The sequence below is a fragment of the Tenacibaculum aquaeponti genome, from assembly GCF_057221555.1.
Genome location: NZ_CM170147.1, coordinates 1,920,585 through 2,035,927, shown reverse-complemented (window position 1 = coordinate 2,035,927; position 115,343 = coordinate 1,920,585). Strand labels below are relative to the sequence as shown.

The window sequence follows — 115,343 nt, the reverse complement described above, 5'->3', positions numbered from 1 at the left end:
TACTAAACCAAAACGAACTTCAGTACCGAAACGCTCAGCTTGGTTTTTTAAATCTTCCATCATAGCTGTCCCGTCAGTACCATTTGGATATCCTGGGAAATTATCTACTTCTGTGGTCGTTGTTAACTGACCACCCATTTGCATTCCTGTATACATTACAGGTTTCATGTCGGCTCTAGCAGCATAAATTGCAGCAGTATATCCTGCAGGCCCAGAGCCGATTATTAAACATTTTATTCTTTCTACAGTATTTGACATTGGGTATTTTTTATAGAACTACAAATGTATATTTTTTTTATTTGCGTAAGAACAATATACATATATTTCTGTTATTAGACGATAATTAAAATTAATCTTACATTTCAATTTTTCTTTGAATAAATTAGTATTCTAAGAAAAAAAATTATACATTTGTCGCCCGTTAAACGGGGTGTAGCGTAGCCCGGTCATCGCGCCTGCTTTGGGAGCAGGAGGTCGCAGGTTCGAATCCTGCCACCCCGACAACATAATAAATATAAAAACACTGTTGATTTTTTTAATCTTCAGTGTTTTTTATTTTTTTAGTAGAAACCCCAACAAAACTAATTTCTAAGAATATATTTTCTTTTTTGTTTTAATAGAAAATTCACCATTTTCATCAGAAATTACTCCTGTAATTATAGAATTATCGGTTTTGTTTTTTGCTACAATATTAGCAAATGAAATAGGTTGGTTTTGTTTGTCGATTACTTTCCCAGTAAAGGTTTGTGCGAAACTAATAGTATAAATAAAAAGAGTTAAAAATGTGGCTATAATTTTCATAGTTGTAAAATATTTTATGTTTAATTATAGCTCAAAAGTATTTTGAGGATGTATGTTTTGAAATAGCTATACAATGAAGTCAAGGAAAAGAAAAAGTAGAATAAAAAAATAAAATGAACTTCTAAAACTCTAATCTAAAAACAGCATTTGGAGTAAAGCCTAATGAAAAAGTTTCTTCGTTTTCAAGGGTGTTATTAGAGCCATCATTTGCAATAAAAAAACGTTTTTGTAATTTATTTCTTCTATTGTAAAGATTTAAAAAAGAAACACCTAATTTTCCTTTCCAACGTTTCTTCTTTGAAAGATTGAACTTATACGTTGTAGAAAAATCTAAACGGTGATAATGAGATAATCGTTCACCATTAATTTTATCGATAATGAAATCTTGCGAATTATTTTCGTTTATTTCAGAAACTTGGGTAAAGGGTGTTCCTGTTCTGTAATTCCATCCTAAGGAGAAGTTAAATTGATTTATTTGATAACTATGAGACCAAAAATAACTATGTCGAATGTCGTTGTCATCAGGAAAAGAGATACCATTATTAGCAAGAGGAAATGAGAAATCTGTAGCTCCTAAACTATAACTCATCCAAGTTGTGTAATTATCAAATGTTTTTTTAAACAACATTGTAATTCCTTTAGATCTGCTTTGCCCATTTTGTATAATATCAGAATCAGAAGTCACTGTTCTAGAGAGAGAAGATAAACCATCTACATCTTTATAATACATATTAAGATCGAATAACCAACCATTGTTTTTAAACACGAGACCAGCAGAAATTTGATCGGCTTTTAAAATAGGAATTTCCTCTTTGTTTGAAAGACTCCAGACCTTATTTTCTAAACCAAAATCACTTGTAGAAAATTCTATTAATTGACTAATATTTTGATATTTCTTTTCATAAGAAATATTAAACCAAACGTTATCCGTTAGTTTCGATTGAAGGAATAATCTAGGAGCAAAAGCAAATTTTTTTTCAATAGAAAAATAGCTGCTTCTAACACCTAAACTTATATTGAAATCTTTGTTTTTTTTAAATTGATATTCAGAAAATACTGAAAATGTATTGTTTATGTTATTTTCTTCAGTTTTATAATCATTGTCAGGAAAGAGAGAATAAGTTCTTCCAAGTGTAAAACTTACTCTGTTTCTAAAGTACTCTAAACCAAAACTTAGTTGATGATTGTTATTTAAAGAGGTGCTTAATAAAGATTTTAAACTAAATTCTTTAATTTCATTTTTCTTTATTGAAGACTCCCTATAAGAAGTTTCAACGGTTTGCTCGCCATTAAAAATATAATCTAAATTATAATTAGAATAGTATAAAGTTGTGTTTTGCTTCAAATTATCGTTCCAAATTCTATTCCATGAACCACTAATACCAAAGTTTTTAATTGAAAGATTATCGTTTTGAATGAAGCTTTCATCTTCATTACCAAAACGATAATCTAATTTGTTATTAACATATAATTGACTTAAAGTGACTTTATCTTTTTCTCCTAAATTAACAAGTAATTTCATATGAAAGTCATTAAAAAAAAAAGTATTGTCTTTATCAAAGAAATTTTCAGTATCATTAAGTTGATTATTAGCAATAATAGTATTTTGAAAAACACGATCAGACGTTCTTTGAAATGTAATACTATTAAAAGCGTCAGTTAAAGATCTTCTACCAGCAACATGAATAGCGGTATTTTTACTCAATGGAAATTTTAAAAAAGCGTCGGCGTGAGTTAAGTTTGTTCCGAATCCACCCGAAATTATAGAATCTATTTTAGAGTCAGTTTCTATATCAATAACTCCCGCAATATGATTTCCAAATTTTGCATTTACACCACTGGTTTGAATATTTACTTTGTCAATAATATAAGGATTGAAAGCGGAAATCATTCCAAAAAAATGTGCTGGATTATATATTCGAATTCCATCAAAAAGTACAAGGTTGTGGTCTGGAGTTCCGCCTCTGATGTGTAATCCAGAAGTAGTTTCGTTTGGACTTTGAATATCTGGTAATAACTGTAAACTCTGAAGTACATCTGGTTCCGTTAAACCAGGTAAAATTCCTCTTTTTTGAGGAGAAATTTCTATAGTTCCATTGTTGCTTTTTGTAATTCCATCTGTTAAATAACTTGTAATGAGGATTTCATTTAATTGCGAAGAATACTCTTCAATAGTATAGTGCCTGCATTCAGTATTTTTTTGTTGAGGTATAATTGCTCTTTTAGATTGATATCCTAATAAAGAAATAACTAAAGTATCAGTTTTTCGATGCCCAGATAACTCAAAATATCCTTTTTCATTAGTAACAGTTCCTATAGAATTATCTGCTAAGTAAACTTCTGCTCCAAAAATAGGTTGATTAGAATAAGTGTCTTTAACGTACCCGCAAATGAATGAACTATTATCTTTCTCTAAAATAAGTACATATCTATTAGAAACTTTTTTGAAAATTAAATTAGTTTGCTTCTCAAGTTTAACAAGTAACTCTTTAAATGAAAGTTGTAACAGTTTTGTATTAACTTTTTTATTTTTAATTATATCATCTGCATAAGAGAATTTAACATTATGTTTTTTCTCTAAGCTTATTAAAATATTTTTTAGGTAGTAATTGTCTCCATCTTTTTGAGAAAAAAGGAGATTCGAAATAAAAATAAAAGCAAGAAAAATATACCTTTTTTTAAGCGTCATTAATGTTTAACGAGTAAAATGGTGCTTTTATTTGTAAACTCAAATTTAATTTTTAATGGGGTAAAAACAGTTTCTAAAGCTATTTTTAAATCTTCATGAGTAAATGCACCAGTGTAAAGATAGTTTAAATTTATATCTTCTGCTGCGTTTATCTCTACATTATATTGATCAGTAATCGCTTTTATAACGTATTTTAAAGGTACACTATTAAATGAGCTCTCACCATTTTCCCAACTAGGATTTTTCTCTTTAAATTCCCATTCTTCAGTTGTATCTTTTGTAATTCTAAATGCTTTTCCCTTAGTTAGAAATACATCTTTTTCATTTACGCTTACTTTTACTTTTCCTTCGTAACAATTTACTTGTAAAAGATCATTCTCAATATTTACATTAAATTGAGTTCCTAAAACAGTTACTTTACCTAAATCAGTTTCAACAGTAAATGTTTTTCCTTTGTTTACTTTGAAAAAAGCTTCTCCTTTTAAGTTGATCGTTCTTGCTTTCGACCATTCATTTTCTTTAAATGAAATAGAAGACTTGGCATTTAATATTACTTCGGAATCATCAGGTAAATTAACGGCTAATTGTTCTCCGAAATTGGTGCTGTATATAGTTGCAGAATTTTTAAAATAAAAAACACTAAATAAAATTAATAGAGATGCAGCAACTACAATAGTAAGTTTAGAGTATAAAGAAACTACTTTTGGTTTTTTAGTATCTTCAATTTCTTCTTTTACTTTTGATAAAAGTTTTTGTTTATCATAAGGTGGAGCAGCTAATTTTTCTGATTTAAAAATAATCTTTTCATATAATGGGAAATCAGGATGCTTTTTAAACGCTTCTAATTCTTCAGCATTTAACTCATTATTCATCCACTTGGCTAAAAAAGTTTCATCTTTATTGATTTCCATATTTGAGTTTTTAGGATGTTTGTTTCTTAAAAACAGTTTATTAATAATTTACCCTAACTATATTACATCTATTTTTTCTCTAAGCTTTTTTAAAGCTGCAGAAATTCTTTTTTCAACTGCTTTTACAGATATTCCTAACATTTCTGCAATTTCAGAATATTTTTTCTTGTCAATTCTATTCAATAAAAAAACTTCGCGTTGTTTTTCAGATAATTCACTTATTGCATTTTGAAGTTTTACCATAAACTCTTTCTCTTCTAAAAGAAATTCTGGTGTTTCATAAGTGTATTTTTTTTCTTGAACTTTTTGATGTTTTAAAACTACTTTTTTATGAGCTACATGATTTAAAAATAAATTATTAGCTACAGTAAATAAATACGATTTAGCTTTAGTTATAAGAACTTTAGCACAGTTTTTCCAAAGTCGAACATAGCTTTCTTGCACGAAATCTTCCGCCAAATCTACATCACCACATTTATAAAACATATAATTTCTAAGACTTTCAGAATGTGTGTCGAACACTTCCTCAAAGACTTTTGGTTTACATATTGAATTTTCTTGCTCCATGTAAAGCAAACATAAAAAAAAATTAATCAAAAAAGGTAGGGTAGATTTTTAGATGGCTGTTTCTTATTCAAATCAGGCATAAATTATTAATTATTAAATGATATGAGTATGAGAAATTTTAAACAAGTGTTCAAGTTTTTATTTTTAGTAGCATTTACACTAAGTGTAGTTACAAGTTGTAGTGATGATGAAGTAATAATTCCGACAGATACTATTGTGCCAGATACGACCGATCCAACGGGTGATGGAAATCAAGGGGCAACAAGTGAAGATGGTGAAATTACTTTGTACAAAGTAAATGGTGATAAAATTAATAAAATTCAAGATTACAAAGTTACAGGTGAAGATTTAGCTTATCAAAAAGATATTGAGAAACATAATCAAATTTGGGATTTAGTTTTAAAAATTGTTCCGTTAGATCAGTTAAAAAAAGTAGGAGAATTTGTTATTTATAACGGAACTCCAACGGGGAGCGCTGGTTTTGTAGTTCAAATAAAAGAAGATTTATCGAGCTGGAAAATGGGAATCGCGATCAACTATGCTTACGAAGGAGGATTTAATAATGGAGGAGAATTAGCTTACACCATTATTCATGAATTCGGACATGTATTAACGTTAAACGATACTCAATTAGATTCAAGTCAAACAAGTTGTGCGACATACAATCCAGGTGAAGGTTGTGCAAAACCTAATGCATACATTAATGAGTTATATCAAAAGTATTGGGCAGATATTTGGAGTGCTTATGAAAAAGCAAACAATGAAGGAGAAGCAGCTTTAAATAATTTTTATGAAGCAAATAGAGATCGATTTGTAACTAATTATGCTGCTACAAATCCAGCAGAAGATATTGCTGAAGTTTTTGCTACTTATGTTACTAAAAGAGATATCGCAGCAGGAAATACAATTGCAGAAAAGAAAATGTTATTAATGAATAACAGAAGAGAAATAGTAGATTTTAGAAATCACATTCGCACGAATTTAAACCTTAGAAGTAGAGGTGGAAACAGCTTTGTTTTACCTGAGCCAGGAAAATGGAAACAAGCAAATAGAATTGGAAAATCTTGTAGACGTCATAAGCATTAAAATATCCCTCTTAGCGCCAAAACACTTGTTCAGGTTCTTTCATGTTGAATCGTTTTGGCGCATTTAAAAATTTAAAATCATGAAACAGTTATATATCGTTATAATTCTTTTGATAGTGAGTTGTTCAACAGCAAAGAATTTCCCAGAAGATAAAATTCATTACAGAAAAACAGCATGCTTAAGTAAGTGCCCTGTTTTTGATTTATATGTTTATCAAAATGGAAAAGTAATTTTCAACGGAGTCAATAATACTAAAATCAAAGGAGAAGCAGAATATCAAATTTCCACACAACAGGTGAAACTATTAAAAGGAGAATTATCTAAACTATCTTCTGTAGTTGATTCTGAAAGTAAGAAAGGAAGAGATTTACCTAAAACAATCGTTAATTTCGATAATAAGACCTTAACCTTTAAAGGAAATAAAAACTTAATTGTATTTAATAATCTACTAAAGCAGCTAGATCTTTTACATTAGGCTACTACTTTAGTTGTATTGGTTCTTAAAATCACCTTTTTTCGAAGGTGATTTTTTTATGTGTTAGATAAAAATGAACTGATTTAAAAGTTTTTTTAAATTAATTTTTGAGTATTGTAACGATTAAAAATTCAATATTCTTTTGCTTTGTTTATTTTTTTTGTATTTTTGATAAACAAAAAGATTGATATAAGAAAAAATAATTAAGATATTATTTAAATCAATCAAAAAATATATGTATATGTCAAAGATATGTATACATTTGTTGCCCCAAGTTTCTTAATTTATGATTGTTGTATTTTTTCTGAAAGATTTCTTGAATAATTACGACCAAAATTTGGAAACGATCAATTTGATCAAGCTATAGTAGTTTGGCGCAAACATTATAATTATTGAATAGTTATGACATTAATAGAAAAAGCATTAGAGTTTGAGAACCGAAAATTTAAATTCGTAACTACCAGCGATAGAATTTTAGCCTCTAGAGAAGCTAAAGCTCTTATTTTAGAAATAAATGAAGAGTACAAAAAAAGTAAAGATGCTGAGCTAATGGATTTAATGAAAAGGTTAACCGTTGTTAAGCAAAGAATAGAGAAAAGGCTTAAAGGGAAACCTCTAACTGCATAGTAAACAAATTTATAAGGGCTGTTATTTTAATTAACAGCCTTTTTTTTATCAAAAAATTTACGGTTAATATGAAAATTTATCGTCTTCAAAAAAAACAAAACTTACCGATAACTGTTGAGAAAGCTTGGGAATTTCTATCGGATCCAAAAAACTTAAAAGTAATTACACCCGATTACATGGGGTTTAACATTCTTTCTGGTGCAGATAGGCCAATGTATCCTGGTCAAATTATTCAGTATATCGTAACACCAGTTTTAGGAATTAAAACGAAATGGGTAACTGAGATTACTCACGTACAACATCAAGAGTATTTTGTAGATGAGCAACGTTTTGGTCCTTATTCTTTATGGCATCACAAACACTTTATCAAGGAAATAAATGGAGGAGTTGAAATGGAAGATATTATCGATTATAAAATTCCATTAGGTATTTTAGGTCAAATGGTTCATCCGTTTTTAGTAAAACCAAAACTAGAAGAGATTTTTAGCTATCGTAAAACAAAATTAATAGAGCTTTTTGGAGAATACAATGGATAAGATTTCAATTTTTTGGTTCAGAAGAGATTTAAGAATTGACGATAACAAAGGATTATTTGAAGCGCTTCAAAGTGGAAGAAAAATTCTCCCAATATTTATTTTTGATAAAAATATATTAGATAAACTTCCTAAGAAAGATGCTCGATTAGAGTTTATTCATTCTAGACTTTCATTATTACACCAAATATTTCAAGAAAAAGGAGGGAACTTATCTACTTTTTACAGTACGCCTGAAGAAGTTTTTGAAAGCCTTACTCAGAAGTTTTCTATAGAAAACGTATTTACAAATAAAGATTACGAACCGTATGCAAGAGAACGTGATCGTAATGTTGAAGCTTTTTTATTATCAAAAAATGTTGGATTTAAATCATTTAAAGATCACGTTATTTTTGAAGAGAAAGAAGTGGTTAAAGACGATGGAAATCCATACAAGGTATACACACCATATTCTAAAAAATGGTTGGCTAAATTCAAAATAGTTACTCTAAATTTCTTTCCATCTGAAGAACATTTAGATCAAATATATACTTCAGAAAGTAAAGCTATTCATTCAATGTCTGATTTAGGTTTTGAACCTTCAGGAATTGAAATTCCAGATTATGATGTGAGTCAACAAATTGTAGACGAATACGAAGCCAAACGAAATTTTCCAGCTATAAAAGGAACATCAAAGTTAGGTTTGCATTTACGATTCGGAAGTTACTCTACAAGAAAAGCAGTTCAAGAAGCTAACAAAAGTGAGAATATTACTTTTTTAAAAGAATTAATTTGGCGTGAATTTTTTATTCAAATTCTTTGGCATTATCCGCATACAGTAAAAGAATCTTTTAAACCACAATATGACAGAATAGTGTGGAGAAATAATGAAGAAGATTTTAAACTTTGGTGTGAAGGAAAAACTGGATATCCATTAGTAGATGCAGGAATGAGAGAGTTAAATGCTACTGGTTTTATGCACAACAGAGTTCGTATGCTAGTTGGAAGTTTCTTATGTAAACATTTATTGATTGATTGGAGATGGGGAGAAGCTTATTTTGCTGAAAAATTATTAGATTTTGAATTGGCTAGTAATGTAGGGAATTGGCAATGGGTTGCAGGTTGTGGTGTAGATGCGGCTCCGTATTTTAGAATTTTTAACCCAACTACTCAAATTAAAAAGTTTGATAAAGAATTGAAATATATTAAAAAGTGGGTCCCAGAATTTCAAGAGCTTACTTATGCAAAAGAAATGGTAGATCATAAGTTTGCAAGAGAACGCTGTTTAACTACATATAAAAACGCGTTAAATGCTGATTCTTAACAAGTAATTAATGATCTGTGTGTGGCTTTTTATTAAATTTAAGGAATTAACAAGTAAATTAAATTATTATGACCACACAAGAAGTTGCAAACCAATGGGCACAAATGTGCAGAGAAGGAAAGAATTTAGATTGTATTACAGAATTGTATGCAGATAATGTTGTAAGTAAAGAAATGCCAGGTGTTCCATACGGAGAAATTGTTTCAGGAAAACAGGAGGTTTTTGAAAAGAGTAAACAATGGTTAGAAAATGTAGTAGAATTTCATTCTTCTGAAATCTCTGATCCTGTTGTTGCTGATAATCATTTTACCTCAAAAATGGCTTTCGATGTTACTTTTAAAGACAGAGGAAGACAACAAATGGAAGAAGTTTGTGTCTTTGAAGTGCAAGAAGGAAAAATTACAAATGAGCAGTTTTTTTACACGATGTAATTATAAAAAGATAAAATAATAAAAAGGTATTGTATGTTTATACAATACCTTTTTTGTTAAAAAAAACTTTATTTTCTGAAAGTTGTTAATATTCTAACTATTAGTTAAATAAGTGTGTAGTTTTAATTTGTTTTCTTTCTTTTTTTATATCTTAAAAAATATATGGTAATTGGTTAATGTTTTTCCTCCTATGTCAAATATTATCTAAATAACTACAAAGTTTACATGTAGTAACTTCCGGAAAAGTATAGTAATCTCGAAAATTTACTTTTCTAAAAATTAACCTCAAGTAATTAACTCAAAAACCCTATAAAATGAAAACAATCCGAACAATTTATTTAACTGTATTATTATGCAGTATGCTTATGACTTCAAATGTCTTTTATGGACAAGAAAAAAGTAATATGTTTTATGCAACTATGCAAACCAAAGATGCTCAAGGATTAAAGATTAATCATCCAAAAGACATTAAAATAATTCATTCTTTGAATGGTTTTAGTGCTGTAATGTTAAGTCCAAACGCCGCCGAAGAACTTCATCATAAAGTGTTGGTTCATGGTCCAGGTTTTATTTACGAACCATCAAGGGAGAGTGCGATTGCAGCGATTAATCAGAGCAATAAAATAGCTTCTAGATCTTCTTTAAGTAATAATTTAATCTCTTTTGCGATAACTCAAGAAACATTGGTGCGACAGAGTTTAGATTTAGTAAATAACATAAACATAGCGAATCATATTCAAGAATTAGAAGCTTATGGAACCCGTTATCATACCACAAATAGTGCGACTCAATCTGTTTTAGATTTAAAAGCAAAATGGGAAAATATGGCTTCAGGAAGAAGTGATGTATCTGTAAGAATCGTAAATCATTCAAGTACTAATATGCCTTCAGTTGTAATGACTATTACAGGAACTGAAACACCTGATGAGTTTGTAATTATAGGAGGACATATAGATTCTACAGCTAGAGGAGATAATAATAATGCACCAGGTGCAGATGATAATGCTTCAGGAATAGCGACATTCACAGAAGCAGCAAGAGTATTGTTTGAAATGAATTTTAAACCTAAAAGAACTATAGAGTTTATGGCTTTTGCCGCAGAAGAAGTGGGGCTTAGAGGTTCTAGAGAAATTGCTGAAGATTATAGACAACGAAATGTAAATGTAGTTAGTTATATGCAATTAGATATGACAAACTATAAAGGTTCTACCAATGATATTTATATTTCTACAGATTCTTACAATGATGATAATTTGAATAATTTTTTAATTGAACTTTTAAATTTTTATAATGCATCTGGGACACATAAACTAACATACGGAACCTCACAATGTAATTATGGTTGTTCAGATCATTATAGTTGGGCTCAAGAAGGATATAATGTTGCTTTTCCTTTCGAAGCAAGTTTTAATCAAAGTAATCCTAATATTCATACATCTCGTGATACTTTTGATAGATCTCCTACGCCTAATGCTACTCACGCAGCTAAATTTGCGAAGCTAGCTTTAGAATATTTAATAGAGATTTCTAACGGTGTTAATGCTACTCCTCCGACAGATTGTGTACAAACAGTAAATTCGTTTCCATATGAAGAAGGTTTTGAAAGTTCTTTAGGATTATGGAATGATGCTACTAATGATGATTTAAATTTTACGAGGAATTCTGGAGGAACACCATCTAATAATACAGGACCAAGTGGAGCAGCTTCAGGAAGTTTTTATCTTTATGTAGAAGCCTCAGGTAATGGTACGGGATTTCCTAGTAAAAGAGCTGTTTTAAATTCTCCGTGTTTTGATTTTACTTCACTTAACACACCGCAATTGAATTTTAAATATCATATGTTAGGAAGTTCTATAGCTTCTTTAGAAGTAGAGACGAAATTAAAGAGTGAAACTACTTGGAATTCAATATTTACAAAAAGCGGAACTCAAGGAAATAATTGGGAAGCTGCTACAATAGACTTAAGTAGTTATAAAAATACAGCAGAAGTTCAGTTTCGTTTTATTATTACTACAGGCTCAGGAAGTGAAGGTTGGCAAAGTGATATTGCTATTGATGAAATTTCTATTGAAAATGGAACAACAACTCCACCACCAACTTGTCAATCTTTAAATTTTAATGATTTTACAGTTACAGCTTTTTCAAATCAAGATTCAGATGGAACATTCAATATTACAAATTCTGGTAATTCTTTAACTTTAGTAAATAATACTTGGAAATATATTTCTTACGATTATAATGTTACAGCTAATACTGTTTTAGAATTTGAATTTAGCAGTACTTCACAAGGTGAAATTCATGGAGTAGGTTTTGAAAATGATAATAATTTAAGTTCGTCGAGATACTTTAAAGTACATGGAAGTCAGAATTATGGAGTTACAAATTATGATAATTACACAAATGGAACTCAAACTTATGTAATACCTGTTGGAAGTTTTTATACAGGAACAATGGATAGGTTAGTTTTTATTAACGACAACGATTCGGGGTCTGGAAATGCATCAGTATTTAGTAATGTGAAAATTTATGAAGGTTCTTGTGATGCATCAATAGCTAGTAAAGTGGTTGCAAATTCTATTAAACCAATTATAGGAACAGATAAGGAAGGAATACTTTATTCTTTAGTTGTAAATCCAAATCCGAGTACAAATTTTTTCTACATCAATATTGAAAATAAAACGATCCAAAACGATATTAATGCTTTTATGTATGATATTACTGGAAAAGTTGTGGCAAAGATGAAGTTAAAAGGAGGAGAGAATAAAATTTCAGCAAAAAAACATCAATTAAATACAGGAGTTTATTTACTTAAAGTTGTAACTAAAGGAGAAGACCAAGTGATAAAAAAAGTAGTGATTAATTAACTGTTTAAAATTTATACAAGAATAAAAGTTAAAGAGGCTGTTATTTTTAAAATAATGAAGCCTCTTTTTTATATTTGTTTTGAAATTTATTCGGGATGTAGCTTAGTCCGGTTAAAGTGCTGGTCTGGGGGACCAGAGATCAGAGGTTCGAATCCTCTCATCCCGATTTTAATTTCCTCTTCTTCTAAATATTTAGTAATTTTCTATCCACAAATATTGAATTTTTATGCGTTTCTTAAAGTATATAGCTGTTTTCTTTGTAGGCTTTTTAGTTGCAAAGTTTTGGTACGATAAAAAAGAAGAAAAACATCAAACTGAAGAAATAAAAGTAATGGTGAATCAGATAGAAAACTTGAGTAAACTTGTTGTTTCTCAAGGAACATATTCTGAAATGTATAGCTTTTCTGATACTAAAAAATACTTTTTTGATTATGTAGAGTTTCAGAAAAAAGCAATGTTATCTGTAAATGCCAAAGTTGAAGTTGGCTACGATTTATCGAAGTTGGATATTCAGATTGATAGTTTGGCCAAACAAATAGTAATTAATAAAATTCCTGAAGAAGAAATAACCATTTCACCAGATATTAAATATTTCGACTTACAACAAAGTAAGTTCAATACTTTTTCTAAAGAAGAATTAAATAAATTAAGTGATAAAGCTACAAAAATGATTGAAGAAACTATAGAGTTTACTTCACAGAAAAAAGAAGCTAAAACACGTCTATTTCAAGAGTTATCTAAAATTTACCAGTTATCTAAAATTTATAATTGGGAAATAGTAGATAATACTAATACATTTAAAGAAATTCCGTTTTTAGATTAAGTTTTATTTTGGTAATTTCTTATTAAGTAAACCGTAAATAAAAGTTCCGATTAAACTTCCTAAAAGAACAATTATTATCGCAAAAACACCATTACCAATTAAGACGAAGATAGGAGCAGGGCATGATCCTGCTAAAGCCCAACCTAAACCAAAAATGATTCCTCCTATTAGAGTTTTTTTATATTCTTTGCTTTTATCCTTAGGTTTAATTTTGTTTCCTAAATAATCTTTAATAATTCCTTTTTTAAAAAGATACATAAAAATCATTGAAGTCGCTATGGCTGTTCCAATAATTCCATACATATGAAAAGATTGAAACTTGAACATTTCATAGATTCTATACCAAGAAACGGCTTCTGATTTAGTTAATATGATGCCAAATAAAATTCCTATTAATAAAAAACGTATGTGTTTCATGTTATCCAAATAAAAGAGGGAAGATTAACCAAATCATTATTAAACCACCAATAAAAAAACCTATAACAGCAATTAAAGAAGGTAGTTGTAAATTACTTAATCCTGTAATTGCATGACCGGAAGTGCAACCATCGGCATAACGTGTTCCAAAACCAATACAAATTCCTGCGACTAATAAAAGTAAGAATCCTTTCAAAGTGAAAATATGTTCAAAATCGAATAATTCATTAGGCATTAAGGTCTTACCAGCATTAGAAAAACCTAATTCGTTTAACTCTATAATTGTTTTTGGATTTAGATTTATTGGAGCATTTGTAGAGAAATAGTTGTTAGTTATAAAACCTCCAATAATTAAACCTACTAAAAATATTAAGGCCCAATCTCTTTCTTTCCAATCTTTTTTAAAATAGTCGGAAAATTTATCTGCTCCACTAATTGTACATAAAGTTTCTAAGTTTGATGATACACCAAAACTTTTTCCAAAGTAAAAGAATAGTAATAAAATGATAGCAATTAAAGGACCAGAAATATACCATGGCCAAGGGTCAAGTAAAAAACTCACGTTGTAATATTATTTTCTATATAATAGAGTATATTTTGAGTCGCACCTATATTATCTTCTATATATTTTTTATTGATGTTCCCCATAGTAACTCTTAGGTTAATATCTTTTTTTAAGCTAACAAAGATATTAGAAAAATCGTTAGTATTTAATATAGTTTTTGCACCGCCAAGTAGCATTAAATCTTTTGCTTCTTGAAATTTTTGATGTTTATTTCCACCAAAAACTACAGGTATACCAAAAGTTGCAGGTTCTAAAATATTATGTAAGCCAGTTGCTAGTCCTCCTCCAACATAAGCTGTGTTAGCATAAGAATATATTTTGGTAAGTAATCCAATATTATCAACAATAAGAACTTTATAATCTGAAAGATTAACATTGTTTCTTTCAGAATATAAGATTGTTTTCTCTAAGATGAGATTTCTTAATTCTTCTATTTTATTTTTATCGATATTATGCGGAGCGATAATAAATTTTTCATCTTTCTTAGCATGATTATTTATGTAGTTTACTATACACTCATCATCTTCTTTCCATGTGCTTCCTGCAACAACTGTGTAAGTATTATTTTTAAATAACTCTATAGCTTCAATAGTATTATCTTGATCTAGAATTTCAGAAACGCGATCGAACCTTGTATCACCAGAAACATTTACATTTTCTAGATTAATGTCGTTTAATAATTTTTTAGAGGATTCATTTTGAACAAAAAAGAAAGAAAAAGTATGTAAAAACTTACGCATCCATTGTCCGTAAGATTTAAAAAACAGTTGATCTTTTCTAAATATTCCAGAAACTAAAATGGTTTTAGTATTAGACTTTTTTAGTTGATTCAATAAATTAGGCCAGAATTCATATTTAACAATAATAGCTAAATCAGGATGTACTAACTCTATAAAACGTTTTACGTTTCTTCTGGTATCGAAAGGTAAGTAGCAAACAATATCTGCTAGATTATAGTTTTTTCTGATTTCATATCCTGAAGGAGAAAAGAAAGTAACTACAATTTTATGATTTGGATATTTAATTTTTAGTTTTTCAATGATGGGTCTGGCTTGCTCAAACTCACCCAAAGAAGCGGCATGAATCCAAAAAACACGATCATTAGAGGTAATTGAAGCTAGTTTTTTAAAAGTCTCTTTACGTCCATTAACAAATAGTTTTAGTTTTTTATTAAACAGACTTAAACACTGTATAATATAGTAAGCTAGATGAATGAGAATGTTGTAAAGAAAATTCATGCTTCAAAAATATAAAAAGGCTAATTATAATTAGCCTTTTAAAGAGTCAAATATGTTTTGTTTTTTAATTGTCTATTGCTTTTAATAATAAAGAGCATTTAGCAATATAACCATAGTCAGAACTCTTGCTGTTTTTTGCCGCTTTTAAACATTTTTGAGCTCCTATTTTAGCGATATCTTTTTGATTCAATTTTAAAGCCAATTCAGATTTATAATATGTATACCAAAAAGCTTGAGGTCTTAACTCTTCTGCTTTTGTAAACCAGATTAAAGCTTGCTTTAAATCTTTGTTTTTTTGATAATAATATTGAGCAGCATCAAAATACGTTTGTGCTTTAATTTCTCCTTTTTCATTTGTTATTTTTGAAGCGATTTGTTCTTCAATAATACGATCTGAATTTACTAGAACAGGAACTTTAATAATCGTATTCTCCCAAGCAATAACCATACTAGCTCCATTAATCGTAAAGTTTTCAAAATATATAGAGAATGTTTCTCTTAATTCTTTTGAGGTAGTTACTGGTATTTTAAAACGAATAATATCATTTTCTTTATTATATCCGGCGCTTCCCCATAAATTACTTTTCTTATTGAATATGATTGTCCATTCTTTTTCTTCAGGAATAGAATATAAACCGTAAGTTCCAGCAGGAAGGTTTAAACCAGCAACATTAATTTCTTTATCTGTTGTAAATTTTGTTGAAGCATTAGCGCCAGTTCTCCAAATTCTATTATACGGAATTAAAGAACCAAAAATTGTTCTTCCTTTCACACTTGGTTGTCCGTATTGTAAATTGATGTTAGCTAAACCAACTTTTTGTTTAGTTGTAATTTTAGGGCTTAAACTAGGTTGTGTAATTTGAGAAATTAACGATGCGCACGTTAGTAGTGTAATAAGTAAGATTAATTTAGCTTTCATAAGGATAGTTTGTCTTTGTTTTGTATTGAAGTAGACGAGAAAACTAAAATTAATTACAAATAGACGTAAATAAAAAAGACTGTCTAACAAGACAGCCCTTTTTGAATTTATTTAATTTCGAAATCTTCCATGAATTTCGTAGTGTAATTACCAGCTACGTAATCAGGATGATCCATTAATTGTCTGTGGAAAGGAATTGTAGTTTTAATCCCTTCAATGATATACTCATCTAAAGCACGCTTCATTTTATTAATTGCTTCTTCACGAGTTTGTGCAGTTACAATCAATTTAGCGATCATAGAATCGTAGTTTGGTGGAATTGTATATCCTGCATAAGCATGCGTATCAATACGAACTCCATGTCCACCTGGCTCGTGGTAAGAAGTAATCTTTCCAGGAGAAGGTCTAAAGTTCTTGTGAGGATCTTCTGCATTAATTCTACATTCGATCGAGTGTAACTGTGGAGTATAGTTTTTACCAGAAATAGGAACTCCAGCAGCAACTAAAATTTGCTCACGAATTAAATCGTAATCAACAACCTCTTCAGTAATTGGGTGCTCTACTTGAATACGAGTATTCATCTCCATAAAGTAGAAATTACGGTGTTTGTCTACTAAGAATTCAACAGTACCAGCTCCTTCGTACTTAATATATTCAGCAGCTTTTACTGCAGCTTCTCCCATTGCATTTCTTAATTCATCTGTCATGAATGGAGAAGGAGTTTCCTCAGTTAATTTTTGGTGACGACGTTGTACAGAACAATCTCTTTCAGATAAGTGACAAGCCTTACCAAATGAATCACCAACAATTTGAATTTCTATATGTCTTGGCTCTTCAATTAACTTTTCCATGTACATTCCGTCGTTTCCGAAAGAAGCTTTTGCTTCCATACGAGCAGAATCCCAAGCAGGTTTTAAATCTTCTTTGTTCCATACAGCACGCATCCCTTTTCCACCACCACCAGCGGTAGCTTTTAACATTACAGGAAATCCCATATCAACAGCGATTTTTTCTGCTTCTTCGTAAGAATCTAAAATTCCTTCAGAACCAGGAATACAAGGTACACCTGCAGCAATCATTGTAGCTTTAGCTGTAGCTTTATCTCCCATTTTAGAAATCATTTCTTCTGAAGCACCGATAAATTTAATTTCGTGCTCTTCACAAAGTTTAGAGAACTTTGCATTTTCAGAAAGAAATCCATAACCTGGGTGAATTGCATCTGCATTTGTAATTTCTGCAGCAGCAATAATTCTATCCATTTTTAAGTAAGATTCGTTACTTGGTGCAGGTCCAATACAAACTGCTTCATCAGCAAATCTTACATGTAAACTTTCTGCATCAGCCTTAGAGTAAACAGCTACTGTTTTTATACCCATTTCTTTACAGGTACGAATTACACGAAGTGCAATTTCACCTCTATTGGCAATTAATATTTTTTTAAACATAATTGTAATAGTTAATTAATAGCTTAATCGATTAAGCTATACGATAAATTAAGATGGGTCAACTAAGAATAATGGTTGATCGAATTCAACAGGAGTTGAATCATCTACTAAAACTTTTACGATTTTTCCTGAAATCTCAGATTCGATTTCATTGAAAAGTTTCATTGCTTCAATAATACATACAGTATCTCCAGCTTTAATTTCATCACCAACTTCTACAAACACAGGTTTGTCTGGAGATGGTTTACGGTATAAAGTACCTATAATTGGAGATTTTATAGTAACGTATTTAGAATCGTCATCTGATTTAGCTGGTGCGGCTGGGGTAGCAGCTTCAGCAACTGGTTGAGCTACTACTGGTTGAGTAGCAACAACTTGAGGTGCAGCAGCTAGGGGTGCTGCAGCTTGAATAATTTTTGTCTCTGGTGCATCTGATCCAGTTTTAATGGTGATTTTTACATCATCCATTTCTAGCTTAACCTCGCTAGCACCAGATTTTGCTACGAACTTAATAAGATTTTGAATTTCTTTAATGTCCATTGTCTATAATTTTAGTTGATTGTGTCTATTTATTATACGCCCATTTTAAGTAGATAGCTCCCCAAGTGAAACCACCACCAAATGCAGCAAAAATTAAATTATCACCTTTTTTAAGTTCTTTTTCATAATCTGCAAGTAATAAAGGTAAGGTAGCAGAGGTAGTATTACCATATTTGCTAATATTCATCATTACTTTTTCTTCAGCTAAACCTATTCTATTGGCAGTAGCTTCTATAATTCTTTTATTAGCCTGATGAGGAACTAACCAATTTACATTTTCTTTTGTTAGATTGTTGCGTTCCAGTATTTTTTCAGAAACATCTGCCATGTTAGAAACTGCAAACTTAAATACAGTTCTACCTTCTTGATGTACATAATGTTGATTGTTCTTAATCGTTTCTTCTGAAGTAGGTAAAATTGAACCTCCAGCATCAATTTTTAAGAATTCTCTTCCTATTCCATCACTCCTTAAATACTCATCTTGAAGACCTAACCCTTCTTCGTTAGGTTCAAATAAAGCAGCACCAGCCCCATCACCGAAAATAATGCATGTAGCTCTGTCTGTATAATTAATAATTGAAGACATTTTATCTGCTCCAATTAATAATACTTTTTTATATCTACCAGACTCTATATAACTAGAAGCTGTAGACATACCATATAAAAAGCTAGAACAAGCTGCTTGTAAATCGTAAGCAAATGCATTTGTAGCACCAATTTTTGTTGCAGTATATACTGCTGTAGATGCAACCAACATATCTGGAGTTGCAGTCGCTACAATAACTAAATCAATCTCTTTTGGATCAATATTGTTTTTGTTGATTAAATCTTCAGCTGCTTTAATGGCTAAGTAAGAAGTACCTTCACCTTCTTTTTTTAATATTCTTCTTTCTTTAATTCCGGTTCTAGAGGTAATCCACTCATCATTGGTGTCTACCATTGTTTCCAACTCTTGGTTGGTTAGAATGTAGTCAGGAACATATTTTCCCACTGCTGTAATTGCTGCAGTTATTTTAGCCATGTTTGTTACTTATAGTAAATTTAGTTTTCAAAAGTAGTGATTTTTTTTTCACTTGAAAACGAAAAAAACGCCAAAAACTTTCGTTTTTGACGTTAAATATGTTAAACTATAAAATCTTGATAGAAGTTATAATATATTAAGCCTCAGCTTCAGTACTATCAATTACTACTTGACCGCGGTAATATAACTTACCTTCATGCCAGTGAGCTCTATGATATAAATGTGCTTCTCCAGTAGTAGGATCAACAGCTATCTGAGGCATAGTAGCTTTATAGTGAGTTCTTCTCTTATCTCTTCTAGTTTTTGATATTTTTCTCTTAGGATGTGCCATTTTATGTGTTTTTTCCTGTTAGTAAATCTTTTAACTTATCCCACCTCGGGTCGGTTGACTCATCTTCAACCGGTTTCTCTTTATTAATCTCTAATTCCTTAAGTTTCTTTAAAGTTTCAGATTGCATTGTTCCATTGGTTACATCTGGATGTACTCTTTTGTTAGGAACAGAAAGAATTATTAGTTCATAAATATATTGAGCAATATTTAATTGATATTCTTCATGAGGAATGATTAAAATTTCTTCATTTTCATCGTTAAATTCTTGTCCGAACTTAACAATCAATTTATAATCTCCTTCAATTGGCTGATCAAATAATTCACTTGTTAAATCACAAGGTACATTTACAGAACCGCTAATTGAGAACAAAACTTCAAATAAAGTACTCTTTTTTATGAACTCAACATCAACTATTACGTTAGTTTCGTTGAATTCTTCATACTGAAATTCTTTAAAGAACGTGTTGTCAATTTGGTATTGAAACTCGTGGCTACCTTCTTTTAAACCTACAAAAGGAATACTATATTCTTTTAAACCTTTCATTTACAATATCAATTTGAGGGCGCAAATATAATAAAATATTTTTTTAAAAAAGAAGAATTAGAACTATTTTGATTTTAATGTATTTGACTCTAATTCAATATTTTCTTTTCTGTTTCTATAAATTTTTAAAGAACTAAATAAAGCTTCTTTAAAAGATTCTACGTTTGCTATGTTTTTTCCTGCAATATCAAAACCTGTTCCATGGTCTGGTGAAGTTCTAATTCTGTTAAGTCCAGCAGTGAAATTTACACCATTTCCAAAGGATAAGGCTTTGAAAGGAGCTAAACCCTGATCGTGATACATTGCTAAAACTCCATCAAATTGCTCGTAAGTCTTAGAACCAAAAAAACCATCAGCAGCATAAGGTCCGAAAACCATTTTTCCAGTTTTTTTAATCTCAGCTATTGTTGGACGTATGATATCGTCGTCTTCTTTACCTATTACACCTTTATCTCCACAATGAGGATTTAATCCTAAAATTGCAATTTTTGGTTTGTTAATACTAAAATCTCTTTTTAAAGATTGATGCATTATGTTTACTTTTTTCTTTATCAATTCTGGTGTAATAAGTTCTGTGACTTTAGAAACAGGTACATGACCTGTAATTAAACCTATTCTTAAATCCTCACACATTAATATCATTAAGCTTTCACCTTCCAATTCATTTTCTAAAAATTCTGTGTGTCCAGGAAAATTAAATTCTTTCGATTGGATGTTTTCTTTATTTATAGGAGCTGTTAATAATACATTAATAGTATCGTTTTTAAGTGCTTTAATTGCCATACTTAAAGATTTTAATGCATATTTTCCTCCTTCGGGAGTTATTTTACCAAGTTCTACTTTAATATCTTCTTTCCAAATATTTAGTAGATTGATTTTTCCATGTACAATTTTGTCTAAAGACTGAATACCATGGATACTATTATTTAAGTTTAATGCTTTTTTATGGAATGAAATAACTTTGTTAGAGCCGAAAATAACAGGAGTACAAAATTCTAACATTCTCTTATCTTCAAATGTTTTAAGAATTACCTCTACACCTATACCATTAATATCACCTATTGAGATTCCGACAATAATTTTATTCGTTTTTTCCATATTTAGAATACCTATGTTGTATTTTTGATGTTAACAAAAGTAACTAAATTTTAAGGAATGTTTACAGGTATAATTGAAACACTTGCAAGTGTAACTGAGCTCAAGAAAGAACAAGAGAATATTCATGTTTCTTTAAAGAGTGAAATTACTAACGAATTAAAAATAGATCAAAGTGTTGCTCATAATGGTGTTTGTTTGACTGTTGTGGCAATTGATAATGACGAATATACTGTTACAGCTATTAAAGAGACTATTGATAAAAGTAATATAGGGGATTTAAAAGTAGGAGATGAAGTTAATTTAGAAAGAGCAATGAGGTTAGGAGATCGTTTAGACGGTCATATTGTTCAAGGTCATGTTGATCAAATTGGATTTTGTAAAGATATTAAAGAAGAAGGAGGAAGTACTGTCTTTACTTTTGAATATGATTCTGGATTAAATAATGTTACTATAGAAAAAGGATCGATAACCGTGAATGGAGTTAGTTTAACCGTTGTAAACTCTAAATTAAATGAATTTAGTGTAGCAATTATTCCTTATACTTTAGAACATACAGTTTTTAAACATTTTCAAATAGGAACGAAAGTGAATTTAGAGTTTGATGTTATCGGCAAATATGTTGCAAGATTGACTAGTAAAAATTAGAAAGACTACCATATGGTAGTCTTTCTTTTTTATAACTGACAATAAATAGAATATAAGAAATAATTTCTTATGTAAAATTTATTGTCAATATGTGTGAATTTTGTTTCAATAACTAAAAATCAAAACAATATACACTTACTTTAACACGCATTTTACATTCGAAAGGTAAAGCATGATATTGTTCGCAAGTTCCACAGTTTGATCCTAATTGGGTATCAAAAACACCATAGCATGTTGGAGATGGAGGACAATATGAATATTGACCACCATTAATGCTTTTTTGAATGCTTTTATTAAGTTTTTTACCTAATTTTAAAATTGATTTTTTCATAATGAATTCAATTTAAAAAGGGAAATCTCCATCTCTGCATGAACCATATTGGCCACAATCATACATCGGATCGTTGCCTAAAAAAGGATAGTTGCTTAACCAAAATCCTTGTGTTCTTGTACAGCAAAATTGATAAGGTGTTGGAATATATCCACCGTGAATTTCTTTTTGTTGAACTTTATTTAAAGATGTACCTAATTTTAAGATTGATTTTTTCATAATTTTAATATTTTTAAAGATTAACAACTAGCACAGCAATATCCGGTAACAGAAGCTTCGTTATGATATAACCATTGTGCGTCTTCTACAGACCATCCACTTTGCCATCCTGTGGCAGGGTCATATATTTGACAGTCTTGCGCCATTTTACCACCGTTTATTTCCTTTTGTTGAATTTTGTTTAATGTGGTACCTAATTTTAAGATTGATTTTTTCATAATTTTTTAATTAGTTTAAGCAATGAGGAGTTGGTAGTAACTCCTCAAATGCAGATTATAATTTGTTTTGATTAATAGTTATACCAACCGCCACGACCATCACATACTCCAGGACAGTGAGGAGGTCCACATTTTATTCTTGAAGTAGCAGTAGGGCACACTTCGGCACATGTTTTAATTTTAATAGGCTCAGTAATAATTCCACCTAAAATTTCAGTTTGTTCAGCTTTGTTTAAAGCTTTTCCAACATTTAAGATTGATTTTTTCATAATTGAAAGATTTAAAAATTGATTAAATCCTTGAACATTTAAAGACACTCAAGGCTTGTGTCTATTCTTCGCGAAAAAAATTGTTCAAAAGGTAATTTCTTACGTTTTCTTAAGAGCAATACGGTTCTAATATAGCGTGTGTGGTATCTATGCATTGACCAAAATTGCAGCAGTCTGAAGAACCACGGCAATCTTCTGATCTATAACATCTAATGCCTAATCCGCCATTGATTTTTTTTTGTTGTTTTTTATTTAAGCTTTTGCCTAGATTTAAGATTGATTTTTTCATTTTGTGTACTAATTAATAATAAAAACAAGATCCATAAATAGTACATCTTCCAGGCTCACAAAACGGATTTAGTTCAGGTATTGAGGTTTCTCTACAGCACATAACACCTTTTTGATAACAAGTACCTAAACCACCACCATTGATTTTTTTCTGATCGACTTTTTTAATAATATTTCCTAATTTTAAGATTGATTTTTTCATGATATTTCTTTTAAGGTTAATAAATAATTAAAGGTTTTGATCCTTAATTTTATCTTTTGTTTAAGGATGGATTCCTGATAAACAAAAATGTGTTTCTCGAGAACCTAAACAACATCCGTTTGCTAAAGGATGTCCACCACAAGCAGTACACTTACTAGGTTCATAAGTTGGGCAGTTTGCAATAATTCCTCCTTTAATTTTTCTTTGATCTGCCTTGTTTAAAAATTTACCAAGATTTAAGATTGATTTTTTCATGAATATTTGTTTTAAAGGTTAATTAAATAGATTTTTCAGATCAATAATTGATCTTGTATCTAATTACTCTAGTTTTTAATACTAATAAGGATAGTAGCCTAGCTAAAAAAGCTATCTACAAAAACATAAATGTTAAACTGAATATGTAGCTTACATTTTTTTACAAAAGAATATGATGTCAAAAACTATTAAACTGTACTAAAAAAGTATGTTTAAGAGCAAATTAATTGACAATTATCAAAACATATTCCTAATTCCATTCTGTCTTTTGAAGTAGCTACACAATTATCATAACATTCAAAACAAGTTATGCCACCTGTGATAGATTTCAATTCATTTTTCTTTAGAATTCTAGAAGAATCTATGTTTTTAAGTTTTTTCATGATGCGAGTTTTTTAAAAGTTATCCTACCGCTAAAATTGGATAAGAACCATCATCACAAACTATAAAACAACTAACTAGTAGTGTAGGTTTATTACGGCAAACACATGGAAGCGTATTTATACCGCCGTGAATTTCTTTTTGTTGGGTTTTGGTGATAGGAGTACCAAAATTTAAAATCGATTTTTTCATAATCGAGAAAGATTTAAGGTTAATTAAATCCTTGTTCATTTTAAGACACCAAGGTTTATGTCTATTCTTCGCGAAAGATTATTTTTTATTTTAAGACATTTTTAAGTTGATAGAAAAATCTTTCTATTAACCTAAGGTCTTCTGTTATTATATCTGCATTACCCTGCATTTCTTGTCTAAATTCTAATTGTTTTTCATAAGAAGTTGTAAGATTATTGGGTAAATCTACATCTATTAAATAATTCCCTTCTTGATCTGGAATAGAAGAAATACTTCTTATTTTTCCATCTAGCTTACCAAATTCATCTGAAGGATAATTTAATAGTTTTATTTGTACTTTTTGTCCAGTCTTTATTTTACCTGAATTAGCTATAGGAGCTTTAATTTTACCAATAAAATCTTTTGCATTATTTGGTATGATTGTAAAAATTAAATCTCCAGTTTTAACTGTTTGATTTCTACTCCAAAAAGAAAGAAAAGAAACTTTACCACCTACAGAGGTGGTTAAGGCATAATTATTTTCCCAATCACTAATTGCTTTTCTAAGTAGTAAAAAAGATTGTTTAGCTCTTTTTTGAAGGTTTCTATCGTTCTGAATTTTTTTTATACTTGCATCATCTAGATTTTGAGATGAATTATTGATTTGTTCCCTAATTTGTGAAATGCTAGTTTTCATGTTTTCATGATTTCTTTGAGCTTGAATGAATTCATGTTCAAGCTGTTCCATATCTTTAGCAGAAATCACACCCTTTTCAAACATCTGTTTACTTCTTTCATAACCTTCTTCCTTAAGTTTTAATTGTTTTTCACTTAATTTTTTTTGGAACAACATATTACTAAGATTTCTTCTCGCATCTATTACAGATATTTGTCTAGAATTTACTTGTGATTTTAAAGGATCTAAATCTTTATTTAGTTGATACGCCTGATAGTCATTTTCAAATTGAGAAAAACTAGAATTAATATCGCCTAATACCAATGGAGGGATATCGTTTATAGGAAAGTTAAATTTTTCGTTGTGAAACTCTATAGTATCTACTATACTTTTTAAAAACAATACATCTTTGTATGAAGCACTATTTTTAATAACAGCTAAAATTTCATTTTGTTTAACTTCAGTACCTTCATTTGCTAAAAGAACTTCAAATTGTCCAGTAGTTCTCGCAAAAATTTTCTCTGGTGGATTTGTAGTTGTAACCATAACCTGAGTTTTAATAACGTCAGGGTATTTTACAAACCAAGAAATGAAAAGCAACATGATAATTAATAATAAGATTAAGATGTTACCATACCTTATCATCCAACTAGGTACTTTGTTTAGAATTTCTTGAACTTCTTCGCTTCTAATTTCTATGTCTTGACTATTCTGTGGCATTTATTTTTATAAAAAGTGAGGGAGTGTGATCCCTCACTACAATTAGTATTAACAGTAAATTCTTACTTGGTAACCAGTGGTACCGAAAAATGTAGTACACTGTTCACATTTTGTGCATGCAGGATTAGCTCCATTAGCAATGGCCGAAGACATTGCTGAGTTACATCTACTAAGAGAAGTGTAACAAGAACTTCCGATAAAAAGGTCTCCAAAACCTCCTGTTATTTTCTTTTGTTGGGTTTTGTTTAATTTTTTTCCAATATTTAAGATTGATTTTTTCATTATTATTAATTGAAAAAATTATAAGTTTACTGGAATTTCACATTCTGCATGAGTAAAGGCACAAGCCTTATGTCGTCTTGGTAATGCATTGTATTCTGCACAAGATGCACATCCAGGAATACTATCTGCATAACAAAAAGGTCCTGTGTAGTCATCACAACTACCAAATCCTCCGTTAACTTTTCTTTGTTCGGCTTTGTTTAAAGCTTTTCCGATATTTAAGATTGATTTTTTCATTATTTTAAAAATTAATATGCTTGAATACAGCAGTTGTTGAAACAAAACGTAGGCCCATTAGGTATAATTTTATTTACGCATTGGCTACACGAACTAACAGGGTATTTTTCAAACCCAGTACATGATGATCCAAAAACACCACCATTTATATTTTTTTGCTCATTTTTATTGAGAGCTTTTCCGATATTTAAGATTGATTTTTTCATTGTTTATTAATTTAAATTATCTATTATACCGGATCTTGCGGACCTCCATCTCCAGGGTTTCCTGGAGAAGTGCCTCCACCACTTACTGTACAGTTACAAAAAAGAGGTTTGTAATAAAGTTCTTGTATATCTGGATCTGCGCACCATTCAAAACAAGGTCCAGTGAATACACTGTTTCCTCCTGCGATTGTTTTTTGTTGAGCTTTGTTTAAAACATTACCTAGTTTTAAAATTGATTTCTTCATAACTCATATGATTTAAATGTTAATTAAATCCTTGATCAATTAAAGACATTCAAGGTCTATGTCTATTCTTCGCGAAAAAATATAGTTAAGAAAATGTGTTTTTAGTTACAAACTAAAACACATTCATTGTCTAAAAAAAATATTAACAACAACCAGTATCAGTAAGATCATCACATAAAAAATCTATTGTAGGACAGTTGTTTCCAAATCCTCCGTTGATTTTCTTTTGTGTGTCTTTGTTTAATACTTTTCCTAGTGTTGAAATTGATTTTTTCATATTAATTATTTTGTTTTATGTATTGGTGTTTATTATAGATTTGGATATTTTTTTTACGGTAATGATTTTATTGTCTCTTTTTATGATATAGTTGTTAATGTTGCCTGGTTTTTTCTTGTTTAATTTATACCTGTTTAAATCAAGATCTTTAAAATTTATATCATTTATCTTTAGTATTTCGTCACCTACTTTTAAAGTGTTTTTTTGAGGGTTTATAACACTAGCAATGATTAGTTTTTTTTTAGTCTTTCTGTAATCTTTTATTCTAATTCCATCGCTTATATAATCATTTAAATGTTTTTTTTTATGATTTTTTAAATAGATTTCCGATTTGTTGTAGTTAATTAAAAGATTGAACTTTTTTAAAAAACCACCACCTATAATTCCTTTTAATTTAGTTCTACTTTCTTTAGGGAACTTTACATCTTCATTGTTGTCTATTATTATATCTTTATAACAGGTTTTATTAAGAAAAATTTCCTTTATTTTAAAATATGTAGGAGAATTAAAACCATGAGGACTAGAATTTAATAATTTGATTTTAAATGGCTTTGGGTTTAGTTTTAGTTCGTTTAAACTGTTAATTGTTGATATGTTCCTACTACTACCAGTATCAATTAAAAAGTCTCCAGCAATATTGCCTTTGTTATTTGTGGAGATTTTCAAGTTGACTGTGAATCTCTTAAAAAACGCCAAATCTTTGGTGTGATGAATGGTGTTAAGCTTTTCATAATCATTTAATTTATTTTCATTAAGATCAAATAGATTAATCACACTGGTTTGGTAGTTTATTTCTAATAAATATTCTTTAAAAAAATCTATTCCGATAATGCCATCACATGATTCTCCTAAATGTTCAGATATATTATTTAATCTTACAAATCTTTCCTTTTTTCTGAAATTATTTATACTAAATATTAATGGTTTTTTACTTAGTTTTCTTGGAGATATTTTTGATGATAATGGACTATTATTATCTAAAACTACTCCAAATTCACCTGTGTCAAACATTAAATTTAATGGTTTATTGTTTATTTTAATATTCAAAAATATCTGATTATCAATTAATCTAAATGGGATCTCATGGAGAACTTTTTGACTAAAGCAACAATACGCACAAAAGAATAAAAAAATAAATTTTACCATTGTTTTTAGATTTTTTTAAAAGGGGAGATTATTCCCCTTTTATTAATTTAGTTTTACCAAAGTGGGTAGCCATATGAGCCACAATGAGTGTAATAGCTTTTGTAACCATAACTTAAATCTCCTTGGTAATCACCTAAAAGGACAGATTTTTTTATAGCACAAAATTCTTCTCTAGAAATTTGTCCATTTATAAGAGCTAGTTCTTCTTTGTTTAAAATTTTTCCTAATGTTGAAATTGATTTTTTCATATTAATTATTTAGTTTAAAAATATTTGATCCTTGATTATTTAAAGACACTCAAGGATGTGTCTTTTTTTTTAAAATATTAACTACCTAATTCAAGTTGATTTTTAACTAGATGATAGTAGTTTCCTTTCAATTTTATTAATTCTTCATGATTTCCTTGTTCTACAATTTTTCCTTTATCAAGTACAACAATTTGATGTGCGTTTTTAACTGTGCTTAAACGATGTGCAATAACAACTGCTGTTTTATCCGCAAAAAAGTTGTTTAAATTTTCCATAATAACTTTTTCGTTATTTGCGTCTAAAGCAGATGTAGCTTCGTCAAAGAATAAGAATTTAGGGTCTTTGTAAACAGATCTAGCAATTAATAATCTTTGCTTTTGACCTGTGCTTAACCCGTTACCTTCACTACCAATTTTGGTGTTATAACCAAGTGGTAAAGCTTCAATATAATCAGAAATATTAGCAACCTTAATAGCGTGACTAAGTTTTTCTTTATCAACAAAATCTTCACCAACAGCAATGTTTTTGGCGATACTATCATTAAAAACATAACCTTCTTGCATTACTACACCACAATTTCTTCTCCATTCCTTTTGTGATATGTTTTTTAAATTAAAGTTTCCTACAATAATTTCACCCTTTTCAATTTGATAAAAACCGAGTAATAATTTCATTAATGTGGTTTTTCCACTTCCGCTTACTCCAACAATTGCTGTAGTTTTGTTTGCAGGTATCTCTAAACTTAAATCTTTTATAACTGGTTCTAATCCCCCTGTGTATCTAAAAGAAACATTTTTAAGTTTTATAGGGTGATTTATTGGGATGTTGGTCACTTTTTCGTCGCTAGGTTTTTCTTCATCTTCCATATTGTGAATTTCACCTAAACGATCTAATGATATTTGAGCATCTTGTACATCTCTCATAAAGTTGATAAGTTGCATAATTGGTCCGTTTAACTGACCAACAATATAGCTGATAGCCATCATCATACCGAGAGTAATATCTCCATCAATAACCAGTTTTGCTGAAAGAATGGTTATTAACATGTTTTTTAACTCGTTAATAAGATTAGAACCAACACTTTGAGTTTGCTCTAATGCTAAACTTTTAGTTGCAACTTTAAATAGACGAGCTTGAACATATTCCCAATTCCAGCGCATTCTTCTTTCTGCGTTATGGAGTTTAATTTCTTGCATTCCATTTATAAGTTCAATTACTTTACTTTGTTCCTGGCTTACTTCAGAGAAACGCTTATAGTCTAATTCTTTTCTCTTTTTGAAAAAGAATAAAACCCAAGCAAAATAAAGTACACTTCCCAATACGAAAACACCAAAAATTTGTAAACTATAAAACCCTAGAACAAAACTGAATATAATTAGGTTAATAAATGAAAAAAGTACAGATAAAGAAGAGGTAGTTAAAATACGTTCTATTCTCTTATGATCGTTTATTCTTTGTAATAAATCCCCTGTCATTCTTACATCAAAATATGAAATAGGTAATTTCATTAGTTTAATAAAGAAATCGGAAATTAAAGAAATGTTTATTCGTGTGCTTAAATGTAATAAAATCCAACTTCGTATAATTTCAAGAGAAGCTTTTCCAATGAATAAGAATAATTGTGCAAATAAAATAAGATAAACAAAGTTTAAATCCTGATTTTCAATACCAACATCTACAACACTTTGAGTTAAGAAAGGTAATATTAATTGAAGTAAACTTCCTGCTAGTAATCCAATAATTAATTGAATTACGAAACTTCTGTATCTAATTAGATATTTAAAAATAAACGAAAAACCAAACTTTTCATCTTCTTCAAATTCTTGTGAATAAAATGCAGCAGTTGGTTCAACTAATAAAGCTATGCCGTCTTCAGTATTTTCATCAGCATTATTACCAATCCAATGTTTAATGAATTCTTTTTTAGTTAAAGTTATTAGTCCGTGTGCTGGATCAGATATGTATACGTTATCTTTTTTTATTTTATAAAGAACTACATAGTGGTTTTTGTTCCAATGAACAATACAAGGTAATGGAGCTTCTTTTAATTTCTCAAAAGCTAATTTGATTCCTAAAGATTTGAACCCCATAGATTCAACAGCTTCACTAAGGCCTAATAAACTACTTCCCTCTCTTGTTGTTTCACTGAGTTCTCTGAGTTGCTGTGTATTAATAGTCTTACCGTAGTGTTTGGCAATTATTTTTATACAAGTAGGCCCGCAATCTTTAGCCTCTGTTTGTTTATAATGTGGAAATTTTTTCAAGTATATTCTAATTCATTTGGTTAAAAACTCACTTTTAGTTTATATAAAACTTATTGTGATTTACACTGCAATTCTAAAATGTAACAAATAAGGTGAAAGTTTTTAAAATGATTTTAAATAATAAGGTTTTTATGCTTATTTATTACTTTTCCCCTAATAATTTAAATTTTAAGATTACATTTGCGGCGAACATTTTAAGACACTCACCAAGTGTGTCTATTCTTCGCGAGAGAATTTTGTTCGAAAGGTAAAGTCGCTATTGCGGCTTTGCCTAATTTTAATCCTCTACATGAAGGTTTAATGAAGCCTGAAAATGTTCCTCTAAATCTTCTATAAAAAAGATTAAATCTGTTCTGTTGTATTCTTTTGGGAAAGATTTACCGTTGATTAAAATTTCCGGAGTAAAGTTTATCCCATTTTCAACGCACCATTCTTTTTCAGCTTTTAAAACTTCTATAGGGTTTGTAGTTTGTGATTCTTTATTCCATTTTTCTAACCATTTTTTGTGATCGGTACCACTATAAATTTCATCTAACGCAATTTTACAATCTTCTATTTGACCTAAGTTGTAAAGTTCAATTAATGTACTTGTAACTTTTACACCAGCACTTTCATTATCATCTACAGGAACATTAAAGCGAATAATTACTTTAGCTGAATCGTTATATTTCTTTAGTATTTCATCTACTATTTCGTGTACTCCTTTACAGTGTCCACAAAATGGGTTTGTTACAGTAACGATTTCTAAAGCAGCATTTTTATTTCCAAAAACAATTTCATTATGATTATTAATGTTTGTATTCAAACTAGGAGATTTTACTAGTAAACTATTAAAAAGATTAAAATTTCTTTTGAACTTTACAAAATCAATTTTCTCTTTTTGTAGCGTGCTTAACTCTTTAGCCATAGGCTTTATAAAGCTCCAAGTTAAATAAATACCAATAAAAGAAATTATTGTAATGGTTATATCAGTTAATTTTAAGTTTGAGATAATAAATGAAGGATCTTTATGAACAAAAATTAAAGCGGCTTGTAACCATAGAATCGCTACTATTGTTAAACATAGTAAACACCATGATTTTACTACTTTGTATTGATAGTAAATGGAGTATATTGTAATTGGTAAAGAAATTAAACCAATAAGTAAAAGTGGATTTAAATTCTTTAATAAAAATGATGCAATTAATACACTTGAAAAATAAACAATGCTTAAATCGCTTAGTTTGTGGTTTTTAATAATCTCAGCTCCTTTTGAGTTTAATACAGCATCACAATCTTTTTTCTCGTCGGTACCTGAACAAAAAGCATTTCCAATAGCAGTACTTTCTCCTAACTCTTGTTTTAATATGCTATAGCTTGTAATAACTCCGAATATGGCTAATAGACTGTAAGCATAATTAACAAGACTGTTGTTTTCGTTGATTAATAAGAAAAGGATTGCAGCAGACAATAAACCTATTAAAACAAAGTTTTTAACATTGCTTTCTTCTCTAGAGGTTGTAATGTTATCTGTTTTTTCAACAGCAACAATAATTCCAGTAAATTGTGTTAAGAATTCACCTTCTGTAAGTTTTTTTTCTTTATTATCTTCTCCGCTAGTTATTATATAAATAGATTTCTTAGAGTCCTTTTTAACTGTTACTAAATCATCTCCCTTGTCTGTAGATATTTGAGCAATAAAACTATCAGGTAATTGTTGTAAGGTTTGACTATCAGTAGGTACTTCAGCAGCAATGTTTTCAATGTTAAAATGATCGAGAACACCTGTTATTGCATGAAGACTTGGATAAGAAGGATGACTTTGAATTTGGAAAGCTAATTCTTTCTTATCATATACAATTCCGTTTAATGATAGCAACTTTTGTACTATCAAAGATAATGCATTTTTCATAGGAGGCAATAGTATTTCACTGAGGAAATACTTATTTTAAATTTATTGATTGATGACTCTAAAGTTACAATTTTTTTTAAAACAGCTGTTTTTTGTTTAAAAATTTAACATTTTTTTGTTTTACTAAGAGTGTTTTATTTGAGGGAATTTCTTAAAAAAAGGGTTAAAAAATATTGGTTTTGAAAAAAATACAACGAATTTATTGTCAATTACTCAGTGTTTTTAAATTTGTAAATACTTAATGGATAAATATGAAAAAGGTTATTTTAAATAAACATATAGAGCAATTACATAATACTTCGAGTATTAAAACTGATGAATTACAGGCTTTTTTGGATCAGTTTAAAGTTATAGGAAATGTAGGGATAAATTCAAATTCTATTTTTTATGTATTAAACTTAAATACAATGAAGTACGAGTATGTTAATGATGCTTGTTATAGTTTTACAGGATATAGCTCAGAAGAGTTTCGTGAAAAAGGAATGCATATTTTACCGCTTATCATGGTTGAAGAGGATTTTGAATTATTAACGACTAATTTATTTCCAAAGATGAATGATTTTTCCAAAGAATTAGATTTTGAACAAAGAGGTAAAATAGTTTTTGAAATTTATTATAAAATCAAGCATAAAAATTCTGGGATAATAATGCAAATGGTAGAGTTTAGTTCTTATACAAAGTTTGATGGTAAATTACCTATTTTATCCACTGGTTTATGTTATGAATCAAGTCAGTTTATTAATGGAGTAAAAGGAATTGTTCGTTTAAATGAAGGAAGGAAGCAAATTACTTTATTTGAAAAAAAAATAATTTACAAAAAGGAACAGTTAACTAAAACAGAAAATTTAATAACTGCTTTGCTGGTTGAAGGGTTTTCTCGAAAAGAAATAGCAGATAAACTTTCGGTCTCTTTACATACTATTCATACACATATAAAAAATATATATAAAAAAACTGGTGTAAATAAAGTGTCCGAGTTAATTAAAAAAGTAAGTTGAAGTTATAAAGCACGATAATAAAGATCTAAAAATATAAATATGAAGTTTCAATTTAAATATATAGTGTTTTCAATAGTCATTTTTTTATTTTTTAAATGTAATTCTGTTAAAAGGGTACCTTTTGAAAATATTGTAGATACAAACTCAAAGAAAATAACACTTCAGGATAAAAAAGTGTTTTCTATAGAGAAAGAAGTTTTTGCTTCAAATAAATTTAATGGAGCAAGGTTAAGTGATTTTTTTAAGGAAAATGATTCTTTATTTACGGCATTTGTTGAACCTGAAAATACACCAATAAATAATAGTGCTTATTATTCATTTAAATTGTGGAGTAGTCAACCAAAAACAATATATGTAAAGTTCACATATCCAAAAGGTTTTAAACATCGTTATGTCCCTAAATTAAAAAGAAACAGTGAGAATTGGAAATCATTAGATTCTAGCTTAATTTATAAAAGAGACTCTTTATTTATAATGAAGTTGGATCTTTCAAAAGATACAACATGGGTTTCAGCTCAAGAGGTTGTAACAGTTAAGGATACCGAAAAATGGTATAAAACTCTTATTAGATCTAAAAATTATGTTCATTTAAAGAGTGTAGGGAAAACTAAGTTAGGGCGTAATCTTCCTGTTTTAGATATTTTTAAAGGAACTAAAGAAAATAAACCAATTGTTGTTTTGTTAACACGTCAACATCCGCCAGAAGTAACAGGTTTTTTTGCTTACCAAGAATTTTTAAAATCTATTTTAAAAGAAAATAATTTAACAGAAACGTTTTTTACAAAATATAGAGTACTGGCTTTTCCTATTGTGAATCCAGATGGTGTTGATTTAGGGCATTGGAGGCATAATGCCAATGGAGTTGATACTAATAGAGATTGGTCTCAGTATCGTCAATCTGAAATTAAGCAAATAGTAAGATTTATACTTAAAGAAAGTAAAAAGTTTAAGAGTAAAATAGTTTTAGGTTTAGATTTTCATTCTACTTATGAAGATGTTTTTTACACGAATAAAATAAAAGAAGGAACAGTTTTTCCTGATTTTATAAAAAGTTGGTTTGCAGCTTTAGAAAAAGAAATTCCAAATTACAAAGTAAACGAAAAACCAGGTAATAGTAAGAAACCAGTATCTAAAGGTTGGTTTTTGTACGGTCATAATGCCGTAGGGATCACATACGAAATTGGAGATGAAACACCAAGAGAGCGAATAAAACTAATAGGTAAAGTTACTGCGGAAGAAATGATGAAGGTTTTAAATAAATACTGATTTAAAAACAAAAAAGCTTCACAAAAAGTGAAGCTTTAAAGGTGGTCCCACATGGGCTCGAACCATGGACCCCCTGATTATGAGTAATTTGCTTTTTTGTTATAACTTACTGTTTTTTAGTTTTTTAATTTTAATTTGTTTTTTTAAGTAGTAAAAAAGTAGTAAAAAAATAAATTTAATTTTTATCGAAATAATCAATATATAACCTTACAAACTCTTTGTTAAAATCAGGAAATAAAGATTGTTTAAGCATTAATTTTAATTTTTTGTTTTGAGAAATTTTATTGAGGACCACATCAGATTTATTCTCTAATAACCAATTTATATTAAAATCTGTAGGAATAGTATACTTTTCAAAATCTAAAATAAAATTGTAATAAGAGTGGAATTCTCTTATTTTTTTTATCATATGATTCGAGAGGATTTTTTTTTCGTCTAGTATGTACAGAACTGTGATTAATTGGTTTAAAGGTTCTCTGAACTTGAATGGTATACCTGTATTTGAGCTTTTGCCTGTTGATAGGTAGGGAGTACTATTATTGATTAGTTTGTAGTTGGATTCAATATACTCATTAAGGTGCTTTTCATTAATTCTAATATGTTTACTTATGACACTATTGTAAAATAATGTTTTGTTGAACTTTTTATTAAGTGTTTGGTTAATTTGAGATTCAAGACTTTTTTGATGGAGGTTGTAAGTTGTTGTTTTTAATGCTTTTAAAATTCCGTATTCTGAGTTTTCAATAGCAATATTGAATATTTTAGTTAGGGTTTCAAAATCTTTATTCTTAAACATGTATCCTTTTTCATTAAGTGAATATATAGCATTAGTTATTAAGAAACCTCGGGTTAATTTTTTGTCTATTAATAGATTTATTAACTTGATTATTTCATGACAAGAAAATAAATATGGTTTTTTTAGTAGAGGGTAAGATAGTAATGATAATTCATGAATGGAAAAGTCTAATCGTTCTATAAATATTATTACTTTATTAAGTAAGTTTTTATCAAAATCAGCTTTCAAATATGCAATTAAAATACAAAGATTTTGAAATATTCTTTCAATAGTTTTTCTTAAATCTTTGTTTTTTGATCTATTGTCTATATATGTAATTTCAGATTCTAAGAAGGTTATGTTGTCGATTGAAAATAAATTAGATATAACTGTATTTATGTAATTAGTTAAAGAATGATAAGGTAGTTCGCTAATGTTGTTTCTTTGAATATATTTTAATAGGTTGTCAGGTTCACAATTATGAATTATTTTCTCAATAATAAAATCATTGAATTCATTGAAATGATTTGTGTGATCATTTGTCATGGAATAAGAGATGATAAGGCTTTCTATTACTTTTTCTGTTAGCTTATCATATATATTATCTTGGTGAATATAATTACCGTCTATAAAATTAATATACTCACCATACCTGTAATATATTTTTTTAGCAATATCTAGAGTGCTATGGATGCTTCTTCTTTGTTTGTAATCTTTTATTTGAGAATAGTATTCGTCTATTGAGTTATGATAATCACCTGAAAAATTACCATTATTTATACCGTTAAGAATAGAGAAATATTCATTTGAGATATTTAGTGTTTCTAGCTCTAGATTTAAATCGGGAATAATTTCATCCCATTGCTTTAGAGCAATTTTGCGAAGATTGTATTTTGAAACAAAATAAATAATTAATTGTTTTTCTTCTTTTGCTAATTTTGAAATCTCATTAAGTATTTTTTTTGCTAAATCATATTCACCAATTTTTGTCAATGTAAGAGAGTGCTTTAGTGAGTCCCATAAGTTATTAGGTTTTACAACAAGTACACCTTTTTTAGCTATCAAGTGAAAATTTAGATTTCTGTAGTGCGATTCAATACAATCACAAATTGATTCAGTTTGTAGTTCAATGTTGGTGATTTTATTTTTAGTTTTTTGATTTAATTGAAAAATTAAATTATCATTGAGAATGTTGATAATTTCTTTGACCTTTTGTTCTGCACTTTGAATGTTGTTAAATAGTTTTTTGTTAGTGATTTTAACCTCTCTTTTTATTTCTATTGATTCAAAGAAACTTATAATATCTTCATTATTTGTACACAATTGAAAACTATTATAGTATGTGTGGGTATTGGGTCTTTTTAAAAAGGTGATCTTATCTATTAATTTCCAGGAGGTTATTCGTCTAAATTCTTTGTATTCGTTTAGGCATATGTGTAGTTTTTCGACAATATGTTTGTTCTTGATAGCGTCGAATAATTGTTGATTGTTGTTTTCTGATAGGTTTTTCTTGGGGTTTTTAAATTTTTCTTCAATTTCTTTTATAAGTTTTATACGAGAGTATTTTTCTGTGGCTAAAATTCCCTCTTTAATAGTTCTGAATATTTTACTTTCATCTAAGTTTTTATAGTTTTTGAATTTTTTTGTTTTTGTTAAATTAAAAATGTAATAATCCTTTGAGTTTTTGGGGTCTTTCTTTAGTCTAAACTCTTTTTTGATTTGACTAGCGGTGAAAAAGTAGTGAGTTTTATTGCCATTTTCATCATTTGTATGAAGAAAAGCAAAGAAGTTTGTTCTTAATCCATCAATATCTTCAATGTATGCTTTAGCAATTTTGACTTGATTACTTTTTTCAAAATATTTAGCTTGTACAATACCTTGTTCTTTAAAGTCTCTAAAGCTTTGAATAGAGTTATGAATGATTTCTACAATGAAATCAGCGCCATCAATATCTACGCTTCTTTCACTAACATAAAAGTATTCACTTAATATAGCTTTTGTTCTAGTTTCACCTCGATTACCATTGAAGTTTTGTTTGTCTTGCATTGAAAAAAAGATATAAATAAAAGGAGTTTATCTCTGTTGTTTTTGTAAAATGCAATTTAAAAGCTTTTTTGGTGATTTAACTAAGTTTTTAGATCAAGAGTTTTTTGTTAAAAAAAAGCCATAAAAAAGTCGTAAAAAAGTAGTGTTTTTTGAAAAAAAATGGTTGAAAAAGTACTTTTTTTAGAAAGGTTTTATTGATTATCAATGTGTTATTAATGTAGGTCACCTTACTCTATATCAGGAGTCCTAGTATACATAAAAACCCTTCTGATGCTAGTAAATACAAGGGGTTGTAACTTGTTGTTTATGAGTTTGTAAAAACAAAAAAGCTTCACAAAAAGTGAAGCTTTAAAGGTGGTCCCACATGGGCTCGAACCATGGACCCCCTGATTATGAGTCAGGTGCTCTAACCAACTGAGCTATAGGACCAGTAAAATGGATTGCAAAAATAAAAACTTTTTTTAATTTTGAAAGCCTTTTTTACACTTTTCTTACCATTAAATTTTTTCCAAAATTTATTAAGTTTTCCTTTGCTGATTCTGAGATGTTTAGGCGCTTTAAGTTTTCGAAAGATTTATTTGTGTATTCTTTAATTAAATCTTGAATTAAGTTTGGAATATTATTTTCTTCAAAGATTCTAGTTACTTCAGATACTTTTTCAGAATTGTTTTCTAATTTTTGATTAAAAAAAGATTTTAATTTTTCACAATCATTAGAATTGGCAATTTCTATGCATTTTAAATATAAGTATGTTTTTTTGTTCTCAATGATGTCTCCACCAATTTGTTTTCCAAAAGTTTCTGGATTTCCAAAGGTATCTAAGTAATCATCTTGTAATTGAAAAGCAATACCAAGATTTACTCCAAAATTGTATAATTCGTCAGCTTGTGCATCTGAAGCTTCTGCAACAATTGCTCCCATTTTTAGAGCAGCACCAACTAAAACAGAAGTCTTAAGTGTAATCATTTTAATGTACTCGTCAATAGTAACGTCATTACGAGTTTCAAAATCAACATCTAATTGCTGTCCATCGCAAACTTCAATTGCTGTTTTACTGAATAGTTTTGCGAGTTTTTGAAAAATTATAGGTTCATAATTTTCAAAATATTGATAAGCTAAAATAAGCATAGCGTCGCCAGAAAGAATTCCAGTATTTATATCCCATTTCTGATGTACAGTTTCTTTTCCTCTTCTCAAAGGAGCTTCATCCATAATGTCATCGTGAACTAAAGTGAAGTTATGAAAAGTTTCTACAGCCATTGCTGCGGGTAAAGCTTTTTCAAATGTCCCAGAAATGATGTCGCATGCAATTAAAGTAAGTAAAGGTCTTAAACGTTTACCACCTAGTTGTAAGATATAATCAATAGGAGCGTAGAGGTTTTTTGGTTCTCTATTAAAATCCTGATTTTGTAAGTAATTTAAAAATGATTGCTGGTACTTAGATAATTCCAAAAGTAAAGTTTTTGTTACAAAAATAAGTCAATTAAAAGAACTGAGTAACTCTAATGTTAAAAAATCATTAAAACTTAGGAAACTTTTTTTGTTTCTAAAGTTTCCTTGCGTAACTTTGCAATGTATTATGAGAGATAAAATTATAAATAAAGCTGGAGAAATGTTTTTAACCTTAGGGTTTAAAAGCGTGACTATGGATGATATTTCTAGTGAATTAGGAATATCAAAGAAGACCTTATATAAGTTTTTTTCTAATAAAGCTTCTTTAGTGGATGCATCTTGTTCTACTATTCATCAGTCTATTGAAGAAACAATCGATTTCATTAAAAGTAATGAGTATAATGCAATAGCCGAAGAATTTGCTATTAAAGCAATTTTTAAAGAAATGTTTAAAAACGCAAAAACATCTCCCATGTATCAATTGAGAAAATTTTACCCAGAAATTTACACAAAATTGATGGAGAGAGAAGTATGTATGTTTAAAGATTGTAATAAAGATAACTTACAGAAAGGAATAGAACAAGGTTTATATAGAGCTGAGATAGAATTGCCTCTTATTACTGATTTCTATTTCACTTTAATCTTTGGTTTTTTTGAAAGTGATATGTATAGTCAAAATATGCAAGAATTAGTAAAAATAGAATACAAAATTTTAGAATATCATATACGAGCCATAGCTACTGAAAAAGGATTAGAAGAGCTAGAAAAACAACTAAAAATAATTAATCAAAATTGAAACTAATGAAGAAATACATAACAAGTGTATTTGTTTTATTTTTTATGAGTATTGCTATAAATGCTCAGGAAAAAGTATTGCGATTATCAATGCAAGAAGCTATTGATTATGCAATAAAAACTAACTACGACAACAAAGTAGCTTTAAAAAATATTGAAGCAGCTAAACAAAAGAAATGGGAAACTACAACAATTGGATTACCTCAAATTGATGGTAAAGTTGATTATCAAAATAACCTAAAACAACTTTTCGAACCAGTAGATTTTAATCAAGATGGTTTTCCAGATTTTGGAGCGAAACATTCTGTTACTGCTGGTGTAACATTAAAACAATTGATTTTTGATGGAACGTATTTAGTGGGATTGCAGTCTGCTAAAACGTATTTAAAAATTTCGGAACAAGCCAAAGAAAAGACGGAGTTGGCAACTAAAGAAGCTGTAATTAATGCTTATGGAAATGTTTTAGTAGCAGAGAAAAGTTTAGGGATTTTAGAAAGTAATAAAAGAGTTTTAAGTAAAAACTTAAATGAGACTCAAAAGATTTTTGATAACGGACTAACTGAAGAAGAAAATGTAGAACAACTTCAAATTACTTTAGGAACTTTAGAAAACAACATTAGAAACACGCAACGTCTTAGAGATATCGCTTACAAAATGTTAAACATTGCCTTAGGAAATTCTATTGATAAACAATTAGAGTTAAGTGATACTTTGGAGGATTTAGCTATTCAAAACACAGATTTAGGTTTGTTAAGTAAAACGTTTAATCTTGATAATCATATCGATTATAGAATTGCTAGTAACGATAGAGAAGCAAACAGATTATTGTTAAAATTAGAAAGGAATAGACAGTTGCCAACTTTAGCTGCTTTTGTTAACTATAATGCTATTGCTAACTCAAATTCCTTTTCTTTTTTTAATAGCTCACAACAATGGAGGTCAACTTCTCTTTTAGGAGTGAGTTTAAATGTTCCAATATTCGGTTCGTTTAGAGCTAAATCAAGAATAAAACAAGCTAAGTTAGAACTTGAAAATTCAGATATAAGATTAGAAGAGATTAAACAAAAATTGAATTTACAAGCACAAACAGCAAAGAGTGAATATCAATTAAGTATAGAAAACTATGAAACAGCAAAAAGAAATTTACAATTAGCAGAACGAATTGAGAAGAAACAACAAGTGAAATTTTTCGAAGGACTTTCAACAAGTTTCGATTTATCTCAGGCACAAAACCAACTTTACACACAACAATCAAATTACGTGCAATCTATGTTAAACGTAATTGCTAAAAAAGCACAATTAGAAACAGCATTAAATATACCTATAAAATAATCAACTCAATGAGAAAGATATTCATATTCACAATAACTACAGTTCTTTTAGCTTCATGTGGTAAAAAAGGACAATCGGTAGACGCTGTAATTGCATCTGGAAATTTAGAGCAAATTAGAGCAAAGAAAGATGAGTTAAGTACAAAGAATCAAGAGATATTAAGTCAAATAAAATTATTAGATACTGAAATTTCTAAGCTCGATAAAAATAAAAAAATACCATTAATTACAACTATAAATGCAAATGCGTCTGAGTTTATTCATTATTTAGAATTACAAGGAAATGTTCAGACTAAAAAAAATGTATTAGTATATCCAGAAGTGCCTGGTCAATTAGTAAGTGTTTTTGTAAAAGAAGGGCAAAAAGTTGCTAAAGGACAATCATTAGCTAGAATAGATGATGCAGGGATGTCTAATCAATTAGCGCAATTAGAAGCAAATGCAGCTTTAGCCAAAACTACTTATGAGCGTCAAAAGCGTTTATGGGAGCAGAAAATTGGATCAGAAATTCAATTTTTACAAGCAAAAACAAATTTCGAAGCGCAAACTAATGCGGTAACTAATTTAAAGAAAAGTATTGCTAAATACACCATAAGAGCTCCTTTTGCTGGAATTGTAGATGATGTGATTAAAGAACAAGGAACAGTTGTAGCTCCTGGTCCTGGAGCAGAGGTTTTTAGAATTGTAAACTTAGGGAATATGTATATAGAAACAGATGTTCCAGAAAGTTACATCAGTTCAGTTAAAAAAGGAAAAGCAGTAGAAGTTGAGTTTCCAATCTTAGGAAAGAAATTAAATTCAGAAGTTCGTCAAGCGGGTAATTTTATCAATCCAGCAAACAGAACTTTTAAAGTTGAAATTGGAGTGCCAAATAAAGATAGAAGTATCAAACCAAACTTAACAGCTAAACTTAAGATTAACGATTATACCAATCCAAATGCAATCTTAATTCCTCAGAGTATCATTTCAGAAAATTCAAAAGGAGAGCAATATGTTTATGTAGTTAATACAAAAGAAGGAAAATCTACAGCGCAACAAATTATCATCAAAACAGGTAAAACTCAAGGAGATGTTATTGAAGTACTTGATGGAATTAAAAGTGGAATGAAGATTATTAATGAAGGAGCAAGAAGTGTGAAAGATAGTCAGGAAGTTAAAATATTACAATTAGCCAAAAAATAAAAAATATTCTGATGACTGAACAACAAAAAAAAGTAGATAAAGAGTTTGGTTTATCTTCTTGGGCAATAAACAATAAAACTACTATTTATGTATTAATGGTAATTATATTGTTCTCAGGTATCTCGGCATTTATTAACATGCCAAGAGAAAATTTCCCTGAGATTAAAGAAACCAAAATTTATGTAAGCTCTGTTTTTCCAGGAAATACAGCAGAAGACATAGAGAAATTAATTACTGATCCTTTAGAAGAGAAGTTAAAAACAGTAAGTAATGTTACTAAAATTAACTCTACTTCTCAAGAGAATGTATCGATGATTACCATCGAATTTAACGAGCAAATTACTGTTGAAGAAGCGAAGCAAAAAGTTAAAGATGAAATCGATGAAGAGGTTTCAGGTGAAGACTGGCCAACGTTTAACGGAGCAAAAGTTGAACCTAACGTTTTCGAATTAAACATTGCTGAAGAAACGCCAATTTTGAATATTAATATTTCAGGGGATTTTACTGTAGAACAATTAAAGGAGTATGCAGAATATCTTCAAGATGAAATAGAAGATTTAAAGGAAATAAAAAAGGCAGATATTCGTGGAGCTGAAGAGAAAGAAGTTGAAGTTGCTGTAGATATCTATAAAATGATGGCGGCTCAAGTTAGTTTTAACGATGTACTTCAAGCTATCGGAAATGGAAACGCTACCATTTCTGCTGGTAATATTATTTCTAGTGGACAAAGAAGAACGATTCGTGTGCTAGGAGAAATAGAAAAACCTTCAGAATTAGATGATTTCGTGGTAAAATCAGAAAGAGGAAGTGCGATTTATTTAAAAGATATTGCAACAGTCTCTTTTAAAGATAAAGACAAAACAACTTATGCTCGTGAGAATGCAGAATCTGTTGTAATGCTAGATGTTAAAAAGCGTTCTGGAGAAAATATGGTTGAAGCGACTGATAAAATTAGAGAGATTGTAAAAGTAGCTCAAGAAACTAAAGTATTACCAGAAACACTTAAAGTAACTTTAGCAAACGATCAATCTTCTAAAACAGTTGGTCAGGTAGATGATTTAGTAAATAATATCATTTTCGGAGTTATTCTAGTAGTAACTGTATTAATGTTCTTTTTAGGATTGAAAAATGCATTATTCGTAGGATTTGCAATTCCAATGTCAATGTTTATGTCATTAATGATCTTAAACATGATGGGGTTTACAATGAATACCATGATTCTTTTTGGATTAATTATGGGATTAGGAATGTTAGTAGATAACGGAATTGTTTTAGTTGAAAATGTGTACCGTTTGATGGATGAAGAAGGAATGTCTAGACTAGAAGCAGCAAAAAAAGGTATTGGTGAAATCGCTTTGCCAATTATTATTTCTACAGCTACAACAGTTGCCGCATTTATTCCTTTAGGAATGTGGCCTGGAGTAATGGGACAATTCATGGTTTATTTTCCAAAGACTTTAGGTGTAGTATTAGGTTCGTCTTTATTTGTAGCTATATTTTTTAATTCAGTACTAGTTTCTCAGTTTATGAATGTTGAGGATAAGAATATGCCATTGCATAAAATTATTCGATTAACAATTGTTTTAGGGGTTTTAGGTTTATTAATAGTTCTTTTTGGAGGTGGGATAAAACCTTTAGGAACCTTATTAATATTCGCTGCTGCAAATTTCTGGATATATAGATATATTATGCGTCCTGCTGCTAACGGATTTCAATCTCGTGTTTTACCAAAATGGGAGCGTTTTTATGAAAGAATGATTAGAGGTGCTTTAAAGGGATGGAAACCGCAAGTAATTACAATTATCACATTTGTAATGCTTATTGTAGCATTTATGGGGTTTGGAAACTCTGTTCAGGAGAAAAGAACTAAGGTTGAGTTTTTTCCAGATAATACACCAAATCAAGTTATTGTATATGTAGAATATCCACAAGGAACAGATATTGAGAAAACGAATGCAATAATGAAAGATTTAGAAGAACGAGTTACTAAAATGATTAATTTTTCTGAGTATTTAGATGGAGAGTATAATTTCTTAGTAGAGAGTTCTATTACTCAAGTAGGAGCAGGATCAGGAAACCCTCAAACGGATGGTGGTTCTACAGCAGAAATGCCTCATAGAGGTAAGATTGTGGCTTCGATGCGAGAGTATAAATATAGAAAAGGTGCAGATAGTAAAGCGTTAAAAAAAGCTATTACAGAGGAGTTACAAGGAGTGTACCCAGGGTTGTCAATTTCTGTTGAAAAAGATCCTGTTGGTCCACCTGCTGGTTATCCGATTAATATTGAATTAGAAGGAAAAGATTACGCTGAATTGATTAATGTAGCTGAAAAAATGCGTGATTTTATCAATACCAAATCTATTCCTGGGATCGCTGAACTTAAGATTGATGTAAATAAATCTAAGCCAACAATGTTAGTTGATGTTGATAGAAAGAAAGCTGGAGAATTAGGTGTTAGTGCAGCTCAGGTAGGAACGCAATTACGTAATTCTATCTTCGGAGCTAAAGCTGGTGTTTATAAAGAAGATGGTGAAGATTATGATATTTATGTAAGATTTAATGAAGAGAATAGATATAATACAAGTGCTATTTTTAATCAGAATATTACATTCAGAGATCCTTCAAATGGTCAAGTAAAATCAATTCCTGTTTCTGCTTTAGCAACACAAAAAAATACATCAGGTTTTAGTGCAATTAAGCACAAACAAGGTAAAAGAGTTGTTACAGTATATTCTGCTTTAGCACCAGGATATACAGATGCAGGAGCAATTGTGTCTAAGATTCAAAATGAAATGAAAACCTTTACAGGTTTACCTGCTACAATTAAAGTAGATTATACAGGACAAATCGAAGAGCAAAATAAACAAATGGCTTTCTTAATGGGAGCGTTCTTCTCAGGTTTAGGTTTAATTTTCTTAATCTTAATTTATCAGTTCAATTCTGTGTCTAAGCCGGCAATTATCATGCTAGCTATATTCTTAAGTTTAATAGGAGTATTTGGAGGAATTGTAATTTCAGGCTCATCGTTTGTAATTATGATGACAATGATGGGGATTATTTCTTTAGCAGGTATTGTAGTAAATAATGGAGTGGTACTTCTCGATTATACAGAGTTGTTAATAAATAGAAAGAAAGTTGATTTAGGTTTAAATGATGATGAATTTGTTTCTATTGAAGATTTAAAAGAGAGTATTATCAAAGGAGGAAAAGCAAGGTTACGTCCAGTATTATTAACCGCAATTACAACAATTTTAGGCCTTATTCCTTTGGCTACAGGGTTAAATATTAATTTCTACACATTAGTGTCTGAGTTAAATCCACATATTTATGTTGGAGGAGACAACGTAATTTTCTGGGGGCCATTAGCATGGACAGTAATTTACGGTTTAATTGTAGCTACCTTCTTAACATTAATTGTTGTTCCAATATTATTTTACTTAATCACAAAGTTTAAAATGTGGATCAAGAACAGAAATAGTATCACAGAAGAATCATTTGATGAAATTGCTGAGATTGGAAATTAAGAGATAATTTATGTTTGTATTAAAAGAGTTAGTAGTTGTATGTTACTAACTCTTTTTGTTTTTTTGGGGTATGAATAAAAAGAGTGTGCTAACGGTAGATGAGGTAAAAAGAAAACTTGAAAGATTTTGTGTGTATCAAGATAGATGTCATAAAGAAGTGGAAGAGAAATTAAGAGGTTTTCATTTAATACCTGAAGCAAAAGGGCTTATTTTACTACATCTTTTAGAACATAATTTTTTAAATGAAGAACGTTTTGCTAGAAGTTTTGCTAGAGGAAAATTTAGAATTAAAAACTGGGGAAAAGTTCGTATTACAAGAGAGCTGAAATTAAGAGATATTTCAGCCTATAATATTAAACAAGCACTTTCGGAAATAGATGAAGAAGAATACTTCTCGAAACTAAATAGTTTGGCTGAAAGAAAAATTTCTTCAATTAATGAACCTAATTCTTTTAAGAAAAGAAAAAAAGTTTTTGATTATTTGAATTACCGTGGATATGAAATTAGTTTGATTAATGAAGTGTTGAATGGGTTAATGCCTTAAATATTTTGCTTCTTTTTCCTTTTTTAAAGGAATAACTTTATCAATAACTTCATTAGGAACAGTTACAGAAAGAACATAATGTTTTATAACTAATTTTCCATTAATTTGTTTAAGTACTCCAGAACCACGACAAACACCCATCCAGGTGTCTAAAATTTCATCAAACCAAATGAAATTAGTATCGTTTTCAGTATAAACATTACGTTGAATCTTTTTAAATGACCAAGCTTTTCCTTTATCAAAAAAAGGTTTACTAAAATCTTGAAATTGTTTTTTAGACCATACCTCACTAGCATCAGTGCCAACGAAAACGGAGATATTATCCATTGCATTAAAATAATTATCAAAGTTTGCTTCAGAAGCAGCTTTGTGCCAATTGTCTAAAAAAATATTGATAGTTTCTTTGTTGAAAGAACTTGTACTTTGTTGTTTTATAGGGTTACAACTAATAAGTATGTAACATGAAAAAACTATAAATAAGTGTAGAGGTTTCATTTTTTCTTCTTTGTTAATTTAACTTCAGATTTAAAGAAATCATCTAAATTAATTTCTTCATCAAATTCCTTTTTACTGTAAATGGTGTTCACTTTAGCATTGTAGCTGCTGTAAATAAGTAAGATTTTATCAATTTGATTGTTTACTTCTTTGGCTTTTATAGCAGGAATTAAAGTCATGTCGTTTAAACGCAAAATCTCATTTTCTAAAACATTGGTTCTAGCTTTTAAAGCATTTGTTTTAAGTGTTTCAATTTTTAAACTGTCGTTTAAACTTTTAACTAATCCTTTTAATTCGTTAGCCATTTGTAAGGCTTGATTAGGAGATACAGAAGAAAATCTGCCTAAAAATTCATCAAGTTCATTGTATTCAGTCCAATCCTGAATTTTTGTTTTAGCTAATTCAGAAAGGTTGGTTACTTTTTTATGCTTAACAACAGTACTCATATCAGAAGTAACTATTTTTTCGACAGTGTTTTTTTTCTTTTGGTTACAATTGAAAAAACACATACTAATTAAAAGAATAAAAAGACTAGAATATTTAAACATTACTCTTGTAAATTTTGTCCAAAAATACATTTTTTATATTCGTTTTTTCTAAAACTAAACTTAAAGCTTAATTATCAGTTTTTTAAAATTTGAAATTATCGATAGTTAAAAAATAATAATTAAATATTACGAATATTTAAATTCATTAACTTTGTACAGCGTAAAAAATAGATTTTTGTAAATGAGTGATACTATTTTAATTCTTGGAGCCTGCGGTCAAATAGGTACAGAACTTACCCAGAAATTACGTGAAATTTATGGGAGAGAGCAAGTGATTGCTTCAGATATTAGAGAAGGAGATGCCGCGTTTTTAAATTCTGGTCCATTTGAAATTATTAATGCAATGGATAAGGATAGGATTCTGGAAGTTATAAAAAAATACGAAGTAACTCAAGTGTATTTAATGGCTGCAATGTTATCTGCAACAGGAGAAAAAATTCCTTTAAAAGCTTGGGATTTAAATATGCAATCACTTTTACACGTATTAGAATTAGCGAAAGAAAAGTATATTCAAAAAGTTTACTGGCCAAGTTCTATAGCTGTTTTCGGTAGTACTTCTCCTAAAGTAAATACACCACAACAAACAATTATGGAACCATCAACTGTTTACGGAATTAGTAAGGTTTCAGGTGAGCATTGGTGTAATTATTATCATAATAAATTTGGTGTAGATGTAAGAAGTTTACGATATCCAGGAATTATTAGTTGGAAAACAAAACCAGGAGGAGGAACAACGGACTATGCTGTCGATATTTATTTTAAAGCAAAAGAGGAAGGTAAATACGAATGTTTTTTAAGTGAAGAAACAAAACTTCCAATGATGTATATGGAGGATGCGATTAATGCTACAATTCAAATTATGCAGGCTCCAGCGGAAAATATTAAAACAAGAACTTCTTATAATTTAGCAGCAATGAGTTTTACTCCAAAAGAAGTTGCAGAAGAAATTCAAAAGCATATTCCTAAATTTAAAATTTCTTACAAGCCAGATTTCAGGCAAGAAATTGCTGATAGTTGGCCGCAAATTATAGATGATAATAAAGCAAGGAAAGACTGGGGTTGGAATCATTCTTTTGATATTGAGTTAATGACAAAAGAAATGTTAACTAATATTCAGTCAAAAAATAATGAGCTTTTAAAGACTTTGTAAGTTTGTAAAAATGAATTCGTCATAATCATTGTAAAATGGTTAACATATGAAAGAAGTTATAGAAAAGAGCCTTGAAAGTGCATTAACATATTTAGAGTATAGAACTTTAGTTTCAGATTTATTGATTGAAAATAAATCAACAGGAATAAATCAATCAGAAGCACTATATAATTATAGTTTTCTTAATGATAGACGTATGAAACGTCTTGATAAAACATCAAAGTTGTCTGATGATACTTTAGCTAAAATTAAAAATATTGAAGAGCAACAAACTTGGATTGTTTTAACTGAAGGATGGTGTGGAGATGCAGCTCACAACATTCCAGTATTAAATAAAATGGCAGAAGAGAACCCTAATATCGATCTTCAATTAGTTTTAAGAGACGAGAATTTAGAGTTAATGGATAAGTTTCTTACAAATGGAGGAAGGTCTATTCCGAAGTTAATTGCAGTAAATAAAGATAAAGAGGTTTTGTTTACTTGGGGGCCAAGACCAACTGAAGCTACAAAAATGATAGCAGATTATAAGAAAGAACATGGCGTAGTAGATGCTGATATTAAAAAAGATTTGCAAGTTTGGTATAATAAGAACAAAGGAACTAATGTACAAGAAGATATTTTATCGTTATTGAAAAACTAAAAAAATTAAATAAAGTAGTTTATATTCAAGCCTCATGATGTTTCTCATGAGGCTTTATTTATATTTGCAATCTATGATAGTACCGTTTGAAACTTTATCTGAAGAAGCCAAAATTTGGATTTATCCATCTAGTAGAAAATTCTACCCTCAAGAAATTGACTCTTTAAAAGAAAATATTAAAAGTTTTTTAAATAATTGGCTAAATAATACGGATGCAAAATTATCATACTGTATTAAGTATGATAGATTTATTGTATTTTCTTCGGAAGAAGGAGTAATTGTTAATAATCAACATTTAGACGAACAAGTAGCTTTTATTTTAAAATTACAAGGAGATTATGAAATAGAATTGCTTGATAAAATGAATGTGAGTTTTAAACAAGGAGAATTCGTACAATATAAAGAAGTAAAAGAATTTAAAAAATTACTTAAGAATAAATCGGTAAATGATAAGACAATTGTTTTTGATAATTTGGTGCAAACTAAATATGATTTTGAAAACTTTTGGGAAGTGCCAATTACAGAAAGTTGGTACAATCGATTTTTATAAATTAGTATTATAAAAATTACGCTTTTTTTATGTAATTATTTTAAAATTGAGTAAATCATATGATTAATATTTTACTTTTGTGATAAAATTAATTATATGAAAAAACTAATACTCTCAATTTCAATTTTTCTCACCTCCTTATTAAATCTTAAAGCACAAGATGTGCCTTTTACACAGCGTTTATCAGCTGATGGAATTACTGTAAAAGGAGACGTAACTTTTGTATCTAATAATATACTGAATAGAGAAGATAGTTCATTTTCACCAAACGATCCCTTTAATGGAAATGGTAGTAATGGACAACTCAATATTCAATATATAGATATAGATAATGATCCTACAACGTTTTCTTCTTCTAGCTCGATTTTAAATGTACCAACTTGTTCTAGAGTTGTTTATGCTGGTTTGTACTGGTCTGCAGTATTTCCTTATGAAACTTGGGAAGGAGAAGAACCAAGATCTGGCGATTTTAGAAATATAAAATTTAAAATGCCTGGCCAAGATTATCAAGATATTACGAGCGATGAAGTAATATATGATAGTGGAATAGCTACACAACGCCCATATGTATGTTATAAAGATATGACTGCAGAAGTGAGCAGTTTGCCAGATCCAAATGGAGATTATTTTGCTGCTAATATAAGAGGAACTATAGGTGCTGATTTAAATAATGGTTTAGGGGGAGCTGCCGGATGGGTTTTAGTTGTGATTTATGAGAATGAAACTCAAACAACAAAAAATATTTCGTTATTTGATGGTTTCTCTACTGTTAATGGAGCAAATGATGCTGATGTTTTATTTTCTGGAATTAGAACTGTTCCAGCTGGTCCTGTTAAGGTAAAAACTTTAGTAGCAACACTAGAAGGAGATCAATCTTTTATCGGAGATCGTTTTCAAATAAGAGGGAGTAATGGTGTTTATACCAATATGATTAATCAGGCAAACCCTGAAGATAACTTTTTTAATAGTTCTATTACTCAAAATGGTGACTTCGTGGTTGATAGAAATCCGTCAAGTGAAAATACATTAGGTTTCGACGTAGATTTGTTTGAAATTAATAACCCAGGAAATACTATTATAGCAAATAATCAAACTTCAATAGAAGCAAGATTTACTACTAGTGGAGATGTTTATTGGCCGTTTTTAAATGCAATTGCTGTAGAGGCTTCTGAACCAGATGTTAGAGTTGTAGGTACCGTAGATGATGGAGCAGGTAATGATTTGTCGGGTTCAATATTAAGTTTAGGTACTGATTTTTGGTATAACCTTCAATTTCAAAATATAGGGAATGATGACGCAACAAATACAATAATTAGTAAGCGTCTTCCTAAAAATGTAAATTTAATTCCTACAGATATTATTTTACCAGCAGGAGTGACTTTTACATATGAACAACCTTCAATTGCCAATGATTCTAGAGGGGAATTAATTTTTACTGTGAACGATAGTTTAGTTGAAGAGGGTAGTGCTTCACAAAATATCCGTTTTCATGCACGGTTGGCTAACGATTGTAGTGGATTTACTGCATCTTGTTCAAATATAATTGAGAGTCAAGCATTCTCTAGTTATTCAGGAGTTAATAGCGGAATTCAAATTTCAAACGATCCTAGTTTTTCTGGTATAGATGCTTGTAATAAAGGAATTGTTGGAGCTACAAGTTTTTTAGTTGAACTTTCAAACTGTACAGATATAACAAAAGATGTTACATCATGTACTTCTTCAATGACATTAACTGCTGCGTCTGGATTTGCTACATACCAATGGGAAGATAATAGTGGAACTGTAATAGGAACTTCACAATCGATTACAGTAAATGCATTCGGTACTTATAAAGTTACTAAAGGTAGTGGTACTGGTGCGCCATCTGCTTGTTTGCCATTTTCAGAAACATTTAATGTTGTTCCTGGGGCGTTAGATTTTACAGCATTTGTAAGTGATGATCCATCATGTACAGGTACAGATGGAAGTATATCTATAAACGTTTCAAGTGGAGAGGCTCCATTTACATATACAATTATTAATGCACTAGGTAATAACGGAGGAGTTAATGAAGTGGTAAGTGATGATAATTCGTATGTGTTTACTGGTTTAAGCGGAGGTAATTATGAAGTTCAAGTTACAGATAATAATGGTTGTACATCTCTGTTATCGTTAGTAGTATCAGAATTATCTCCTATTATAATTCCTCCTTTAACAGTAACTCAGTTTGGTTGTAGTTCAGGAAATGTAACTAATAATGCAAACATTGCATTAGATACTAGTTTAATAGTTGGAGGTACTGGATCTTATGTTTCATTAGAATTATTTAATGATAATGGAACACCGTCAGATTCAAGTGATGATATAAAAGTTAACGGAACTAATACGGGAAGTATTTACTCGTTTGATATTTTAGATGTAAACGGTGGTAACTTTTACGCTAAAGTTTTAGATAGTAATAATTGTCAAGCTTTATCAGCTCCTGTAACTGTTAATGCTTTTGATGAATTACTTAACGTAGCGATTACTCAAGTTGATCCAGTTAGTTGTATAACTACAGATGAGTTAATAAGTATATCATATACTTCAAGTTTAGGAGCTTCAAATGCGATAATACAAATAATTAATAGTACAGGTACTGTAGTAGATACAATTACTGATGTTCAGAATAATATAAGTGTTAATAGTAATATACGTTTAATACCTGGTGCATATACTATTAAAGTATTAAATTCAGTTACAGGATGTGAATTAAATCAAACTCACGACGTTTTAAATGCAGAAACTTATACTGTAAGTATAGTTAACTCTACACCAGCTGCTTGTTTTGGGGAAAGTAATGGTTCTTTAACTCTAACAATTGAAGATGAGGGAGCTAATCTATATACAGGAACTTATAGTTATGAAGTTTTTGATACAGGAGGAAATCCAATAGGTGTTTCTACGGTTGCAACTAATAACCCTTTAGTTATAAACGGTCTTTCTTCAGGGAGTTATAGAGTACAAGTTACATTGAATGATTTTCCGTTTTGTACTTTAACTACAGCAGATGTTAATATTTTCGGTCCAGCAGTTCCTTTAAGTGTTTCTGCCCATGTGAATGGAGATACAATAACGGTAAATGCAATAGGAGGTAATCCTCCTTATGAATACAGTTTAAGTGGAGGTAGTTTTATTACTAGTAATGTTTTTAATGGTGTTAGTCCTGGAGATTATATAATCGAAGTTAGAGATATAAATGGATGTGTATCTATTACATCTTTAACAGTAAATGATACGAATAATATATTATTAGCTGATGACATAGCAAATACTCTATCTAACACTTCTTTAGATATAGATATTTTTTCAAATGACACAAACATTCCAACAGAAGGAACTTTAACTGTTACGACTCCGTCTAATGGTTTAGTGCAAGTAAATGATTCGGGTACGCCAAGTGATTTAACTGATGATATTCTTACTTACATTTCAGATCCAGATTTTACTGGGACTGATAGCTTTACTTATACAGTATGTGATATTTCTGGAAACTATTGTGATACAGCAACAGTATTTATAACTGTCGATCCTCAAGTAACTCCAATAGTAATAACTTTAACAAGTTCTGATGTAACTTGTAATGGTGACAATAATGGAGTAATTCAAACGACAGTATCAGGAGGAGTGCCTCCATATACTTATGTGTTGTTAGATTTTTCTTCTTCAGTGGTTGCAGATAGTTCTAATGGTTTATTTACAGATGTTGGAGTTGGAGATTACACTGTAGAAGTTACAGATAGTAATGGAAACACTTCTAGATCTATCAATGTAGTTGTTTTAGAACCTGAATTATTAGAAACTACTTTGGTAGTAGAAAATGTAAGTTGTAACGGTTCCGATGATGGAAGTATTATTGTGAATTCAACAGGAGGTACAGGTGGTTATGCTTATGAAATCAGCTCTAAGCCAGGAAGATTTCAAAGTGAAAATACATTTACAGGTTTAATGCCAGGTTCTTATTCGATAACGGTCTTAGATAATTCTGGTTGTGTTAATGTTATTCCTGTTAATATTGAAGAGCCAGAAACTTTATTTATCAGTTCTGTTGATATTAGAGCTACAGGAAGGTTTCCAAGCGGAAGAATAAAGGTTGGGGCTGATGGTGGAATAGAGCCTTATAAATATAGTATTAACGGAGGAGAATTTAAAAGATCAAATAGATTTTTAGATTTAGAAGATGGTTCTTATACAATTCTTGTGAAAGATGCTAATGATTGTATCTCTAATCCACTAACAGTTCGTATTGACAAAATTGAAATCAATAATACAGTTAATCAAGTTTTGGAAATTTTAGAAGCATTATATAAAAATGCAGCTTCTTACCAATGGATAGATGTAGATAATGATGTTAGAATTCCAGGAGCAAATGAAGCAACTTATAAACCAACCAAATCAGGTAGGTATCAAGTAGAAATGGTAATAAGTGAAACTTCTACTAGAATGGAAAATAATACATTGATTAGGAAGGAAAATAATCAAGTAGTATTATCACCAGTTATAGAGTATAAATCAGAGGTTTTAAATGTTGAAGATTTTGAGGATAAAATTTTAAAAGTATATCCTAATCCTGCTTCAGAACGTTTAATCTTACCAGTTGATTTAATCAATAAGAAATATAAAATCTATTCGATTATTGGAACGGAAATAAGATCTGCTAAAATTTCTTCTGAAGAAATTCAGGTGAATGAATTAGCTAGAGGTGTTTATCTATTAAAAGTTGATGGATATAAACCATTACGTTTCGTAAAGAAATAAGATTAGTCTTACTATAAAAAAATGCGTTTAGTTTTCTATACGCATTTTTTTATTCTTTAAAAGAAAGAAAATCCTATTCCTAAAGATATACTATCTAAATTTCCATTCCTAAATTCTGCAATTTTCTTTCTATGGAAATCTATTCGAATTAAACCATTCCAACGACTAGAACTAAAACTCATTAGTCCTAATCCCACTTTATAATAATTTCCGCTGCTGAAACTTTCAGAAGGCCTCCACATTCTACCAAAACTAGCATCTACGAAGTACGCAGAGCTACTTTTAGCAATAAAGTTATATCGTAGTGTCCCAAAATACGGAATAGAGTTAATAGCGTATTTAAAATGATGATCGTATCCCATACTAACACTTCCAGACCAACGTTGATCGAATTGATAACCAACTTCTGCTCTAAGTAAAATAGATTTTGGTGTGATAAATGGACCATTTCCATCTTCTCCTAATTTAAATTGTTGATTAATTCCGAATGTAGTTCCAATGTTTCCAATAAAAAAAGGTTTCTTTTCTTTAATCTGTGCTTCACTTACTAAGTAAAAGTTTAAAAATAAAAGACTAAGTAATAGTTTTTGCATAATAGTTTTTGGTTTCCTTCTACTTATCAATAACTATTCCATGAAATCACTATGTAACGAAAAATAAAATTTACGTCTTATAATGTAAAAGTTATGGGGGGATATGGAAGTATACAGCCTTTATTAAATAGTAATAAAGATTTATTACGAAAGAAAAGCTTGTTTAGGGATAAAGAAAAAAGATTAAAATCTGAAGAAGGAGAATTAGAATTTGTAAAATTATCTGATGAAGAATTGAAGTTATTTAAAAAAGAAATGGCTAAACAATCCTGGAAAGAAAAAGTTTTAGGAATAATTGCTGTTCTTTTCGTAATTGCCTTTGTAAGTTTTACAGTAAATTATTTAATTCAAGAAAACAGAAATTATAAAGAATATATTGCATCTAAGAATTATCAGCGTAAATTAAATGAGTTTAATAAATACCTGAAAAAAGGTGATGAATTCTATTATGATGGACATTATAAAAATGCCTTGTTCTTTTATAAAAAGAGTTCAGTCTTGTTTCCTGAGAATAGTTTAGTAAAAACTAAAATGAATAACTGTTATCGTTTACGATGTGAAAATGAGAATATAGATTGTAATAAACTAGTTCGTTAAACTTTCAATAAATCCATCTATATTTTGGGCATTATCTACAGAAAAATCACCAATTTTAGTACGACGCAAAACAGATAAATGAGCACCTGAGTTTAAAGCAATACCAAAATCGTGAGCTAAAGATCTAATGTAGGTTCCTTTACTGCAAACCACTCTAAAGTCGATATTTAAACCATCAATTTTAGTAATTTCAAATTCAGTAATTTCTACTTCTCTCGATTTAATTTCAGTTGTTTTTCCTTGTCTGGCTAACTCATATAAACGCTTGCCATCTTTTTTAATTGCTGAAAAAATAGGTGGTTTTTGCTGAATCTTCCCTAAAAATTGTTCAGTAGTTTTATGAATTAAATCAGGTGTAATATGTTCTGTAGGAAAAGTTTTATCAATTTCAGTTTCTAAGTCGTAACTAGGTGTAGTTGCTCCTAAAACGAAGATTCCTGTATATTCTTTTATCTGACCTTGATATGTTTCAATACTTTTAGTTTGTTTACCAGTACATATAATTAATAAACCAGTAGCCAAAGGATCTAGTGTTCCCGCATGCCCAACTTTTATTTTTTTGATATCAAAACGTTTTCTAATGTGCCAACGAAGTTTGTTCACCACTTGAAAAGACGTCCATTCTAAAGGTTTATCAATAAGTAAAACCTTTCCTTCTTTAAAACCCTCTAAAGTATTCATGTGATTATTTTAATAAAGCGTATCCAATAGCAATTACACCTACAATTGCACAGTAAATAGAAAAGTAAGAAAGTTTACTTTTTTTAACTAAAGCAATCATCCATTGACAAGCTAGTAACCCAGTAACAAAAGCAGCAACAAAACCAGCAGAAATCGGAACAATTTCAGAAGATTGAAAATTAATATCTCCTCCTAAAATATCTTTCGCAATCTTACCAAAAATTAAAGGTACAACCATTAAAAATGAAAAACGTGCGGCTTTTGTTCTATCTATTCCTAATAATACAGATGTCGAAATTGTTGCTCCAGATCTAGAAATTCCGGGTAACATTGCTATTGCTTGAGAAACTCCAATGACTAAAGAGTTAGAAAAAGATACGTTTTTTTCTGTGTTTTTTGCTTTGTCAGCTAACAATAAAAGTATAGCAGTTATTAAAAGCATAAAACCAATGAGAAGTATATTTTTACTGAAAAAGGTTTCTAATTGCTCTTCAAACAACAAACCAATAATTACTGCAGGAATCATTGAGATTACAATTTTTGCCGAAAATTGAGATTCTTCATTCCATTTAAATTGAAATAATCCTTTAAAAATTTGGGCAACTTCTTTTCTAAAAATTACCAACGTGCTTAAAGCAGTTGCAAAATGTAAAACAACAGTAAAAGTTAAGCTTTCTTTTGGTACAGAATTATCACCTAAAATGGCTTTTACCAATTCTAAATGTCCGCTTGATGAAACAGGTAAAAATTCAGTTAATCCTTGAATAATTCCAAGGATAATTGCTTCTAAAATATCCATAGTTACTTTTTAGGGTTGGCTAAAATAGCATATATTTCAATACCTAAACCAATAATAACTAAAGTAGGAGCTAAACGGATTCTTCTCCAACCATATAACTCTTCGTTAAATACATTAGGATCATCACTTCCGCCTCCTGCCATTAAAATAAATCCTAAGGCAATAACAGCTAAACCAATTAGCATGATTTTATAATTTCGTTTACCGAATAAAAATTCTGGTTGTTCTGAATTTTTATTTTTTTTCATAGTTTAATAATATAAATCGTTGGTTTGTAAGTTTAAGAATCGTTGTGTTGCAAAAAAAGTGCTAATCCACGAAATAATAAAAGACGCAGTTAAAATTCCAACAGCTAAATAAATTAAAGAAATGTAATCTTTAATTAATTCTAAAGTTGGAATGTTTTTATCGATATAATAAATCATAACACCTAAAGCAATTAAAGCTAAAAAAGCACCAATAAAACCTAATTTTATACTTTGCCAAATAAAAGGTTTTCTAATAAATCGTTTTGTTGCACCAACCATTTGCATAGTTTTAATATTAAAACGTTTTGCATAAATTGATAAACGTATAGAACTATTAATTAAAATAACTGATACAACAGCAAAGAATCCGCTTAATATTAAAAGCCAAAAACTTATTTTTTTTATATTCTTTGTTAATTGTTCTACTAAAGGTTTGTCGTATGAAATATCTGCAATAAAAGAATTTTTTTCAAACTCTTTTCTAAGTTCTTCCATTTTTTCAGGAGTCACAAAATCTGCATTTAAGTATAAATCTACTCCGTTTTTTAAAGGATTGGTTCCTAAAAATTCTAAAAAATCTTCACCTAAATCTTTACTATAAGTTTGTGCAGCTTCTTCTTTAGAAATATAATATAATTCTCTTGTGTATGCTTTTGTAGTTAATAACTCTCTAAAAGATTCTATTTGATCTTTAGTTACGTTGTCTTTAAAAAATAAAGACATTACTACTTCTTGCTTAAAATGATTAGCAACTTTAGTAGATTTTAATAAAACTAAACCTAAAATTCCTATCATAAATAACACAATAGCAATACTAATAATTACTGAAGCGTAAGAAGATCGCAAGCGTCTTTTTTGAAAAGAATCGAAAGAATTCGTCATTAATGTTCTCTATTTAATTCGCAAGTTACAAATAATTGATATAAACTGATAAAGTTTATGTGATGAAGCTTACTTTTTAGGAGTTTATTATAAAAAAATAAAAGTGTAGTGCCAATTTAACTAAATTAAAAACACACCATATTATTAAAAAATACAGTGTGTTTTATTGTGAATTTATTTTTTAATATCTTGACAAAGTTCTATTAATACACCATTTGTAGATTTTGGATGTAAAAATGCAACAAGTTTATTATCTGCTCCTTTTTTGGGTGTTTCATTTAATACAATAAAACCTTCATCTTTTAAACGAGTAATTTCAGCCTCGATATCTTCAACAGCAAATGCTATATGATGAATTCCTTCTCCTTTTTTCTCAATAAATTTAGCAATCGGACTATCAGGTTTTGTTGCTTCTAACAACTCTATTTTGTTAGGTCCGGTTTTAAAAAACGAAGTTCTAACACCTTCACTTTCTACTTCTTCAATTTTATAATGTGCTTCACCAAGAAGAGAAGCAAATAAAGCATTCGATTTTTCGATGCTTTTTACAGCAATACCAATGTGTTCGATTTTATCCATAGTGTAAAAATAATGAGTTTTTTGAATAGTGATGTAGCCTCACTTTTGTTTTTTGATGCAAAAATTAAAGATCTGTTCCATATAAAATGCTACTCGAAAATTAATTAATCTGTTTGCATTTAGAAACTTTAATTTTATCTAGATGTCAGTTCGAGTGTTTTTGAGATACGAAAAAATGTATCGAGAACTATTTCGAAGTCAAAATTCGTATTCTCAATATACTTTTTATTCATTTTATTCCGAAAAACTACTCGAATTGATAGAGTTTTATTCTAAATGCAGAACGAGTTAATAGATATTGTAATAAAACAATGATTGAAATTTGGCTAGGAAATATATTTCATAAGTTTTACCTTTGTTAAAAATTGTTAGTTTAAATTTTCTACATAAAAATTGCATTTTAAAATATAGAAAATTAGCTATTTACTTATTTATTAACCATTATTATTTAATTATGAAAACAATTAAAGTTGTTACGCTTGCTGTATTGGTAAGTGCGGTTACGTTTGTTGCGTGCCAAAAAGATGAAGACACAGTTACTCCAGAAACACAAGTGGTAGAAGCTGTAAAACCAGCACAAGCTATTTCGTATGAAAAAGCTAGAGTATTACAAAAAGAGTATATAGAAACCAGAGCAAATGTGCTAAACAAAGCTTTACAATCTCGTGGTGTAATACAAGGAGAAGACGTACGTGATGTTTGGTACGATTTAGAAGTTCTAGAACAATACATTGCATATGTAAAAGCCGAAGCACAAAAGAAAGGATACAAAAATTTAGGATTACGTGTACATTTAGGAGCATATCCAAACCAAGAAAAATTTAACGATCCTGGAAATACTACTTTCTTTTTTGTGCCAACCCATAATACAGGTGTGGAAAATAAAAACTTAATTTTAAAGAATAGTGATAATATTACTGCTGAAGGAATTGATGCTTTGAATGTTGGACATGCTGGTTTACCTCCAAGCGCCATATAGATTAAAATAATAATTAAAAACTCCTATTTCGGTAGGAGTTTTTTTTAAGTAATAATTTTTTTCAATTTCTATCTGTTAAATCCTGAAAACCTAATAGGAAAGACCCTGAGTGGTAAAAGGTGTTTTTCCTGTATTATTATACTTAACTAATTGATTTCTTTGATAGGAGAAGAAAATTGTTTGAAAAAGTATAAAAATAGCTTGTATTTTTGATGCTAATCAATAACCAAACTTTTGAGTATTATGAAAAAATTACTTTTGATAATTTGCAAACTTTTCGGGATAAAGCATCAACCGGAACCAACAAAACCTAAAACATTATTAACTTATAAACAGGTGGTACACATGTTACGTGAATATGATAATACCAGGTTTGAGATTTTAGTTAACAACCTTGGTTTTGAAGATACAAGAGTGAATACTTTTGATTTTGCTGAAATGAAAAACTATTTAGCTTACACAGAAGAATTAGCTCACAAAAAAGGGATAAAGCTGAAAGGAATTAGTTTTGTAAAAGGAGTTTATAATGAAAAGAATGCAAAAAATGGCGATTTTGTAGGTTATGAAAACTTATTATATCTACCTACAGCATTAGTTAATGGAAAAGAAATGTTAATAGATTTGGAGAGTTCTTCTAGAGATAAAATAGTTACTTTAAAAGAGAAGTTATCAACTTTAGGATATGAATGGAAATATGATAATAAGAATAATTTCAAATTAAAGACTGATAAAACAGATAATAAACAGTTCTTAAGATCAGCTAATGAAAATGAATTAGGAGATGATGAAAACGAAAGTTTAATAGGTAACTGGGGGAATACAACACCTCCTTACCATATGCAATAAGACAATATTGTTTAAAAACAAAAAAAGCTAATGAATTCCCTACCCTTAATAGTAACCACATTGCAAGTTTTAACAGCAATTTTAGGATTGTTTTTTATTAAAAAATTCAAATCTTCTTTTTATTTTATTTTAATAGGAGTTTTATGTCTTACTGCTGTAGTGGAATCACTGGGATTATATTATTTTAAAATAGAGAAGTCTAGTTATTTATTATACGTTAGTTATACTTTTCTAATCTTTAATTTAATAGCATTAGCTTATCAGAAAATAATAAAAGTAGAAAAACATAAGTATCTATTATTTATCCCAATACTATTATTTGATATAACATTTATAATAATCTATTTTATGGGAATATCGTATTATAATATGATAATTTTCGGAGCAGTTATTACAAGTTTGTATGTTTTTCTATATTTAAAACAATTATTACTCTCTTACGAGATAATTAGTTATAAGAGATTGTTGCCTTTTTGGGTTTCTGTTGGTTTTTTAGTTTTTTATTTACCATCGATTCCATTTTTTGTGTTAAGAGATTATATGAAAAATAGAGGTTTGTTCTTTGTTTTGAGTATTTTAATTATATTAATGAACACTTTTATTATATATGGATTACTATGCAGCAACAAGGAGAAGAAGTATTAATTGCATCTACGTTAATAATAGGAATAATTGTTGTTTTTCTAATTATCCTATTTACAGTGTTTCAACGACGTAAAAACCAGCTGTTAAGGGAAAAAGCTACAGAAAAAAAACGTTTCGAGCGTGAAATTGCAGAAACACAAATAGAAATACGAGAAGAAACTTTAAGAAATATTAGTTGGGAGTTGCACGATAATATCGGGCAACTCTTAACTTTAGCAAAAATACAATTGCAAAACGCCACACCAGAAAGTTTAGATGATATTTCAGAAACAATTACTAAAAGTTTAAATGAAATACGCTCATTATCTAAACTCATCAATCCAGAATTTATAAAGAATATAGCGTTAAAAGATGCTTTACAATTAGAAGTAGAACGTTTTAATCGTTTACAGTTTATAAAGGCAAGTTTGCATATTTCTGGAGAAGAAAAAGAATTAAATCAGAAACACGGGATAATTTTATTTCGAATTTTACAAGAATTTTTTTCCAATACTATAAAACATGCACGCGGATCGAAATTAGAAGTCTATTTGCAATTTCAGTCTAATCAACTTACGATTAAAGCAATAGACGATGGTGTTGGTTTTAATATGGAAGAAATACAGCAAAAAGGAATTGGTTTAGAAAATATGAAAACCAGAGCCAAATTAATTAATGCTGATATAAATTTAGAATCTAAGCCAAACTTAGGCACAGAATTAAATATTTATTACTATTTTTAGGAAGCGTAATCCCCTTATGCAGTAGTTATTTACTAACTTATTTAACCCGTTTAACTATGAAGTATTCAGTTGTTGTGGTAGACGATCATACGTTATTATCACAAGCTATTGAAGGCATGGTCAATACTTTCGATAAATTTAAAGTGTTGTATACATGCAAAAATGGAGGGGAAGTGAAAGACAAGTTTAAAGCTTCCCCCAGAAACATTCCAGACATTGTCTTGGTCGACGTAAACATGCCCGTTATGAACGGTATAGAGACCACAGAATGGATTGTTGCAAATTATCCAAATGTTCATGTGCTAGCGCTCTCTGTTGAAGACGCAGACGGAACAATTCTAAAAATGCTTAAAGCAGGTGCCATTGGTTATCTCTTAAAAGATACCCAAAAAGAAGTACTCGAAAAAGCATTATTAGAAATCATGGAGAATGGTTTCTATCACACTAGAAACGTAACTAACCTACTATTAGAGTCAGTTTCCGGAAAAGGAAACCGAAATCAAGTCAATTTCAAAGAAAATGAAATCAAGTTCATGAGATTAGCGTGTTCAGAACTAACCTACAAAGAGATCGCAGAAAAAATGTTTTTGAGCCCAAAAACTATTGACGGTTATCGAGACAGTTTATTTACCAAATTAGATGTCAGAAACAGAGTAGGACTTGTAATGTATGCTATAAAGAACAAGATTTACACCCCTTAATTATTTAAGAATTGCTCCCTTTATTTCATGTTCGCAAAAAAAAACTCTAAAACAATAATTTAGAGTATAATTTTGCGTATCTATAGTTTTGGTGTTTTTAGAAATGGTATTCCATAATAAATCAATAAATTTGCAGTATGGAAGAAACTAATAGACAGCGAAAGATAGCAGGAGTTCTACAAAAGGACTTAGTTGAAGTATTACAACGTGCTGCTCAAGATGGAATGAAGGGAGTAATTATTTCTGTATCGAAAGTATCGGTTACAGCAGATTTAGGTGTGGCTAAAGTTTTTTTAAGCGTTTTTCCTTCAGATAAAAGAGATGAAATTTTAGAAGGTGTGAAATCAAATACGCCATTAATTCGACATGAATTATCGCAAAGGACAAAAAATCAATTAAGAAGAATGCCTGAACTTATATTCTTCGGAGACGATAGTTTAGATTATATTGAAGAAATAGATAAGTCTTTAAAAGGAGAAGATACAAATCCTATTAAAAATCCTGAAATATTACCACGTCGTCAAAAAAGATAATCGAGAATAATTGTTACATTGCCAATAATTTTAGTAACAATTGAATTTCCCATTATACATAGCAAAACGCTATTTGCGTTCTAAGAATAGTACTAATGCAGTAAATATAATTACCATTATAGCAATGCTTGGGGTAATTATAGGAACTCTAGCATTATTTATTATCTTATCTGGTTTTTCTGGGTTAAGAAAGTATAGTTATTCAATGCTAGATAGTTCAGATCCAGATATTAAAATTACAGCTAGTAAAGGAAAGAGTTTTTTATATACGAAAGAGTTGGATGAAACTTTAGTCTCTAATACAAAAATTGCAGATTTTTCAAAAGTTTTAGAAGAGCGTGCCTTTTTAAAATATGGAGATAAAAATCATATTGCCTACATAAAGGGAGTAGATATAAATTATACTGACGTTTTAGCTGTAGATTCAATTTTATGGTCAGGAAATTGGATTGATAAAGAATTTAAAAATACAGCAGTTGTTGGTTATGGTATTTATAGTAAACTATCCATTCAAAATTACATGAGACCTTTAGTGATTTTTATGCCAAAACCAGGTACAGGTATTATTAATCCAAATAACGCATATCGTTCTTTAAATACTCAAGTAACTGGTATTTATGGAGGATCTGAAGAGTTTAGGAATAAGTTTGTTTTTACTGAGTTACATGTTGCTCAAGAATTAATGGGCTATGAATCAAATACAATTTCAGGAATTGAATTAAAAGTTAGAAACCCTGAAATTGTCGATGATATTTCTAGAGAATTACAAGAAGAATTAGGAGATGCATTTAAAGTGCAAACTAGAGCAGAGTTAAATGAATTAATTTTAAAAGTAATAAGTACAGAGAACTTTGTCTCTTATCTAATTTTTACTCTTATCGTAATTATAGCATTATTTAATTTAATTGGAGCAATAATTATGATGATAATAGATAAGCGAAAAAACTTAAAAACTTTATTAAATATAGGTGCTTCGGTAAATGATGTAAAAAGAATTTTTGTGCTTCAAGGTTCTTTATTGTGTTTAATAGGAATGATAATAGGATTGTTTGTTGGAGTAAATTTAGTGTTTCTTCAGCGACATTTTGGATGGTTTAAAATAAGTCCAGATCTTGCTTATCCTGTTGAGTTTAGGTGGTTTAATTTAGTTACGGTTATGCTGACTATTTTAACACTAGGATTTATAGCGTCAAAAATTGCAAGTAGTAGAATAACAAAAGAATTTATAGAAAACTAAATTTTTGTTGTTCATTTTATATTTTTTAAAAAAATAAAAACCCAGCGCTAGGATATTTTCATTGATTCATGCATGTTTCTTTTTAGAGATCTTTTTAAAGATTTACTTTATGTTTCATGTATGAAATCTTATGTATTGAGAATCTAAGTATAACAACTTTAGTGATTCATTCATTTACACTTTTATGACACATAAGTTTTTGATAAGTCACATTGGTGCTTAAAATTCAGGTATTTGTGATAGTTTAGAGGAGTAAGTTGGGCTGTATTTGAGAGTTTAATCGGGTTAGAAGCATTTAAAGATGTTTATTTAGGTAAATTTAATTTTATATAACTCAGCGCTGAGCGATTTTATACATAACCCAGCACCGAGTATTAGTTTTTCCACTATATAAATGTTTCTTTTTAGTGATCTATTCTTTTCAAGATTTACTTTATGTTTCATTTATATAAGTAAAAATGGATTAATTAATTGTAAATAATTAAGGGACTATTTAATTACTAACATTGTAAATGTAGTATAAGAAACTAAAATAAAATTTAAATTTTAGATGCAACTAAGTTAATCTTAGGTAAATGGTTTTGTAATTTAGATAAATGGATTATTTAATTTGTGGAATTCTAGTGTTTCCAAATTCATTTTGAATTTCATCAAAAGCATTAAATACATCTTGTGGATCATCAGAAGTAACCAACTTTAATCGATGTTCTTTAAAGTGAGGAATTCCTTTAAAATAATTTGTATAATGTCTACGTGTTTCAACAACTCCCAAATGTTCACCTTTCCAGTCTATAGACATTTGCAAATGACGACGAGCTACTTCTACACGTTCAGCAATTGTAGGTTTTGGTAAATGTTCGCCAGTTTTAAAAAAGTGTTTTACTTCATTAAAAAACCAAGGATAACCAATAGATGCTCTACCGATCATTGCCCCATCTAATCCATAAGAATCTCGCATTTCCATAGCCTTTTCAGGAGAATCAACATCACCATTTCCAAATACAGGGATATGCATTCTAGGATTGTTTTTTACATCAGCAATTGGTCTCCAATCTGCAGAACCTTTGTACATCTGCGCACGAGTACGACCATGAATAGAAATCGCTTTAATTCCAACATCTTGCAAACGTTCAGCAACTTCTACAATTCGAATTGAATCATGATCCCAACCTAAACGAGTCTTAACAGTAATTGGTAAATCTGTATGTTTTACCATGGCTTCAGTAAGTTTTACCATTAAGTCGATATCTTTTAAAATACCTGCTCCAGCTCCTTTAGAAACTACTTTTTTTACCGGACAACCAAAGTTAATATCGATAATGTCTGGTTTGGTTTTTTCTACAATTTCTATAGAACGTAACATAGAATCCATATTAGCACCAAAAATTTGAATACCAACAGGACGCTCTTTTTCATAAATATCAAGTTTAATAACGCTTTTTGCTGCGTCACGAATTAATCCTTCCGAAGAAATAAACTCGGTATATACTACATCTGCACCATTTTCTTTACATAGTGCTCTAAAAGGCGGGTCACTAACATCTTCCATTGGAGCTAAAAGCAATGGAAAATCAGGAAGTTCTATGTTGTCTATCTTTACCATAATTCAAAAAATCGTTGCAAAATTACTGTTTTTTTATAGAATGATTTTATAAGTTTGAAATCGTCTAAAAAATAAATTGTTGGAAATCCCTTTTGAACCTATACTTTTTGGTGTAAAAGTTAATATTCATTTGATATTAGAATACTTAGCCTTTTTTCTTGGATATCGATATTATGCATTTTTGAAAAAGAGATCAAAAGATCATATTCCAACAGAAAATAGACTTTATATTATTCTTGGAGCTGCTCTTGGAGCTTTTTTTGGCTCAAGAATAGTTGGGTTATTAGAACATCCCATTATCGCAATACAGCAATCTTTCTTGTACATTTTTAATGTGAAAACCATTATGGGAGGTTTGTTTGGAGGTTTGTTAGGAGTGGAAATTTCTAAAAAGATTATTGGTGAAAAACAATCTTCAGGAGATTTGTTTACATTACCAATTATTCTCGGGATTTTTATTGGTAGAATAGGTTGTTTCTTAACAGGAATAAAAGAGTTTACTTACGGGCAAGAAACTTCTTTTTTCATGGGAATGGATTTAGGTGACGGAATTTTAAGGCATCCTTTAGCATTATATGAATTGATTTTTTTAATCCTGTTATTTTTTCTTTTGAAATCTTTTCGAAGTAAATTCTCAGTAAATGGAGATTTGTTTAAGGTTTTTATGTTGAGTTATTTTGGGTTCCGTTTTTGTATCGAATTTTTAAAACCTAATGAGTTTTTTGTTTTCGGATTAAGTTCCATTCAAATATTATGTATAACTTGTTGGTTATACTATTATAAATTTATTTTAAAAGCTGTGAAATATGCCCGTTAGAAAATATACATATTACGATTTTACATTGAGTTTGTGTCCCGAATGTTTAAGGAGAGTTGATGCTAAAATCGTATTTGAAGATGATAAAGTGTATATGTTAAAGCGTTGTCCTGAACATGGCAATTCAAAAGTTTTAATAGCTGACGATGTAGAATATTATAAGAATATTAGAAATTACAATAAACCGTCGGAAACGCCTTATACATTTAATACGAAAACACATTATGGCTGTCCTTACGATTGTGGATTATGTCCAGATCATGAACAACATTCGTGTTTAACAGTTTTAGAAGTAACAGATCGATGCAATTTAACTTGTCCGACTTGTTATGCAGGGTCTTCGCCAACGTATGGAAGACACAGAACTTTGGAAGAGATAAAGAAAATGTTAGATACTATTGTTAAGAATGAAAAAGAACCTGATGTAGTTCAAATTAGTGGAGGTGAGCCAACAATTCATCCACAGTTTTTTGAAATTCTAGATTACGCTAAAACGTTACCAATTCGTCATTTAATGCTGAATACTAATGGAATTAAAATAGCAAGAGACAAAGAATTTGTACAAAGGTTAAAAACATACACGCCAGATTTTGAAATTTATTTACAGTTTGATTCTTTTAACGATGAAGTTTTGCAGCAAATGCGAGGAGCAGATTTATCTGAGATTAGAAAACAAGCGATAGCAAATTTAAATGAAGTTAATTTATCAACAACTTTAGTAGTAACGCTTCAAAAAGGATTGAATGACGATGAAATTGGAGAAATTATCGAATATGCCTTGCAACAACAATGTGTTCGAGGTGTTACATTTCAACCTACACAAATAGCTGGTCGATTAGAAAATTTCGATCCAGAAAAAGATAGATTAACATTAACAGAAGTTCGAAGAAAAATATTAGAACAGTCTCCTGTTTTTAATTCAGATGATTTAATTCCGGTTCCTTGTAATCCAGACGCTTTAGTGATGGGCTATGCTTTAAAACTAGGAGGAGAAGTATTTCCGTTAACTCGTTATGTGAATCCAGCAGATTTATTAGACAATAGTAAAAACACTATTGTTTACGAGCAAGATGAGCAACTGCACGGAAAAATGATAGAATTATTTAGTACAGGAAATTCCGTAGAAGTTGCTCAAGAAAATTTAAAATCAATTATGTGTTGTTTACCTAATATTGATGCACCAAATTTGGGTTACGACAATTTGTTTCGAATAATTATTATGCAGTTTATTGATGCTTATAATTTTGATGTACGCGCAATTAAAAAATCTTGTGTTCATATTGTAGATAAAGACTATAAAATCATCCCTTTTGAAACTATGAATTTATTCTATAGAGACGATAAAAAACAACGTTTAGAAGAACTTAAAAAAGAAAGCATATGAATTTTTTAGAAGTAGGAGATTTATCAGGACTATTCGCCATAATTATATTAATTATGTTTGGCCCACCTTTGTTACTTGTAATTATTGGTTTTTCAGTTAAAAAGAAGAATAAAGAAGCAGCAACTGTATTATTTATTTTGGCAGCGCTTTATGTTTTAGTTGGCTTAGGAATGTGTTTTGGAGGTTTAGCTTAAATAATTATTTTTTACGTTACAATTGAAAAATTAGTATCAATTACTTCGATGTATATTCAGCTATCTTTAAATTTCATTAAATACATCGATTTTGAAAAAATACAATTGGGCTATTTTAGGTTGTGGTTGGATTGCTGAAATTTTTGCAGGAGATTTAAAAACGCTTAATAATGCTGTTTTATATGCGACAGCATCTAGAGATATAAAAAAGGCGGAAAAGTTTGCAGATCAGTTTGGTTTTCAAAAAGCTTATGGTAATTATAGAGAAATGTTAGAAGATGAAAACGTTGATATCGTTTATATAGCAACACCTCATACATTTCATTATGAGCATACGTTACTTTCGTTACAACATAAAAAAGCTGTTTTATGTGAAAAAGCTTTTGCAATTAATGAAATAGAAGTTCAAGCTATGATTACTGCTTCTAAAATGGAAAAAACATTTTTAATGGAGGCTTTTTGGACACGTTTGGTTCCTACATTCAAAAAAGTTTTAACTATTATAAACTCAAAAGAATTGGGTGAGTTAAAAGTCGTTCAGTCAGATTTTATGTTTTATGGAGCTTATAATGAAAATAGCAGATTGTATAATTTAGATTTAGGAGGTGGCGCTTTATTAGATATTGGAATTTATCCTGTTTTTACCGCCCTTCAAACTTTAGGTGTTCCAGATAATATTATAGCGAATGCGATTAAAAGTCCCACAGGTTCAGACAAACATATCGACATCATTTTTGAATACGAAAATCAGAAGAGAGCGTATTTAAGGGCTGGTTTTACTTGCGATGCTCCAAATTACTCTATTTTCCATTTTGAAAAAGGAACCGTTCAAATTTCTAGAGAGATGAATTGTCCGATTATTATAAAAACTGAAGATGGAATTCAAGAATTAAAAGAAAATGATGGAGAAGGTTATGGGTATTACTTTGAAGCTGCACACGTCATGGAATGTTTAGACAAAGATTTAATTGAAAGTCCAATTTTATCTAATAATTTTAGTTTAGAACTTATTCAAACTTTAGATAAAATTAGAAAAACAATAGACCTAGTTTATCCCAATCATGATGGAAATAAATAGGTCTATCTAAAAAAGATCAAATTAGTTATACTAGAATACTCTTACAATGTTAAAGCCAAAAGCAATATCCCCCCCGGCGTTGCTTATATATCCTGGCTCGTTTGACGATTGTGCGTTAGTAAATAGTAATTGAAAAACATGACCTCCCGTTTCAATATCTACACCAAAAGTGTACGGGTTATAAAAAATTGAATTTTTATCTCTATTAAAATTATGAATGTATTCTGCATTTAAGCTCACACGCTTGCTTAGTTTTAAGCGGCCACCAAATCCCATGGCAAATTGGTTATGATTTGCAGCTCCTGTTTCTTCTAAAATTTGTAAATTTTCCCTTACATAAGTAGGTGCAAATTCAAAAGAGAAACGTTTAGAAAATCTATGTGACGCTAATAATTGAACAGCATAACTCATTCTGTCGCCATCTTGTAACGTGTAGTTAGAGAATCTACTATTGTTTAATTCTGTATTAATATTTGCAGTAGCATAACCTACTAAATTAAAAGGAAAAGTTTCCGATTGTTTTGTAAATCTACTTTTAACAGCTAAAGCGACTGTTTTTTCAAAAGATTCTCTACTTAAGCTGAATTGTGTTCCTTCCCAAAAACTATATAAAAGTTCAATTTTAGTATTGGCCTGATCTAAACCTAAAAATGTATCTAAACCATCTTTTAAAGGTCCAAATCTATGTGAAACAATTAAGTATAATTCTCCTTTGTCACCTATTTTTGTAGATTGAAGATTACCAATTTTTAATGTTTTAAAAGCGGGCAATTCAAATTTATTTTTGTTAGACTTTCCAGTTGTTTTTTTATTACTATAATGATCTAGTTCGTTAAGTAAATCATCTTGAGCAAAAAGAAGACTTGTTTGTATAGCAAGTAAAAAGAAGAAAAGAAGTGTTATTTTTTTAATGTACATTGGTTTAGTTTTAGTTCATTTAACAGATCATCGTAACCTATAACCATTCCTTTAATAGTGATGGTTTGATTTTCCTTCAATGTGTTTAAATTTTGATTTTCAGAAAATTGACAAAATACATTTTCATCGATAACTACACCTTCATTATTTATTGTCGATATGGTTCCAGTAATTTGAATAATTTTAGAATTCCATTCTGAAATATTAGTGCCATTTTGAGTAATGAATTCTTTTGAAGAACCTTCAAACGAAGGTTTAATTTCAGAAACTTCTTGAGGTTTTTGAAAGATATAACTGTAAGTTCCAAAACTAACTATGGCAATTAATGAAAGTATAATTAATAGTTTTTTATTTTTTTTCAGAAAGCTCATAATTCAAATTAACAGTAACTATTCTTGCTATTTTACGACGTACAACACTAGGTATTTTAATATTAAAGTCACTTGGCAAAAGGTCGAAATTAGTTATTAAATTAATTTTATCGTTTACTTTAGTAATTGTTCCTTTAGTTTCTATTTTTTTACTAACACCTTTGATAGTTATTTTTCCTTTAATGTAAACCTCTTTACTTCCTTGTAAAGAAGCAGCATTAAAATCTTCTATTTTACCTCTAAATACAGCTTTAGGAAATTCGTTAGATTCCATAAAACTTTCATTGAAATGTTCTTGCATTAAAGCCAGCCTAAATTTAAAAGCACTTATGAATAATTGTGAAGCAATTTCGCCATCGTTAGTTAAGATAGCAGTTGTACTTTTATTTAAGGCTTGTACAGGTTCAAATGCATCTACAGAAGCTTTAAATCCGGTTGTTCCAGTTCTTGTGTAAAATTTCTGACTAAATAATGTTTGTGTTATAAGTAATAAGATTACGAAAAGTCTCATCATGATGTTGTTTGTTTTGGGGTTGTCTTTATTCTTCTAAGTATCCATCAGCTCTCCATTGGCTAATAATATTTCTGGTTGATGATGGTAGTAATCCAGATGGAGGCATTGGACTAGCGGAGTTATTAATACGCCCGAACAAATTACCATTTTCGGCAGCATTTCTAACATTGTTGAAGTTAGTTAAAGCTAATCCGGCTGTTGGGTTTACTGCATCGTGGCAATTGGTTGTAGCACAACTACTATTTATAATTCCTTTTACATCCTTTTCGTAAGTTATTTTCTCTACAGGATCTATTGGAGTTTCATCACTAGGTACTTCAGACGTAGAGCAACTCGAAATTGTTAAAAGAATTGAAATAGAAAATAAATTTATTAATGGTTTCATTTTTTAATAATTATTGAGATTAAATGTATTTATGTTTACTCTGTGATTAATGAATAGTTTTTCTTAGCTTTTTATTGAAAATGATTCTCACTGACAAATGTATTTTAAATGCTTTTTATATAGTGTGTTAAATGAGGTTAGGAGGAAATAAAACAGGTTGAAAAGGAAAAAATACAGTTGAAAAAACACTATTAGAGAGAAAAAAGTAAGAATAATTAAATACTAATAAATTGAGAAGTAAATAGAATTTAATAAAGAGAAGATATTTCAAATAAGTTTAAAATTTAGTGGTATACTTTTATTTGAAGTAGCTTTCAAATACTGTATCTTTGTCGGTCATAAGAAGTTATTAGAACGAATGAAGAACATTAGAAACTTTTGTATTATTGCCCACATTGATCATGGTAAAAGTACACTTGCAGATCGACTTTTAGATTTTACTCAAACAGTAACTGAACGTGAAAAGCAAGATCAATTATTAGATAATATGGATTTAGAGCGTGAGCGTGGTATTACCATTAAATCTCACGCAATACAAATGGAATATGTTCATGAAGGAGAACAATATATTTTAAACTTAATTGATACTCCTGGTCACGTAGATTTCTCTTATGAAGTTTCTCGATCTATTGCTGCCTGTGAAGGAGCATTATTAATTGTAGATGCAGCTCAGAGTATTCAAGCTCAAACAATTTCTAACTTATACTTAGCATTAGAGAATGATTTAGAAATTATTCCAGTATTAAACAAAGTAGATTTGCCTTCGGCTAACCCGGAAGAAGTTACTGATGATATCGTTGATTTGTTAGGTTGTGATCCTGAAGATGTAATTCCAGCAAGTGGAAAAACAGGTTTTGGAGTTGATAAAATTTTAGAAGCAATTATAGATAGAATTCCTGCACCAAAAGGAAATCCAGATGCACCTTTAAAAGCCTTAATTTTTGATAGTGTTTATAATTCTTATCGTGGAATTGAAACGTATTTTAGAATTATTGATGGTTCTATTAAAAAGAATCAGAAGATTAAATTCATGGCTACTGGAAATGACTATTTTGCAGATGAAGTAGGTACATTGAAATTAAACCAAGAGCCGAAAAAAGAAATAAAAACAGGAGATGTTGGATATTTAATTACAGGTATTAAAACAGCTAAAGAAGTAAAAGTAGGAGATACAATTACAGATTTTGCTAATCCGACTACAGATACTATTGAAGGTTTTGAAGATGTAAAGCCAATGGTATTTGCGGGTATTTATCCTGTAGATACTGAAGATTATGAAGAACTTCGTAATTCTATGGAGAAGTTACAATTAAATGACGCTTCTTTAGTATTTCAACCAGAAAGTTCAGCCGCTTTAGGTTTTGGTTTCCGATGTGGATTCTTAGGAATGTTACACATGGAAATTATTCAAGAACGTTTAGAACGTGAGTTCAATATGACTGTGATTACTACGGTTCCTAACGTGTCTTATCATGCATACACAAAGAAAGAACCAGATGAGATTATTGTTGTAAATAATCCTTCTGATTTACCCGATCCATCAAAATTAGAAAGAGTAGAGGAGCCTTTTATTAAAGCTTCAATTATTACAAAAGCAGACTTTGTTGGTCAGGTAATGAGTTTATGTATAGAAAAACGTGGGCAAATTATTAATCAAACTTATTTAACTCCGGAACGCGTTGAGTTAATTTTTGAAATGCCATTAGCAGAAATTGTATTCGATTTTTATGATCGCTTAAAAACAGTTTCAAAAGGTTACGCTTCTTTCGATTACCATCCAATAGGAATGAAAAAGTCGAAATTAGTACGTGTTGATATGTTATTAAACGGACAATCGGTTGATGCACTTTCTTCTTTATTACATGATAGTAATGCTTATTCTATTGGTAAAAGAATTTGTGAGAAATTAAAAGAATTGATTCCTCGTCAACAATTCGATATTCCAATTCAGGCAGCAATTGGAGCTAAAATTATTGCTCGTGAAACTGTAAAAGCCTTGCGTAAAGATGTAACAGCAAAATGTTATGGAGGTGATATTTCTCGTAAACGTAAACTTTTAGAAAAGCAGAAGAAAGGTAAGAAACGTATGCGTCAAGTTGGAAATGTGGAAATTCCACAACAAGCGTTTATGGCTGTTTTAAAGTTAAATGATTAGTATTAAAATACTATCTTAGATAAAAATTTAAATAAAAAAATAATATGGAAAATTCATTCAATTCTTTTGATAACCCATCGAACAGAATTTTAGTAGCACATTCTACAGATATGGAACGTGTGTCATTTTACAAGAAAACTTATGCTCATGTAGCAGGAGGAGTATTGCTATTCATCTTATTTGAATATGCATTATTACAAAGTGAAGCTGTAGTTACTTTTATGATGTCAATGATGCAAGGTTATAAAATGTTATTACTTTTAGGTGGTTTTATGTTAATTACAAATTATGCTGAAAGTACTGCGTTAAGAACTACAGATAAGAATTTACAATATATGGCTTATGCAGGTTATATATTCGCAGAAGCTTTATTCTTTGTGCCATTAGTATACATGGCAGCAATGTATACTCAAGGTTTTGAAATTTTTCAACAAGCAGGAATTGTAACGTTAACTTTATTTGCGGGTTTATCTGCTGTAGTAATATTAACTAAAAAAGATTTCTCTTTTTTAAGATCTGCTTTAACAATTGGATTCTTTATTGCCATTGGTTTGGTTTTAGCTGGAGTTTTATTCGGGTTTAACTTAGGTTTATGGTTCTCAGTAGGTATGTGTGCTTTAGCTGGTGGATCTATTTTATATCAAACATCTAACTTAGTTCATAGGTTTACAACAGAAGATTATATTCCGGCTGCAATTGGTTTATTTGCATCGCTAATGTTATTATTCTGGTATGTATTAAGAATCTTTATGAGTAGAGATTAATTACAACTGAAAATATAAGAACAATAAAAAATCCAACATTTCTGTTGGATTTTTTTGTTTTTATATAAAGAGATTTACCTCTTCGGAAGTTCTTTCATGATTTCCAATATAGCTCGATCTAATTGTGGTTGCAAACCATTAATTCGATCCTTAAAATCTTCTTTTACATAAATATCAGGTTTTACTCCTGTTTTTTCTAAATCTTCTCCGTTTAAAGTATAACAACCCCAAGATGGAAGTCTATAAAAAGAACCATCTACTAAACCTTTGCCTGAAGTAAAGATGATCCATCTATAGGTTTCTGTACCTATAACTTTACCTAATTTTAATTGTTTAAAACCTTCTGCAGTAACTTCAGCATCACTTAAAGATTGTTCATTAATTAATAAAACAATTGGTTTTGCAGCAGGAGTAAAATTAGGTTGTGTTGTTAATTTTCCACCTCTGTACTTCCATTTTAAATAAGGCTTTTGCGATAAAAAGTTAAGTACATCATTGTGTACATTTCCTCCAGTATTATTTCTAAGATCAAGAATTAAAGCATCTTTTTTATAATACTCAGAAACCATTTCTTTTTTGAAGTTTCTTAATTCGCCTCCGCCCATATTCTTCATATGGATATAAGCAATTCTATTATTACTTTTTTTGTCGACATAAGATTGATTATTATCAACCCACTCATCGTGCAATAAATTCTTTAAAAAGAAACTAGAAATAGGATGTATATTAACAACTTTATTCGTTCCATTACTATTAAATGTAAGTTCCATTTCACGATCTAAAGAAGGTAGAGAAAAGTAAAATTCTCTATTTCTTTTCGAGTCTATTTTTACACCATTTACCGAAACTAAAATATCTCCAGCTTTAATTTTGTTGTTTACAACATCTGTAGGTCCATTTTTCACAATACCTTCAACTTTGAATGGGTTTTCTTTAGAAAATACAATACCTGTTGATTGTGTACTACTTTTATGAAATTTACGTTCTTCTTTACCAGAAGATCTAAACCCAACATGAGAAGTGTTTAATTCACCTAACATGTCGTTAAATAATCTCCTTAAATGGGTTCTTTTAGTAATGTATGGTAAGTATTTACTATATCTTTTTTTAATTACAGCCCAGTCTTCATTATGGAACTTTTCATCATAAAAGTTTTCTTCAAAACCAGCCCAAGCTTCTTCAAACATCTGTTGAAATTCTTCAGACAATGACTTTCTAAACTTGAAGTTAAGATTAATAGTATTTGTTTTGTTACTCTGTAAATTTAAAGTATGAATGTTTCCTCTATGAAGAATATAATTAGATTTCTTTCTGGAAACTATTTGATAACCAAAAATACGATCAATAACTTTTACCGTTTTAGGTTTTTCGAAAGGTTTTAATGTAGTTTTCCATAATTTAAATTCTCCTTTATCATGGTTAGAGATGTAATAAATGTGATGGGTATCACCTTCTGCAATTACAGTGGCATTATTTTGATTACCAAAATAAGGACTAATTAAATCTAATCGGTCCATTAAACCATCTTGATCAATCGATATTTTAATCTCTTTTTTAGGAGTTTTGTTTTTGTCTTCTTTCTTTTTAGAATCTTCTTTAGGTTTAAAAAGATCGTCTAGTTTTTTAGTTCTATAAGGCTTGTCGTATTTATTAAGCGCCATTCGATAAATACTTTGATTTGCCTTTCTGTACGGAAAAGTCGGTTCAAAACCTGTATTAAAGTAAATGTATTTCCCGTCTGGAGACCAAAAAGGATTTCCTTCATCAGCTCCAGTTTGCGTAAGATTAATAATTTCACCAGAGGTAATATTATATGTGAAAATATCATTTTCAAAGTCTCTGTATGCATTATACAAAAGGTATTTATTGTTTGGCGAAAACCTAATTTCTGAAGAATATAATGCCCAAAATTCATCTTTCACTACAGTTTTAGATTTAAAATTGCTTAAATCCAGTAAATTGATATGGTCTCTACCACTTAAATAAGCTGCAGTTTTATAATCTGGAGAAATTACAATGTTGGCATTACTTTTAGCGTTTTTTGTAATCTGTGTTTCTTCGCCTTTTCCATCAGCTGCAATAGTAAACAAGTTTAAATAACCTTTATAAGTTTGATTGTATAATAAGGTTTTGTTGTCTTTTAACCACTTTACTTCTACAACTCTCTCTTTTGGATTTAATGGAATTTGACGAACAAATTTTCCTTTTGTGTCAGATATAAATAATCGACCTCTAGCTACAAAAGCAATTTTTTTATTGTCCGGAGAAACATCAAAATAAGTAACATTACTTTTTACATTGAAATCCTGAGACTTGTTAAGTGTATTACTGTTATAAATTGTGATAGCTACTTTTTTTGTTTTCTTACTAGCGATATCATAAATATGTATTTGATAATCTTTAGTGAAAACAATTTTAGTTCCGTCGCTATTCACTTTTGGATTAAAAATTGAGGTTTTAAATTTCGTTAAAGGAGTTTTTATATTGTTTTTGAATGTGTATAAATTGTATTCTCCGTTGTTTTCATCAGAGGCGAAGTACAAGCCTCCGTTTTTATCTAAAGTAGTCCAAAAATCTTTCCCATTATATGTGGTATATTTTTTAAAAACTTTAGTTTTCGGATTATAAGATTTTATATCTGGATTAAAATCTCCTTTATAACGTTTACGATCTGTAAAATATGAACTTTCCCAACTTTCATTAAAGAAAAAACTACCATCTTTAGGATGTTGAACTACATTGTGAATTCTGTTGAAGAAATGTGGGAATAAGCGTTTTGGAGTTTCTCCAAATACACTAATTTCATAAGTAGAAGTTGAATTTTCTCTTGAAGATGAAAAGAATATTTTTTTAGAATCCCATGACCAACTACTTACTAAATCATCGCCATCGTGAAAAGTTAGTTGTTTAATTTCTCCACCTTTTACAGGAATAGTATAAATATCTCTATTACCGTATTGATTTGAAGAAAAAGCGATCCACTTTCCGTCAGGAGAAATTGATGGACGTGATTCTTCTCCATCCATAGCCGTTATTCTGTATGCATTTCCTCCTTCAGTAGGAACTTTCCATAAATCTCCGTCGTAACTAAAAATTATTGTTTTTCCGTCTGGTGTTAATGTTGGATCTTGAGCAAAATATAACTCTTGACCATACGACGAAATAGAAAATAAATTGTAGAAAAGTACAGACAAACAAATAGATTTGAATAGATTCATTTTGCGTAGGTTAATTTTTTTAGGTTGCAATTATTTTTTATATGTTCTGCGCTAAAAGTACAAAAAGAGATCTACATACTAGTTATTTTAACTTTCTAACCATTTCCTAAATTCAGATGTAGTAGCTGTGCTTGTCATAGGTTTTTCTTTGCAACCAGTAACCGTAAGTAATAATCTATTTTTAAAGTGATTTTCAATATTTTCAATGTAATCGATACTTATAATTTCACTCCTATTAATCTTAAAGAACTTATTAGGGTTTAGTTGTTTAAAAATAGAGCTTAAGTTCTGAGAAATCGTATGACGTTTACCGTTAGCATCTGTAGCAATACAAAAATCACCCGAAGCTTCTATTAATGTAATTTCATTAACATTTAAAAGCTGAATTCCTGTACTTTTCTTAATAACAAATCGCTTTTTATAATTGGTTTCTTCTTCCTTTAAAGCCGATTTTAGTTCTGTAATAATTTTGGTGTCTAAATTATTATAATCTCCCTTTTGAAATAGTGCTTTATATTTTTCAATAGCTTTATTGAAGTCAAGTTTTGTGTATGGTTTTAAAATATAAGCAATTCCGTTTGTGTTGAAAGCTTTAAATAAATATTCATCATGAGCAGAACAAAATATAATTGGAGCTTCTAAATTAATTTCATCAAATAAATCGAAAGAAATTCCATCCAATAATTGAATATCCGATAAAATAAAATCATAAGAATTTTGCAGTAACATTGTTCTTCCGTCTTTTATAGATCTAGCCCAATCGTGTTGTACTTCGATTTCAAAAAAGTCATTTAAATAATTTAAAAGCTTTTTATACGCAGGAACTTCGTCTTCTAAAATTAAAATTTTCATAAGCGGTATTTTATTCAGATAGTTTAATGATAGGAATTGAAACTTTAAAGTTATGAGCTGTGTTTATAATACTAATTTCTTGATCGGATAATAATTGATATCTGGTTTTTAAATTATCTAATCCAGTTCCTAGTGAATCGTTTTTAACCTTAAAATTCGATTTTGTATTCACAACAGTTAAACGATTTTCATCAATAGTTATCGATGCTCGAATAGGTTGTTGTCCGTCGGGTTTATTATGTTTTACTACATTTTCTAATAATGTTTGAATAGCACCTGTTGGAATAAATGAATCTTTAAGGCTTACATTTTTAATGACTTCAAAATCATAATCATACTCGAATCTTGTTTTTATTAAGAAGATATAATTTTCGGCAAATTGTATTTCTTTAGAAAGCTCCATAACCTCAGAATCTTTAGTTTGAATGAGGTAACGATATATTAATGATAATCGATTGATGTATTCTTTTGCTTTTTCAGAATCTGTATCAATTAAACTATCTAAAGTGTTCAGATTATTAAATAAAAAGTGCGGGTCTATTTGAGAGCGTAATAATTTTAATTCATTTTCTTTTTGTTGTTTTTCAATTTTTAAAAATTGTGTTTGTCCTTCGTAAAATTTTTTAATTAATAAAACACCTAAAGGAAAACCGATCATATCTGTAGCATTATATAAACCACTTTGTAAAAAAAGAAAAATATTTGGGATGTTATAGATGCTTTTTCCAGATGTTAAAATTCCTGAAATTTTATCTAAACAACCTATAAAAGTTAAAATCAGTAAACTTAAAAAGAAAAATGAAGCATATTTTCTTCTGTTTATTAAATACTTCGGAATTAAAAAATATAGAAATATTAAGATTAAAACTATAGACAATAAAGATGAGGTGGGTAAATCAACTACATACTCTATCAGTTTGTTATTACTTCTGTAGTAATCTATTGCGTTTAATATTAATGTTGCTCCATATAGCAATGCAATTAAAACCCAGTCAGATTTATTTAATTTGGTGTTCATTTTTTATTTTTTGATATAAAATCAAATATTATTCGATAAAAAAACTAAATATACACAGATTAATTGGCTTCAAGTAAGTCAAAAATAGAGAGCTAAATTAATAGTGTTAATTAAAGGTAAGCTGTTAAATTGAGTATTTTTTGTTAAAAGTAAATTAGGGCTAGAACTTGTAAGTAAAAGCCCTAATAAATATAGTTTCTCTTGGATTATTTTGTTATAGAAAGATCATTCGGAATGTGTTTTTTCATAATATACATACCATAAAATAAACAAGGTAATGTAATAATAACTGTAAAAATAGCTCCAGTTAAATCTGTTTCATTAATATCTTCTGCTTTAAAATTCACACCAATATCATCAAGTTTCGCTGCAAGATCTATAAGCATATGAATTATGATTAACGGATAAATTCTTTTGGTTACTATTAGTAAAGCTCCAAACATAATTCCAATAAAAGTTGCAAAGAAAAATTGTGAAATTTCACCATAAATTCCTTTATCGAATTTTATAAGATGTAATAATCCAAAAATAGCAGCTGCCGCAAAGATTGATTTTATAACTGATTTTTTTGAGTTTCCAAAATGTTTTATGAAAAGCGGCAGTAATACACTTCTTAAGCTTAATTCTTCAGAAACACCAATACTTAAACAGTAAATTAATAAGATAATTAAATTAGTGTTCGTGAAATTTGGAATATCATCTGCGAATAATAAATTTAAAGCGACTAAATAGATTAAAGGAAAAATTAAAAGCCCTTTTTTCTCAGTTTTTATAGCTTTTAAACCACCTAGTTCAAATAAATTGAGTTTTTTTATTACAAATAAAGAAACTAAACTCAGAATGATATTACTAGCAGTTCTTACTAATAAAATTGTATTGTAATTTTCTATTTCTTGTGCTACTAAATAGCTTTTAACACTGTTGTTAAGTATCAGTAATATTAAAATAAAACTGACAAAGGTTATAATTTGTTGTAATGTCTTTTTCATAGTAATTAGTTGTTGTTATCTATTCTATTTTGTTCTTCTTCAGATGCATTTCTTTTTGCTTTTTTCTTTCCGAATCTAGATCCGAAACTATATGTTAGTCGTAGTTGAACATTTTGACGAGATCCGTTACTTTCAATATTAGCATCAATGTTATCGTAATTCACAGTACCAACAAAACCTCTGTTCAATACTTTGTTAATTCCTAAGTTAACTTTTAACTTGTCATCTAAGAACTTTTTACCAAAAGAGAAGCTTAAATCCCCAATCCAACCAGCATCAATTTGTCCTTCTAAAGCTCCAGTACCAAAGTAACTAGACATTTCCGCATTAATATCCCAAGGTAATTTATAACTAGCTTGTGTGTACCAACCTAAATTCCATTTTGATAAAAATAAGTTCGGACTTAATTCATTTGATTCGAATTTATTGTAATCTACAATGAAACCTGTAAATCCATCAAGATTTTCAATAAAACTTAAAGGTCCGAATAATCTGAAGTTCCAGTTTTGTCTATCTTGAAGGTTAATGGTTGTTCTAGAAATTTGGGCTGTTGCATCGTCTTGTGAGATAAACAAGAATAAATCGTCACTTGTTTCACTATAACTCACGGTAAAAAAAGGTTGATTATCAAAAGTTAAATTAAATTGCAAATTGTTTGTAAAAGCTGGTTTTAAAGCTGGGTTACCAACTTCAGAAGTTAAAGGATCGTAAAGAGTAACAAAAGAATTTAAACTATTATAATTCGGTCTTCTAATTCTATAACTATATGCAACATTTGCTCCTAACTTTTCGGTAAGTTTTTTGCTTAAAGAAGCACTTGGGAAAAGTTGAGAAATAATTCGAGTTCTAGTTTCGTCTGTAGATGTAGATGTTCCTCTGGTATCACTGTTTTCGTATCGAACACCTGCAGATAAAGACCAATCACTCCATTTATAATTTACTTTTGTGTATAGTGCAAAAATTCTTTCATCGATAATAAAACGATTACTATCATCAGCCTGAAAATCGAAATTACCATTAGTATTTTGAGTAAATAATTTTAGGTCGCTATCTGTATCTACATCAGAAAATTTAGAACCAAAACTAACTTTAAAATCATCTGTAATATTTTTGTTATAATCTGCTTTTATTGTTCTAATAGTATATTTACCATCCTGCAAATATCTTTGGTTTACAAAAGGAACAGTATTACCGTTAACAGCATCGATTGTATTTGTGTTTTCATTTACAAAATTTACATAATTAAAATCTAAAATGAATTTATCGTTATCTGATTTAAACTCATAATACGGATTAATACTGAATGTATTTCGTTCTCTATCAAAAGAGTTTTCAGTTACAAAACGTTCAATGTTAGTTGTAGAACGAACTTCAGTATTACTGCTACCTACTCTGTCAGACATTGTGTTGTTATATCGAGTACTAAAACCAATGGTGTTTTTATCATTAATGTAATAATCAATACTACCAGATAGCCAAGTGTTTTTTGGATCAAAAGGTTCTATAGTTGCTTGGTCATAAGTAACTGTTTCATTTGTTCCTGGATCTACAACTCTACGGTTGATAAAAAGATCATTTCTCCATGTAGGTGCAGAATATCCTGTACTTAATTGCCAATTTAATTTGTTTTTATAACTAGCAATAGAAGCATTAGCACCATATTCAATGCCTTCATCTTCACCAACCCAAACTCCAACAGATCCATGAGTTCCTAAACGAACATTCTTTTTTAAGATGATATTTATAATTGGTCCAGAACCTTCTGCATCAAATTCAGCACCAGGCTGTTCTATTAATTCTACTTTAGCGATATTATCGGCAGGTAAGTTTTGTAAAAGAGTTTCTACATCCATATAGTCAGTAGTTTTTCCATTAATCAAAATTCGAATGTCCGATCGCCCAGCAAAATTGATCCCATTATTGGTTACAATAACTCCAGGAACTCTTTTCACTACATCTTGTAAGTTACTATTTAGCATTTCAGATTTTTCTAAATCTAAAACTAGTTTTTCAGCTGTTTGCCTAATTACTGGTCTTTTACTTTTTATAACAACTTCATCAAGAGACTCATTTTCTTCTTCTAAAGTAAAATTGAAAGTTCTATTACTGTTTAATTCAAAAGCTTTAAGATTTTTAGTTTTAAAACCTAGCATTGATATTTCAATAGTGTATGTTCCCTTTTTTACTTTTTCAAAAATGTAATTTCCATTATCATCTGAAACCATACCTTTTGGTAGAGCTTCCTTTTCGTTGCTTAAAAGAATCACATTAGCAAATGGTAAAGGTTGGTTTTGTTTATCTGTTATTTTTCCATTGATAGAAAACTGAGCTGATAGGTTATAAACACTAATAAGAAAGAAGAATAGTAGTTGTTTAAATAATTTCATAATTGAATTTTTATTTTTTAAAGACAATCCAAAATTATAATTGTTACATAGTGTGTGAAATGTAAAACTGTTGAATTGGGATAAAAACAGGTTGAATTAGACTTATAAAAAGTCTGCTTGTTATCCGTAAATTTTAGTCTATTCTTTTTTTTAGGGAAGAATGTGTTAAGGCTAATTACTTAAAAAATGTAGATGAAATAAACAACTTGATTATATTTTTTTGATAAATTTTTGGTTATTTTCTTTAGGATTTTTTTTTGCTGATTTTTTATTGCCAGGGAAAATTAAAGAAGTACTTGAAAATGTAGATCCAAAGTTTATGTGAGCATAAAATACTTGACTTAAGGCATCATATACTTGTGCTTCAGTTAATTCTTTTAAAGGGTGAATGAAAACAGACCATAGAATATTATCGGAAATTGCATACTTAACATCTAAAGCAGTATGAAAATTAGCCATTAAAGCTGCTGTTTTTAATTTCTCGTTAAGTTTGTCACTTTCTCCAATAGGTGATATAATTCTCATTCTATTGTGAACTGAATCTGCAATTGCTATGAAAGGAATGTTTTTAATTAGGAATCTCCATTGAGTCTTTTTACTACTAATACTATCGCTAGCATGTTCGAATATTTTTCCAAGTTTTGTAAGAGTCATTTCTTGACTATGAGAGGGACAACTAAGAAGTATTACTAAAACAAAAGAAGCAATAAATTTTTTCATAAATAAAATTTATTGCTTCGACGATGTAATTTATTAAACCTTACAATTTATAGAGGTTAATCGTTTCTGTTTGCAGCCATTAATTTCATTACCCAATATAACAACATAGCCAAAGAACCTAAAGCAGAAACTAAATATGTTCTTGCAGCCCATTTAAGAGCATCTTGTGATCCAGCTAATTCCTCACGAGTTACCATGTTTTTATTTTTTAACCAAGCTAAAGCTCTGTTGCTTGCGTCATATTCTACAGGTAAAGTTACAAAACTAAATAACGTAGCTATACCAAATAATCCAACACCAGCAGAAAGTGCCCAGTATCCTAGGTTAGATGTTAAACCTAAAACCAACCCAGCCATAATTAAAATGTTAGAAAATTTTGAAGAAAAACCAACTAGAGGAACTAAATTAGAACGCATGGTTAACCATTTATAAGCTCGAGCATGTTGTACTGCATGCCCAACTTCATGAGCAGCAACAGCCGCGGCTGCGGAATTCCTTTCATGATATACGACATCACTTAAATTTACAGTTTTGTTTTGAGGATTATAATGATCTGTTAATTGTCCTGGTGTTGAAATAACTCTCACATCATAAATACCATGATCAGCTAGCATTTTCTCAGCTATTTCTGCACCGCTCATTCCATTTCGCAAACGAATGTTAGAGTATTTCTTGAATTTTCTCTTAAGAGTATTGCTAACTATTCCACTCAATAAAGCGATACCTCCCATTAAAATGTAATATCCGAAACCCATTACCATAGTTGTACTTTTTTATCTTTTAATATTTGTATTCTTTCTTAGTTTGATAAATTTACAACATAAATTATTCCATAATTAAAAAGGGGTTAAAAAGTTGACAAAATGACAAATAGTCCGAATATATTATTAGTTTATACAGGAGGTACCATTGGTATGGTAAAAGATTATAAATCAAATGCACTAAAAGCTTTTGATTTTAGTCAGATTTTAGAAAAAATTCCAGAGTTAAAACAGTTGAATTGTGAAATAGATACTATTTCTTTTGAAGAACCTATAGATTCATCAAATATGAATACAGGCTATTATATTACAATTGCTGAAATAATTGAAAAAAACTATAATAAATATGATGGTTTTGTAGTGTTAACAGGATCAGATACCATGTCGTACATCTCATCAGCGGTAAGTTTTATGTTCGAGAATTTGCAAAAACCTGTAATTTTTACAGGTTCACAGTTACCCATAGGTGATTTAAGAACAGATGCAAAAGAGAACTTAATTACCTCTATTGAAATTGCTTGTGCTTCAGAAAAAGGAGAGCCAATAATTCAAGAAGTAGGTTTGTATTTTGAATATAAACTTTATAGAGCAAATAGAACTACAAAAATTAATGCAGAACAGTTTGAAGCCTTTGCATCTATGAACTATCCACCTTTAGCAGAAAGTGGTGTTCATTTATCTTTTAATAAACATTTATTGCTTCGAAATGAGTCCAAAAACTCAAAGTTAATTTTTAGAAAAAACTTAATCGAAGATATCGTTATTATAAAGCTTTTTCCTGGTATTAAACCTAAAGTTATTGATGCTATAGTAAATGTTCCAGGTTTAAAAGGAATAGTTTTGGAAACCTATGGCTCAGGTAATGCACCTACACAACAATGGTTTATAGATTTAATCCAAGAAACTATCAAGAAAGGTATTCGTGTTGTTAATGTTACTCAATGTTCTGGAGGTAGTGTGATTTTAGGTTTATATGAAACAAGTACAGATTTAAAAAATATGGGTATTATAAATGGAAAAGATATAACAACGGAAACAGCTATAGCCAAAATGATGTATTTATTAGGTGAAGATTTATCAGAAGAGCAGTTTAAGTATTATTTTGAAACTCCATTAAGAGGTGAGATTTCATAAATTTATCTTAATTGAAATCTTGATTGCATTAAAAACTTAAAGTATTTTAACAATAACCGTTAATTTTCTTTACTGAATCAACATTTTTTTGTTAATTGGCAGTCTGAAAACTAGGGGGTACTTTTTTTTTACTATAAATAATGAATAAATGTAAATTGTACTCGAGTTTAAACAATTTAAAAATTTGTATTTTTATCACGTTAACTATTTAAATTAATTATAACAAAATGAAAAAAGCAGTAAATGTCCTAACACTTACAGGAATTATGTTCTTTGGGGCTATTCAATCAACTTTTGCTCAGGAAGTTGAAAAAACTTTCCACCAAGAATTAAAACAACGTTTTATTGAAGGAGATCCTAAATTCATGGGGATTGTTTTAGTTACTTTAATATTAGGTTTAGCTATAGCAATAGAAAGAATTATCTATTTAAACATGGCAACTACAAATACTAAGAAATTAGTAGCTAAGGTTGATGATGCTTTAAGTTCAGGTGGTGTAGAAGCTGCTAAAGAAGTGTGTAGAAACACAAAAGGACCTGTTGCTTCTATCTTTTATCAAGGTTTAGAAAGAGCAGACGAAGGATTAGATGCTGCTGAAAAAGCTGTAGTAGGTTACGGTGGTGTGCAAATGGGATTATTAGAGAAAAATATTTCTTGGTTATCTTTATTTATTGCATTAGCTCCGATGCTTGGGTTCATGGGAACGGTTATTGGTATGATCGATGCCTTTGATAAAATTGCAGTTGCAAACGATATTTCTCCAGCGGTAGTAGCAGGTGGTATTAAAATTGCACTTTTAACTACAGTATTTGGATTAGTAGTAGCAATTATCTTACAAATTTTCTATAACTATATCGTATCTAAAGTAGATAGTATAGTTAACAACATGGAAGACGCATCAATTTCTTTAATTGATTTGTTAGCTAAGTATAAAAAATAATAAAGTTAGCAAATGAATAATAAAATATTAACACTATTAGTAGCTATCATTTCCGTTGTAGGCTTTGGTCTTTTTATCAACGTAATGATGACAGATTCAGAAGACAAAATAGCTATGTCTGATGCATCTAGCCCTATAGTTACATTTGGTATAGTAATACTTGTCGCTACAGCAGCGATTGCAGTATTAGCTTCAATATTAGGCGTAACTAAAAACCCAAAAGCACTTAAAAAAGCCTTGTTAGGTTTAGCTGTTCTTGGGGTTATATTATTAATTTCTTCGTTAGTGTCTGATTCTAGTCAAGTTTTAGATGCAAACAAGGAAGTAATTGCAGCAGAAGGAAGTTCTGTTTCTAAGTTAACAAGTACAGGAATTTGGTCAAGTCTTATTCTTTTAGTAGTTGGAGGAGCATTCTTTGTTTTCGATTTATTTAAAGGATTAATTAAATAATAAGACATGGCAAGAAGAGAAAACCCAGAAATTAATGCAGGTTCGATGGCAGATATAGCCTTCTTGCTACTTATCTTTTTCCTTGTAACAACAACTATGGATGTTGATTCAGGTATTTCGAAGAAATTAGCTGAAAAACCTCCAAAAGATTACGATCCGCCAAAAATTAAAGAAAAAAATATCTTTCAAATAAGTATCAATAAGAATAATGATTTATTTGTTGACGGAGATGTATTAGAGTTAAAAGATTTGAAGAGCGCTGCACTTAAGTTTATCGATAACGGAGGAGGATTAGGAAATCCTTTACCAGGTGAAGATAAAGGTGCTGAATGTGATTATTGTGAAGGTGAAAGAAATCCAGATTCGTCAGATCACCCAAACAAAGCAATTATATCTATTGAAAGTGATAGAGCGGCCGAGTATGGTACTTATGTTACTATTCAAAATGAATTGTTAAGTGCTTATTCTGAGCTTAGAAACAAATTATGCCAAAAAAGGTATGGTATGTCTTTCACAGAATTAGAAGAAGCATATAAGAAAACGGGTCGTAAAGATGAGGAGTTAAAAAAGAAGGTAGAAAATATCAAAAATAGTTACCCTCAAATTATTACTGACTTAGATTCTGATGATAAGTAATTAAATTATAAAACATTGAATTATGTCTAAATTTAAAAAGAAAAAATCAGGTCAACAAGCCATATCAACTGCCTCTTTACCAGATATCGTTTTTATGTTATTATTCTTTTTCATGGTAACTACAGTAATGCGTGAAACTGATCTAAAAGTAGATAGTCCACGTTTACCTAGTGCTACTGAGATTAAGAAGTTAGAACATAAAAGTTTAGTAAGTACTATTTATGTTGGTAGAGCTAAAGATACAGACAAATGGGGTTCTAAATTTAATAGAATTCAATTGAATGATAAAATAGCTACACCAGATGATATCCCTGCTTTTATTTTAAATGAACGTCAACAGGTGTCTGAAAAAGAGATACCTTTTATGACAACTTCAATTAAAGCAGATAAAGAATCAAATGTAGGAACTCTTACAGATATTCGTTTACAACTAAGAGAGGTAAATGCTCTTAAATTGAGTTTATCAACTCAAAAAGGTAATAGCATTAAAAAATAAGAAATATTATTTCTAAATAGTTAAAAAAGAGCAATAGTTATATTGCTCTTTTTTATTTTTAAAGACTAAAGTGAATATATGTTTAAACATTTTTATTTAACTATTTTGTTTTTTAATAGTTTTCAAATACTAATTAGTCAGGCTGATTCTTTAAAGCTTGGAGATAAATATTTAGAAGATCAATTATACTTAGGTGTAAGTTATGATATTATGTTAAATCAGCCAAAGGGAACTACAAGTACAGGGTTTTCTTATAGTTTGTCATTAGGCTATATTAGAGACATACCCTTAAATAGAAAAGGTGATTTAGCTGTTGGTATTGGTGCTGGTTATAGTTTTAACTCATTTAACCATGGTCTACAAGTTGTTAATGAAAATACAATTCAATTAGGAGGTGATGTTTCTTCGAATAAATTGATTTTACATAATTTGGAATTCCCTGTTCAATTTAGATGGAGAAATTCTGATGCAGTTACTTACTCATTTTGGAGGGTATATTCAGGTGTGAAAATGACTTATAATCTGAGTAATCGTTTTAATTATTTTGAAGGAGCTAATCTTGTTGAGTTTAAAAATATACCCATTTATAATAATTTTCAAACAGGTTTAGAATTATCTGCAGGTTATGGAACTTTTAATTTTTACCTGTATTATGGTTTAACCCCAATATATAGTAATACGACGATTAATAATAAGGAAGTAAAATCAAATATTATAAAATTTGGCCTTATTTTTTATCTTTTGTAACTACAACGTATAATAAGTAATTAATTGGCAAGAAAATCCTATTAAAAAGCCTAAATAGACTTCTTTTGGAGTGTGAGCCTTAAGATCTAATCTTGCTGCAGCTAAAAAACCAGCTAAAAGCATGAAAATGATAATTAAAGGCAGTAAAGAAATATTATATATTAATTGTAAAATAACAAAAAAGCCTAAAGCACTACCTATTGATAATAAATGTAAGCTTGTTTTAATTTTAAAAAAGAATATAAAATATACACTTATTAAACCTAATAGAGTACCATAAAAAAGATAAGAAAGATCATTAATAACGGTATGTTGATGAAAGAATTTACCTAAAAATAAAAAAACACAAGTCATTAAAAGTAATGGTATTTTACGTTCTTTAATTGTTAGAACTTCAAAAGATTTTATTTTCCCCGTTATTTTTAAAAAAATTAATAATAACATAGGAAATAAATAAGTGGTTACAAAAACAGTTAAAAAAAGATGTAATTGCTTAGTAATCGAAATATGATTAGGCGTTATAATAAAATAAGTAAGTATGCCAATAGTTGGCATAACTACAGGATGCAAGATTGTAGATAAAACTTTTTGCCAACTCATTAAATCTCTTTTCTTAAACGTGCTACAGGAATATCAAGTTGTTCTCTATATTTTGCCACAGTTCTACGAGCAATAGGATATCCTTTTTCTTTAAGTATTTTAGAAAGTTTTTCGTCTGTTAAAGGTTTACGTTTATCTTCTTCAGCAATAACATTTTCTAAAATCTTTTTTATTTCTCTGGTTGAAACATCTTCACCTTGATCGTTTTTCATTGATTCAGAGAAAAAGTCTTTAATTAGTTTTGTTCCATAAGGTGTTGATACATATTTGCTATTTGCAACCCTAGATACTGTAGAAACATCCATATTAATTTGATCCGCTATGTCTTTAAGAATCATAGGTTTTAACTTACGTTCATCTCCTGTCAGAAAATAATCATATTGATAATGCATAATAGAGTTCATGGTAACCAATAATGTTTGCTGACGTTGTTTAATTGCATCAATAAACCATTTTGCAGCATCTAGCTTTTGTTTAATAAACAAAACTGCATCTTTTTGAGATTTACTTTTATCTTTTGAATTCTGATATCCTTTCAGCATTTCATTATATTCTCTTGAAACATGAAGTTCTGGAGCATTTCTTGAATTTAAAGTAAGTTCTAATTGTCCATCTAAAATTCTAATAGTAAAATCAGGAACAATTTGTTCAGCTATTTTATTGTTTCCAGCATAAGAACTACCAGGTTTTGGATTTAATTTAGAAATTTCACCAATAACTTCTTTTAACTCTTCTTCTGAGATATTAAACTTATCTAAAAGTTTCTTATAATGTTTTTTTACAAAATGATCAAAAGCACTTTCCAAAACATTTATAGCTAAAGCTCTACTTTTAGTTTCAGTTTTAGATTTTAACTGAATGATTAAACATTCTTTTAAATCTCTTGCTCCAACACCAATTGGATCTAACCTTTGAACAACATCGGTAAGTATTTTTTCAACTAATTCTTCTGAAGTAAATACGTTTTGAGTAAAAGCTAAATCATCTACTAAATCTATTATTTCTCTTCTTATGTATCCACTATCATCAATACTTCCTACTAAGAATTCTGCGATAGCCCTTTCTTCGTCATTTATACGAAATGTATTTAATTGATTTTTTAATGATTGATGAAATGTTGTTCCAGCTGCATAAGGAACTTGTTTTTCTTCATCGTCAGATGAATAATTGTTGCTTTGTGTTTTATAACTAGGATACTCATCATCACTTAAATATTCATCAATATTTATATCGTCAGCATCTATCTTTTCATTACCCGTATCGTCATATTCAGCTTCATTATTCAAACTATCTTCAAAACTATCTGTGTCTTCTTTTCCTGTATCTAAAGCAGGATTTTCTTCTATTTCTTGTTTCAAACGCTCTTCAAAAGCTTGTGTAGGTAATTGAATTAACTTCATCAACTGTATTTGTTGTGGAGATAATTTTTGAAGTAATTTTTGATGTAAACTTTGCTTTAACATAATTACAAATATATGAATTCAAAGAAAAAGAAAATCGCCATTCTTAGTGAAGAATGACGATGATCTTATTTATATATTAGTGTAGAATTAAAATTCTGCATTTTGAGGTGTTCTTGGAAAAGGAATAACGTCTCTAATGTTACTCATACCTGTTGTGAATAAAACTAAACGTTCAAAACCTAAACCAAAACCAGAGTGTACTGCTGTACCAAATTTTCTAGTATCTAAGTACCACCATAATTCTTCTTCAGGAATATCTAAAGCAGCCATTTTTTCTTTCAACACATCTAAGCGTTCTTCTCTTTGTGATCCACCAACCATTTCTCCAATTCCAGGAAATAAAACATCCATAGCTCTTACTGTTTTTTCGTCTTCATTTAAACGCATATAAAATGCCTTGATTTTAGCTGGATAATCAAATAAAATTACAGGACATTTAAAGTGTTTTTCAACTAAATAACGCTCATGTTCTGATTGTAAATCTGCGCCCCATTCATTGATAAGAAATTGAAATTTTTTCTTTTTGTTAGGTTTAGAATTACGCAAAATATCAATAGCTTCAGTATAAGAAACACGTTTAAAGTTATTATCTACAACAAACTTTAATTTCTCAATTAAAGACATTTCACTTCTTTCGGCTTGTGGTTTTGTCTTTTCTTCTTGTAAAAGTCTGTTTTCTAAGAACTCTAAATCATCTTTACAGTTATCTAAAACATACTGCAAAACATTTTTAATAAAATCCTCAGATAAATCCATATTTGCATCTAAGTCGTTAAATGCTACTTCAGGTTCTATCATCCAGAATTCTGCTAAGTGTCTTGTTGTGTTAGAATTTTCAGCTCTAAATGTTGGTCCGAATGTATATACTTTACCTAACCCCATTGCATAGGTTTCAGCTTCTAACTGTCCAGATACGGTTAAGTTTGTTTGTTTACCAAAGAAATCTTGGCTATAATCAATTTCACCTTCTTCGTTTAATGGCGCTTTGTTTGCTTCAAAGTTGGTTACTTTAAACATTTCACCAGCTCCTTCAGCATCTGAGCCTGTAATAATAGGTGTATTTACATAATAAAATCCATTTTGTTGAAAATATTGATGTACAGCAAAAGAAAGTGCAGAACGAACACGCATTACAGCACTAAATGTATTGGTGCGAACTCTTAAGTGAGCATTTTCACGTAAAAACTCTAAACTATGTTTTTTAGGTTGAATTGGATATTCTTCTGGATTAGAATCTCCTAATACTTCTAAATTGTTTACTTGAACTTCAACGGATTGACCTTTACCCTGGCTTTCTACTAAAGTTCCTTTTATTGCAACAGCAGCACCAGTAGTAATTCTTTTTAATAAAGCTTCATCAGTATTTTCAAAATCAACAACACATTGAATATTATTAATAGTAGAACCATCGTTTAATGCAATAAAACGATTACTTCTGAAGGTTCTTACCCAACCTTTCACACATACTTCTTGTAAAAACTGATCTGAGTTTAAAAGCTCTTTTACACTACTTGTTGTCATTATAAATAGGTTAACAAATTTAAGCGACAAATATAATTTATTAAGAAGAAATTACAATGATGTTTACTAACTACTTCAATAATTATATAAATATAAAGTAGATATTTAGGAGTTTTTTATTAAGAAATCTTTTTTATTTATGAATAATCGTTGAAATCAAAAATATATTATGATTTATTAATAATTATTTCATAATATTGGGGCATATAATGTATAGAGGTAAACTTTATTTGTTTATCTGTAATCAATTTAAAACAAGGGTTCTCTGTTATCGAGAACCTTTTGTTTTTTAAAACACCTACTTATAGGTATTTACTTTCGAAACTTGTGAATGTAATTTTAAATCATATAAAAATATATGTATGAGGGCAAAATTACTTTTATTAATCTTTCTGTCGTTTTTCATTAAGATAAGTGCACAGATAACAGTTGAACGACAGGTTTTAACAGATCTTTACAATGCTTTAGATGGACCAAATTGGACAAATAATTCAGGTTGGGATAATATAAACTCTTTAAATAGATTTGGTGTTACAACAGAATTTATCAATGGCAGTAGTAGGGTTGTAAGTATTTCTTTACCTGATAATAATTTGTCAGGTGAACTTATAGATTTAAGTGCATTAACAGAACTTAGATCAATAAACTTTAATAATAATAATATAATAGGAAGCCTGCCTGATTTAAGCTCTTTAGTTAAATTACAGCTTATTTCATTGGAAAATAATGGTATTTCTGGAGTACTTAATAATGCCAATTTACCTAATGCTCCAATATTAGATCTTTATTTAACAAAAAATGAGTTAGGAGGAAGCATACCAGATTTATCGGGATTTAATATTAGAACTTTAGATTTAAGTTACAATAATTATAGCGGTAGTTTTCCAAATGTGAATTTTTTCAGCAATATTTTTGGAACTTTAAGAATTGGAGGAAATCAATTTACTGGGGCATTTCCAAATTTCTCTAGTTTAAATAGACTTACGGGTTTGGATATAAGGGATGTAGATTATTCTGGAAATACTTTTAATGAAGGTTTGTTACCTCCAAATTTAAAAGGCCTGTTTTTAGAAAATTGTAATTTAGATGGCGTAATTTCAGAAAGTTTTTTTCCAAATACACTTGAAACTTTTTGGATAAATGGCAATAACTTTTCTGGCCAGTTAGATTTAGAAAGCTTTGTTAGTTTAACAATTGTTAATATAAGTAATACTAATATAAATTATCTAAGAATTCCAGCTTCAGTAAACGGAAATAATTCAGGAAGTTTTAGAATTAAAGATACTCCGAAATTAGCCTATGTAGAAGTAGATTCTAATCCAGCTAATTTTTACAATTTAAATTCAGGTTTTTTTGATATTGGAGTTAGAATTGTTAGTAGTACAACAAATGTTGATAGAACTGTTACTTCAAACATAACGGAAAAAGAAGCAATAAAAGATTTTTTTAGAGGTAGAACTGTAACTTATAATAATACTATTGCTAACGGAACAGGAGATAAAGAATGGATTATTACAGATGATATAAATGGAGAATTAAGAATAACAGGTATTTTTATATTAGAGACTCAATTATTTAACAAAGAAGTACCTTCTAGTATTAATGTATTTTCGGAACTAAAAACTCTTAATTTAAGAGGAGATCAGATAGAAACGTTACCAGCAGGAATAGGAAGTTTGCCAGAATTATTATCATTAAACTTATCATCAAATTCGTTAACTACACTTCCTTTAGAAATAGGGAATTTACCTAAGTTAGAGATACTTAATTTATCATCTAATTTAATAAACTCTTTACCTCTAGAGTTTTATAATATTTCCACTTTAAAAAGTTTGTTTTTAAATAACAATCAAATACTAACTTTAGATAATAATGTTGGGAATTTTACGGAGTTATTAACTTTTAATTTTGCAAATAATCGAATAGATGAAATTCCTAGTACTATTGGAAGTTTAACAAAGTTAACCACAGTTCAATTCGAAAATAATAGAATTACTTTAATTCCTCCAGAATTTGGTCATATGACTGCATTAACAAATGTTCAAGGTTATAATAATCAAATAGCAAGTATTCCATCAGAATTTGGTCAATTAACACTTTTACAATTTTTAGATTTATCTTCTAATAGTATTTCAAATACACCTCCAGAGTTTGCGAACTTAACAGAATTAGAAACCTTATACCTTAATAATAATGAGTTACAAGTAATATCTGGTTTAGGTGGTTTTATAAAATTAAAGTTTTTAAGACTGCATCAAAATAGGTTAGGAGAAGATAATTCTATGTTTAATACCAATTTACCAGCTAATATTGGGAATTTAACTTTATTACAAGAATTAACACTAAACAATAACAAACTTAAAGAATTACCAAATACAATAGGCGGATTAACTTTGTTAACTGAGTTACCACTTCAAAATAACAGATTAGAAAGTTTACCACCTGGATTAGGAGGCTTAAATGGTTTGAAAATATTACAATTGCAAAATAATAAACTATCTGTATTACCTGATGAAATAGGTAATTTATCTTCTTTGGAAGAATTAAATATTACAAGTCAAATAAGTTTTGAAACTGAAACTATTTATCATCTTACAAGTTTACCAAGTACGATAAAGAATTTAACGAATTTAAAAAGGTTTGAAGCTAATTCAAATCGTATTGAAGGCGAAGTAGATTTAAGTAATAGTTTAGGGTTAACTAATTTACAACTTTCTGATAATCGTATAAGCGGATTAAAATTAGGGAAAGCTCCATTTTTTACTATAGTATTAAGTAATCCAAACTTAAGTTGCATAGAGGTTCCAACTGCATTTGTATCTAGTTGGGAATCTGCAAGTACAAGTACAGTTAATAGAGATAATGGAGTAGCATTTAGTGATAATTGTACAGGTTTTAGAATTCCACAATTGGAGAGAGAGGCATTAATTGCTTTTTATAATTCAACAGGTGGAGGAACCGATTGGACAGGCCAATTTTGGAATACTGATCCAAACAGTCTAAGTAACGTTGGAGCATGGGAAGGAGTAACAACAGAAATTGTTAACGGACAAAAACATGTTGTTAAACTAGATTTAGTAAATAGAAATTTGAATGGTTTTATCCCTTCAGAGATTAAAAACTTAACTGAATTAAAAGAATTAAACCTTAATGTTTTTAGTGGAAGAGGACAATTAACTGAAGTAAAACCAGAAATAGGAGAATTAACAAAATTAGAACGATTAGATTTATCAGGGCATACACTTTTAAGTTTGCCTAATGAAATAGGTAATTTATCAGGTTTAACATATTTAAATCTATCAAACAATTCATTGACTAGTTTACCTAGTGGGATAGGAAATTTTACGGTTTTACAAGAGCTATTTGTAACACATCAAAATAATGTAACAACAAGAGAAAAAACACTTGAAGTACTACCAGATGAAATAGGAGCGATTGTAAGTTTAAAGAAATTATCACTTCAAGGAAATAAATTATCTTCTATTCCAAATACGATAAATGGTTTAATAGCTTTAGAAGAATTAAATTTAGGTGATAATGCTGGAAATGGAAATGAATTATCAAGTTTGCCTTCTACAATAGGAGGATTAATAAGTTTAAAAACTTTAAATCTAGCATATAACAGATTGTCAAATTTACCTGATGAAATAGGTGATCTGTCTAATTTAGAAAACTTAAATATATCAAATCAAGTTACTTTTGATGGAAATACTACATACCATTTAACAGACTTACCTAATACTCTTAATAATTTAAGTAGTTTAAAAACTTTTAATGCAGTAACCAATCGTATTGAAGGAAATATTGATTTAAGTAACATCTCAACATTAAATAGTTTACAGCTTACAGATAATCGTATCAGTGGTTTAAAATTAGGAATAGCTCCATTTTCAACTCAGCTTAGTAGTAATCCTAATTTAACTTGTGTAGAAGTTCCAGTTAACCAGGTTAGTAATTGGGAAACTTCTGCTTCAACAACAAGTACAGTAACTACAGATAATGGAGTTGCTTTTAGTGATAACTGCACAGGTTTTAGAGTGCCACAATTAGAACGAGAGGCTTTAATTGCTTTTTACAACGCTACTGAAGGAGGAACAAGTTGGACAGGACAGTTTTGGGATACAGATCCAAATAGTTTAAGTAATGTTGGTGCTTGGGAAGGAGTAACTACAGCTATTGTTAATGGACAAAAACATATTGTAAAAATAGATCTTTCTAATAGAAGATTAAATGGTTTCATTCCTTCGGAAATAAAGAATTTAGTAGAATTACTTGAATTAAACCTAGGAGTATTTAACGGAAGAGGTAATTTAATAGAAATAAAACCAGAAATTGGAGAGTTAACAAAACTAGAACGATTAGATTTATCAGGGCATACACTTTTAAGTTTACCTAATGAAATAGGTAATTTATCAGGTTTAACATATTTAAATCTATCAAACAATTCATTGACTAGTTTACCTAGTGGGATAGGAAATTTTACGGTTTTACAAGAGCTATTTGTAACACATCAAAATAATGTAACAACAAGAGAAAAAACACTTGAAGTACTACCAGATGAAATAGGAGCGATTGTAAGTTTAAAGAAATTATCACTTCAAGGAAATAAATTATCTTCTATTCCAAATACGATAAATGGTTTAATAGCTTTAGAAGAATTAAATTTAGGTGATAATGCTGGAAATGGAAATGAACTGACAAGTTTGCCGTCTACAATAGGAGCCTTATCAAGTTTAAAAACTTTAAATGTTCCCTATAATAGATTATCAAGCCTACCAGATGAAATAGGAAATTTAACGAATCTAGAAAATTTAAATATAGCATATCAAATTACTTTTGATACTACTAATACTTATTATCTAAATAGTTTACCATTAACTATAAATAATTTAACAAGTTTAGTCAATTTTGATGCTACTGGAAATAGACTAGAGGGTGACATCGATTTAAGTAATATTTCTACATTGAGTTTTCTTCAGTTTACAGATAACCGTATAAGTGGATTAAAATTAGGTATCGGGCCTTTTTCAGTTCGTTTAACTAGCAATCCGAATTTAAGTTGTATCGAAGTTCCTACTTCAGAAGTTAGTAATTGGGAGAATTCTCCAGGGAGCACTGCAAGTATAGATAATGGTGTTGCTTTTAGTGATAATTGTACAGGATTTAGAGTGCCGCAATTAGAACGTGAAGCTTTAATTGCTTTTTATAATGCTACAGGTGGAGGAATAGATTGGACAGCTCAGTTTTGGAATACAGACCCAACTAGCTTAAGCAATGTAGGTGCTTGGAGTGGTGTAACTACCGATATTATTAATGGACAGAAACATGTTGTAAAACTCGAGATTTTAAATAGAAATTTAAATGGATTTATTCCTTCTGAAATTAAAAACTTAACTGAATTACAAGAAATCAATTTATCAAGTACAGCTGTAGGAAGGTCTAATTTAATTGAGATTAAACCTGAAATAGGAGAGCTTAAAAAATTAGAACGATTAGATTTATCAGCTCAAGGTTTAACAAGTTTACCAGATGAAATAGGAGGTTTATCGAGTTTGTTGCGTTTAAATTTAAATTCAAATTCTTTAATCACTTTACCATCAGGTATAGGGAACTTAGTAAGTTTAGAAGAATTGTATGTTAATAATCAAATAGAGGCGAGTTCTAATGAACGTTCTTTTACTTCATTACCCAATGATTTAGGTAATATTTCTACCTTAAAAAGATTAGAATTAAGAACTAATAAACTAACTAGTATACCAACATCTATAGGGAATCTTTCAAATTTAGAGTTCCTAATTTTAGAAGATAACCTATTAACAGAATTACCAACTACAATTAATAGCTTGGCAAATTTAAAAGAGTTAATAGCGGGTATGAATCGAATTTCTGGAGATATTAACTTAAATAACTTAACGGTTTTAAATAGATTAAAATTAGAATACAATAATGTTAGTAATCTAAAATTAAATGTTTCTCCAACTTCTTTTGGAACTTCTAATTTCGGTAGATTTTCTTTATTGAGAAATGCTTGTGGTTGTGTGGAAGTACCAAGTGACGAATTAGTGTCTTGGCAATTATCTGGTTTTAATGAACAAAACAGCGTTCTAGATAATGGTGTTGTATATTCAGATAATTGTAGTGGTGTCACCAATAATAGTATTACAGATATAGAAAGAGAAGCTTTAATTGCATTATTTAATGCAACAGATGGAAATAATTGGAGAAACGATTTAACAAGTTCATATAATGGAGTACTTTGGAATTCAGATATAACTCAAAAAGTAAATGTTGGTGCGTGGTTTGGTGTTACTACAGCTATGATAAACGGACAAAAGCATGTAACTAAATTAGAGCTAAACTCTAATTTACTTAAGGGAGAATTGCCAACTGAAATTAGAAATTTAAGTCAATTAAAAATATTTAAAATATCAAATAATGCAGTTTCATTAATTCCAGCTGAAATAGGAGAGTTAATAAATCTAGAACAGTTAACTTTAAGTAGTCAGTTTGATGCAATTACAAGTCAGAAAATATTAAGTACGCTTCCTGTAGAAGTAAATAATTTAAGCTTATTAAAACATTTAGATATTCAAGGAAATGCAATTGAAGGAAGTTTAGATTTTTCTAACCTAGTAAATCTAACCTCATTACATGTAAGTTCAAATGAAATTACAGGGCTTAAAATTGGTGTTTCTCCACAGGTTTTCGATAATCAGTTTGATTTTGATGGTGGCTTTTCAAGATCGTTTAGTTTTTCTAATGCATATTTAAATTGTATAGCCGTTCCGCAAACAACAATTTCAGATTGGGAAAATTCACCATTTGCTCAAAGAAATCCAAATATTGTTTGGGGACAAGATTGTACTGCTTACAATAATGTTCCTAATGAAGAGATAAATGCTTTAGTTGATATGTATAATGCTTTAGACGGAGTTAATTGGACAAATAATGAAAATTGGACTGGAGTTTTGAATAGAGCGATTATGAATTCGCCTTTTAATACAACTAAATGGCATGGAATAACTACAGAAATTGTAAATGGAGGTAAACATATTACTAGAATTAGTTTAAGTAGTAATAATCTTACAGGAACTTTACCGGAAAGTTTAGGTGGTTTATCGGAGTTAAAGTATTTAGATTTAAATGTAAATAATTTAGAAAATAGTTTACCATCAAGTTTAAATCAACTAACTAAATTAGAAACTCTTTTAGTTTCTTCAAATAATCTAAAGGGAACTATTCCAGACTTAACCAATATCAGTTCATTAAATAATTTTAATATTGATAATAATAACTTCCAGTTTGGTGATTTTGAAGATGAGTTTTCAACCTACAGTACATTTGTTCAGTTTTTATACCAAACACAAGCCAATGTTAGTGAAGATGAAACAGTTGAGTTGACTGATGCAGATTATCGATTAGAAGCTCAAGTATCCGGAAATAATAATGTATACCAATGGTATAAAAATGGATCGCCAATCACAGGGGCGAATGAAGCTAGTTACGATATTTTGAATCCTTCTTCTGCTGATGATGGAACTTATTATTGTCAAATTACAAATACTGTTATTGCAGGATTAACCTTAAGAACAGGAACAGTTACAGCTACATTTGATACTACTTTAAGTATAGAGAATGAAGCGTTGAAGAACTTTATTGTTTTATATCCAAACCCAACGAACGGTATTATTAATATTGATGTTTCAAATAATATTAAAATAGAAAAATTAGATGTTTTCTCTATAACAGGAGTAAAAGTAAAGTCTATTAATAAGGTAACGGATAAGTTGAATATTCAAGATTTACCATCAGGAGTGTATACGATAAATATTCAATCAACTCAAGGAAGAATAGTCAAGCGATTGATTAAAAGATAATGATTTTAGTTTAGATAATTTGTGTAATTTGGATTGTGAAACAAAAACGCACACTTTTTAAAAAGTGTGCGTTTTTAATTTTTATGTTTAATTTTTTATTTCTTCTCTTCAGGTGGGAAAATCTTAAAGTTGGTTTCTTTTAATACTTTCTGATTTGCAATTTTTCGTTCAAAAGAAAGTAATAAAGAAGGCAATAATAATAAGTTAGAAACCATAGCTAGTAATAATGTTACAGAAACTAGACCGCCCAAAGCAATAGTTCCTCCAAAACTAGAAATAGTAAACACTAAGAATCCAAAGAATAATACAATAGAAGTATAAAACATACTTACACCAGTTTCTTTAAGAGCTGCATAAACTGCTGGTTTTATCTTCCAGTTGTTCGCTAATAATTCTTGTCTGTATTTTGCCAAGAAATGTATCGTGTCATCTACAGAAATACCAAAAGCAATACTAAATACAAGAATTGTTGATGGTTTTATAGGAATATCGAAAAAGCCCATTAATCCAGCAGTAATTAGCAAAGGAAGCATATTAGGAATTAACGATATTAAAATCATTTGAGGAGATCTAAACATCCAAGCCATAAAAATTGAAATCAATAAAATAGCTAACGATAAAGAAATCACTAAGTTTTTAATTAAGTAATTGGTCCCTTTTAAGAAAACTAAAGCCTTACCAGTCATAGAAACACTAAACTTGTCTCCTTTAAATTGTTTTTGAATCACAGCATTTAATCGATCTTGAATGATATCCATTTTATCAGTTCCAATATCTTTCATAAATGTTGTAATACGCGCATATCTACCAGTGCTATCTACAAAGTTTTTTAGCATTCCAGAGTTGCTATTAGAATTCTTAGTGTATGCAAAAATGTAACTCTTTTCTTGACTAGTTGGTAATTGATAATACTTCGGATTTCCGTTATAATAAGCCTGTTTAGAGTATTTTACCAAGTTGTTTACCGAAATAGGTTTAGAAAGTTCAGGGAAAGTTTCAATAGTTTCATTTAACTTTTCCATCTTTTTCAATGTAGAAAGTTTCATAACACCTTTTTCTTTCTTAGTATCAATAAGAATCTCTAAAGGCATTATACCACCAAATTCACTTTCAAAGAATTTAATGTCTTTATAAAACTGTTTGCCTTTAGGCATATCTTCAATCAAACTACCAGAAACTCGTATTTGATATAAACCTATCATACTTAAAATGATAATCACAACTGTAGTTATATAAATATAAATTCGTTGTTTTCTCACCATTCTTTCCATCCAGTCTACTACATTTTCCATCCATCTTTTTTCTAAGTGATTTAAATGCTTTTTTTGCGGAAGAGGCATAAAACTATATAGAATAGGAATAATTAATAGTGCTAAAATGAAAATACTAATAATATTTATTGAAGCTAAAATTCCGAATTCACGAAGTAATTTACTTTTTACAAAAACAAAAGTTGCAAATCCAGAAGCAGTTGTAATATTTGTCATTAACGTGGCATTTCCAATTTTAGAAATTACACGTTGTAATGATTTTGCTTGATTACCGTGTTTTTTTACTTCTTGCTGGTATTTATTAATTAAGAACACTGCATTTGGAACTCCAATTACAATAATTAATGGCGGAATTAAAGCTGTTAAAACAGTCAGTTCATAACGTAATAAACCAATAAAACCATAGGCCCACATTACACCAATTATAACTACTAATAAGGTGATAAACGTAGCTCTAAACGAACGAAAGAAGAAAAAGAATATAATTGCTGTAATAAACAATGCACCTAAAACAAATATTCCCATTTCTTCGGAAATATTCTTAGAGTTTAAAGTTCGAATGTACGGCATTCCCGATACTTTAACATCTAAGTTGTTTTCGGTTTTAAATTTTTCTATAGAAGGAATTAATGTTTCTTCAATAAACTGAGCACGTTCAGGTTTGTTTACAATGTCTTTTTTTAGATAAATAGCTGTCTGAATTGTTCCTTCATTATTGAATAAAATATTTTCATAAAAAGGAAGTTTTTCAAATAGTTGAATTTTAATTTGATCTATTTCCTCTTGTTTCGTTGGTTCTTTTTCAAACAAAGGATCAACAACAAACTTTCTTTTTTTACGATCAGCTTTTAGTTTCTTAATATCTGATATAGAAACTGTAAATTCTACTTCTGGAGCACTATCTAATTCACGAGCTAATTTATTCCAAGAATTGAATTTATCTAAAGAATAAAAAGTACTGTCTTTAATTCCTAGAATGATTAGGTTTCCTTCTTCACCAAAAATTTCTAAGAATTTGTTGTATTGGATGTTTGCTTCGTGATTTTCAGGAAGAAGATTTGCTTCAGTGTAAGAAAATCGAACGTATTTGGACTGGGTAAGTAAAAGTGCAGTGATAATAACTATAGTAGTTAACACTAGGTAGCGATTTCGTAAAATAAATCCTGCGATCTTAGTCCAAAAAGTCATTTAAAAAAATTTGTGCAAAGGTAAATATTAAAAGATAAGAAAAATAAAAAAAAGAGTGTTTTAAAACACTCTTTTTTTAAATATTTTGAGAAAAACTATACAGTCATAATTTCTTTCTCTTTAACAGCCAGTTTTTCGTCAATTTGCTTAACGTAGCTATCTGTTAAAGTTTGTACATCAGCTTCAGCATTTTTCTTCATATCGTCAGAAGCGTCCACCTTTTTTATTTCATTGTTAGCATCTTTACGTGCGTTGCGTACTCCAACTTTTGCGTTTTCAGCTTCGGCCTTAGCTTGTTTAGCTAAATCTCTACGACGCTCTTCAGTTAATGGCGGTACATTAATAATAATATTTTCACCATTATTCATAGGGTTAAAGCCTAAGTTAGCTATCATAATAGCTTTTTCAATCTCTTGTAACATGTTTTTTTCCCATGGTTGAATTGAGATTGTTCTTGCATCTGGTGTATTCACATTTGCTACTTGACCTAATGGAGTTTGAGATCCATAATAATCAACTTGTACATTCGCTAACATTGCAGGAGATGCTTTTCCTGCTCTAATGCTTCTTAATTCTTTCTCTAAATGAGAAATAGCATTAACCATAGCTTCTTTAGTACTATCTAAAATAAAATCTATTTCTTCAGTCATCTCTTTATAATTTAATTAACTCGTATAAATACGGTTTATTTATGATCAACTATTGTTCCAATTGGTTCCCCAGAAACTAATTTAATTAAATTTCCTTGTTTATTCATATCAAAAACAATAATTGGTAATTTGTTTTCTTCACTAAGAGTAAAAGCAGTCATGTCCATTACTTTTAATCCTTTTTCTATTACGTCTTTAAAAGTAATAGTTTCAAATTTAATAGCATCTTTATTCTTTTCAGGATCATCGTTATAAATTCCGTCAACACGAGTTCCTTTTAAAATTGCATCTGCATCAATTTCAATAGCTCTTAAAACTGCAGCAGTATCAGTAGTGAAATAAGGATTACCAGTTCCAGCTCCAAAGATTACAACTCTACCTTTTTCTAAATGTCTTATGGCTTTTCTTTTGATGTAAGGTTCTGCTACTTCTTTAATTTCTAAAGCAGTTTGCATTCTGGTATAAACACCTTCATCTTCTAAAGCACTTTGTAAAGCTAAGCCATTAATACAAGTTGCTAGCATTCCCATGTGATCACCCTGAACTCTATCCATTCCATTAGCAGCACCAGAAACACCTCTGAAAATATTTCCTCCTCCAATTACAATGGCAACTTCTACACCTTTTTCAACTACTTGTTTTATTTCTAAGGCGTATTCTTTTAATCTTTTTGGGTCAATTCCATAGTCGCGTTCTCCCATTAGGGCTTCTCCGCTTAATTTTAGAAGTATTCGTTTGTATTGCATAGTTCTGTTGAAAGTTGTGCAAATATACAAAGTATTCATAATAAAAAAAGGGGACTTTTAGTCCCCTTTGTAATAAACTTCAATACAGAAGTTATTTAGTTTATTTTTTAGAATTACCCTAAAGTAACTCTTACGAAGTTTTTAACTTCTACTTCACCGTAAGAAGAAACATATTCTGCAACAGTTTTCTTCTCATCTTTGATGAATTTTTGATCTAATAAACACTGCTCTTGATCTAAAGTGGTGTTATCAGAAATAAATCTTTCCATTTTACCTGGTAAGATTTTGTCCCAGATTTGTTCTGGTTTACCCTCAGCTTTTAATTGCTCTTTAGCAGCTTCTTCAGCTTTAGCTAAAGCTTCATCTGTTAATTGTAATCTAGATACGAATTGCGGAACGTTCTTTAAAGTTTTACCTAAACGTACTAATTCTTCGTTATCTTTTACGATAGCGGCAATTCTAGCTTCAGTCTCAGCAGCAACATACTCAGGAGAGAAATCTTTATAAGATAAAGTTGTAGCTCCCATAGAAGCAGCTTGCATAGCTAAATCTTTAGTTAAATCAGCAGCTTTCTCAACTGATTCAGTTAATCCAACTAAAGCTGAAATTTTTCCAACGTGAGTGTAAGAACCAACGTAAGGAGCTTCAATTCTTTCAAAAGAAGGAATTTCAATTTTTTCACCGATTACACCAGTCTGCTCGATTAATTTTTCAGCAACAGTAACTCCACTCTCGAATTCAGCAGCTAAGAAATCTTCTTTGTTAGAATGGTTGATAGCGATATCAACGAATTGCTGAGCTAATTCTTTATATGTGTCATTTTTAGCAACAAAATCAGTTTCACAAGCTAATACGATAGCAACACCGTAAGTATTGTCGTCACTAATTTTAGCGATAGCTACACCTTCAGAAGAATCACGATCTGCTCTTTTAGCAGCGATCTTTTGACCTTTTTTACGTAAGATTTCAATAGCTTTATCAAAGTTACCTTCTGCTTCAACTAAAGCGTTCTTACAGTCCATCATTCCTGCACCTGTAGTCTCTCTTAATTTTTTTACGTCTGCAGCGCTAATTTTTGACATTTTGTTTGTTTTTTAAGGTTGTATTTAATTGTACAATGATAAAATAAATTAAAGGTTTCAATGTGATGAAACCTTTAAGTTTTTATTTTGCCTCTTCAGTTTTTACTTCTTCAACTTTTTTACTCTCAGTCTCTTTTTCTGTTTTAGCTTTTTCTTTGTCAGCTTTTCTATCAGCTAAACCTTCAGAAATGGCTTCAGTAACATAAGATAAAACTTTATCAATAGACTTAGAAGCATCATCATTTGCAGGGATTACGAAATCGATCGGTCTTGGATCAGAGTTTGTATCAACCATTGCAAAGATTGGAATGTTTAATTTTTGAGCTTCAGCAATTGCAATGTGCTCTTTCTTTACGTCAATTACAAATAAAGCACCTGGTAAACGCGTCATATCAGCAATAGAACCTAAATTCTTTTCTAATTTTTCACGTTGACGGTTAATTTGTAATTTTTCTCTCTTAGATAAAGCGTCGAAAGAACCATCTTGCTTCATTCTATCAATAGAAGCCATTTTCTTTACAGCTTTACGGATAGTAACAAAGTTAGTTAACATACCCCCTGGCCATCTTTCAGTGATGTAAGGCATGTTTACAGATTTAGATTTTTCAGCAACGATATCTTTAGCTTGTTTCTTAGTCGCTACGAATAAAATTTTACGACCAGAGTTAGCTATCTTCTTTAAAGCCTCTTTAGCTTCGTCGATCTTAGCTGAAGTTTTATATAAATCAATAATGTGAACACCATTACGTTCAGTGTAGATATAAGGTGCCATGTTAGGATTCCACTTTCTAGTTAAGTGACCAAAGTGTACTCCGCTTTCTAATAATTCTTGAATGTTTGCCATTTTAATAAATGTGTTTACGTTCTGTTTTCGCAATAGATCAGTAGTTTTTACGTCTGAGCTATTTAGATACTAAACTGTTAATGAAAAATATTTTTCGAAAAACAGTTCTAATAAACGATTAACGTTTAGAGAACTGGAATTTCTTACGTGCTTTCTTCTGACCGAATTTCTTACGCTCAACCATTCTTGGATCACGAGTTAATAATCCTTCTGGTTTTAATACTGCTTTGTGCTCTTCGTTAATTGAAACTAAAGCTCTAGTAATAGCTAAACGGATAGCTTCAGCTTGTCCTGTTACACCACCACCGTAAACATTTACTTTAATATCGTAAGCCTCTAAGTTTTCAGTTAACATTAAAGGTTGTCTTACTTTATATTGTAAAGTAGGAGTAGTAAAGTAATTAGTTAATTCTCTTTTGTTGATAGTAATGTCTCCTTTTCCTTGAGAAACATATACACGAGCAACAGCTGTTTTTCTTCTACCTATTTTGTGAACTGTTTCCATTATTTAAGATCGTTAAGGTTAATAGATTTTGGTTTTTGAGCTTCTTGAGCGTGCTCTGCACCAGCATATACATATAAATTTCTGAATAAAGTACTACCTAATTTGTTTTTAGGTAACATACCTTTTACTGCTTTTTCTACTAGTCTAGTAGGATTCTTATCGAACATTTCTTGAGCAGTTAACGATCTTTGTCCACCTGGGTAACCAGTGTGACGGATGTAAGTTTTGTCATTCCACTTACTTCCTGTTAAATTAATTTTTTCAGCATTGATAACCACAACATTATCACCACAATCTACGTGAGGTGTGTAATTTGGTTTGTGTTTACCTCTAATAAGTTTTGCAACTTTAGAAGCTAAACGACCTAATGATTGCCCGTCCGCATCAACAACAACCCACTCTTTGTTTACAGTTGCTTTGTTAGCCGATACTGTTTTGTAACTTAATGTGTTCATACACGATTTAGTTTTTGTCTATTAATAAATTATATAACTTTTCCTTAAAAAAGGAGTGCAAATTTACAAATATTTATTTTATTGACAAATAGGAAGTTGGTTTAATTTTATTTAAGAATCTTAAAATGCAAATTAACATATTGTTAAGAGATTTCTAGTATACTTTTGCGACAACGATTCAAAACTAATAATGAAGGTAAGAATATTACTGTTTACTTTTTCTATTTTGTGTTCTTTGTTTGGAAAAGCACAAAGTTTAGAAAAGAAAATATACACAACAAAAAAGACCGATAAAGAACTTGTAATAGATGGGAGGTTAGATGAACCTGCTTGGGAAGCTGTTCCTTGGGGAGGTGATTTTTTTCAAAAAGATCCAGAAGAAGGAGTTGCTCCTGCTTTTCAAACTAAATTTAAAATTCTTTATGATACAAAGTATTTATACATAGCTATTAGAGCATTTGATGATTCACCAGAAGAAATCGAAGCTCGTTTAACTCGTCGTGATGGTTTTGCAGGTGATAGAGTAAATGTAATTATAGATAGCTATCATGATAAAAGAACTGCTTTTGTTTTTACAGTAACAGCTGCAGGGGTAAAAGGTGAAGAGTTTGTAACTCAAAATGGTCAAAACTGGGATGAAAGTTGGAACCCTGTTTGGTATACAGATGCTGTTATTGATGATAAAGGCTGGACTGGAGAAATGAAAATTCCGTTTAGTCAATTGCGTTTTGGTAAAGCAAAAGAACAAATTTGGGGGTTAAACTTTAATCGTACAATCTTTAGAAAAAATGAAAGATCGCTTTGGCAAAGAATTCCAAATGATATTTCTGGTTTTATTAGTGAAGCAGGAGAACTACATGGGTTAATCGATTTAAAATCACAAAAGCAATTAGAGATTCAGCCATTTACAGTTATGTCTTACGAGACTTTTGAAAAAGAACCTGGAAATCCGTTCAGAGATGGTGATAATTTTAGAGTTAACGGGGGAGTAGATGCTAAAATTGGAGTAACAAATGATTTAACTTTAGATGTAACAATTAATCCAGATTTTGGTCAAGTTGAAGCTGATCCAGGAAATATTGTATTAGATGGTTTCGATGATGTTTTCTTCCGTGAACAAAGACCATTCTTCGTCGAAAATAAAAATATTTTTGATTTTAGAGTTGGAGGACAAGATAATGTGTTCTATAGTAGAAGGATTGGAAGAAGTCCACAAACTTCTGCCAATTCTAATGATGGAGAATTTGTAGATGCACCAATTAATAGTTCTATAATTGCTGCTGCCAAGTTTTCTGGTAAAACAAGAGATGGTTGGTCTATTGGAGTTTTAGAAACTGTAACAGATAATGAGTATTCAGAGATTGATAATAATGGAGACAGAAGAGAGGTTTTAGTGGAGCCATTAACTAATTACTTTGTAACAAGAGTTCAAAAGGATTTTAATGATAGGAAATCTTTTATTGGTGGAATTTTTACAGCTACAAATAGAGATTTACAATCAATAAATACACTTCATAAATCGGCCTATTCTGGAGGTTTGGATTTTAGGCATGAGTGGAATGATAGAGATTATTTTATTCAGGGTAATTTCTCTATGAGTCATGTTTCTGGGAGTAAAGAAGCAATTCAGAGAACACAAGAATCTATTCGTCATTTATTCCAAAGAGTAGATGCTAGTCATTTAAATGTTGATCCGAATAGAACTTCTTTGACGGGAACAGGTGGACGAGTTTTTGGAGGGAAAAGAGGTGGAGGGAATTGGCGTTTCTTTTTAGGAGCAAACTGGAAATCTCCAGAATTTGAATTGAATGATGTAGGTTTTTTAAGGCAAACAGATCAAATTTGGCAGTTCGGAAATATAGAATACTTGTGGCAAAATCCTACTAAAATATACAGAAGAGCATCGGCAAGAGTTGTATTAAGAAGTATGTATGATTTTGCAGGAAATTTTAACAGAATAGAATATGAAACTGGAGGGAATATTAATTGGGATAATAACTGGGGTACGGAAGGAAGAATTGGTTATCGTCCTAGGTCTATTCAGAATTCGTTTTTAAGAGGAGGGCCACGTTGGAGAAATTCAGAAGAGGTATATTATAATTTCGCCGTTGGTTCAGATTCAAGTAAAAGATTTAATTTTTCTGTCGGTTATGGTAATAGCTATGGAACTGACGATTCTTTTAATGTTAAGAATTATAATCTTAATTTAAACTATCAGCCATTGGATGCTTTAAGTGTTACTTTGAGTACTAGTTTCAGAGAGAATATAAATAAAACACAATATGTTTCTGAAGAACTAAATGGATCTACACCAAGATATGTTTTAGGAGAAATAGATAACAAGAATTTATCTTTTACATTTAGAGCGAATTATAGTATTAATCCCAACTTGTCAATTCAGTATTACGGGCAGCCATTTATAGCTAGAGGAAGATATAGTAATTTCAATTATGTATTAAATTCTTTATCTGAAGATATTGGAGGAAGAGTTGTTTTTTTAGATGAAAATCAAGTGAATTTTGATGCAAATGATGAAGTTTTTAGGATTGATGAGAATTTAGATGGAATTACAGATTATGAATTTTCTAATCCAGATTTTTCTTTTGCTCAATTCCGATCTAATTTAGTAATGCGTTGGGAGTATACTCCTGGTTCTGAGTTTTTCTTTGTTTGGTCGCAAGGAACTACAGGAAGTCAAGATCCAGATCGATCTTTATTAGGAGGGTTAAATAATCAAATTTTAGAACAAGAATTAGAAAATATATTTCTAATTAAATTCACTTATCGATTCTTGAAATAAGAATAAAGCTTTTAAAATAAATAAATCAGCCAGAGTATCACTCTGGCTGATTTGTTTTATGCTAGTTTGTGAATTCCTATACTTATTGTAATAGTAGAATTATTAACCAATTGAATAATTAGTGAGTTTATGTTAGTAAAGGTTTTAAGTGTTGATGAGATTTCTGTATTTGATTTTTATTGTTATTGTAAAATACAGAATATAAAAGCATAAAAAAACCACCTAGATTTAGGTGGTTTTTAAATTTTGTAAAGTGAAAAGATTACTCAACTTTTTGATCTAATAAATCAAAGAATTGATTTAAACGAGGTAAGATGATAATCTTTGTGCGTCTGTTTTTAGCTTTGTTAGCTGGTGTATCATTTGGAGCTAATGGTAAGAAACTACTTCTACCTGCAGCGATTAATCTAGAAGGTGCTACATTATACTTCGATTGTAACTCACGTACAATTGCTGTAGAACGTTTTACACTTAAATCCCAGTTGTCTTTTACAGCAGCAGTATTAATTGGAGTATCATCAGTATGACCTTCAATCATAACATCCATTTCTGGTTGCCCGTTTACTACAGTAGCAACTTTTTGTAAAACTTTAGATGCTTTATCTGTAATTGTATAGCTACCGCTCTTAAATAATAACTTATCAGAAATAGAAATAAATACAACGGTCTTCTCTACATTAACCTCGATATCTTGATCGTCAATTCCGTCTTGTAATTCTTTCTTTAAATGAAAAGCTACTACTAAGTTTAAAGAGTCTTTTTTAGAAGCTGCAGCTCTAATTTTGTTGATGTATTTATCTTTTTTACTTAATTGAGCTAAAGTTTCTTTAATGTTGTCGTTAGCACCTTTGGTTAAAACAGTTAAATTTTCAACTTGTTGAATAGTATTTTCTTTGTCTTTTCTTAGTTCGTCAATTCTACCTTCTAAATCTTTAGAGCGATCCTGATACTTTTCTTTCTCTACTAAACACTTAGTAAGGTTTGTTTTTACTGTTGCTAATTCATCTTTAGTTTGTTCGTGCTTTGCTTTAAGAGCTTCTAATTCTTTACTTGATGCACAAGAAGCTAATAAAACAGCAGCCGATAGAAATAATACTATTTTTTTCATCTTAATGTAGTTAATGTAAGTAGCAAATTTAAAAAAATGATAAAACAAAAAGTCACATTAACGGTATTTTAGTATAGATTGATTTATTTTTGTTAAAAAAATATAAATTAATGGCGCCAAAATACTATTCTTTTCTACTAGTTTTCTTAGTTTTTTTTCAAGCTTGTAAAACAGAAAATAAAAAAGAACAAGTTCAAACAACGCAAGAATCCTTCACTAAATTGAGAGGAAACGTTTTTGGAACAACGTATAATATTATTTATAAGAGTACAGAAAATTTTCAAGAGCCAATTAATGAAATATTTGAAAATTTTAATAATTCATTATCTACTTACATTCCAACATCTTTAATTTCTAAAATAAATCAGAATGACACAACAGTAGTTGTAGATGCTTATTTTATTGAAGCTTTTGATAAAGCAAAGCGTTTATATAAAGAAACTGACGGGTATTTTGATCCTACGATAGGGAAATTAATTGATGCTTATGGTTTTGGTTCAGGTAAAGAAAAAAAGAACCTTACTGAAGAAGAAGTTAAAGAATTAATGAAGATTACTGGCTTCGATAAAATGACTTTAAAAGATAATAAAGTTGTAAAATCTCTTGAAATGGAATTTAACGTAAATGCGTATGCAAAAGGTTTAGGAATTGATGTTGTTGGACGCTTTTTAGAAAGTAAAAATATACAAGATTATTTAGTTGAAATAGGAGGTGAGATTAGAGCTAGAGGTAAAAATTCTAGAGATTCTGCATGGAAAGTGGCAATTGATGATCCTAAAACTGATGGATCTAGGAGCCAATCTCGATTTATTTTATTAGATAATCAATCTATGGCTACTTCAGGAAATTACAGAAAGTTTAAAGTCAATGAAAAAGGAGAAAAAATTGTACATACTGTAAATCCAAAAACAGGATTGGCCCAAGAGAATAATTTATTAAGTGCTTCAGTTTTAATGAAAGGAGATTGTGCTGATGTAGATGCTTATGCGACAGCATTTATGGCGATGGGGTTAGAAAAAACAAAACTTTTTTTAGAGAAACATCCTGAACTTAAGGTTGTGCTGCTTTTTACAAATGATAAAGGTGAAATAGAGGAGTTTTCTAATTAATAATACCTAGTTTTAGGTATGTTTTAAATCTTTTTCTCATGGTATTTTAGTTCTGATTTTGAAATGAAATCAAGAACAGGATTTTAACCATAAAATGCATAAAAATGAGAAGGGGATTATTTATCGTTTTTTTAGTCGTTAATTTCTATACTTCAATAGGGCAATCTAATTATGAGATTGCTAAGGTTTATTTCAGTAAAGCTGAAAGAGACATGGAGAAAATAGATTATCAAGCTGCTAAAGTTAACTTTGATAAAGGATTGTCTAAAATAGATTCTATTCAAAAATCTAGAATTGCAGAAATGGGCACTTTAATTTATTACGAACTCAAATCGTATAAAGAAGCTAAAGATTTTGCTAAAAAATATTTCCAATTATCTAGAAGTAAAACTTCAGAAACTTACAAGCAAATGTTGGAACTGTATGTTGATATTGAAGAAAAACTAGAGAAGATTGAAGCAGAAGAAAAAGAGGAGAAACGGCTAAAATTAATGGCTGAAAAAGAGGCAAAGCGAATAGATTCATTAAAACGTGAATGGAATGCAATTTCAGATGCTTTGTCTATTCATGCAGATACCATTTTCAACTTCAATACATACGGATTAGCTATTTTCAAAAAAGGAAATAAATACGGTTTGCTAAATGAAAATGGTAAGGTTCTCATAAAACCAAATTTGTATGAAAATGCTTTAACTTTTGAAGGCGTGTTTCTTTTTGTAGATAAGAAACGAAAAGGAACTAAAATCTATTGCTATAAGTCTAAAGAGAAAGAAGGTTTTGAGCTGCCAGATATTAAAAGTATTAATTCTGAATCTTCTTTTTTTGAGGCAGTTTTGTTACCAAGAGGAAATCAACAATTAGTTGCTTATCTGAATAATAGTGCAGATACCTTTGTTTTTGATTTAGTTAATGAGAGTTTTCTTCGAATTAAAAACATTGAAGGGCAGTTAAAGGCTATGAAAAAAGCAGATATAATTGATAAGTACGATGAAGATGAAAACACTGTGAAAATTTATAAAACATGGTATAAGTTAGGTGGTCATTTAGGCGGAGATATTTATACATTATACGATCAAGAAACTAAAAAGTTAAAAGGATATTTATTTGGTTCTTCAGAAATTTCTGAAAACGAGAATCGAGTTTTATTTGCTGAAGATATTGGCTATTTGGGGAGTTTTTATAAAAATAAAATTCAAGCTCAAAAACGAAAAAACACGAGTTGGTATAATATCCTTGGAGAAAAAGTTAGTAAAATGAAAGATGCAAAAGGAACTTATACTAATGATGTAATTATTGAAAAAAAGGATACAGGTAAATATCAACTTAAAAAAGACGGAATTGTGTTTTTAGGAGATAAAAAACTTCAATCTTTAGAAGATTACTTGAAAGAAAATAAATAACTGTTTATTGTCCTGTTTTATAGCATAAAGGTAAAATTTCACCTTTAGCTAAAGCATATCGCTCCACTAATTCTGGGGCGATTTGTTTTGTGTAATCTACTTCTTTTACATTAAATCCTATAGAACGTAGTTTGTTGAAATAATCTCGTCCATAAACACGAACATGATCGTATTGCCCAAATATTTTAGCTCTCTCCTTTGGATCTGTAATAGAGTCGTCTTCAAAAGTAGTTTCTCTGTTTAAATCTTGAGGAATTTGAAATATACCATAGCCACCAGGTTTTAAAACACGATACAATTCTTGCATAGCTTTCGTGTCATCTGGGATATGTTCTAATACATGATTACAAAAAATAATATCAAAAGATTCATCTTCAAAAGGTAAGTCACAAATATCTGCTTTAACATCAGCAATAGGCGATTCTAAATCTGAAGTGATATATTCTAGGTTTTTTAATGCTCTAAAACGGTGCAAAAAACATTGTTCAGGAGCAATATGTAGTAGTTTTCTCTTTTCTTTAGATGAAAAAAAGTTCGTTTCTTGCTGTAAATACAACCATAACAAGCGATGTCTTTCCAAAGAAAGAGTAGATGGAGATAATACATTTTCGCGTTGAACTTCATAACCGTATGGAAGCATCTTTTTAAAAGATTTTCCATCGATAGGATCTGTGAAATTATCTCCTTTTAACCACCAAGCTATTACAGGACGAACCCAATAACTGACTTTGATTAAAATAGGTCGAGGTATGGTGTTTAATACAGTTTTAAAAAGCGACACTATTAAAGAACTAAAGGTTGTTGTCTAAACTCGTTTTCTTCATCACTTTCAATACCTAAAGCTTCGTAAATGTACTGGAATGTAGAAAGTAATTCTGGTTTTCCATCTATAATTACAACATCATGTTCAAAGTGAGCAGATGGCTTATTGTCTAAAGTAGTTACCGTCCAACCATCTTTATGGAATCTTATTTTATGAGTTCCCATGTTTGTCATAGGTTCAATAGCTACTGCCATACCTTCAACAAATTTTTTACCTCTACCACGTCTTCCATAATTTGGCATTTCCGGATCTTCATGCATTTTTCTACCAATTCCATGTCCTACCAATTCTCTTACTACACCATAACCATGTTTTTCTGTAAATTGTTGAATAGCATAACCTACATCTCCAACACGGTTTCCAACTTTAAATTCACGAATACCGACATACAAACTTTCTTTTGTAATGTCTAACAGTTTTTTAGTTTCTGAATCAATTTCGCCAACAGCAAATGTATATGCATGATCTCCGTAGAATTCATTCTTTAAAGCTCCACAATCGATAGAAATAATATCTCCTTCAACTAAAGGAGTGTTGTTAGGAATTCCGTGCACTACTTGAGAATTTGGACTCATGCATAATGTGTTTGGAAAATCATATAAACCCAAAAAAGCAGGAATTGCACCTTGTTCTCTTATAAATTCTTCAGCAAGTTTATCTAAATATAAAGTAGTAACTCCAGGTTTTACTTCTTTAGCTAACATTCCTAAAGTTTTAGAAACTACTAAAGCACTTTCGCGCATTAACTCTATTTCTTCTCTGTTTTTTGGTATAATCATTTCCTATGGAATAAATAAAGTGCAAATATACTGGATTCGTAGAAACATTTAAGGTTTAAATTCTGGATGCTTTTTTCTAAACGCTTGCACTTCTTTTAACCGGTCTGGCATTCCATGTTTTTCTATCATTGTTTTAA

111 protein-coding genes and 3 tRNA genes (2 of these 114 cut by a window edge) are annotated in these 115,343 nt (G+C 29.6%); 46 read left to right on the top strand and 68 right to left on the bottom strand.

Features of this window, described 5'->3' with window-relative positions; all coding sequences use genetic code 11:
* On the bottom strand, positions 1 to 258 hold the 5' end (the start) of the coding sequence (trxB, locus tag AC2TEO_RS09030) for a thioredoxin-disulfide reductase (protein ID WP_442264503.1). 690 nt of this gene lie to the left of the window's left edge; the window shows 258 of its 948 coding nt (coding positions 1–258); it begins with the start codon at positions 256 to 258; its stop codon lies beyond the left edge, outside the window.
* Between the two features lie 168 nt (positions 259 to 426).
* Here trxB and AC2TEO_RS09025 point away from each other — a divergent pair.
* Positions 427 to 501 (top strand) — tRNA-Pro (locus AC2TEO_RS09025).
* Between the two features lie 87 nt (positions 502 to 588).
* Here the strand turns inward: AC2TEO_RS09025 and AC2TEO_RS09020 are convergent.
* The 4 genes from AC2TEO_RS09020 to AC2TEO_RS09005 form a co-directional block, all read right to left on the bottom strand.
* A complete protein-coding gene (locus tag AC2TEO_RS09020) occupies positions 589 to 801 on the bottom strand; it encodes a carboxypeptidase-like regulatory domain-containing protein (protein ID WP_442264502.1) in 213 nt (70 codons plus the stop codon).
* A 121-nt stretch (positions 802 to 922) separates the two neighbouring features.
* Positions 923 to 3,490: a TonB-dependent receptor gene (locus tag AC2TEO_RS09015; RefSeq protein ID WP_442264501.1), complete on the bottom strand. Its 2,568-nt coding sequence runs from the start codon at positions 3,488 to 3,490 to the stop codon at positions 923 to 925.
* Positions 3,490 to 4,401, bottom strand: coding sequence for a FecR family protein (locus AC2TEO_RS09010; RefSeq protein WP_442264500.1), 912 nt, complete (start codon positions 4,399 to 4,401; stop codon positions 3,490 to 3,492). The genes AC2TEO_RS09015 and AC2TEO_RS09010 overlap by 1 nt, the downstream gene beginning before the upstream one ends.
* A 57-nt stretch (positions 4,402 to 4,458) precedes the next feature.
* Complete coding sequence (locus AC2TEO_RS09005) at positions 4,459 to 4,968, bottom strand: RNA polymerase sigma factor (RefSeq protein ID WP_442264499.1); 510 nt, start codon at positions 4,966 to 4,968, stop codon at positions 4,459 to 4,461.
* A gap of 108 nt (positions 4,969 to 5,076) precedes the next feature.
* Between AC2TEO_RS09005 and AC2TEO_RS09000 the strand changes: the two genes are divergently transcribed.
* From AC2TEO_RS09000 to AC2TEO_RS08960, 9 genes are all read left to right on the top strand, one after another.
* A complete protein-coding gene (locus tag AC2TEO_RS09000) occupies positions 5,077 to 6,054 on the top strand; it encodes a zinc-binding metallopeptidase (protein WP_442264498.1) in 978 nt (325 codons plus the stop codon).
* A 79-nt stretch (positions 6,055 to 6,133) separates the two neighbouring features.
* On the top strand, positions 6,134 to 6,529 hold the full coding sequence (locus AC2TEO_RS08995; protein WP_442264497.1) for a DUF6438 domain-containing protein: 396 nt from the start codon (positions 6,134 to 6,136) through the stop codon (positions 6,527 to 6,529).
* A 402-nt stretch (positions 6,530 to 6,931) separates the two neighbouring features.
* Positions 6,932 to 7,156, top strand: a complete 225-nt coding sequence (locus AC2TEO_RS08990) for a hypothetical protein (protein WP_299681200.1) — start codon at positions 6,932 to 6,934, stop codon at positions 7,154 to 7,156.
* Between the two features lie 68 nt (positions 7,157 to 7,224).
* Positions 7,225 to 7,692 (top strand): SRPBCC family protein, encoded by a 468-nt coding sequence (locus AC2TEO_RS08985; protein ID WP_442264496.1) that lies wholly within the window; start codon positions 7,225 to 7,227, stop codon positions 7,690 to 7,692.
* Positions 7,685 to 8,992, top strand: a complete 1,308-nt coding sequence (locus AC2TEO_RS08980) for a cryptochrome/photolyase family protein (protein WP_442264495.1) — start codon at positions 7,685 to 7,687, stop codon at positions 8,990 to 8,992. The genes AC2TEO_RS08985 and AC2TEO_RS08980 overlap by 8 nt, the downstream gene beginning before the upstream one ends.
* A 68-nt stretch (positions 8,993 to 9,060) precedes the next feature.
* Complete coding sequence (locus AC2TEO_RS08975) at positions 9,061 to 9,423, top strand: SnoaL-like domain-containing protein (protein WP_442264494.1); 363 nt, start codon at positions 9,061 to 9,063, stop codon at positions 9,421 to 9,423.
* Between the two features lie 314 nt (positions 9,424 to 9,737).
* Positions 9,738 to 12,287, top strand: a complete 2,550-nt coding sequence (locus AC2TEO_RS08970) for a M20/M25/M40 family metallo-hydrolase (protein WP_442264493.1) — start codon at positions 9,738 to 9,740, stop codon at positions 12,285 to 12,287.
* Positions 12,288 to 12,378: 91 nt separating this feature from the next.
* Positions 12,379 to 12,453 (top strand) — tRNA-Pro (locus tag AC2TEO_RS08965).
* Between the two features lie 60 nt (positions 12,454 to 12,513).
* Positions 12,514 to 13,110, top strand: coding sequence for a DUF4230 domain-containing protein (locus tag AC2TEO_RS08960; RefSeq protein ID WP_442264492.1), 597 nt, complete (start codon positions 12,514 to 12,516; stop codon positions 13,108 to 13,110).
* A 3-nt stretch (positions 13,111 to 13,113) separates the two neighbouring features.
* Here the strand turns inward: AC2TEO_RS08960 and AC2TEO_RS08955 are convergent, their stop codons facing one another.
* The 10 genes from AC2TEO_RS08955 to pdxA form a co-directional block, all read right to left on the bottom strand.
* Positions 13,114 to 13,527 (bottom strand): DUF6691 family protein, encoded by a 414-nt coding sequence (locus AC2TEO_RS08955; RefSeq protein ID WP_442264491.1) that lies wholly within the window; start codon positions 13,525 to 13,527, stop codon positions 13,114 to 13,116.
* A 1-nt stretch (position 13,528) separates the two neighbouring features.
* Positions 13,529 to 14,089 carry a YeeE/YedE family protein gene (locus tag AC2TEO_RS08950; protein WP_442264490.1) on the bottom strand — a complete coding sequence of 187 codons (561 nt, stop codon included), beginning with the start codon at positions 14,087 to 14,089 and terminating at the stop codon, positions 13,529 to 13,531.
* A complete protein-coding gene (locus AC2TEO_RS08945) occupies positions 14,086 to 15,330 on the bottom strand; it encodes a 3-deoxy-D-manno-octulosonic acid transferase (RefSeq protein ID WP_442264489.1) in 1,245 nt (414 codons plus the stop codon). The genes AC2TEO_RS08950 and AC2TEO_RS08945 overlap by 4 nt, the downstream gene beginning before the upstream one ends.
* Before the next feature lie 64 nt (positions 15,331 to 15,394).
* Positions 15,395 to 16,249 carry a DUF2911 domain-containing protein gene (locus tag AC2TEO_RS08940; RefSeq protein ID WP_442264488.1) on the bottom strand — a complete coding sequence of 285 codons (855 nt, stop codon included), beginning with the start codon at positions 16,247 to 16,249 and terminating at the stop codon, positions 15,395 to 15,397.
* A gap of 107 nt (positions 16,250 to 16,356) precedes the next feature.
* A complete protein-coding gene (gene accC / locus AC2TEO_RS08935) occupies positions 16,357 to 17,694 on the bottom strand; it encodes an acetyl-CoA carboxylase biotin carboxylase subunit (protein WP_299678574.1) in 1,338 nt (445 codons plus the stop codon).
* A gap of 48 nt (positions 17,695 to 17,742) precedes the next feature.
* The gene (gene accB, locus AC2TEO_RS08930) at positions 17,743 to 18,234 is read right to left on the bottom strand and encodes an acetyl-CoA carboxylase biotin carboxyl carrier protein (RefSeq protein WP_442264487.1); all 492 of its coding nucleotides are present in this window, start codon (positions 18,232 to 18,234) and stop codon (positions 17,743 to 17,745) included.
* A 25-nt stretch (positions 18,235 to 18,259) separates the two neighbouring features.
* Positions 18,260 to 19,255: a beta-ketoacyl-ACP synthase III gene (locus AC2TEO_RS08925; protein WP_442264486.1), complete on the bottom strand. Its 996-nt coding sequence runs from the start codon at positions 19,253 to 19,255 to the stop codon at positions 18,260 to 18,262.
* Positions 19,256 to 19,391: 136 nt separating this feature from the next.
* Positions 19,392 to 19,586, bottom strand: a complete 195-nt coding sequence (gene rpmF, locus AC2TEO_RS08920) for a 50S ribosomal protein L32 (RefSeq protein WP_095069128.1) — start codon at positions 19,584 to 19,586, stop codon at positions 19,392 to 19,394.
* A 1-nt stretch (position 19,587) separates the two neighbouring features.
* Positions 19,588 to 20,130 (bottom strand): YceD family protein, encoded by a 543-nt coding sequence (locus AC2TEO_RS08915; RefSeq protein WP_442264485.1) that lies wholly within the window; start codon positions 20,128 to 20,130, stop codon positions 19,588 to 19,590.
* 63 nt (positions 20,131 to 20,193) lie between these two features.
* Positions 20,194 to 21,228 (bottom strand): 4-hydroxythreonine-4-phosphate dehydrogenase PdxA, encoded by a 1,035-nt coding sequence (gene pdxA / locus AC2TEO_RS08910; protein WP_442264484.1) that lies wholly within the window; start codon positions 21,226 to 21,228, stop codon positions 20,194 to 20,196.
* 57 nt (positions 21,229 to 21,285) lie between these two features.
* Here pdxA and AC2TEO_RS08905 point away from each other — a divergent pair, with 57 nt between their 5' ends.
* Positions 21,286 to 21,873 carry a riboflavin synthase gene (locus AC2TEO_RS08905; RefSeq protein WP_442264483.1) on the top strand — a complete coding sequence of 196 codons (588 nt, stop codon included), beginning with the start codon at positions 21,286 to 21,288 and terminating at the stop codon, positions 21,871 to 21,873.
* A gap of 112 nt (positions 21,874 to 21,985) precedes the next feature.
* Here the strand turns inward: AC2TEO_RS08905 and AC2TEO_RS08900 are convergent, their stop codons facing one another.
* The 16 genes from AC2TEO_RS08900 to AC2TEO_RS08825 all read right to left on the bottom strand — a co-directional run bounded on the left by AC2TEO_RS08900 (position 21,986) and on the right by AC2TEO_RS08825 (position 32,399).
* On the bottom strand, positions 21,986 to 22,204 hold the full coding sequence (locus tag AC2TEO_RS08900) for a hypothetical protein (RefSeq protein WP_442264482.1): 219 nt from the start codon (positions 22,202 to 22,204) through the stop codon (positions 21,986 to 21,988).
* Between the two features lie 12 nt (positions 22,205 to 22,216).
* Positions 22,217 to 22,423 (bottom strand): hypothetical protein, encoded by a 207-nt coding sequence (locus AC2TEO_RS08895; protein WP_442264481.1) that lies wholly within the window; start codon positions 22,421 to 22,423, stop codon positions 22,217 to 22,219.
* A 20-nt stretch (positions 22,424 to 22,443) separates the two neighbouring features.
* Positions 22,444 to 22,641, bottom strand: a complete 198-nt coding sequence (locus tag AC2TEO_RS08890) for a hypothetical protein (RefSeq protein WP_442264480.1) — start codon at positions 22,639 to 22,641, stop codon at positions 22,444 to 22,446.
* Positions 22,642 to 22,712: 71 nt separating this feature from the next.
* Complete coding sequence (locus AC2TEO_RS08885; protein ID WP_442264479.1) at positions 22,713 to 22,910, bottom strand: hypothetical protein; 198 nt, start codon at positions 22,908 to 22,910, stop codon at positions 22,713 to 22,715.
* A gap of 301 nt (positions 22,911 to 23,211) precedes the next feature.
* The gene (locus AC2TEO_RS08880) at positions 23,212 to 23,400 is read right to left on the bottom strand and encodes a hypothetical protein (protein ID WP_442264478.1); all 189 of its coding nucleotides are present in this window, start codon (positions 23,398 to 23,400) and stop codon (positions 23,212 to 23,214) included.
* 60 nt (positions 23,401 to 23,460) lie between these two features.
* On the bottom strand, positions 23,461 to 23,655 hold the full coding sequence (locus tag AC2TEO_RS08875; RefSeq protein ID WP_442264477.1) for a hypothetical protein: 195 nt from the start codon (positions 23,653 to 23,655) through the stop codon (positions 23,461 to 23,463).
* Positions 23,656 to 23,867: 212 nt separating this feature from the next.
* Positions 23,868 to 24,038, bottom strand: a complete 171-nt coding sequence (locus AC2TEO_RS08870) for a hypothetical protein (RefSeq protein WP_442264476.1) — start codon at positions 24,036 to 24,038, stop codon at positions 23,868 to 23,870.
* Between the two features lie 275 nt (positions 24,039 to 24,313).
* A complete protein-coding gene (locus AC2TEO_RS08865; RefSeq protein WP_442264475.1) occupies positions 24,314 to 25,603 on the bottom strand; it encodes an HlyD family secretion protein in 1,290 nt (429 codons plus the stop codon).
* 48 nt (positions 25,604 to 25,651) lie between these two features.
* Positions 25,652 to 25,885, bottom strand: a complete 234-nt coding sequence (locus tag AC2TEO_RS08860; protein WP_442264474.1) for a hypothetical protein — start codon at positions 25,883 to 25,885, stop codon at positions 25,652 to 25,654.
* An 18-nt stretch (positions 25,886 to 25,903) separates the two neighbouring features.
* Positions 25,904 to 26,122 carry a hypothetical protein gene (locus tag AC2TEO_RS08855; RefSeq protein WP_442264473.1) on the bottom strand — a complete coding sequence of 73 codons (219 nt, stop codon included), beginning with the start codon at positions 26,120 to 26,122 and terminating at the stop codon, positions 25,904 to 25,906.
* Positions 26,123 to 26,351: 229 nt separating this feature from the next.
* Positions 26,352 to 26,573, bottom strand: coding sequence for a hypothetical protein (locus tag AC2TEO_RS08850; RefSeq protein ID WP_442264472.1), 222 nt, complete (start codon positions 26,571 to 26,573; stop codon positions 26,352 to 26,354).
* 142 nt (positions 26,574 to 26,715) lie between these two features.
* Positions 26,716 to 26,850, bottom strand: coding sequence for a hypothetical protein (locus AC2TEO_RS08845; RefSeq protein ID WP_442264471.1), 135 nt, complete (start codon positions 26,848 to 26,850; stop codon positions 26,716 to 26,718).
* Between the two features lie 15 nt (positions 26,851 to 26,865).
* The gene (locus AC2TEO_RS08840; RefSeq protein ID WP_442264470.1) at positions 26,866 to 27,897 is read right to left on the bottom strand and encodes a hypothetical protein; all 1,032 of its coding nucleotides are present in this window, start codon (positions 27,895 to 27,897) and stop codon (positions 26,866 to 26,868) included.
* Between the two features lie 152 nt (positions 27,898 to 28,049).
* Positions 28,050 to 28,244, bottom strand: coding sequence for a hypothetical protein (locus AC2TEO_RS08835; RefSeq protein WP_442264469.1), 195 nt, complete (start codon positions 28,242 to 28,244; stop codon positions 28,050 to 28,052).
* Positions 28,245 to 28,321: 77 nt separating this feature from the next.
* A complete protein-coding gene (locus AC2TEO_RS08830) occupies positions 28,322 to 30,508 on the bottom strand; it encodes a peptidase domain-containing ABC transporter (RefSeq protein WP_442264468.1) in 2,187 nt (728 codons plus the stop codon).
* Between the two features lie 277 nt (positions 30,509 to 30,785).
* Positions 30,786 to 32,399: a vitamin K epoxide reductase family protein gene (locus AC2TEO_RS08825; RefSeq protein WP_442264467.1), complete on the bottom strand. Its 1,614-nt coding sequence runs from the start codon at positions 32,397 to 32,399 to the stop codon at positions 30,786 to 30,788.
* 251 nt (positions 32,400 to 32,650) lie between these two features.
* On the opposite strand from AC2TEO_RS08825, the gene AC2TEO_RS08820 reads away from it, so the two are divergent.
* Together AC2TEO_RS08820 and AC2TEO_RS08815 are read left to right on the top strand one after the other, a co-directional pair.
* The gene (locus AC2TEO_RS08820) at positions 32,651 to 33,397 is read left to right on the top strand and encodes a LuxR C-terminal-related transcriptional regulator (RefSeq protein ID WP_442264466.1); all 747 of its coding nucleotides are present in this window, start codon (positions 32,651 to 32,653) and stop codon (positions 33,395 to 33,397) included.
* 39 nt (positions 33,398 to 33,436) lie between these two features.
* The gene (locus AC2TEO_RS08815) at positions 33,437 to 34,663 is read left to right on the top strand and encodes a M14 family metallopeptidase (RefSeq protein WP_442264465.1); all 1,227 of its coding nucleotides are present in this window, start codon (positions 33,437 to 33,439) and stop codon (positions 34,661 to 34,663) included.
* 175 nt (positions 34,664 to 34,838) lie between these two features.
* Here the strand turns inward: AC2TEO_RS08815 and AC2TEO_RS08810 are convergent, their stop codons facing one another.
* The 3 genes from AC2TEO_RS08810 to AC2TEO_RS08800 all read right to left on the bottom strand — a co-directional run bounded on the left by AC2TEO_RS08810 (position 34,839) and on the right by AC2TEO_RS08800 (position 38,936).
* On the bottom strand, positions 34,839 to 37,484 hold the full coding sequence (locus AC2TEO_RS08810) for a hypothetical protein (RefSeq protein ID WP_442264464.1): 2,646 nt from the start codon (positions 37,482 to 37,484) through the stop codon (positions 34,839 to 34,841).
* A gap of 355 nt (positions 37,485 to 37,839) precedes the next feature.
* Positions 37,840 to 37,913, bottom strand: a tRNA-Ile gene (locus tag AC2TEO_RS08805).
* A 51-nt stretch (positions 37,914 to 37,964) separates the two neighbouring features.
* Complete coding sequence (locus tag AC2TEO_RS08800) at positions 37,965 to 38,936, bottom strand: polyprenyl synthetase family protein (RefSeq protein ID WP_442264463.1); 972 nt, start codon at positions 38,934 to 38,936, stop codon at positions 37,965 to 37,967.
* 127 nt (positions 38,937 to 39,063) lie between these two features.
* Here AC2TEO_RS08800 and AC2TEO_RS08795 point away from each other — a divergent pair, with 127 nt between their 5' ends.
* The 5 genes from AC2TEO_RS08795 (at position 39,064) to AC2TEO_RS08775 (ending at position 46,252) form a co-directional block, all read left to right on the top strand.
* Positions 39,064 to 39,672 (top strand): TetR/AcrR family transcriptional regulator, encoded by a 609-nt coding sequence (locus AC2TEO_RS08795; protein WP_442264462.1) that lies wholly within the window; start codon positions 39,064 to 39,066, stop codon positions 39,670 to 39,672.
* Positions 39,673 to 39,677: 5 nt separating this feature from the next.
* The gene (locus tag AC2TEO_RS08790; RefSeq protein ID WP_442264461.1) at positions 39,678 to 41,003 is read left to right on the top strand and encodes a TolC family protein; all 1,326 of its coding nucleotides are present in this window, start codon (positions 39,678 to 39,680) and stop codon (positions 41,001 to 41,003) included.
* Between the two features lie 8 nt (positions 41,004 to 41,011).
* On the top strand, positions 41,012 to 42,184 hold the full coding sequence (locus tag AC2TEO_RS08785) for an efflux RND transporter periplasmic adaptor subunit (RefSeq protein WP_442264460.1): 1,173 nt from the start codon (positions 41,012 to 41,014) through the stop codon (positions 42,182 to 42,184).
* A gap of 11 nt (positions 42,185 to 42,195) precedes the next feature.
* On the top strand, positions 42,196 to 45,708 hold the full coding sequence (locus AC2TEO_RS08780; RefSeq protein ID WP_442264459.1) for an efflux RND transporter permease subunit: 3,513 nt from the start codon (positions 42,196 to 42,198) through the stop codon (positions 45,706 to 45,708).
* Between the two features lie 70 nt (positions 45,709 to 45,778).
* Complete coding sequence (locus AC2TEO_RS08775; RefSeq protein WP_442264458.1) at positions 45,779 to 46,252, top strand: regulatory protein RecX; 474 nt, start codon at positions 45,779 to 45,781, stop codon at positions 46,250 to 46,252.
* On the opposite strand, the gene AC2TEO_RS08770 is transcribed toward AC2TEO_RS08775, so the two are convergent.
* The gene (locus tag AC2TEO_RS08770; RefSeq protein WP_442264457.1) at positions 46,241 to 46,747 is read right to left on the bottom strand and encodes a nuclear transport factor 2 family protein; all 507 of its coding nucleotides are present in this window, start codon (positions 46,745 to 46,747) and stop codon (positions 46,241 to 46,243) included. The two genes, AC2TEO_RS08775 and AC2TEO_RS08770, sit on opposite strands and share 12 nt — an antisense overlap.
* A complete protein-coding gene (locus AC2TEO_RS08765; RefSeq protein WP_442264456.1) occupies positions 46,744 to 47,193 on the bottom strand; it encodes a hypothetical protein in 450 nt (149 codons plus the stop codon). The genes AC2TEO_RS08770 and AC2TEO_RS08765 overlap by 4 nt, the downstream gene beginning before the upstream one ends.
* Positions 47,194 to 47,476: 283 nt before the next feature.
* On the opposite strand from AC2TEO_RS08765, the gene AC2TEO_RS08760 reads away from it, so the two are divergent.
* The 4 genes from AC2TEO_RS08760 (at position 47,477) to AC2TEO_RS08745 (ending at position 54,411) form a co-directional block, all read left to right on the top strand.
* Positions 47,477 to 48,445 carry an L-threonine 3-dehydrogenase, SDR-type gene (locus AC2TEO_RS08760; RefSeq protein WP_442264455.1) on the top strand — a complete coding sequence of 323 codons (969 nt, stop codon included), beginning with the start codon at positions 47,477 to 47,479 and terminating at the stop codon, positions 48,443 to 48,445.
* A gap of 46 nt (positions 48,446 to 48,491) precedes the next feature.
* On the top strand, positions 48,492 to 49,085 hold the full coding sequence (locus tag AC2TEO_RS08755) for a thioredoxin family protein (RefSeq protein WP_442264454.1): 594 nt from the start codon (positions 48,492 to 48,494) through the stop codon (positions 49,083 to 49,085).
* A 73-nt stretch (positions 49,086 to 49,158) separates the two neighbouring features.
* The gene (locus AC2TEO_RS08750) at positions 49,159 to 49,635 is read left to right on the top strand and encodes an ABC transporter ATPase (protein WP_442264453.1); all 477 of its coding nucleotides are present in this window, start codon (positions 49,159 to 49,161) and stop codon (positions 49,633 to 49,635) included.
* A gap of 96 nt (positions 49,636 to 49,731) precedes the next feature.
* The gene (locus tag AC2TEO_RS08745; protein WP_442264452.1) at positions 49,732 to 54,411 is read left to right on the top strand and encodes a T9SS type A sorting domain-containing protein; all 4,680 of its coding nucleotides are present in this window, start codon (positions 49,732 to 49,734) and stop codon (positions 54,409 to 54,411) included.
* A gap of 56 nt (positions 54,412 to 54,467) precedes the next feature.
* On the opposite strand, the gene AC2TEO_RS08740 is transcribed toward AC2TEO_RS08745, so the two are convergent.
* Positions 54,468 to 55,004: an Ntn hydrolase family protein gene (locus AC2TEO_RS08740; protein ID WP_442264451.1), complete on the bottom strand. Its 537-nt coding sequence runs from the start codon at positions 55,002 to 55,004 to the stop codon at positions 54,468 to 54,470.
* A 93-nt stretch (positions 55,005 to 55,097) separates the two neighbouring features.
* On the opposite strand from AC2TEO_RS08740, the gene AC2TEO_RS08735 reads away from it, so the two are divergent.
* Positions 55,098 to 55,601, top strand: a complete 504-nt coding sequence (locus AC2TEO_RS08735) for a hypothetical protein (protein ID WP_442267736.1) — start codon at positions 55,098 to 55,100, stop codon at positions 55,599 to 55,601.
* Here AC2TEO_RS08735 and truB read toward each other — a convergent pair.
* From truB to mce, 5 genes are all read right to left on the bottom strand, one after another.
* A complete protein-coding gene (truB, locus tag AC2TEO_RS08730) occupies positions 55,590 to 56,282 on the bottom strand; it encodes a tRNA pseudouridine(55) synthase TruB (RefSeq protein WP_442267735.1) in 693 nt (230 codons plus the stop codon). The genes AC2TEO_RS08735 and truB overlap by 12 nt on opposite strands.
* A 4-nt stretch (positions 56,283 to 56,286) precedes the next feature.
* Entirely contained in the window at positions 56,287 to 57,081 is a 795-nt protein-coding gene (locus tag AC2TEO_RS08725; RefSeq protein WP_442267734.1) for an undecaprenyl-diphosphate phosphatase, read from the bottom strand.
* Positions 57,082 to 57,083: 2 nt separating this feature from the next.
* Positions 57,084 to 57,329: a DUF3098 domain-containing protein gene (locus AC2TEO_RS08720; RefSeq protein WP_442267733.1), complete on the bottom strand. Its 246-nt coding sequence runs from the start codon at positions 57,327 to 57,329 to the stop codon at positions 57,084 to 57,086.
* Positions 57,330 to 57,332: 3 nt separating this feature from the next.
* Positions 57,333 to 58,211: a cell division protein FtsX gene (locus AC2TEO_RS08715; RefSeq protein ID WP_442267732.1), complete on the bottom strand. Its 879-nt coding sequence runs from the start codon at positions 58,209 to 58,211 to the stop codon at positions 57,333 to 57,335.
* 174 nt (positions 58,212 to 58,385) lie between these two features.
* On the bottom strand, positions 58,386 to 58,790 hold the full coding sequence (gene mce / locus AC2TEO_RS08710) for a methylmalonyl-CoA epimerase (RefSeq protein ID WP_442267731.1): 405 nt from the start codon (positions 58,788 to 58,790) through the stop codon (positions 58,386 to 58,388).
* Positions 58,791 to 59,244: 454 nt separating this feature from the next.
* Between mce and AC2TEO_RS08705 the strand changes: the two genes are divergently transcribed.
* The 7 genes from AC2TEO_RS08705 to AC2TEO_RS08675 all read left to right on the top strand — a co-directional run bounded on the left by AC2TEO_RS08705 (position 59,245) and on the right by AC2TEO_RS08675 (position 64,453).
* A complete protein-coding gene (locus AC2TEO_RS08705; RefSeq protein ID WP_442267730.1) occupies positions 59,245 to 59,769 on the top strand; it encodes a hypothetical protein in 525 nt (174 codons plus the stop codon).
* Positions 59,770 to 60,012: 243 nt separating this feature from the next.
* Complete coding sequence (locus AC2TEO_RS08700) at positions 60,013 to 60,615, top strand: hypothetical protein (protein WP_442267729.1); 603 nt, start codon at positions 60,013 to 60,015, stop codon at positions 60,613 to 60,615.
* A gap of 30 nt (positions 60,616 to 60,645) precedes the next feature.
* A complete protein-coding gene (locus tag AC2TEO_RS08695; RefSeq protein WP_442267728.1) occupies positions 60,646 to 61,260 on the top strand; it encodes a hypothetical protein in 615 nt (204 codons plus the stop codon).
* Positions 61,233 to 61,982, top strand: coding sequence for a sensor histidine kinase (locus AC2TEO_RS08690; RefSeq protein ID WP_442267727.1), 750 nt, complete (start codon positions 61,233 to 61,235; stop codon positions 61,980 to 61,982). The genes AC2TEO_RS08695 and AC2TEO_RS08690 overlap by 28 nt, the downstream gene beginning before the upstream one ends.
* Positions 61,983 to 62,038: 56 nt before the next feature.
* Positions 62,039 to 62,683 carry a response regulator transcription factor gene (locus AC2TEO_RS08685; RefSeq protein WP_442267726.1) on the top strand — a complete coding sequence of 215 codons (645 nt, stop codon included), beginning with the start codon at positions 62,039 to 62,041 and terminating at the stop codon, positions 62,681 to 62,683.
* Between the two features lie 137 nt (positions 62,684 to 62,820).
* On the top strand, positions 62,821 to 63,216 hold the full coding sequence (rbfA, locus tag AC2TEO_RS08680; protein WP_442267725.1) for a 30S ribosome-binding factor RbfA: 396 nt from the start codon (positions 62,821 to 62,823) through the stop codon (positions 63,214 to 63,216).
* 40 nt (positions 63,217 to 63,256) lie between these two features.
* Positions 63,257 to 64,453: an ABC transporter permease gene (locus AC2TEO_RS08675; RefSeq protein ID WP_442267724.1), complete on the top strand. Its 1,197-nt coding sequence runs from the start codon at positions 63,257 to 63,259 to the stop codon at positions 64,451 to 64,453.
* A gap of 601 nt (positions 64,454 to 65,054) precedes the next feature.
* Here the strand turns inward: AC2TEO_RS08675 and dusB are convergent.
* Entirely contained in the window at positions 65,055 to 66,056 is a 1,002-nt protein-coding gene (gene dusB / locus AC2TEO_RS08670) for a tRNA dihydrouridine synthase DusB (protein ID WP_442267723.1), read from the bottom strand.
* Between the two features lie 79 nt (positions 66,057 to 66,135).
* Between dusB and AC2TEO_RS08665 the strand changes: the two genes are divergently transcribed.
* The 4 genes from AC2TEO_RS08665 to AC2TEO_RS08650 all read left to right on the top strand — a co-directional run bounded on the left by AC2TEO_RS08665 (position 66,136) and on the right by AC2TEO_RS08650 (position 69,529).
* A complete protein-coding gene (locus AC2TEO_RS08665; protein WP_442267722.1) occupies positions 66,136 to 66,873 on the top strand; it encodes a prolipoprotein diacylglyceryl transferase in 738 nt (245 codons plus the stop codon).
* Positions 66,863 to 68,257 carry a radical SAM protein gene (locus AC2TEO_RS08660; protein ID WP_442267721.1) on the top strand — a complete coding sequence of 465 codons (1,395 nt, stop codon included), beginning with the start codon at positions 66,863 to 66,865 and terminating at the stop codon, positions 68,255 to 68,257. The genes AC2TEO_RS08665 and AC2TEO_RS08660 overlap by 11 nt, the downstream gene beginning before the upstream one ends.
* Entirely contained in the window at positions 68,254 to 68,451 is a 198-nt protein-coding gene (locus AC2TEO_RS08655; RefSeq protein ID WP_442267720.1) for a hypothetical protein, read from the top strand. The genes AC2TEO_RS08660 and AC2TEO_RS08655 overlap by 4 nt, the downstream gene beginning before the upstream one ends.
* 91 nt (positions 68,452 to 68,542) lie before the next feature.
* Positions 68,543 to 69,529: a Gfo/Idh/MocA family protein gene (locus tag AC2TEO_RS08650; protein WP_442267719.1), complete on the top strand. Its 987-nt coding sequence runs from the start codon at positions 68,543 to 68,545 to the stop codon at positions 69,527 to 69,529.
* A gap of 30 nt (positions 69,530 to 69,559) precedes the next feature.
* Here AC2TEO_RS08650 and AC2TEO_RS08645 read toward each other — a convergent pair whose 3' ends face one another.
* The 4 genes from AC2TEO_RS08645 to AC2TEO_RS08630 are packed head-to-tail and all read right to left on the bottom strand — an operon-like array spanning position 69,560 to position 71,717.
* Positions 69,560 to 70,447, bottom strand: a complete 888-nt coding sequence (locus AC2TEO_RS08645; RefSeq protein ID WP_442267718.1) for a DUF5777 family beta-barrel protein — start codon at positions 70,445 to 70,447, stop codon at positions 69,560 to 69,562.
* Entirely contained in the window at positions 70,429 to 70,818 is a 390-nt protein-coding gene (locus AC2TEO_RS08640; protein ID WP_442267717.1) for an OB-fold protein, read from the bottom strand. Before AC2TEO_RS08640 ends, AC2TEO_RS08645 begins: the two co-directional genes overlap by 19 nt.
* Positions 70,796 to 71,332 (bottom strand): YceI family protein, encoded by a 537-nt coding sequence (locus AC2TEO_RS08635; protein WP_442267716.1) that lies wholly within the window; start codon positions 71,330 to 71,332, stop codon positions 70,796 to 70,798. The genes AC2TEO_RS08640 and AC2TEO_RS08635 overlap by 23 nt, the downstream gene beginning before the upstream one ends.
* A 25-nt stretch (positions 71,333 to 71,357) precedes the next feature.
* Entirely contained in the window at positions 71,358 to 71,717 is a 360-nt protein-coding gene (locus tag AC2TEO_RS08630) for a hypothetical protein (RefSeq protein WP_442267715.1), read from the bottom strand.
* Between the two features lie 358 nt (positions 71,718 to 72,075).
* Here AC2TEO_RS08630 and lepA point away from each other — a divergent pair, with 358 nt between their 5' ends.
* Both lepA and AC2TEO_RS08620 read left to right on the top strand, forming a co-directional pair.
* On the top strand, positions 72,076 to 73,872 hold the full coding sequence (gene lepA, locus AC2TEO_RS08625; protein WP_442267714.1) for a translation elongation factor 4: 1,797 nt from the start codon (positions 72,076 to 72,078) through the stop codon (positions 73,870 to 73,872).
* Between the two features lie 44 nt (positions 73,873 to 73,916).
* A complete protein-coding gene (locus AC2TEO_RS08620; protein ID WP_442267713.1) occupies positions 73,917 to 74,636 on the top strand; it encodes a Bax inhibitor-1/YccA family protein in 720 nt (239 codons plus the stop codon).
* A 74-nt stretch (positions 74,637 to 74,710) separates the two neighbouring features.
* Here AC2TEO_RS08620 and AC2TEO_RS08615 read toward each other — a convergent pair whose 3' ends face one another.
* The 7 genes from AC2TEO_RS08615 to AC2TEO_RS08585 form a co-directional block, all read right to left on the bottom strand.
* Complete coding sequence (locus tag AC2TEO_RS08615; RefSeq protein WP_442267712.1) at positions 74,711 to 77,854, bottom strand: S41 family peptidase; 3,144 nt, start codon at positions 77,852 to 77,854, stop codon at positions 74,711 to 74,713.
* Positions 77,855 to 77,941: 87 nt separating this feature from the next.
* The gene (locus AC2TEO_RS08610) at positions 77,942 to 78,706 is read right to left on the bottom strand and encodes a LytR/AlgR family response regulator transcription factor (RefSeq protein ID WP_442267711.1); all 765 of its coding nucleotides are present in this window, start codon (positions 78,704 to 78,706) and stop codon (positions 77,942 to 77,944) included.
* Positions 78,707 to 78,716: 10 nt separating this feature from the next.
* Positions 78,717 to 79,724 (bottom strand): sensor histidine kinase, encoded by a 1,008-nt coding sequence (locus AC2TEO_RS08605; RefSeq protein ID WP_442267710.1) that lies wholly within the window; start codon positions 79,722 to 79,724, stop codon positions 78,717 to 78,719.
* Between the two features lie 206 nt (positions 79,725 to 79,930).
* A complete protein-coding gene (locus AC2TEO_RS08600) occupies positions 79,931 to 80,713 on the bottom strand; it encodes a CPBP family intramembrane glutamic endopeptidase (protein WP_442267709.1) in 783 nt (260 codons plus the stop codon).
* Between the two features lie 5 nt (positions 80,714 to 80,718).
* Positions 80,719 to 83,100, bottom strand: a complete 2,382-nt coding sequence (locus AC2TEO_RS08595; protein ID WP_442267708.1) for a TonB-dependent receptor — start codon at positions 83,098 to 83,100, stop codon at positions 80,719 to 80,721.
* Between the two features lie 210 nt (positions 83,101 to 83,310).
* Complete coding sequence (locus AC2TEO_RS08590; RefSeq protein ID WP_442267707.1) at positions 83,311 to 83,820, bottom strand: hypothetical protein; 510 nt, start codon at positions 83,818 to 83,820, stop codon at positions 83,311 to 83,313.
* Between the two features lie 56 nt (positions 83,821 to 83,876).
* Positions 83,877 to 84,581 carry a zinc metallopeptidase gene (locus AC2TEO_RS08585; protein ID WP_442267706.1) on the bottom strand — a complete coding sequence of 235 codons (705 nt, stop codon included), beginning with the start codon at positions 84,579 to 84,581 and terminating at the stop codon, positions 83,877 to 83,879.
* 102 nt (positions 84,582 to 84,683) lie between these two features.
* Here AC2TEO_RS08585 and AC2TEO_RS08580 point away from each other — a divergent pair, with 102 nt between their 5' ends.
* The 6 genes from AC2TEO_RS08580 to AC2TEO_RS08555 all read left to right on the top strand — a co-directional run bounded on the left by AC2TEO_RS08580 (position 84,684) and on the right by AC2TEO_RS08555 (position 88,985).
* Positions 84,684 to 85,715, top strand: a complete 1,032-nt coding sequence (locus AC2TEO_RS08580) for an asparaginase (RefSeq protein ID WP_442267705.1) — start codon at positions 84,684 to 84,686, stop codon at positions 85,713 to 85,715.
* 227 nt (positions 85,716 to 85,942) lie between these two features.
* A complete protein-coding gene (locus AC2TEO_RS08575; protein WP_095069227.1) occupies positions 85,943 to 86,656 on the top strand; it encodes a MotA/TolQ/ExbB proton channel family protein in 714 nt (237 codons plus the stop codon).
* Between the two features lie 12 nt (positions 86,657 to 86,668).
* Positions 86,669 to 87,106 carry a hypothetical protein gene (locus tag AC2TEO_RS08570; protein WP_442267704.1) on the top strand — a complete coding sequence of 146 codons (438 nt, stop codon included), beginning with the start codon at positions 86,669 to 86,671 and terminating at the stop codon, positions 87,104 to 87,106.
* A 6-nt stretch (positions 87,107 to 87,112) separates the two neighbouring features.
* Positions 87,113 to 87,742, top strand: a complete 630-nt coding sequence (locus AC2TEO_RS08565) for an ExbD/TolR family protein (protein WP_442267703.1) — start codon at positions 87,113 to 87,115, stop codon at positions 87,740 to 87,742.
* A gap of 22 nt (positions 87,743 to 87,764) precedes the next feature.
* Positions 87,765 to 88,238 (top strand): ExbD/TolR family protein, encoded by a 474-nt coding sequence (locus tag AC2TEO_RS08560; protein ID WP_442267702.1) that lies wholly within the window; start codon positions 87,765 to 87,767, stop codon positions 88,236 to 88,238.
* Between the two features lie 78 nt (positions 88,239 to 88,316).
* Positions 88,317 to 88,985 carry a porin family protein gene (locus AC2TEO_RS08555; RefSeq protein ID WP_442267701.1) on the top strand — a complete coding sequence of 223 codons (669 nt, stop codon included), beginning with the start codon at positions 88,317 to 88,319 and terminating at the stop codon, positions 88,983 to 88,985.
* Here the strand turns inward: AC2TEO_RS08555 and AC2TEO_RS08550 are convergent, their stop codons facing one another.
* The 3 genes from AC2TEO_RS08550 to asnS all read right to left on the bottom strand — a co-directional run bounded on the left by AC2TEO_RS08550 (position 88,986) and on the right by asnS (position 92,569).
* Complete coding sequence (locus AC2TEO_RS08550) at positions 88,986 to 89,585, bottom strand: hypothetical protein (RefSeq protein ID WP_442267700.1); 600 nt, start codon at positions 89,583 to 89,585, stop codon at positions 88,986 to 88,988.
* Positions 89,585 to 91,048: an RNA polymerase factor sigma-54 gene (gene rpoN, locus AC2TEO_RS08545; protein WP_442267699.1), complete on the bottom strand. Its 1,464-nt coding sequence runs from the start codon at positions 91,046 to 91,048 to the stop codon at positions 89,585 to 89,587. Before rpoN ends, AC2TEO_RS08550 begins: the two co-directional genes overlap by 1 nt.
* Positions 91,049 to 91,135: 87 nt before the next feature.
* Entirely contained in the window at positions 91,136 to 92,569 is a 1,434-nt protein-coding gene (asnS, locus tag AC2TEO_RS08540; protein ID WP_442267698.1) for an asparagine--tRNA ligase, read from the bottom strand.
* A gap of 362 nt (positions 92,570 to 92,931) precedes the next feature.
* Here asnS and AC2TEO_RS08535 point away from each other — a divergent pair, with 362 nt between their 5' ends.
* Positions 92,932 to 100,446 (top strand): leucine-rich repeat domain-containing protein, encoded by a 7,515-nt coding sequence (locus AC2TEO_RS08535; RefSeq protein ID WP_442267697.1) that lies wholly within the window; start codon positions 92,932 to 92,934, stop codon positions 100,444 to 100,446.
* Between the two features lie 95 nt (positions 100,447 to 100,541).
* On the opposite strand, the gene AC2TEO_RS08530 is transcribed toward AC2TEO_RS08535, so the two are convergent.
* From AC2TEO_RS08530 to rplM, 7 genes are all read right to left on the bottom strand, one after another.
* Entirely contained in the window at positions 100,542 to 102,905 is a 2,364-nt protein-coding gene (locus AC2TEO_RS08530) for an efflux RND transporter permease subunit (RefSeq protein ID WP_442267696.1), read from the bottom strand.
* Between the two features lie 95 nt (positions 102,906 to 103,000).
* Positions 103,001 to 103,555, bottom strand: a complete 555-nt coding sequence (gene frr, locus AC2TEO_RS08525; protein WP_299678838.1) for a ribosome recycling factor — start codon at positions 103,553 to 103,555, stop codon at positions 103,001 to 103,003.
* Positions 103,556 to 103,590: 35 nt separating this feature from the next.
* A complete protein-coding gene (gene pyrH, locus AC2TEO_RS08520; RefSeq protein WP_299678841.1) occupies positions 103,591 to 104,301 on the bottom strand; it encodes a UMP kinase in 711 nt (236 codons plus the stop codon).
* Between the two features lie 113 nt (positions 104,302 to 104,414).
* A complete protein-coding gene (gene tsf, locus AC2TEO_RS08515; RefSeq protein ID WP_442267695.1) occupies positions 104,415 to 105,383 on the bottom strand; it encodes a translation elongation factor Ts in 969 nt (322 codons plus the stop codon).
* 82 nt (positions 105,384 to 105,465) lie between these two features.
* Complete coding sequence (gene rpsB, locus AC2TEO_RS08510; protein ID WP_442267694.1) at positions 105,466 to 106,227, bottom strand: 30S ribosomal protein S2; 762 nt, start codon at positions 106,225 to 106,227, stop codon at positions 105,466 to 105,468.
* Between the two features lie 118 nt (positions 106,228 to 106,345).
* Entirely contained in the window at positions 106,346 to 106,732 is a 387-nt protein-coding gene (gene rpsI, locus AC2TEO_RS08505; protein WP_299678883.1) for a 30S ribosomal protein S9, read from the bottom strand.
* Positions 106,732 to 107,187, bottom strand: a complete 456-nt coding sequence (rplM, locus tag AC2TEO_RS08500) for a 50S ribosomal protein L13 (protein ID WP_442267693.1) — start codon at positions 107,185 to 107,187, stop codon at positions 106,732 to 106,734. Before rplM ends, rpsI begins: the two co-directional genes overlap by 1 nt.
* 190 nt (positions 107,188 to 107,377) lie before the next feature.
* Here rplM and AC2TEO_RS08495 point away from each other — a divergent pair, with 190 nt between their 5' ends.
* Positions 107,378 to 109,987 (top strand): DUF5916 domain-containing protein, encoded by a 2,610-nt coding sequence (locus tag AC2TEO_RS08495; RefSeq protein ID WP_442267692.1) that lies wholly within the window; start codon positions 107,378 to 107,380, stop codon positions 109,985 to 109,987.
* A gap of 262 nt (positions 109,988 to 110,249) precedes the next feature.
* Here AC2TEO_RS08495 and AC2TEO_RS08490 read toward each other — a convergent pair whose 3' ends face one another.
* Positions 110,250 to 111,095, bottom strand: a complete 846-nt coding sequence (locus tag AC2TEO_RS08490; RefSeq protein ID WP_442267691.1) for an OmpA/MotB family protein — start codon at positions 111,093 to 111,095, stop codon at positions 110,250 to 110,252.
* A gap of 110 nt (positions 111,096 to 111,205) precedes the next feature.
* On the opposite strand from AC2TEO_RS08490, the gene AC2TEO_RS08485 reads away from it, so the two are divergent.
* Both AC2TEO_RS08485 and AC2TEO_RS08480 read left to right on the top strand, forming a co-directional pair.
* Positions 111,206 to 112,204, top strand: a complete 999-nt coding sequence (locus AC2TEO_RS08485) for an FAD:protein FMN transferase (RefSeq protein WP_442267690.1) — start codon at positions 111,206 to 111,208, stop codon at positions 112,202 to 112,204.
* A gap of 104 nt (positions 112,205 to 112,308) precedes the next feature.
* On the top strand, positions 112,309 to 113,604 hold the full coding sequence (locus AC2TEO_RS08480; protein ID WP_442267689.1) for a WG repeat-containing protein: 1,296 nt from the start codon (positions 112,309 to 112,311) through the stop codon (positions 113,602 to 113,604).
* Positions 113,605 to 113,608: 4 nt separating this feature from the next.
* On the opposite strand, the gene AC2TEO_RS08475 is transcribed toward AC2TEO_RS08480, so the two are convergent.
* The 3 genes in view from AC2TEO_RS08475 to AC2TEO_RS08465 are tightly spaced (at most 48 nt apart) and all read right to left on the bottom strand, a layout consistent with a single transcriptional unit that may run on beyond the window.
* A complete protein-coding gene (locus AC2TEO_RS08475; protein WP_442267754.1) occupies positions 113,609 to 114,388 on the bottom strand; it encodes a class I SAM-dependent methyltransferase in 780 nt (259 codons plus the stop codon).
* Complete coding sequence (gene map, locus AC2TEO_RS08470) at positions 114,388 to 115,206, bottom strand: type I methionyl aminopeptidase (RefSeq protein ID WP_442267688.1); 819 nt, start codon at positions 115,204 to 115,206, stop codon at positions 114,388 to 114,390. The genes AC2TEO_RS08475 and map overlap by 1 nt, the downstream gene beginning before the upstream one ends.
* A gap of 48 nt (positions 115,207 to 115,254) precedes the next feature.
* Positions 115,255 to 115,343 carry the 3' portion of a hypothetical protein gene (locus AC2TEO_RS08465; protein ID WP_442267687.1) on the bottom strand. The gene runs 226 nt beyond the window's last position, so 89 of the gene's 315 nt are visible here — the last part of the coding sequence; the start codon falls outside the window, past its right edge; the stop codon is at positions 115,255 to 115,257.

Excerpts from the sequence above, each read along its gene's own strand:
- AC2TEO_RS08870 (WP_442264476.1), bottom strand. The coding sequence starts at position 24,038 with ATGAAAAAACTTAAAAACATAGATTCTTCTAGAATTCTAAAGAAAAAT.
- AC2TEO_RS08880 (WP_442264478.1), bottom strand. The coding sequence starts at position 23,400 with ATGAAAAAATCAATCTTAAAATTAGGAAATATTATTAAAAAAGTCGAT.
- AC2TEO_RS08735 (WP_442267736.1), top strand. The coding sequence starts at position 55,098 with ATGGGGGGATATGGAAGTATACAGCCTTTATTAAATAGTAATAAAGAT.
- AC2TEO_RS08835 (WP_442264469.1), bottom strand. The coding sequence starts at position 28,244 with ATGAAAAAATCAATTTCAACATTAGGAAAAATTTTAAACAAAGAAGAA.
- AC2TEO_RS08895 (WP_442264481.1), bottom strand. The coding sequence starts at position 22,423 with ATGAAAAAATCAATCTTAAAATTAGGTACATCTTTAAATAAAGTTCAA.
- AC2TEO_RS08725 (WP_442267734.1), bottom strand. The coding sequence starts at position 57,081 with ATGGATATTTTAGAAGCAATTATCCTTGGAATTATTCAAGGATTAACT.
- frr (WP_299678838.1), bottom strand. The coding sequence starts at position 103,555 with ATGACTGAAGAAATAGATTTTATTTTAGATAGTACTAAAGAAGCTATG.
- AC2TEO_RS08955 (WP_442264491.1), bottom strand. The coding sequence starts at position 13,527 with ATGAAACACATACGTTTTTTATTAATAGGAATTTTATTTGGCATCATA.
- pdxA (WP_442264484.1), bottom strand. The coding sequence starts at position 21,228 with ATGGAAAAAACGAATAAAATTATTGTCGGAATCTCAATAGGTGATATT.
- AC2TEO_RS08605 (WP_442267710.1), bottom strand. The coding sequence starts at position 79,724 with ATGAACACCAAATTAAATAAATCTGACTGGGTTTTAATTGCATTGCTA.
- AC2TEO_RS08900 (WP_442264482.1), bottom strand. The coding sequence starts at position 22,204 with ATGAAAAAATCAATTTTAAAATTAGGTAAAAAACTTAATAAAAGCATT.
- AC2TEO_RS08535 (WP_442267697.1), top strand. The coding sequence starts at position 92,932 with ATGAGGGCAAAATTACTTTTATTAATCTTTCTGTCGTTTTTCATTAAG.
- AC2TEO_RS08995 (WP_442264497.1), top strand. The coding sequence starts at position 6,134 with ATGAAACAGTTATATATCGTTATAATTCTTTTGATAGTGAGTTGTTCA.
- AC2TEO_RS08480 (WP_442267689.1), top strand. The coding sequence starts at position 112,309 with ATGAGAAGGGGATTATTTATCGTTTTTTTAGTCGTTAATTTCTATACT.
- AC2TEO_RS08600 (WP_442267709.1), bottom strand. The coding sequence starts at position 80,713 with ATGAAAAAGACATTACAACAAATTATAACCTTTGTCAGTTTTATTTTA.
- AC2TEO_RS08990 (WP_299681200.1), top strand. The coding sequence starts at position 6,932 with ATGACATTAATAGAAAAAGCATTAGAGTTTGAGAACCGAAAATTTAAA.
- AC2TEO_RS08815 (WP_442264465.1), top strand. The coding sequence starts at position 33,437 with ATGAAGTTTCAATTTAAATATATAGTGTTTTCAATAGTCATTTTTTTA.
- rpoN (WP_442267699.1), bottom strand. The coding sequence starts at position 91,048 with ATGTTAAAGCAAAGTTTACATCAAAAATTACTTCAAAAATTATCTCCA.
- AC2TEO_RS09000 (WP_442264498.1), top strand. The coding sequence starts at position 5,077 with ATGAGAAATTTTAAACAAGTGTTCAAGTTTTTATTTTTAGTAGCATTT.
- AC2TEO_RS08855 (WP_442264473.1), bottom strand. The coding sequence starts at position 26,122 with ATGAAAAAATCAATCTTAAATATCGGAAAAGCTTTAAACAAAGCCGAA.
- rpmF (WP_095069128.1), bottom strand. The coding sequence starts at position 19,586 with ATGGCACATCCTAAGAGAAAAATATCAAAAACTAGAAGAGATAAGAGA.
- AC2TEO_RS09015 (WP_442264501.1), bottom strand. The coding sequence starts at position 3,490 with ATGACGCTTAAAAAAAGGTATATTTTTCTTGCTTTTATTTTTATTTCG.
- AC2TEO_RS08645 (WP_442267718.1), bottom strand. The coding sequence starts at position 70,447 with ATGTACATTAAAAAAATAACACTTCTTTTCTTCTTTTTACTTGCTATA.
- AC2TEO_RS08630 (WP_442267715.1), bottom strand. The coding sequence starts at position 71,717 with ATGAAACCATTAATAAATTTATTTTCTATTTCAATTCTTTTAACAATT.
- AC2TEO_RS08570 (WP_442267704.1), top strand. The coding sequence starts at position 86,669 with ATGAATAATAAAATATTAACACTATTAGTAGCTATCATTTCCGTTGTA.
- AC2TEO_RS08790 (WP_442264461.1), top strand. The coding sequence starts at position 39,678 with ATGAAGAAATACATAACAAGTGTATTTGTTTTATTTTTTATGAGTATT.
- AC2TEO_RS08595 (WP_442267708.1), bottom strand. The coding sequence starts at position 83,100 with ATGAAATTATTTAAACAACTACTATTCTTCTTTCTTATTAGTGTTTAT.
- AC2TEO_RS08585 (WP_442267706.1), bottom strand. The coding sequence starts at position 84,581 with ATGGTAATGGGTTTCGGATATTACATTTTAATGGGAGGTATCGCTTTA.
- AC2TEO_RS08700 (WP_442267729.1), top strand. The coding sequence starts at position 60,013 with ATGAAAAAATTACTTTTGATAATTTGCAAACTTTTCGGGATAAAGCAT.
- AC2TEO_RS08705 (WP_442267730.1), top strand. The coding sequence starts at position 59,245 with ATGAAAACAATTAAAGTTGTTACGCTTGCTGTATTGGTAAGTGCGGTT.
- AC2TEO_RS08850 (WP_442264472.1), bottom strand. The coding sequence starts at position 26,573 with ATGAAGAAATCAATTTTAAAACTAGGTAATGTTTTAAACAAAGCTCAA.
- AC2TEO_RS08590 (WP_442267707.1), bottom strand. The coding sequence starts at position 83,820 with ATGAAAAAATTTATTGCTTCTTTTGTTTTAGTAATACTTCTTAGTTGT.
- map (WP_442267688.1), bottom strand. The coding sequence starts at position 115,206 with ATGATTATACCAAAAAACAGAGAAGAAATAGAGTTAATGCGCGAAAGT.
- AC2TEO_RS08760 (WP_442264455.1), top strand. The coding sequence starts at position 47,477 with ATGAGTGATACTATTTTAATTCTTGGAGCCTGCGGTCAAATAGGTACA.
- AC2TEO_RS08745 (WP_442264452.1), top strand. The coding sequence starts at position 49,732 with ATGAAAAAACTAATACTCTCAATTTCAATTTTTCTCACCTCCTTATTA.
- AC2TEO_RS08825 (WP_442264467.1), bottom strand. The coding sequence starts at position 32,399 with ATGAAAAATGCATTATCTTTGATAGTACAAAAGTTGCTATCATTAAAC.
- asnS (WP_442267698.1), bottom strand. The coding sequence starts at position 92,569 with ATGACAACAAGTAGTGTAAAAGAGCTTTTAAACTCAGATCAGTTTTTA.
- AC2TEO_RS09010 (WP_442264500.1), bottom strand. The coding sequence starts at position 4,401 with ATGGAAATCAATAAAGATGAAACTTTTTTAGCCAAGTGGATGAATAAT.
- AC2TEO_RS08875 (WP_442264477.1), bottom strand. The coding sequence starts at position 23,655 with ATGAAAAAATCAATCTTAAATCTTGGTAAATTTTTAAACAAGGCAGAT.
- rpsI (WP_299678883.1), bottom strand. The coding sequence starts at position 106,732 with ATGGAAACAGTTCACAAAATAGGTAGAAGAAAAACAGCTGTTGCTCGT.
- AC2TEO_RS08565 (WP_442267703.1), top strand. The coding sequence starts at position 87,113 with ATGGCAAGAAGAGAAAACCCAGAAATTAATGCAGGTTCGATGGCAGAT.
- AC2TEO_RS08655 (WP_442267720.1), top strand. The coding sequence starts at position 68,254 with ATGAATTTTTTAGAAGTAGGAGATTTATCAGGACTATTCGCCATAATT.
- AC2TEO_RS08985 (WP_442264496.1), top strand. The coding sequence starts at position 7,225 with ATGAAAATTTATCGTCTTCAAAAAAAACAAAACTTACCGATAACTGTT.
- dusB (WP_442267723.1), bottom strand. The coding sequence starts at position 66,056 with ATGGTAAAGATAGACAACATAGAACTTCCTGATTTTCCATTGCTTTTA.
- AC2TEO_RS08610 (WP_442267711.1), bottom strand. The coding sequence starts at position 78,706 with ATGAAAATTTTAATTTTAGAAGACGAAGTTCCTGCGTATAAAAAGCTT.
- AC2TEO_RS08810 (WP_442264464.1), bottom strand. The coding sequence starts at position 37,484 with ATGCAAGACAAACAAAACTTCAATGGTAATCGAGGTGAAACTAGAACA.
- AC2TEO_RS08785 (WP_442264460.1), top strand. The coding sequence starts at position 41,012 with ATGAGAAAGATATTCATATTCACAATAACTACAGTTCTTTTAGCTTCA.
- AC2TEO_RS08690 (WP_442267727.1), top strand. The coding sequence starts at position 61,233 with ATGCAGCAACAAGGAGAAGAAGTATTAATTGCATCTACGTTAATAATA.
- mce (WP_442267731.1), bottom strand. The coding sequence starts at position 58,790 with ATGGATAAAATCGAACACATTGGTATTGCTGTAAAAAGCATCGAAAAA.
- AC2TEO_RS08960 (WP_442264492.1), top strand. The coding sequence starts at position 12,514 with ATGCGTTTCTTAAAGTATATAGCTGTTTTCTTTGTAGGCTTTTTAGTT.
- AC2TEO_RS08865 (WP_442264475.1), bottom strand. The coding sequence starts at position 25,603 with ATGCCACAGAATAGTCAAGACATAGAAATTAGAAGCGAAGAAGTTCAA.
- AC2TEO_RS08905 (WP_442264483.1), top strand. The coding sequence starts at position 21,286 with ATGTTTACAGGTATAATTGAAACACTTGCAAGTGTAACTGAGCTCAAG.
- AC2TEO_RS08755 (WP_442264454.1), top strand. The coding sequence starts at position 48,492 with ATGAAAGAAGTTATAGAAAAGAGCCTTGAAAGTGCATTAACATATTTA.
- AC2TEO_RS08775 (WP_442264458.1), top strand. The coding sequence starts at position 45,779 with ATGAATAAAAAGAGTGTGCTAACGGTAGATGAGGTAAAAAGAAAACTT.
- accB (WP_442264487.1), bottom strand. The coding sequence starts at position 18,234 with ATGGACATTAAAGAAATTCAAAATCTTATTAAGTTCGTAGCAAAATCT.
- AC2TEO_RS08795 (WP_442264462.1), top strand. The coding sequence starts at position 39,064 with ATGAGAGATAAAATTATAAATAAAGCTGGAGAAATGTTTTTAACCTTA.
- AC2TEO_RS08765 (WP_442264456.1), bottom strand. The coding sequence starts at position 47,193 with ATGAGTACTGTTGTTAAGCATAAAAAAGTAACCAACCTTTCTGAATTA.
- AC2TEO_RS08925 (WP_442264486.1), bottom strand. The coding sequence starts at position 19,255 with ATGGCTAAAATAACTGCAGCAATTACAGCAGTGGGAAAATATGTTCCT.
- tsf (WP_442267695.1), bottom strand. The coding sequence starts at position 105,383 with ATGTCAAAAATTAGCGCTGCAGACGTAAAAAAATTAAGAGAGACTACA.
- AC2TEO_RS08490 (WP_442267691.1), bottom strand. The coding sequence starts at position 111,095 with ATGAAAAAAATAGTATTATTTCTATCGGCTGCTGTTTTATTAGCTTCT.
- rplM (WP_442267693.1), bottom strand. The coding sequence starts at position 107,187 with ATGAACACATTAAGTTACAAAACAGTATCGGCTAACAAAGCAACTGTA.
- AC2TEO_RS08970 (WP_442264493.1), top strand. The coding sequence starts at position 9,738 with ATGAAAACAATCCGAACAATTTATTTAACTGTATTATTATGCAGTATG.
- AC2TEO_RS09005 (WP_442264499.1), bottom strand. The coding sequence starts at position 4,968 with ATGGAGCAAGAAAATTCAATATGTAAACCAAAAGTCTTTGAGGAAGTG.
- AC2TEO_RS08485 (WP_442267690.1), top strand. The coding sequence starts at position 111,206 with ATGGCGCCAAAATACTATTCTTTTCTACTAGTTTTCTTAGTTTTTTTT.
- AC2TEO_RS08580 (WP_442267705.1), top strand. The coding sequence starts at position 84,684 with ATGACAAATAGTCCGAATATATTATTAGTTTATACAGGAGGTACCATT.
- pyrH (WP_299678841.1), bottom strand. The coding sequence starts at position 104,301 with ATGCAATACAAACGAATACTTCTAAAATTAAGCGGAGAAGCCCTAATG.
- AC2TEO_RS08820 (WP_442264466.1), top strand. The coding sequence starts at position 32,651 with ATGAAAAAGGTTATTTTAAATAAACATATAGAGCAATTACATAATACT.
- AC2TEO_RS08495 (WP_442267692.1), top strand. The coding sequence starts at position 107,378 with ATGAAGGTAAGAATATTACTGTTTACTTTTTCTATTTTGTGTTCTTTG.
- AC2TEO_RS09020 (WP_442264502.1), bottom strand. The coding sequence starts at position 801 with ATGAAAATTATAGCCACATTTTTAACTCTTTTTATTTATACTATTAGT.
- AC2TEO_RS08945 (WP_442264489.1), bottom strand. The coding sequence starts at position 15,330 with ATGAATTTTCTTTACAACATTCTCATTCATCTAGCTTACTATATTATA.
- AC2TEO_RS08740 (WP_442264451.1), bottom strand. The coding sequence starts at position 55,004 with ATGCAAAAACTATTACTTAGTCTTTTATTTTTAAACTTTTACTTAGTA.
- AC2TEO_RS08780 (WP_442264459.1), top strand. The coding sequence starts at position 42,196 with ATGACTGAACAACAAAAAAAAGTAGATAAAGAGTTTGGTTTATCTTCT.
- rpsB (WP_442267694.1), bottom strand. The coding sequence starts at position 106,227 with ATGGCAAACATTCAAGAATTATTAGAAAGCGGAGTACACTTTGGTCAC.
- AC2TEO_RS08550 (WP_442267700.1), bottom strand. The coding sequence starts at position 89,585 with ATGAGTTGGCAAAAAGTTTTATCTACAATCTTGCATCCTGTAGTTATG.
- AC2TEO_RS08720 (WP_442267733.1), bottom strand. The coding sequence starts at position 57,329 with ATGAAAAAAAATAAAAATTCAGAACAACCAGAATTTTTATTCGGTAAA.
- AC2TEO_RS08640 (WP_442267717.1), bottom strand. The coding sequence starts at position 70,818 with ATGAGCTTTCTGAAAAAAAATAAAAAACTATTAATTATACTTTCATTA.
- AC2TEO_RS08750 (WP_442264453.1), top strand. The coding sequence starts at position 49,159 with ATGATAGTACCGTTTGAAACTTTATCTGAAGAAGCCAAAATTTGGATT.
- AC2TEO_RS08975 (WP_442264494.1), top strand. The coding sequence starts at position 9,061 with ATGACCACACAAGAAGTTGCAAACCAATGGGCACAAATGTGCAGAGAA.
- lepA (WP_442267714.1), top strand. The coding sequence starts at position 72,076 with ATGAAGAACATTAGAAACTTTTGTATTATTGCCCACATTGATCATGGT.
- AC2TEO_RS08575 (WP_095069227.1), top strand. The coding sequence starts at position 85,943 with ATGAAAAAAGCAGTAAATGTCCTAACACTTACAGGAATTATGTTCTTT.
- AC2TEO_RS08980 (WP_442264495.1), top strand. The coding sequence starts at position 7,685 with ATGGATAAGATTTCAATTTTTTGGTTCAGAAGAGATTTAAGAATTGAC.
- AC2TEO_RS08635 (WP_442267716.1), bottom strand. The coding sequence starts at position 71,332 with ATGATGAGACTTTTCGTAATCTTATTACTTATAACACAAACATTATTT.
- AC2TEO_RS08615 (WP_442267712.1), bottom strand. The coding sequence starts at position 77,854 with ATGAATCTATTCAAATCTATTTGTTTGTCTGTACTTTTCTACAATTTA.
- AC2TEO_RS08940 (WP_442264488.1), bottom strand. The coding sequence starts at position 16,249 with ATGAAAGCTAAATTAATCTTACTTATTACACTACTAACGTGCGCATCG.
- AC2TEO_RS08530 (WP_442267696.1), bottom strand. The coding sequence starts at position 102,905 with ATGACTTTTTGGACTAAGATCGCAGGATTTATTTTACGAAATCGCTAC.
- AC2TEO_RS08770 (WP_442264457.1), bottom strand. The coding sequence starts at position 46,747 with ATGAAACCTCTACACTTATTTATAGTTTTTTCATGTTACATACTTATT.
- AC2TEO_RS08620 (WP_442267713.1), top strand. The coding sequence starts at position 73,917 with ATGGAAAATTCATTCAATTCTTTTGATAACCCATCGAACAGAATTTTA.
- AC2TEO_RS08695 (WP_442267728.1), top strand. The coding sequence starts at position 60,646 with ATGAATTCCCTACCCTTAATAGTAACCACATTGCAAGTTTTAACAGCA.
- AC2TEO_RS08685 (WP_442267726.1), top strand. The coding sequence starts at position 62,039 with ATGAAGTATTCAGTTGTTGTGGTAGACGATCATACGTTATTATCACAA.
- accC (WP_299678574.1), bottom strand. The coding sequence starts at position 17,694 with ATGTTTAAAAAAATATTAATTGCCAATAGAGGTGAAATTGCACTTCGT.
- AC2TEO_RS08885 (WP_442264479.1), bottom strand. The coding sequence starts at position 22,910 with ATGAAAAAATCAATCTTAAATGTTGGAAAAGCTTTAAACAAAGCTGAA.
- AC2TEO_RS08660 (WP_442267721.1), top strand. The coding sequence starts at position 66,863 with ATGCCCGTTAGAAAATATACATATTACGATTTTACATTGAGTTTGTGT.
- AC2TEO_RS08715 (WP_442267732.1), bottom strand. The coding sequence starts at position 58,211 with ATGACGAATTCTTTCGATTCTTTTCAAAAAAGACGCTTGCGATCTTCT.
- AC2TEO_RS08915 (WP_442264485.1), bottom strand. The coding sequence starts at position 20,130 with ATGAAAGGTTTAAAAGAATATAGTATTCCTTTTGTAGGTTTAAAAGAA.
- AC2TEO_RS08845 (WP_442264471.1), bottom strand. The coding sequence starts at position 26,850 with ATGAAAAAATCAATTTCAACACTAGGAAAAGTATTAAACAAAGACACA.
- AC2TEO_RS08860 (WP_442264474.1), bottom strand. The coding sequence starts at position 25,885 with ATGAAAAAATCAATCTTAAATATTGGAAAAAAATTAAACAAAACCCAA.
- rbfA (WP_442267725.1), top strand. The coding sequence starts at position 62,821 with ATGGAAGAAACTAATAGACAGCGAAAGATAGCAGGAGTTCTACAAAAG.
- truB (WP_442267735.1), bottom strand. The coding sequence starts at position 56,282 with ATGAATACTTTAGAGGGTTTTAAAGAAGGAAAGGTTTTACTTATTGAT.
- AC2TEO_RS08890 (WP_442264480.1), bottom strand. The coding sequence starts at position 22,641 with ATGAAAAAATCAATCTTAAAATTAGGTACCACATTAAACAAAATTCAA.
- AC2TEO_RS08560 (WP_442267702.1), top strand. The coding sequence starts at position 87,765 with ATGTCTAAATTTAAAAAGAAAAAATCAGGTCAACAAGCCATATCAACT.
- AC2TEO_RS08555 (WP_442267701.1), top strand. The coding sequence starts at position 88,317 with ATGTTTAAACATTTTTATTTAACTATTTTGTTTTTTAATAGTTTTCAA.